108 protein-coding genes and 1 tRNA gene (2 of these 109 only partly in view) are annotated in these 115343 nt (G+C 70.7%); 33 read left to right on the forward strand and 76 right to left on the reverse strand.

Translation table 11 applies throughout. The annotated features are described in order from the left end of the window. On the forward strand, positions 1–514 hold the 3' end of the coding sequence (locus PP1_RS11140) for a wax ester/triacylglycerol synthase family O-acyltransferase (protein WP_029239476.1). The gene continues 878 nt to the left of window position 1, outside the view; the window shows 514 of its 1392 coding nt (coding positions 879–1392); the start codon falls outside the window, past its left edge; the stop codon is at positions 512–514. Between the two features lie 27 nt (positions 515–541). On the opposite strand, the gene PP1_RS11145 is transcribed toward PP1_RS11140, so the two are convergent. Beyond that, positions 542–1414: an alpha/beta fold hydrolase gene (locus tag PP1_RS11145; protein ID WP_139323789.1), complete on the reverse strand. Its 873-nt coding sequence runs from the start codon at positions 1412–1414 to the stop codon at positions 542–544. A 148-nt stretch (positions 1415–1562) separates the two neighbouring features. Between PP1_RS11145 and PP1_RS11150 the strand changes: the two genes are divergently transcribed. Then, a complete protein-coding gene (locus PP1_RS11150) occupies positions 1563–1913 on the forward strand; it encodes a hypothetical protein (RefSeq protein ID WP_202796363.1) in 351 nt (116 codons plus the stop codon). Between the two features lie 67 nt (positions 1914–1980). Here PP1_RS11150 and PP1_RS11155 read toward each other — a convergent pair whose 3' ends face one another. Then, positions 1981–2622: a TetR/AcrR family transcriptional regulator gene (locus PP1_RS11155; RefSeq protein WP_083697031.1), complete on the reverse strand. Its 642-nt coding sequence runs from the start codon at positions 2620–2622 to the stop codon at positions 1981–1983. Between the two features lie 134 nt (positions 2623–2756). Here PP1_RS11155 and PP1_RS11160 point away from each other — a divergent pair, with 134 nt between their 5' ends. After that, entirely contained in the window at positions 2757–3842 is a 1086-nt protein-coding gene (locus PP1_RS11160) for a hypothetical protein (protein WP_139323788.1), read from the forward strand. Positions 3843–3900: 58 nt separating this feature from the next. Continuing rightward, positions 3901–5046: an LLM class flavin-dependent oxidoreductase gene (locus tag PP1_RS11165; protein WP_010229005.1), complete on the forward strand. Its 1146-nt coding sequence runs from the start codon at positions 3901–3903 to the stop codon at positions 5044–5046. Between the two features lie 77 nt (positions 5047–5123). On the opposite strand, the gene PP1_RS11170 is transcribed toward PP1_RS11165, so the two are convergent. Genes PP1_RS11170 through PP1_RS11205 form a run of 8 tightly spaced genes read right to left on the reverse strand, consistent with a single transcriptional unit; the run spans position 5124 to position 10321 of the window. Next, a complete protein-coding gene (locus PP1_RS11170; RefSeq protein ID WP_010229006.1) occupies positions 5124–5987 on the reverse strand; it encodes an SDR family NAD(P)-dependent oxidoreductase in 864 nt (287 codons plus the stop codon). A gap of 25 nt (positions 5988–6012) precedes the next feature. Next, positions 6013–6819 carry an enoyl-CoA hydratase/isomerase family protein gene (locus PP1_RS11175; RefSeq protein ID WP_010229007.1) on the reverse strand — a complete coding sequence of 269 codons (807 nt, stop codon included), beginning with the start codon at positions 6817–6819 and terminating at the stop codon, positions 6013–6015. After that, positions 6816–7601: an enoyl-CoA hydratase/isomerase family protein gene (locus PP1_RS11180; protein WP_249265938.1), complete on the reverse strand. Its 786-nt coding sequence runs from the start codon at positions 7599–7601 to the stop codon at positions 6816–6818. Before PP1_RS11180 ends, PP1_RS11175 begins: the two co-directional genes overlap by 4 nt. Then, positions 7598–7861 carry a hypothetical protein gene (locus PP1_RS11185; protein WP_249265937.1) on the reverse strand — a complete coding sequence of 88 codons (264 nt, stop codon included), beginning with the start codon at positions 7859–7861 and terminating at the stop codon, positions 7598–7600. The genes PP1_RS11180 and PP1_RS11185 overlap by 4 nt, the downstream gene beginning before the upstream one ends. A gap of 11 nt (positions 7862–7872) precedes the next feature. Next, positions 7873–8367 carry an aromatic-ring-hydroxylating dioxygenase subunit beta gene (locus PP1_RS11190; protein ID WP_010229009.1) on the reverse strand — a complete coding sequence of 165 codons (495 nt, stop codon included), beginning with the start codon at positions 8365–8367 and terminating at the stop codon, positions 7873–7875. Then, positions 8367–9653, reverse strand: coding sequence for an aromatic ring-hydroxylating oxygenase subunit alpha (locus PP1_RS11195; RefSeq protein WP_010229010.1), 1287 nt, complete (start codon positions 9651–9653; stop codon positions 8367–8369). The genes PP1_RS11190 and PP1_RS11195 overlap by 1 nt, the downstream gene beginning before the upstream one ends. A gap of 13 nt (positions 9654–9666) precedes the next feature. Continuing rightward, entirely contained in the window at positions 9667–10119 is a 453-nt protein-coding gene (locus PP1_RS11200; protein ID WP_010229011.1) for a MaoC family dehydratase, read from the reverse strand. A gap of 7 nt (positions 10120–10126) precedes the next feature. Continuing rightward, a complete protein-coding gene (locus PP1_RS11205; protein ID WP_010229016.1) occupies positions 10127–10321 on the reverse strand; it encodes a ferredoxin in 195 nt (64 codons plus the stop codon). A 294-nt stretch (positions 10322–10615) separates the two neighbouring features. Here PP1_RS11205 and PP1_RS11210 point away from each other — a divergent pair, with 294 nt between their 5' ends. Both PP1_RS11210 and PP1_RS11215 read left to right on the forward strand, forming a co-directional pair. Further along, a complete protein-coding gene (locus PP1_RS11210) occupies positions 10616–12229 on the forward strand; it encodes a class I adenylate-forming enzyme family protein (RefSeq protein ID WP_010229018.1) in 1614 nt (537 codons plus the stop codon). A gap of 113 nt (positions 12230–12342) precedes the next feature. Continuing rightward, positions 12343–13608 (forward strand): cytochrome P450, encoded by a 1266-nt coding sequence (locus PP1_RS11215; protein WP_010229020.1) that lies wholly within the window; start codon positions 12343–12345, stop codon positions 13606–13608. Between the two features lie 69 nt (positions 13609–13677). Here PP1_RS11215 and PP1_RS11220 read toward each other — a convergent pair whose 3' ends face one another. From PP1_RS11220 to PP1_RS11240, 5 genes are all read right to left on the reverse strand, one after another. Continuing rightward, a complete protein-coding gene (locus tag PP1_RS11220; RefSeq protein ID WP_010229023.1) occupies positions 13678–15369 on the reverse strand; it encodes an AMP-binding protein in 1692 nt (563 codons plus the stop codon). A gap of 11 nt (positions 15370–15380) precedes the next feature. Further along, positions 15381–16541 carry a CaiB/BaiF CoA transferase family protein gene (locus PP1_RS11225; protein WP_010229025.1) on the reverse strand — a complete coding sequence of 387 codons (1161 nt, stop codon included), beginning with the start codon at positions 16539–16541 and terminating at the stop codon, positions 15381–15383. Next, positions 16538–18073: an acyl-CoA synthetase gene (locus tag PP1_RS11230; protein ID WP_029239479.1), complete on the reverse strand. Its 1536-nt coding sequence runs from the start codon at positions 18071–18073 to the stop codon at positions 16538–16540. Before PP1_RS11230 ends, PP1_RS11225 begins: the two co-directional genes overlap by 4 nt. Positions 18074–18212: 139 nt before the next feature. Continuing rightward, positions 18213–19364 (reverse strand): acetyl-CoA C-acetyltransferase, encoded by a 1152-nt coding sequence (locus PP1_RS11235; protein ID WP_010229027.1) that lies wholly within the window; start codon positions 19362–19364, stop codon positions 18213–18215. 25 nt (positions 19365–19389) lie between these two features. Continuing rightward, entirely contained in the window at positions 19390–20631 is a 1242-nt protein-coding gene (locus PP1_RS11240; RefSeq protein ID WP_010229028.1) for an NAD(P)/FAD-dependent oxidoreductase, read from the reverse strand. A gap of 110 nt (positions 20632–20741) precedes the next feature. On the opposite strand from PP1_RS11240, the gene PP1_RS11245 reads away from it, so the two are divergent. Further along, positions 20742–21602: an enoyl-CoA hydratase-related protein gene (locus PP1_RS11245; protein ID WP_010229029.1), complete on the forward strand. Its 861-nt coding sequence runs from the start codon at positions 20742–20744 to the stop codon at positions 21600–21602. A 51-nt stretch (positions 21603–21653) separates the two neighbouring features. Here the strand turns inward: PP1_RS11245 and PP1_RS11250 are convergent, their stop codons facing one another. Genes PP1_RS11250 through PP1_RS11270 form a run of 5 tightly spaced genes read right to left on the reverse strand, consistent with a single transcriptional unit; the run spans position 21654 to position 27971 of the window. Further along, positions 21654–22823 carry a thiolase family protein gene (locus tag PP1_RS11250; protein WP_010229030.1) on the reverse strand — a complete coding sequence of 390 codons (1170 nt, stop codon included), beginning with the start codon at positions 22821–22823 and terminating at the stop codon, positions 21654–21656. A 28-nt stretch (positions 22824–22851) separates the two neighbouring features. After that, positions 22852–24048: a phosphotransferase family protein gene (locus tag PP1_RS11255; protein WP_010229032.1), complete on the reverse strand. Its 1197-nt coding sequence runs from the start codon at positions 24046–24048 to the stop codon at positions 22852–22854. A 28-nt stretch (positions 24049–24076) separates the two neighbouring features. Beyond that, positions 24077–25321 carry a CoA transferase gene (locus tag PP1_RS11260; protein WP_010229034.1) on the reverse strand — a complete coding sequence of 415 codons (1245 nt, stop codon included), beginning with the start codon at positions 25319–25321 and terminating at the stop codon, positions 24077–24079. Further along, positions 25318–26535: an acetyl-CoA C-acetyltransferase gene (locus PP1_RS11265; protein ID WP_010229036.1), complete on the reverse strand. Its 1218-nt coding sequence runs from the start codon at positions 26533–26535 to the stop codon at positions 25318–25320. Before PP1_RS11265 ends, PP1_RS11260 begins: the two co-directional genes overlap by 4 nt. Positions 26536–26546: 11 nt before the next feature. Beyond that, complete coding sequence (locus PP1_RS11270) at positions 26547–27971, reverse strand: aldehyde dehydrogenase family protein (protein WP_010229038.1); 1425 nt, start codon at positions 27969–27971, stop codon at positions 26547–26549. Between the two features lie 124 nt (positions 27972–28095). Here PP1_RS11270 and PP1_RS11275 point away from each other — a divergent pair, with 124 nt between their 5' ends. The 4 genes from PP1_RS11275 (at position 28096) to PP1_RS11290 (ending at position 31581) form a co-directional block, all read left to right on the forward strand. Continuing rightward, positions 28096–28893 (forward strand): SDR family NAD(P)-dependent oxidoreductase, encoded by a 798-nt coding sequence (locus tag PP1_RS11275; RefSeq protein WP_010229042.1) that lies wholly within the window; start codon positions 28096–28098, stop codon positions 28891–28893. Then, complete coding sequence (locus PP1_RS11280; RefSeq protein ID WP_010229043.1) at positions 28890–29546, forward strand: TetR/AcrR family transcriptional regulator; 657 nt, start codon at positions 28890–28892, stop codon at positions 29544–29546. The genes PP1_RS11275 and PP1_RS11280 overlap by 4 nt, the downstream gene beginning before the upstream one ends. A gap of 69 nt (positions 29547–29615) precedes the next feature. Next, positions 29616–30788 (forward strand): acyl-CoA dehydrogenase family protein, encoded by a 1173-nt coding sequence (locus tag PP1_RS11285; RefSeq protein ID WP_010229044.1) that lies wholly within the window; start codon positions 29616–29618, stop codon positions 30786–30788. A 142-nt stretch (positions 30789–30930) separates the two neighbouring features. Continuing rightward, positions 30931–31581 carry a TetR/AcrR family transcriptional regulator gene (locus tag PP1_RS11290; protein ID WP_075314954.1) on the forward strand — a complete coding sequence of 217 codons (651 nt, stop codon included), beginning with the start codon at positions 30931–30933 and terminating at the stop codon, positions 31579–31581. Positions 31582–31655: 74 nt separating this feature from the next. Here PP1_RS11290 and PP1_RS11295 read toward each other — a convergent pair whose 3' ends face one another. Beyond that, positions 31656–32072 (reverse strand): hypothetical protein, encoded by a 417-nt coding sequence (locus tag PP1_RS11295; RefSeq protein ID WP_139323786.1) that lies wholly within the window; start codon positions 32070–32072, stop codon positions 31656–31658. A 155-nt stretch (positions 32073–32227) separates the two neighbouring features. After that, complete coding sequence (locus tag PP1_RS11300) at positions 32228–33046, reverse strand: nuclear transport factor 2 family protein (RefSeq protein WP_139323785.1); 819 nt, start codon at positions 33044–33046, stop codon at positions 32228–32230. A gap of 130 nt (positions 33047–33176) precedes the next feature. Between PP1_RS11300 and PP1_RS11305 the strand changes: the two genes are divergently transcribed. The 4 genes from PP1_RS11305 (at position 33177) to PP1_RS11320 (ending at position 37305) form a co-directional block, all read left to right on the forward strand. Beyond that, entirely contained in the window at positions 33177–34190 is a 1014-nt protein-coding gene (locus PP1_RS11305; RefSeq protein WP_010229049.1) for an ABC transporter ATP-binding protein, read from the forward strand. Positions 34191–34297: 107 nt separating this feature from the next. Continuing rightward, a complete protein-coding gene (locus PP1_RS11310; protein WP_010229050.1) occupies positions 34298–35089 on the forward strand; it encodes a coniferyl-alcohol dehydrogenase in 792 nt (263 codons plus the stop codon). A gap of 31 nt (positions 35090–35120) precedes the next feature. After that, positions 35121–35528 (forward strand): SCP2 sterol-binding domain-containing protein, encoded by a 408-nt coding sequence (locus tag PP1_RS11315; RefSeq protein ID WP_010229056.1) that lies wholly within the window; start codon positions 35121–35123, stop codon positions 35526–35528. Between the two features lie 88 nt (positions 35529–35616). Further along, positions 35617–37305 carry a phytoene desaturase family protein gene (locus PP1_RS11320; RefSeq protein ID WP_010229057.1) on the forward strand — a complete coding sequence of 563 codons (1689 nt, stop codon included), beginning with the start codon at positions 35617–35619 and terminating at the stop codon, positions 37303–37305. A gap of 225 nt (positions 37306–37530) precedes the next feature. Here the strand turns inward: PP1_RS11320 and PP1_RS11325 are convergent, their stop codons facing one another. The 12 genes from PP1_RS11325 to PP1_RS11380 all read right to left on the reverse strand — a co-directional run bounded on the left by PP1_RS11325 (position 37531) and on the right by PP1_RS11380 (position 50389). Further along, complete coding sequence (locus PP1_RS11325) at positions 37531–38061, reverse strand: hypothetical protein (RefSeq protein ID WP_010229058.1); 531 nt, start codon at positions 38059–38061, stop codon at positions 37531–37533. A gap of 14 nt (positions 38062–38075) precedes the next feature. Then, the gene (locus PP1_RS11330) at positions 38076–39053 is read right to left on the reverse strand and encodes a hypothetical protein (protein WP_010229059.1); all 978 of its coding nucleotides are present in this window, start codon (positions 39051–39053) and stop codon (positions 38076–38078) included. Beyond that, complete coding sequence (locus PP1_RS11335; protein ID WP_010229060.1) at positions 39050–40393, reverse strand: MCE family protein; 1344 nt, start codon at positions 40391–40393, stop codon at positions 39050–39052. The genes PP1_RS11330 and PP1_RS11335 overlap by 4 nt, the downstream gene beginning before the upstream one ends. Before the next feature lie 4 nt (positions 40394–40397). Next, positions 40398–41567, reverse strand: coding sequence for an MCE family protein (locus PP1_RS11340; protein WP_010229061.1), 1170 nt, complete (start codon positions 41565–41567; stop codon positions 40398–40400). Next, positions 41567–42826 (reverse strand): MCE family protein, encoded by a 1260-nt coding sequence (locus PP1_RS11345; protein WP_010229063.1) that lies wholly within the window; start codon positions 42824–42826, stop codon positions 41567–41569. Before PP1_RS11345 ends, PP1_RS11340 begins: the two co-directional genes overlap by 1 nt. After that, the gene (locus tag PP1_RS11350) at positions 42823–43905 is read right to left on the reverse strand and encodes an MCE family protein (RefSeq protein WP_010229065.1); all 1083 of its coding nucleotides are present in this window, start codon (positions 43903–43905) and stop codon (positions 42823–42825) included. The genes PP1_RS11345 and PP1_RS11350 overlap by 4 nt, the downstream gene beginning before the upstream one ends. Further along, positions 43902–45044, reverse strand: coding sequence for an MCE family protein (locus PP1_RS11355; protein ID WP_010229067.1), 1143 nt, complete (start codon positions 45042–45044; stop codon positions 43902–43904). The genes PP1_RS11350 and PP1_RS11355 overlap by 4 nt, the downstream gene beginning before the upstream one ends. Next, positions 45041–46450, reverse strand: coding sequence for an MCE family protein (locus PP1_RS11360; protein ID WP_010229071.1), 1410 nt, complete (start codon positions 46448–46450; stop codon positions 45041–45043). The genes PP1_RS11355 and PP1_RS11360 overlap by 4 nt, the downstream gene beginning before the upstream one ends. Before the next feature lie 5 nt (positions 46451–46455). Next, the gene (locus tag PP1_RS11365; protein ID WP_010229073.1) at positions 46456–47280 is read right to left on the reverse strand and encodes an ABC transporter permease; all 825 of its coding nucleotides are present in this window, start codon (positions 47278–47280) and stop codon (positions 46456–46458) included. Continuing rightward, positions 47280–48044, reverse strand: coding sequence for an ABC transporter permease (locus PP1_RS11370; protein WP_050802348.1), 765 nt, complete (start codon positions 48042–48044; stop codon positions 47280–47282). Before PP1_RS11370 ends, PP1_RS11365 begins: the two co-directional genes overlap by 1 nt. 361 nt (positions 48045–48405) lie before the next feature. Further along, positions 48406–49269, reverse strand: a complete 864-nt coding sequence (locus tag PP1_RS11375; protein ID WP_033199413.1) for a hypothetical protein — start codon at positions 49267–49269, stop codon at positions 48406–48408. Positions 49270–49315: 46 nt separating this feature from the next. Continuing rightward, on the reverse strand, positions 49316–50389 hold the full coding sequence (locus tag PP1_RS11380) for a spirocyclase AveC family protein (RefSeq protein WP_010229077.1): 1074 nt from the start codon (positions 50387–50389) through the stop codon (positions 49316–49318). 1021 nt (positions 50390–51410) lie between these two features. On the opposite strand from PP1_RS11380, the gene PP1_RS11385 reads away from it, so the two are divergent. Further along, on the forward strand, positions 51411–52130 hold the full coding sequence (locus PP1_RS11385) for a TetR/AcrR family transcriptional regulator (protein ID WP_010229078.1): 720 nt from the start codon (positions 51411–51413) through the stop codon (positions 52128–52130). A 51-nt stretch (positions 52131–52181) separates the two neighbouring features. Here PP1_RS11385 and PP1_RS11390 read toward each other — a convergent pair whose 3' ends face one another. The 14 genes from PP1_RS11390 to PP1_RS11455 all read right to left on the reverse strand — a co-directional run bounded on the left by PP1_RS11390 (position 52182) and on the right by PP1_RS11455 (position 68628). Next, the gene (locus PP1_RS11390) at positions 52182–52835 is read right to left on the reverse strand and encodes a TetR/AcrR family transcriptional regulator (protein WP_010229081.1); all 654 of its coding nucleotides are present in this window, start codon (positions 52833–52835) and stop codon (positions 52182–52184) included. A gap of 85 nt (positions 52836–52920) precedes the next feature. Next, entirely contained in the window at positions 52921–53484 is a 564-nt protein-coding gene (locus PP1_RS11395; protein WP_010229083.1) for a hypothetical protein, read from the reverse strand. A gap of 210 nt (positions 53485–53694) precedes the next feature. Continuing rightward, positions 53695–54636, reverse strand: coding sequence for a hypothetical protein (locus tag PP1_RS11400; protein WP_050802344.1), 942 nt, complete (start codon positions 54634–54636; stop codon positions 53695–53697). 121 nt (positions 54637–54757) lie between these two features. After that, positions 54758–55819 carry a peptidylprolyl isomerase gene (locus tag PP1_RS11405; protein WP_010229087.1) on the reverse strand — a complete coding sequence of 354 codons (1062 nt, stop codon included), beginning with the start codon at positions 55817–55819 and terminating at the stop codon, positions 54758–54760. Further along, the gene (locus PP1_RS11410; RefSeq protein WP_010229089.1) at positions 55819–58074 is read right to left on the reverse strand and encodes an MMPL family transporter; all 2256 of its coding nucleotides are present in this window, start codon (positions 58072–58074) and stop codon (positions 55819–55821) included. Before PP1_RS11410 ends, PP1_RS11405 begins: the two co-directional genes overlap by 1 nt. Further along, a complete protein-coding gene (locus tag PP1_RS11415) occupies positions 58074–59390 on the reverse strand; it encodes an MlaD family protein (RefSeq protein ID WP_010229091.1) in 1317 nt (438 codons plus the stop codon). Before PP1_RS11415 ends, PP1_RS11410 begins: the two co-directional genes overlap by 1 nt. Beyond that, entirely contained in the window at positions 59387–60733 is a 1347-nt protein-coding gene (locus PP1_RS11420; RefSeq protein WP_139323784.1) for an MlaD family protein, read from the reverse strand. Before PP1_RS11420 ends, PP1_RS11415 begins: the two co-directional genes overlap by 4 nt. Continuing rightward, entirely contained in the window at positions 60730–62085 is a 1356-nt protein-coding gene (locus PP1_RS11425) for a hypothetical protein (RefSeq protein WP_050802345.1), read from the reverse strand. The genes PP1_RS11420 and PP1_RS11425 overlap by 4 nt, the downstream gene beginning before the upstream one ends. Further along, the gene (locus PP1_RS11430) at positions 62082–63374 is read right to left on the reverse strand and encodes an MlaD family protein (RefSeq protein ID WP_010229095.1); all 1293 of its coding nucleotides are present in this window, start codon (positions 63372–63374) and stop codon (positions 62082–62084) included. The genes PP1_RS11425 and PP1_RS11430 overlap by 4 nt, the downstream gene beginning before the upstream one ends. A gap of 1 nt (position 63375) precedes the next feature. Next, positions 63376–64746: an MlaD family protein gene (locus PP1_RS11435; RefSeq protein WP_010229097.1), complete on the reverse strand. Its 1371-nt coding sequence runs from the start codon at positions 64744–64746 to the stop codon at positions 63376–63378. Further along, on the reverse strand, positions 64743–65984 hold the full coding sequence (locus PP1_RS11440) for an MlaD family protein (RefSeq protein WP_010229099.1): 1242 nt from the start codon (positions 65982–65984) through the stop codon (positions 64743–64745). The genes PP1_RS11435 and PP1_RS11440 overlap by 4 nt, the downstream gene beginning before the upstream one ends. After that, on the reverse strand, positions 65984–66814 hold the full coding sequence (locus PP1_RS11445; protein ID WP_010229100.1) for an ABC transporter ATP-binding protein: 831 nt from the start codon (positions 66812–66814) through the stop codon (positions 65984–65986). The genes PP1_RS11440 and PP1_RS11445 overlap by 1 nt, the downstream gene beginning before the upstream one ends. Positions 66815–66844: 30 nt before the next feature. Further along, positions 66845–67702, reverse strand: a complete 858-nt coding sequence (locus PP1_RS11450) for an ABC transporter permease (protein ID WP_010229102.1) — start codon at positions 67700–67702, stop codon at positions 66845–66847. After that, positions 67699–68628, reverse strand: a complete 930-nt coding sequence (locus PP1_RS11455) for an ABC transporter permease (protein ID WP_157178955.1) — start codon at positions 68626–68628, stop codon at positions 67699–67701. Before PP1_RS11455 ends, PP1_RS11450 begins: the two co-directional genes overlap by 4 nt. Before the next feature lie 439 nt (positions 68629–69067). Here PP1_RS11455 and PP1_RS11460 point away from each other — a divergent pair, with 439 nt between their 5' ends. Together PP1_RS11460 and PP1_RS11465 are read left to right on the forward strand one after the other, a co-directional pair. Further along, positions 69068–69613, forward strand: coding sequence for a TetR/AcrR family transcriptional regulator (locus PP1_RS11460; protein ID WP_010229106.1), 546 nt, complete (start codon positions 69068–69070; stop codon positions 69611–69613). Positions 69614–69766: 153 nt separating this feature from the next. After that, entirely contained in the window at positions 69767–70696 is a 930-nt protein-coding gene (locus PP1_RS11465; RefSeq protein WP_083697029.1) for a hypothetical protein, read from the forward strand. A gap of 16 nt (positions 70697–70712) precedes the next feature. Here the strand turns inward: PP1_RS11465 and PP1_RS11470 are convergent, their stop codons facing one another. From PP1_RS11470 to PP1_RS11500, 7 genes are all read right to left on the reverse strand, one after another. After that, a complete protein-coding gene (locus PP1_RS11470; protein ID WP_010229118.1) occupies positions 70713–70943 on the reverse strand; it encodes a cytochrome C oxidase subunit IV family protein in 231 nt (76 codons plus the stop codon). Between the two features lie 44 nt (positions 70944–70987). Next, complete coding sequence (locus tag PP1_RS11475; RefSeq protein ID WP_029239487.1) at positions 70988–71608, reverse strand: cytochrome c oxidase subunit 3; 621 nt, start codon at positions 71606–71608, stop codon at positions 70988–70990. After that, complete coding sequence (locus PP1_RS11480; protein ID WP_010229128.1) at positions 71605–72309, reverse strand: DUF4386 family protein; 705 nt, start codon at positions 72307–72309, stop codon at positions 71605–71607. The genes PP1_RS11475 and PP1_RS11480 overlap by 4 nt, the downstream gene beginning before the upstream one ends. Positions 72310–72406: 97 nt before the next feature. After that, positions 72407–72739, reverse strand: coding sequence for a hypothetical protein (locus PP1_RS11485; RefSeq protein ID WP_010229134.1), 333 nt, complete (start codon positions 72737–72739; stop codon positions 72407–72409). Continuing rightward, complete coding sequence (locus tag PP1_RS11490; protein ID WP_010229137.1) at positions 72736–76116, reverse strand: pyruvate carboxylase; 3381 nt, start codon at positions 76114–76116, stop codon at positions 72736–72738. Before PP1_RS11490 ends, PP1_RS11485 begins: the two co-directional genes overlap by 4 nt. Before the next feature lie 47 nt (positions 76117–76163). After that, positions 76164–77936, reverse strand: a complete 1773-nt coding sequence (locus PP1_RS11495) for an L-lactate permease (protein ID WP_033199416.1) — start codon at positions 77934–77936, stop codon at positions 76164–76166. A gap of 422 nt (positions 77937–78358) precedes the next feature. Then, positions 78359–79273 carry a LysR family transcriptional regulator gene (locus PP1_RS11500; RefSeq protein WP_010229143.1) on the reverse strand — a complete coding sequence of 305 codons (915 nt, stop codon included), beginning with the start codon at positions 79271–79273 and terminating at the stop codon, positions 78359–78361. 93 nt (positions 79274–79366) lie between these two features. On the opposite strand from PP1_RS11500, the gene mmsB reads away from it, so the two are divergent. Genes mmsB through PP1_RS11520 form a run of 4 tightly spaced genes read left to right on the forward strand, consistent with a single transcriptional unit; the run spans position 79367 to position 83831 of the window. Beyond that, positions 79367–80260, forward strand: a complete 894-nt coding sequence (mmsB, locus tag PP1_RS11505) for a 3-hydroxyisobutyrate dehydrogenase (protein ID WP_283161927.1) — start codon at positions 79367–79369, stop codon at positions 80258–80260. A 31-nt stretch (positions 80261–80291) separates the two neighbouring features. Continuing rightward, positions 80292–81752, forward strand: a complete 1461-nt coding sequence (locus tag PP1_RS11510) for an aldehyde dehydrogenase family protein (RefSeq protein ID WP_010229147.1) — start codon at positions 80292–80294, stop codon at positions 81750–81752. 8 nt (positions 81753–81760) lie between these two features. Further along, entirely contained in the window at positions 81761–82621 is an 861-nt protein-coding gene (locus tag PP1_RS11515; RefSeq protein WP_010229148.1) for an enoyl-CoA hydratase/isomerase family protein, read from the forward strand. A gap of 1 nt (position 82622) precedes the next feature. Then, the gene (locus PP1_RS11520; protein WP_010229149.1) at positions 82623–83831 is read left to right on the forward strand and encodes a CaiB/BaiF CoA transferase family protein; all 1209 of its coding nucleotides are present in this window, start codon (positions 82623–82625) and stop codon (positions 83829–83831) included. A 52-nt stretch (positions 83832–83883) separates the two neighbouring features. Here PP1_RS11520 and PP1_RS11525 read toward each other — a convergent pair whose 3' ends face one another. Both PP1_RS11525 and ilvC read right to left on the reverse strand, forming a co-directional pair. Next, positions 83884–84612 (reverse strand): GntR family transcriptional regulator, encoded by a 729-nt coding sequence (locus PP1_RS11525; RefSeq protein WP_010229150.1) that lies wholly within the window; start codon positions 84610–84612, stop codon positions 83884–83886. 172 nt (positions 84613–84784) lie between these two features. Continuing rightward, a complete protein-coding gene (gene ilvC, locus PP1_RS11530; protein ID WP_010229152.1) occupies positions 84785–85798 on the reverse strand; it encodes a ketol-acid reductoisomerase in 1014 nt (337 codons plus the stop codon). Between the two features lie 223 nt (positions 85799–86021). Between ilvC and PP1_RS11535 the strand changes: the two genes are divergently transcribed. The 4 genes from PP1_RS11535 to PP1_RS11550 all read left to right on the forward strand — a co-directional run bounded on the left by PP1_RS11535 (position 86022) and on the right by PP1_RS11550 (position 89907). After that, positions 86022–87143 carry an amidohydrolase family protein gene (locus PP1_RS11535; protein WP_010229154.1) on the forward strand — a complete coding sequence of 374 codons (1122 nt, stop codon included), beginning with the start codon at positions 86022–86024 and terminating at the stop codon, positions 87141–87143. Between the two features lie 14 nt (positions 87144–87157). Next, the gene (locus tag PP1_RS11540; RefSeq protein WP_050802347.1) at positions 87158–88291 is read left to right on the forward strand and encodes an amidohydrolase family protein; all 1134 of its coding nucleotides are present in this window, start codon (positions 87158–87160) and stop codon (positions 88289–88291) included. A 7-nt stretch (positions 88292–88298) separates the two neighbouring features. After that, on the forward strand, positions 88299–88796 hold the full coding sequence (locus PP1_RS11545) for a Rieske (2Fe-2S) protein (protein WP_060573827.1): 498 nt from the start codon (positions 88299–88301) through the stop codon (positions 88794–88796). A gap of 145 nt (positions 88797–88941) precedes the next feature. Further along, positions 88942–89907 carry a PDR/VanB family oxidoreductase gene (locus tag PP1_RS11550; protein ID WP_060576300.1) on the forward strand — a complete coding sequence of 322 codons (966 nt, stop codon included), beginning with the start codon at positions 88942–88944 and terminating at the stop codon, positions 89905–89907. 17 nt (positions 89908–89924) lie between these two features. Here PP1_RS11550 and PP1_RS11555 read toward each other — a convergent pair whose 3' ends face one another. Then, positions 89925–90485 carry a hypothetical protein gene (locus PP1_RS11555; RefSeq protein ID WP_010223814.1) on the reverse strand — a complete coding sequence of 187 codons (561 nt, stop codon included), beginning with the start codon at positions 90483–90485 and terminating at the stop codon, positions 89925–89927. A 134-nt stretch (positions 90486–90619) separates the two neighbouring features. Between PP1_RS11555 and PP1_RS11560 the strand changes: the two genes are divergently transcribed. After that, positions 90620–91219 (forward strand): TetR/AcrR family transcriptional regulator, encoded by a 600-nt coding sequence (locus tag PP1_RS11560; RefSeq protein ID WP_010223815.1) that lies wholly within the window; start codon positions 90620–90622, stop codon positions 91217–91219. A 115-nt stretch (positions 91220–91334) separates the two neighbouring features. On the opposite strand, the gene PP1_RS11565 is transcribed toward PP1_RS11560, so the two are convergent. Genes PP1_RS11565 through PP1_RS11615 form a run of 11 tightly spaced genes read right to left on the reverse strand, consistent with a single transcriptional unit; the run spans position 91335 to position 104212 of the window. After that, complete coding sequence (locus tag PP1_RS11565) at positions 91335–93086, reverse strand: acetyl/propionyl/methylcrotonyl-CoA carboxylase subunit alpha (RefSeq protein WP_010223817.1); 1752 nt, start codon at positions 93084–93086, stop codon at positions 91335–91337. Further along, positions 93080–94021, reverse strand: coding sequence for an LLM class flavin-dependent oxidoreductase (locus PP1_RS11570; protein ID WP_075313990.1), 942 nt, complete (start codon positions 94019–94021; stop codon positions 93080–93082). Before PP1_RS11570 ends, PP1_RS11565 begins: the two co-directional genes overlap by 7 nt. Positions 94022–94023: 2 nt before the next feature. After that, positions 94024–94854 carry an HpcH/HpaI aldolase/citrate lyase family protein gene (locus tag PP1_RS11575; RefSeq protein WP_010231783.1) on the reverse strand — a complete coding sequence of 277 codons (831 nt, stop codon included), beginning with the start codon at positions 94852–94854 and terminating at the stop codon, positions 94024–94026. Then, a complete protein-coding gene (locus PP1_RS11580; protein ID WP_010231785.1) occupies positions 94851–95294 on the reverse strand; it encodes a MaoC/PaaZ C-terminal domain-containing protein in 444 nt (147 codons plus the stop codon). Before PP1_RS11580 ends, PP1_RS11575 begins: the two co-directional genes overlap by 4 nt. Beyond that, positions 95291–96652 (reverse strand): MFS transporter, encoded by a 1362-nt coding sequence (locus PP1_RS11585; protein ID WP_139323779.1) that lies wholly within the window; start codon positions 96650–96652, stop codon positions 95291–95293. The genes PP1_RS11580 and PP1_RS11585 overlap by 4 nt, the downstream gene beginning before the upstream one ends. Before the next feature lie 27 nt (positions 96653–96679). Continuing rightward, positions 96680–97180, reverse strand: coding sequence for a MaoC family dehydratase (locus PP1_RS11590; protein ID WP_010231787.1), 501 nt, complete (start codon positions 97178–97180; stop codon positions 96680–96682). Next, entirely contained in the window at positions 97180–97980 is an 801-nt protein-coding gene (locus PP1_RS11595) for an enoyl-CoA hydratase/isomerase family protein (protein ID WP_249265935.1), read from the reverse strand. The genes PP1_RS11590 and PP1_RS11595 overlap by 1 nt, the downstream gene beginning before the upstream one ends. Beyond that, on the reverse strand, positions 97977–99554 hold the full coding sequence (locus PP1_RS11600) for an AMP-binding protein (protein ID WP_010231791.1): 1578 nt from the start codon (positions 99552–99554) through the stop codon (positions 97977–97979). The genes PP1_RS11595 and PP1_RS11600 overlap by 4 nt, the downstream gene beginning before the upstream one ends. Next, a complete protein-coding gene (locus PP1_RS11605; protein WP_010231793.1) occupies positions 99551–101527 on the reverse strand; it encodes an AMP-binding protein in 1977 nt (658 codons plus the stop codon). The genes PP1_RS11600 and PP1_RS11605 overlap by 4 nt, the downstream gene beginning before the upstream one ends. A gap of 25 nt (positions 101528–101552) precedes the next feature. Then, positions 101553–103097, reverse strand: coding sequence for an acyl-CoA carboxylase subunit beta (locus tag PP1_RS11610; protein ID WP_010231796.1), 1545 nt, complete (start codon positions 103095–103097; stop codon positions 101553–101555). Then, positions 103097–104212, reverse strand: coding sequence for an acyl-CoA dehydrogenase family protein (locus PP1_RS11615; protein ID WP_010231799.1), 1116 nt, complete (start codon positions 104210–104212; stop codon positions 103097–103099). Before PP1_RS11615 ends, PP1_RS11610 begins: the two co-directional genes overlap by 1 nt. Positions 104213–104371: 159 nt before the next feature. Between PP1_RS11615 and PP1_RS11620 the strand changes: the two genes are divergently transcribed. Further along, positions 104372–104986, forward strand: a complete 615-nt coding sequence (locus PP1_RS11620; RefSeq protein ID WP_010231802.1) for a TetR/AcrR family transcriptional regulator — start codon at positions 104372–104374, stop codon at positions 104984–104986. A 26-nt stretch (positions 104987–105012) separates the two neighbouring features. Here the strand turns inward: PP1_RS11620 and PP1_RS11625 are convergent, their stop codons facing one another. Continuing rightward, the gene (locus PP1_RS11625) at positions 105013–106086 is read right to left on the reverse strand and encodes a M20/M25/M40 family metallo-hydrolase (protein WP_139323778.1); all 1074 of its coding nucleotides are present in this window, start codon (positions 106084–106086) and stop codon (positions 105013–105015) included. Positions 106087–106312: 226 nt separating this feature from the next. Between PP1_RS11625 and PP1_RS11630 the strand changes: the two genes are divergently transcribed. After that, on the forward strand, positions 106313–106780 hold the full coding sequence (locus PP1_RS11630) for a GyrI-like domain-containing protein (protein ID WP_010231806.1): 468 nt from the start codon (positions 106313–106315) through the stop codon (positions 106778–106780). A 78-nt stretch (positions 106781–106858) separates the two neighbouring features. Here PP1_RS11630 and PP1_RS11635 read toward each other — a convergent pair whose 3' ends face one another. Beyond that, positions 106859–107719 (reverse strand): helix-turn-helix domain-containing protein, encoded by an 861-nt coding sequence (locus PP1_RS11635; RefSeq protein WP_050802390.1) that lies wholly within the window; start codon positions 107717–107719, stop codon positions 106859–106861. Between the two features lie 136 nt (positions 107720–107855). Between PP1_RS11635 and PP1_RS11640 the strand changes: the two genes are divergently transcribed. Then, positions 107856–108884 carry an NAD-dependent epimerase/dehydratase family protein gene (locus tag PP1_RS11640; RefSeq protein WP_010231810.1) on the forward strand — a complete coding sequence of 343 codons (1029 nt, stop codon included), beginning with the start codon at positions 107856–107858 and terminating at the stop codon, positions 108882–108884. A gap of 22 nt (positions 108885–108906) precedes the next feature. Here PP1_RS11640 and PP1_RS11645 read toward each other — a convergent pair whose 3' ends face one another. Further along, entirely contained in the window at positions 108907–109521 is a 615-nt protein-coding gene (locus PP1_RS11645; RefSeq protein ID WP_029239615.1) for a TetR/AcrR family transcriptional regulator, read from the reverse strand. 57 nt (positions 109522–109578) lie between these two features. Between PP1_RS11645 and PP1_RS11650 the strand changes: the two genes are divergently transcribed. Next, positions 109579–110619, forward strand: a complete 1041-nt coding sequence (locus PP1_RS11650; RefSeq protein WP_010231816.1) for a hypothetical protein — start codon at positions 109579–109581, stop codon at positions 110617–110619. Between the two features lie 49 nt (positions 110620–110668). On the opposite strand, the gene PP1_RS11655 is transcribed toward PP1_RS11650, so the two are convergent. The 4 genes from PP1_RS11655 to PP1_RS11670 form a co-directional block, all read right to left on the reverse strand. Continuing rightward, a complete protein-coding gene (locus PP1_RS11655) occupies positions 110669–111202 on the reverse strand; it encodes a hypothetical protein (RefSeq protein ID WP_010231818.1) in 534 nt (177 codons plus the stop codon). Positions 111203–111417: 215 nt separating this feature from the next. Beyond that, a tRNA-Ala gene (locus PP1_RS11660) sits at positions 111418–111490 on the reverse strand. Between the two features lie 93 nt (positions 111491–111583). After that, on the reverse strand, positions 111584–112441 hold the full coding sequence (locus PP1_RS11665) for a TrmB family transcriptional regulator (protein ID WP_010231822.1): 858 nt from the start codon (positions 112439–112441) through the stop codon (positions 111584–111586). Positions 112442–112604: 163 nt separating this feature from the next. Next, positions 112605–113318, reverse strand: a complete 714-nt coding sequence (locus tag PP1_RS11670; protein WP_010231824.1) for a FadR/GntR family transcriptional regulator — start codon at positions 113316–113318, stop codon at positions 112605–112607. A gap of 163 nt (positions 113319–113481) precedes the next feature. Here PP1_RS11670 and PP1_RS11675 point away from each other — a divergent pair, with 163 nt between their 5' ends. Together PP1_RS11675 and PP1_RS11680 are read left to right on the forward strand one after the other, a co-directional pair. Beyond that, complete coding sequence (locus PP1_RS11675) at positions 113482–114018, forward strand: gluconokinase (protein ID WP_010231825.1); 537 nt, start codon at positions 113482–113484, stop codon at positions 114016–114018. Further along, positions 114015–115343: the 5' portion of a GntT/GntP/DsdX family permease gene (locus PP1_RS11680; protein ID WP_010231827.1), read on the forward strand. It continues 156 nt past the right edge of the window; the window shows 1329 of its 1485 coding nt (coding positions 1–1329); it begins with the start codon at positions 114015–114017; its stop codon lies off the right edge, out of view. Before PP1_RS11675 ends, PP1_RS11680 begins: the two co-directional genes overlap by 4 nt.

The following is a 115343-nucleotide window of genomic DNA, read 5'->3' on the forward strand; positions in this document are numbered from 1 at the left end:
CTCGTTCGACCCGTACGGCGCGGCGACGCGAAGCGGCAACGAGTGGGCCGCGGTGCTCTGCGACCTCGGTACGGACACCGCCGACCCTGCGGAGCGCCTGCAGCGGATCCACGAGTCGACCGCACGCAGCAAGGAGCGGATGGCACAGCTCGACCCGGTGTCGGCCGCGACCGTCAGCATGCTCACCCTGGGAGGGATGGCGTTCGACCTGCTCCCGGGCGTTCCGGGGCCGCCTCGGCCGCCGTTCAACCTTGTCATCTCGAGCATCCCGGCAGTTCCACGTCGGCTCTACCTCGACGGATGCGAGCTCACCGACAACTATCCGGTGTCGGTCGTCGTCGACGGCCAGGCGCTCAACATCACCACGGTGTCCTACGCCGACGAGATCGCGTTCGGCATCAGCGGTTGCCGGCGCTCGGTTCCGCATCTGCAACGCCTGCTCGGCTTTCTCGAGGACGCGCTCGCCGCGCTCGAGGCCCTCGCTCCCCCGGTCGGCACTCCCGGCGCGCCCTGACCGGGCGCCGGCGAACCCCGGACCGGATCACGCGGATCTCCGCCCGGGGGATACGTCGCTTCCGGTACCCGCGATGAAGTCGAGGACGATGCGCGCGACCATGTCCGGATCATCGGCCATCGGCACGTGTCCGACCCCGGGCAGCCGGACGACGACGGCACCGGGAACCGACTCCGCCATGGGTCGGCCGTACCGGGCGAACGGCAGGAGCCGGTCCTCCGTCCCCCAGGCGAGCATCATCGGACACCCGGTCCGGAGCGACCGGATCGCGCCGTTCGCCCTGGCCCCCTGGAGCAGGTCGGGCAGGATCGTGCAGCCTGCCAGGTCGTCCAGCATGTCGTCGACGTCGGCAGCGCTCATCCGCTCCGGGTACCTGGCGATCCCGCGCAGCGCGAGGCGGCGGAAGACTGCACTCCGCAGCAACCCCCGAGTGAGCGGGTGCCTCCCGAACGCTGCGGCCGACCGGAACACCAGGAGCAACCGGGCGAGGTCCCGGGGACACCGCCACGCACCGGCGGGCGACAACGCGACGACACTCCTCGCCCTCCCGCGCCGCGCCAGCTCCAGCGCGATCCAGCCTCCGAGGGAGTTCCCGACGAGATGCGCGTCGGCCATCCCGACCTGGTCCATCGCTCGCTCAGCGTCGTCCACGATGGACGGAACGATCCGAGCCGGCTCCGTCGCGATCGGAGTGCCGCTGAGATGGCCGGCGAGGGTCGGCGCGAACACCCGATGGTGAGCCTCGAGGGCCGGCAGCACGGGGCGCCATGCCCGCCATGACGACGTCGCGCCGTGCAGCAGCACGAGTGGCTCCCCGGTGCCTCCGAGGTGGCTCCGCTCGGCCTCGTACCCGGCGGCACGCCGTGGCCCCCGCCCGTTCGCCTGCGACCATCGATACACATCCTGATTCTAGTCTCTGTTAAATTCAGTTGCCACCCCGCCGCTCCCGGCTCACCGCGCAGCGCCGCACCCCCGCGACGTGGCCCGGCGGCCCCTCGCATCGAGTACTGTTTTGAACATGAATTCAAAGCAACTCCGTCGCTCCCCCGTGGCCACGTACGCAGTGGTGGCGCTGCTGGTCCTGCACGTCTTCCACGCGTTCGTCCAGGGCGGCGGGGGCTGGAACCGGCGGCACGGCGGTCTGACCGGAGCCATCGGACGGTTCTTCCAGCTCTCCTTCCGCGACCCCGTGCTCAGTGCCGGACTCTCGGACTTCGGCGCCGTCGCGGCGGTGCTCGGCTACTGGATGTACACCGACATCCCTCCCGAGCAGCGTCGCCGGCCCAGGACGTTCGTGTGGCTCGCCGTCTACACGGTGTTCCCCGGCCTCGGCGCCCTGTTGTACCCCCTGTGGATCCGGCCGGGTCACCGGCTCGCCTCCACCCCGGTGACCGGCTGACCCCGGCAGCCGTCGGCCGACCGCCGTCACGGCGCACCGGGTGTCCGGCGGCCCGCGGACATCACCGTCACCGGGGCCGGTCGAGGCCCGCGCCGTAGAGGAAGAGCCTCGTCACGTGATCGATGACGGCGTCGCGGTCCGGGTGACTGCTCTCGTCCGGACCGAGGAACGTGTCCCGGAGCGCCGACACCGACACGACCGCCCCGAACATCAGCTTGAGCGAGAGCTCGAGGCTCTCCGGCGGCACCCAGCCACGACGGTCCGACTCCGGCTGCACGGTCGCCACGAGCTGGTCCAGCACACCGCCGACCGACGTCCGCAGCCGGTCGGCGGTGTCGGGATCGAGGCTCTGCCGGGCGGAGAGGAGGCCGTTGATCACGTTCCGGTGGAGGGTGCACGTGTCGTAGATCAGCGTGACGATCCCGCGCATGTACCGGTCGTCGTCCCAGGGCTGGTCGGCCTGTTGCTGCCACAGGGTCAGGTAGCTCTTCTGCAGGTCGACGAACGGCTGCAGCACGGCATCGACGTAGAGCTCGGACTTGCTCGCGAAGTGGCGGTAGACGACCGAACGCGCGACCCCTGATTCACGCGCGACCTCGTCGAGGGCCGTGCCGTCGAAGCCCTTCTCGTCGAAGAGCCTCCCTGCGCCCGCGACGATCAGCGCCCGCACCTCGGCCGAGCTACGCCTGCTACCGGACTTCTGAGGCACGACCGGACCCTACCCACCGCCCGACCGCTCCGGCGCGTCGTCGGATCTTCTCGTTGACAAAGGACAGTTTGTCCCTTGTAAGGTTCATTCTGTCCCTCGGGTGCGCGAGACAGGCCGGAGACTGAGGAGGATCAATGACGATCAAAGTTGCTCTGTGGGCGGTGGGTTCGGTCGGCGCCGAAGCCGTACGGCAGGTCGTCGCCCACCCCGATCTGGAGCTCGTCGGCGGGCTCGTGTACTCGGCCGACAAGGACGGAGTGGATCTCGGCACCCTGGCCGGGATCGAGGAGATCGGGATACCCGCCACCGCGAACCGGACGGGAGTGGCAGGCCTCGACGCCGATGTGGTCCTGCACATGCCGATGATCGGCCCGCGCGGTGGGGACGAATCGTTGATGGCAGGGAACGACGACGATGTCGAGACACTTCTGAGATCCGGCAAGAACGTCATCTCCATCTCGGGCTACATCTGGCCGGCGGTGCACGGCGACGCGGCGGCTCGCCGGTTCCACGACGCCGGGGTAGCGGGCAACGCGACGTTGTTCGGCACCGGCATCAACCCGGGCTTCATGATGGATCGTCTGGGCCAGGTCGCGTCGAGCCTCTGCCGCCGTGTGGACTCCGTGTTCCTCACCGAGTGGTGGGACACGAACACCTACCCGGCAGTCGACGTGCTGCGGGACCTGATCGCGATGGGCCGCCCGGCCGACTGGATCACCAGTGACTCGCCGACCGGCGAGATGATCGGGCAGTTCTTCTACGAGTCGCTCTCCCTCGTCGCCGCGTCACTCGGCGGCGAGGTCGAACGGTTCGAGCGCACGCTCGAGGTCGGCCTCGCGACTCGCGACATCGTGCTCGACGCGACGGGACTCGAGATTCCCGAAGGCTCGATCGGTGCGGTCGCCTGGACGTGGAGTGCGATCGTCGACGGTCGGCCGTTCGTCTCCATCCAGGATCGCTGGGTCGGAGACCACGAGATCCCGGGATGGGGGCCGCACCGGCACGACCACTGGGAGCTGGAGCTGACCGGCGCCCCCGACGTCTCGGTCACGGTGGAGCTCCACCGGCCGGAGGACGACGAGGGTGTCGCCGATCCGCTGGTCTGCAGCACCGTGGCGATCGCCCTGAACTCGATCCCGGCAGTGCGCGATGCCGCACCCGGTCTGTACCGCTACGCGGTCCCGGGGACTCACGTCCGCCCCGGAGGAACGCCCGGCTGACCCGGCGCGGACCGCCGTGTCGACGCACTACCGCCCCCTTCCCGAGAGGCAGACAGTCATGGCCAAGGACATCCGAACCGGAATCGGCATCTGGGCATCCCGGTTCCTCGATCCCACCGGAGCCGCTGACAGCGCGAGAGCGCTGCAGGCGACCGGGCAGGTGGACCAGTTCGTGCTGTGGGACCAGATGACGAGCTGGTGGCCGAACAGCCTGTGGACACCGGAGAACACTCCGCTCGCGGATCAGATCCCGGACATGGACTCGCTCCAGGACCCGTTCGCCACCGCCGCATTCGCGCTCGCCGGAGTGGACCGGCTGGGCTTCGCGGTGTGCACCGACGCCACGCGCCGCGAGCCCCCAGAGCTCGCCCAGACGATGCTGACGCTCGCCATGGCGACCCGGGGACGTGCCTCCCTCTGCCTCGGTGCCGGGGAGGTCCGCCACATATCGCCCTTCGGACGGAAGCGGTCCCAGGGGCTCAAGCGTCTCGACGAGACCTTCCAGATCCTGCGGCTGCTGCTGAAGGAGCATGGACTCGTCGACTACGAGGGCGACCTGTGGAACCTCCGTGACGCATGGGTGGGTAACGCCGGCAAGGACCGTCGTCCCGAGGTCATCGCCATGGGCGGCGGTCCGAAGCTGACCGACATGGCGCTGCGTCACGCCGACGGCTTCGGCACGGGCGCTCCGTTCGTCTACGCCGACGCCGACGCCTACAGCAGCGCGATCGGTGGGCACCGCCGGACACTCGGTGAGATCGGCCGTGACCCCGACGACTTCACCTTCGCGCTCCACCACATCGTGTTCGTCCTCGACGAGGACGACGACTTCGAGCGTTACGTCGACAACCCCATGCTGAAGTGGTACGCGGCCACCGGGGGCCGGCTGAACATGGCGGACTGGCAGGCAGAGGGCATCGATCCCGTCATGCCGCTGGACTGGCACTACGCGTTGCACATGAAGCCGAACTCGATGTCGCTCCCGGAGGTGATGGAGATCGTCGACCAGGTCACGCCCGAGATGGTGCGGAAGACGTTCTTCCACGGCACGCCCGAGCAGATCGCAGCCCAGATCACGCCGTACGTCCAGGCCGGTGCCCAGCTCAATCTCATCGCGGATCTCGCGCCGCTGCTGATCCCGACGGACCCCGCGAAGACCGTGGAGGCGTCCGCGGAGATCTGCCGCCTCGTCAAGCAGGCCTAGGCAGACCCAGGGGCTCGCCGACCGTTCCCTCCCGTCGCCCGCCCGCATTCGCGGCGGGCGACGGGAGGGCAGCCGGGTCAGCCGACGGGATTCGTGCCCGGCACCGCACCGTCGAGATCGACGATCTCCGACCACCGATCGGCGACCTGGTCGATCGTCGGTACGTCGGAGAAGGTCACGCCCTTCGTCTGGAACCAGCGGACACGGTGGACCTGTCCGCCACCGGCGACGATCACGCTGCCGCTCTCCTCGCACTCGTCGGCGAGCAGGTGCCCCACGACGGGTGCCACGTGAGCGGGGTCGAGCTTCTCGAGGATCTCGGGCGGCGCGACGTCCTCCGTCATCCGGGTCGCCGCCATCGGTGCGATCGCGTTCGCGTGCACCCCGTACTTCGCACCCTCGATGGCGAGGGTGTTGATCAGACCGATCAGCCCGCCCTTGGCGGCCCCGTAGTTGGACTGACCGAAGTTGCCGTAGACGCCGGAGGTCGACGCCGCCACGACGACGCGGCCGTGCCGCTGCTCGCGAAGATGCGGCCATGCGGCGCGGACGACGTGGTATGCCCCGTAGAGGTGGACCTGCTGAACCGCGTCCCAGTCCTCCGTGCTCATCTTGTGAAAGGCACTGTCGCGCAGGATCCCGGCGTTCGCGACCACACCGTCGATGCGGCCGAAAGCGTCCAGTGCGGTCTGGACGATCGCCGAACCACCGGTCGCGTCGGCGACGCTGTCATGGTTGGCGACGGCCTCGCCGCCGGCCTCGGCGATCTCGGCCACCACCGCGTCGGCGGCCGCGGTCGCCGCTCCGGCCCCGTCGCGGGTCCCGCCGAGGTCGTTCACCACGACCTTCGCCCCCGACCGGGCGAGCAGCAGGGCGTACTGCCGCCCGAGACCGTTGCCCGCTCCGGTGACGGCGACGACCCGTCCCTCGACTCCTGCCATGGATCCACTCCTCGATTCGTGTCGTTCAGTCGCCGGTGAACCGGGGCGTGCGGCGCTCGAGTACCGCAGCCAGGCCCTCCCGGGAGTCGGCGGTGCCGGACAGCTCGGAGACCGTCCGGGCCTCCTCGGGGAGCTGTGCCTCGACACGGTTTCCCAGACCTGACCAGACCAGTCGTTTCACGGCGGCCAGTGCTCGCGGGGCCCCCGCGGCGAGCTCGCGGGCGATGGCCGTGGCCTCGCCCTCCACGTCGGAGTCGTCGACCACCCGGGTGACGAGCCCGATCCTGAGGGCCTCCTCGGCGTCGGTGGTCGGGTTGAGCAGCAGGAGCTCGAGCGCCTTACGGGCCCCGACCAGCTGCGGCAACGTGACCGACGAACCGCCGTCCGGCGCCATGCCGACCCGTGCAGCTCCGGACATGAACTTCGCCGATCTGCCGGCGACGACGATGTCCGAGGCGCACACGAGACCGAGTCCCCCGCCGCCTGCTGCGAATCCCTGGACCGCCGCGACGACCGGGGCGGGGAGGTTCAGCAGTGCCTGCGCGACGTTCTGCAGCCAGGCCGTGGCCTCGCGCAGGTAGTCCGGCAGCGCCTCGCCCTTGCTCCCGAAGGTCTTCACGTCACCGCCGGCGCAGAAGTTGCGACCTTCGGCCGTCAGGAGGAGCACACGCAGGTCGGCGCGTCCGGTCGCGGTCATGACCGCGTCGTACAGCGCCCGCAGGAACGGCACGTCCATCCCGTTGGAGGCGTCCGGCCGGTTCAGCCGAAGGTGCGCCACGCCCTCGTCGATGGTCAACAGAACCGGTCCGGTCCCGATCAGTTCCACGGTCATTCCTTACTCACGAATGCGTCCATCCCGGGTCGGGAATGCTCTCCCGACAGGTGCCGCAGCGACTCGTCGACCTCTGCGGCCAGGCCGTCGGACAACGAACCACGCAGACCCGTCCGGACGAGCTTCTTGATCCGTGCCAGCGCGTCCCGGTCCTGTCCGGCGAGCCGCCGGACCAGGGCGTCGACGCCCGTCTCGAACTCCTCCGCCGGCAACGAGCGGTACACGAGTCCCCACCCGGCCGCCTGAGTCCCGCTGAGTGGCTCGCCGGTCAGCATGTGCCCGAGCGCGCGTGGCACGCCCACGATCCGCGGCAGGCGCTGCGACCCGCCCCCTCCGGGGATCATCCCGAAGTTGACGTGGTTGTCCGCCAGAACGGCGTCGTCGCGGACCACCGCGACGTCCACCGCCTGGATCAGCTCGAAGCCGCCCGCCATCGCGTATCCCTCGACAGCGGCGACCACCGGGACCGGAAGCTCGGCGATCGACTCGCAGGCGTCGATGAAGGTCTCGAAGAGCGTGCGCAGCGCATCCGGTCCCTCCTCGCGGAGCCGGGACACCTCGTGGAAGTCGCCGCCTGCGCAGAAGTTGCCGCCCGCACCGCGGACGACCACGACGTCCGCGGAGGACGCCGCAGCGCGCAGCCCGGTCCGCAACGCGGCGGCCAGCTCGATCGTGATCGCATTCCGTGCCTGCGGCCGGTTGAGCGTCAGCTCGGCGACCCGGGCGTCCTCGGTGTGCCGGACGGACACCCGCACCACGTCGCTGGTGGTACCTCCGGTCACGAGTCCTCCCGCCACCGGTCCGCCGACGGGTCCAGGAGGCTCCGGAGATGGCCTTCGGGGAGCCAGACGAGCGTCTCGAGCTCCAGCGCATCGAAGAACCGGACCCGCCCCGACTCGAGGTCCTCGACCCGAAGGCGTGGGCTGTTGCCGGCCTGATCGATGCGGACCTCGACGGCGGCGTCGCCCACCGGGCGGCCGTCTCCGTCACGCACCTCGACCTCCGCGAACTCGTTGCCGACGATTCCGGCGGGTATCTGCATCGGTCTGCCCCTCAGATCAGGAAGGCGAGAGTCGCGATCGGCCGGGCATTGTCGACGAGGGCGACCTTCTTCCTGGCCAGCGCGTACCCCGTCTCGGAGAGACGCAGGTGGTAGGTGCACCGCCCGGCCCAGAACTCGGTGCCTCGCTCCCGGGACTCGACGACGAGGAAGTTCGCGCCGACGATCACGTCACCGCCCTCGGTGTGACCCTCGATCTCGACGTTCGAGATCATCCTGCGCAGCCGGGAGTGCGGTACCTGGGCGTGGCGGCGCCCGGTGTGCAGTTGCCGGATCCGGGTCGAGATCCGGCTGCGGTTGTCATGGATGATCGACATCATCGCCATGCGATCGGCGTCGTCGTCGTTCGCCGGCACCCAGTACAGGGCGTCGTCGGTCCAGAGCGACTCCCATTCGTCGTAGCGGTGTTCGTCGGCCAGCCGCGCCTCGCGATAGAGGAACTGTTCGACCGTGCGGAGGTCGACCTGGTCCGGTGCGGCGGTCGTCATCACGACCTCCCCTCGGTCATCAGCGAGCGGTAGTGCTTCCAGAAGCCGCGCATCCCCGTCTCGTCGGTGGCGCCACCGATCGTCAGGCCGCGCTCGTCGACCTCCTCGCGGTGCGCACCACGGCGGACGTCGAGCCACTCAGGCCGGAGCTCCGCGACGCCGGCCTGGTTCCGCTCGTACATCTCGGTGTCGTCGGCCAGCAGCATTCCTGCCGGCCCGACCGAACCGATGCACTGCTGCAGCATCCGCCGGTTCATCTCCGGAGCACCCTTGAACTGCACCGCGGTGACGTGCTGGATGGTGCGGTCGACCGCGAGCGGCTGGATCGCGAAGAGCTGGATCTCGGCGATGAACAGGTTCGGGAAGATCATCACGTGTGGTGCACCGTCGATGAGGATCTCCTCGGCACCCGCGTCGCCGTGCTTCGCACGCATCGCCGCCGAGTAGCCGGGCACCTTCTCCTCGGTGGTGCCGAACCAGCCGAGCGGTGCACCGAGCCTGCGGAACTCGGGCCGGAGGTCGTTCTCACTGTGCCCGTTGCCGAGCGCACGCGTCACGGCGGTGGACTTCTCCCCGTACAGCGCACCGATTCCGCTCTGCGCGACGCTGAAGATCGACGCGTGCACGAACTGCGGGTGGTACCCGTCGGTCTCGTTCTCGGCGAGGAGCTTCCAGTTCGCGCGGGCCTTGTGCTTGAGGAAACCGGCGGTCAGCTCGATCTCGCTCTCCGGCGAGAGCCGGACCAGACGGTCGATCTCGTGCCGTGCCTCTCCGAGGTGCTCCAGCAGCGTGGGGCCGTCGTCAGCCATGCTGCCGAAGACGAAGCCCTGGTAGACACCGACGCGGGGCACCCTGCCGAGCCCCAGGTCGAGCTTGTTGCGACCGCCGTAGCCCTGGTGGAACGGGTAGCCGAGCATCTCGCCGGTGTTGCGGTAGGTCCACCCGTGGTACGGGCACCGGAAGGAGCTGGAGTTCCCGGCGTCCGCCTCGCAGACCAGGTTTCCACGGTGCGCGCAGCGGTTCATGAGCAGATGGACGTCACCCGCTCCGTCACGGGTCATGATGACGTCCTGAGGCCCGATCGACTTGCGCACGTAGTCGTTCGGTTCCGGGATCTCGCTGACGTGGCCGACGTAGACCCAGCTGCGGTACCAGATCTGGCGGAGCTCGTCGGCGAAGATCGCCGGGTCGGTGTAGAGCGACCCGTGGACCTGCTGGGGCCGGATCAGCTCGTCGTACCGGGCGGCCGGCCCGGGATCGGTCGATGTGGTCTCCGTGACGCTCACGCCGTTCCTCCTGTCACCGGTACACCCGCCCGATGCTCTCCGCGACACAGGCGGGTTTCTGCGAGCCCTCCACCTCGAGTACGGAGGTGACGACGGCCTCGACGAAGGTCCCTTCGTCGCGGACGCCGCTCAGGGTCGCGCTCATCCGGACACGCGCCCCGACGGGCACCGGGGCCGGGAACCGGACCTTGTTGAATCCGTAGTTGACGCCCATCGAGGTCTTCTCGACGGTGTAGAGCCTGCCGAGCAGATCGGGCAACAGGGACAGCGTCAGCAGCCCGTGCGCGATGGTCCCGCCGAACGGCCCGCTCGCGGCGCGCTCCGGGTCGACGTGGATCCACTGCCGGTCGCCGGTGGCGTCGCCGAACATGTCGACCTGCGCCTGGTCCACGACCTGCCACTCGGTCGGGCCGAACGACTCGCCCGTCGCACGGGCGAGCTCGTCCGGGGAGTCGAACACCCGCATCGGCTGCTCAGTCCTCCTCGATGCTGAGGGCCTCGGTCGGACAGCTCCGCACCGCTTCCTCGAGTTCGGCGCGCTGGTCCTCACCGGCCTCGGACTGGAGGAGGGTGAGCGATCCGTCGTCCTGGACCTCGAAGAACTCCGGAGCGAGCGACTCGCACAGGCCGAGGCCGGTGCACTTGTCGTAGTCGACGACCACACGCATGTCAGTGGTCCTCCTCTCGTGATCGAGCCGGGAGTCGGCACCCGGACCACGCCGACACTTCCCTGGTGCTCGGTGCGCGGACGGAGCAGCCCCGACCGCTGTTTTTAATGTAGATTAATCGTACTACACCACGCCCGGACCGGTGCGGTCAAGGCGGCCGACATCCGGCGACGGACGGGTCCGGCCGTCCGCGGCCGCCGCCTCTCGCCGGCGCCCCTTGACTGCGCGCGCGAGAACAATTTACTTTCACTTCAAATTCTCGCAGGTCATCGTCGCCCGACCCGAAGGACCGCCATGACCGAGCCCGCCCCGACCTGGTCCTCGCCGGCCGTGTCTCTCTCCGACCGGGCTCCGGAGCGCGGTGACGCCCTCGTGGACCTCACGGTGGGCGGCCTGCTGCGGACGCAGGCTCGACGACACCCCGATCGCGTCGCCCTCGTCGGTACACGACACGACGGATCCGCAGGGCGCTGGACCTACGGCGAGCTGCTCGACGAGTCCGAGCGCGTCGCCGGCCGACTGCTGGAACTCGCCGAGCCCGGCGAGCACGTCGCGCTCTGGGCTCCGAACGTCGCAGAGTGGATCATCGTCCAGTACGGGGCGGCGCTGGCAGGCCTCGTGCTCGTCGCGCTGAACCCGGCTCTGCGCGAGCCCGAGCTGGAGCACGCGCTGCGGCTCTCGCGTTCGACGGCCCTCCTCCATGCCGACACGTCCGGGAGCAACGACCTGGCCGCCACGGCTGCGGCCGTGGCGCCCCGCGTCGGGTCCATCCGGTCGGTGGTCCGCCTCTCGCGCGCCGACGAGCTCCTCGGCGATCCCGTCGGCCACGAAGAGCGGAGTGCCCCCGGGCGTCCCGCGATGATGCAGTTCACCTCGGGGACGACGGGCACCCCGAAGGGGGTACTGCTCCGTCACCGGTCCCTGGTGAACAACGCCCGGCTGACCATGCTCGCCGCCGAGGTCACCGAGGCTCCGGTCGCGATCGCACCGTTGCCGGCGTTCCACACGGCGGGCTGTGTCATCTCCGCCCTGGGACCCGCGACACTCGGGGGGACCGTCGTTCTCATCGACCGGTTCGAGCCAGGACGTGTTCTCGAGGCGATACACGACGAGCACGCGACCGTGCTGATGAGCGTGCCGACGGTACTGGGGGCCGTTCTCCGTGCTGCGGAGGAGCGCGGCGGAGATGCACCCCGGCTGGAGACGGTGTTCGTCGGTGCGGCGACCGCCCCCGGCACGATGATCGACGCCGTGGGTCGGCGTTTCGGCGCCCACGTGCACAACCTCTACGGCCAGACGGAACTCTCCCCGGTGCTGTGCGTGACCCGCCGCAGAGACCACCGGGAGGACCTGCTGACGGCGGTAGGCCGCCCGCTCCCGCACGTCGCCGTTCGCATCGTCGACCCCGTGACGGGGCGGACACTGCCGCTCGGGGAGACCGGTGAGATCTGCGCACGCGGGTACAACCAGATGGTCGAGTACTTCGACGATCCGGCGGCCACCGCGAATACGGTCGACGACGAGGGCTTCCTGCACACCGGCGACCTCGGAACGATGGACGAGCGCGGGATGATCACCCTGACCGGGCGGCTCAAGGACCTGATCATCAGGGGCGGGGAGAACATCGCTCCCGCGGAGGTCGAGATCGCGCTGGCCGCCCACCCCGACGTCGTCGAGGCTGCTGTGATCGGACTCCCCGACCCGGAATGGGGGGAGATCGTCGCTGCGGTCGTCGTCCCGACGGCACCGGTCCGCGACGAGGAGGCCTCCGGGGACGCACTCGCCGAGCACTGTCTGGCACGACTGAGCCCGTACAAGGTCCCGGTCCGCTGGTTCTTCCGCGACGAGCTCCCGCACACTCCCGCCGGCAAGGTGCAGAAGTTCACCCTGCGCGACGAACTCGGCTGACAGGGCGGATGCCGCGGCGGCGGCAGCGCGCCAATCTTGACAGCCTCGTCCGCATCGGGCGAAGCTGGACCCCCTTACCTAATCCATCTTAAAAACATCCCCGGAGGCACGCGATGACGCTGACGACCGAGGCGACCGAACGGCAGTACGACCCCGTGTCGCTCGCACCGATCGCCTTCTGGGCCAAGTCCCCCGAAGAGCGGGAGAAGGACTACGCGGTCCTGCGCGAGCTGCGTCCGATCAGCTGGCACCCCCCGGCTGAGGGCTCGATGATGCCCCCTCAGCAGCCCGGTTTCTGGGCGGTGACACGCCACGCCGACATCGTCACCGTGAGCAAGGACGCCGAGACCTTCTGCTCGGGCGAAGGCATCACGATGGAGGACATCCCGTCCGACATCCTCGAGGCGGTCAGCTCGTTCCTCGCCACCGACGCTCCCCGCCACACGAAGCTCCGCAAGCTGGTGAGCGCGGCGTTCACCCCGAAGCGTGTCAAGAAGATCGAGGACCAGATCCGCAACCAGGCGGTCCGCCTCGTGGACCAGCTGATCGAGACCGGCGACTGCGACTTCGTCGAGCAGATCTCCGCCCGTCTGCCGCAGTGGACGATCTTCGAGATGGTCGGGGTCGAGGACCAGGAATCCCGGGATCTGGCCACCAAGGGCGCCGTGGGCATGGTCAGCTGGGGCGACGAGGAGGTGCTCGCCGGACGGGAACCGGCCGAGCTCCTGACCGAGTCGCTGATGGCGCTGATCAACGTCGCTCTCGACCTCGCCGAGGCACGGCGGGCGGAGCCGCGCGACGACCTCATGACCAACCTCGTACAGGCCGAGGTCGACGGTGAGCAGCTGACCGACGAGGAGATCGCGGCCTTCTTCTGCCTGCTCTCGGTCGCCGGCAACGACACCACCCGCAACACCACCTCGGCCGCGATGCGGGCGCTGACCGTCGACCGGGACCAGCGTGCGCTGCTGCGCGAGGACTTCGACGGACGGATCGGACCCGCGATCGACGAGTTCGTCCGCTGGGCCAGCCCCGTGATGACCTTCCGCCGCACCGCCACCCGCGACGTCGAGCTCGGTGGGCAGCTCATCCGCGAGGGGGAGTGGGTCGTGCTGTTCTACCCGTCCGGCAACCGTGACCCCGAGGTGTTCGACGACCCGATGCGCTTCGACATCACCCGGTCGCCGAACCCGCACGTCGGCTTCGGCGGAGGTGGGCCGCACTTCTGCATGGGCAACCAGCTCGCGAAGTCGCAGCTGCGGGCGATCTTCTCCGAGTTGCTGACCCGGGTGCCCGACATCGAGGTGGACGAGCCGGTCTACCTCGCGGGCAACTTCATGCAGGCCATCAAGTCCATGCCCTGCCGCCTCAACCTCTGACCCGCTTACCCTGGCTCGGGCCCGTCCGGCGCGGACGGGCCCGGGCCGGAGCGAGGCTCCGGTTGCAGATCAGCCGAGCCGCTCCTCCGCCAGCCGGCTGAGCTCGAACTTCTGCACCTTCCCGGTCGGCGTGGTGGGGAGCTCCTCGGCCGCCACGAGCACGACGTGCTTGGGAACCTTGAACCGCGAGAGCCGCTCCCGACAGAGTGCGACCAGCTCGTCGGCATCGAGCCGGGCCCCCGGTTCGGGCACGACCCAGGCGCACCCGATCTCGCCCCACCGCTCGTCGGGAACGCCGACGACATAGGCCTGGCTGACACCGGGATGTCCGGTGAGGAGATCCTCGATCTCCTTGGGCATCACCAGCTCGCCACCGCTCTTGAAGAGCTCCTTGCTCCTGCCGGTCAGCTGCAGATAGCCATCCGGCCGGACCCGGCCCAGATCACCGGAGTACACCCGGCCGGCACGCACGGTGGCCGCCGTCGCCTCCGGAGCGTCCCAGTAGCCGGGCATGTGGGTCGGTCCCCAGGAGTACAGCTCGCCCTCGGCCCCCTCGGCCAGATCCGTTCCGTCCAGTGGATCGGCCGCCGCGTAGCGGCAGAGCGCACCGCCGGCCTCGGGCATCCCGGCCACACCGGCGAGCTTCGGCGCTCCGACCGTGTCCGTGTGTCGCTCGACCGGATCCTCCGGGAGCGTCATGGTCATCGCTCCCCCGCACTCGGTCATCCCGTATCCCGTCGTGAGCTCACCGGCACCGAGCTCGGAACGGATCTTCTCCCAGAGCCAGACCGGGGAGGGCGCGGACCCGGACAGCACCGCGATCAGGCTCGAGAGGTCGTACTCGCGCCGGGACGGGTGTTCGACGAGCGCCACGGTCATCGTCGGCACGCACAGCACTTCGGTGACACGGTGCCGCTCGATCGCCGCGAAGTGGTCCTCAGGGGCGAAGGCGAGCCGTGGCACGACCGCACCCCCGACCGTCATCGCGGCCAGGACACCCTCCACGTAGGCGAACATGTGGTAGCAGGGCAGGGCGAACAGCACCCTGCGGCCGTCCTCGAACGCTCTGGTCAGAGCCGACGCGTAGCCGGTGCGGAGGACGGCGTCATGGGTGACCACGACCCCCTTGGGAGATCCGGTCGTGCCGGAGGTGTAGAGGATGTCGGCCGGTGCATCGGGGTCGCCGTCCGCGGCCCCGGCCCTGGGATGAGCGGCGCCGAGAGCCTCGAGCTCGGCGACGACCCTGACACCTCGCGGTGGGGCACCACCGGTCGGGAGGAGGACGACCTCGGTCAGGTCGGGCAGCGCAGCCGTCGGCCCCTCGGTCCATCCGGGTGCGATCTCGTCGAGGATCGCCGGATAGTCGAGCCCACGGTGGGCGGTCATCGACAGCAGCACCGAGCACCGTGACTGCCGGAGCACGAAGGCGAGCTCCGAGGCGCGGTAGAGGAAGTTGAACGGGATCGCGACCGCACCTGCCCGGGCGATCGCGAACTTGAGCAGGACGAACTCCGGATGGTTCGCCATCAGCAGGCCCACCCGGTCCCCGGGCTGCACGCCGAGCGCGGCCAGTCCGTCGGCCAGATGGGTGACCCTGCGATCCACCTCCGAGTACGTCAGCGACCGGTCGTCGGCGATGACGAAGGGACGATCCGGCCATGCGTCGGCACAGCGACGGAGTGACCCGCCGAGCGTGGTCGGGCGCCAGCTCGGGTGCCGTGACTCGATCGCGGCGCGGCGTTCGGCGGGAGACTGGACCACGGCGGGCCTCGTTACTCGTCGGAGTTCTGGAACGCAGCGCTCGTGTACAACAGCGCGTCCACGTCCACCCCGGCCCTGCGCAGGATCTCGGCGGTGTCACCGCCACGGGCGGGTGGCGGTTTCGGCGGACCGGCCGGGTGGGCCGAGAACCGCGGCGCGGTACCCGGCTGGACGACCCCGTCGGTCTCGATCACGCTGCCACGTGCCGCCACCTGCGGGTGATCGGTGGCCTCGCGCAGGCTCAGCACCGGGGCGACGCACGCGTCGGTCCCGTCGAACACCGCGGTCCACTCGTCCCTGCTCCGGGACCGGAATCGTGCCGCGAAGAGTTCACGATGCTGCGGCCAGGCGGACCGGTCCTGCTGCGCCGCGGCATCGAGCTCGGCCGGTCCGATGTCGAGCAGGCGCAACAACTCCGCGAAGAACTTCGGCTCGATCGCGCCGACCGCCATGTGCCTGCCGTCGGCCGTCTCGTAGACCGAGTAGTACGGAGCCCCACCGTCGAGCAGGTTCGCTCCCCGCTCGTCGACCCAGCGCCCGGATCCCAGCATCGAGTGGATCGCGGCGAGCAGATGCGACGTGCCGTCCACGATGGCGGCGTCGACGATCTGCCCGCGCCCGGTACGGTCGGCGTCCAGCAGACCGGCGAGGATACCGATCACCAGGTAGGTCGCGCCCCCGCCGAAGTCGCCGACGAGGTTCAGCGGGATCCGCGGCGGCCCACCGGCCTCGCCGATCGCGTGCAGTGCGCCGGTCACGGCGATGTAGCCGATGTCGTGGCCTGCGCTGTTCGCGATCGGGCCGTCCTGTCCCCATCCGGTCATCCGCCCGTAGACGAGAGCCGGATTGCGGGCGGCGACCACGTCGGGGCCGAGCCCCAGACGCTCGGCGACCCCCGGCCGATAGCCCTCGACCAACACGTCTGCGCTCTCGCAGAGTGTCAGCACGGCATCGACGGCACTCGGCTGCTTGAGATCCAGCACGATCGACCGCTTGCCACGGTTCAGCACGTCCGCCGCCGACGGCGCACCGGGCCCGTTGTCGGGGCCGGGACGGTCCACCCGGATCACCTCGGCCCCCAGGTCCGCCATGGCCATGCAGGCGAACGGTGCGGGACCGAGACCCGCCAGCTCGACGACGGTGCGTCCGGCCAGTGGCCCACGCCCGGTCATGCGTTCGCGTACTTCCGCTTGAGGTCGCCCTTGACGAGCTTCCCGGTCTCGGTGCGCGGCAGTGTGTCGACGAACCGGACGCTGCGCGGCGCCTTGAACGACGCGATCCGGGCCTTGACGAACTCGATGATCTCCTCGCCGAGCTCCGGGTTCGTGTCGATCCCGTCGCGTGGTTCGACGAACGCGGTGACGGACTCCCCCATCTCCGGGTCCGGAAGGCCGACGACGGCGACGTCGCGGATCGCGGGGTGCAGGACGAGCACGTTCTCGATCTCCTGCGGGTAGATGTTCACCCCGCCGGAGATGATGGTGAACGACTTGCGGTCGGTCAGGAACAGGAACCCGTCGCCGTCGAGGTATCCGATGTCGCCCAAGGTCGTCCAGTTCGGGTGGGCCGGGTGCTGCGACTTCTTCGTCTTCTCCGGGTCGTTGTGGTACTCGAACGGGACGTGGTCCCGCTCGAAGTACACGTTCCCGATCTCACCGGCCGGCAGCTCGTCGCCGTCGTCGTCGCAGACCCGGGGTGTCCCGAGCACCGCTCGCCCGACCGAGCCCTGCTTCTCCGCCCAGGCCGCCGAGTCGATCACCGTCATGCCGTTGCCCTCGGTACCGGCGTAGTACTCGACCAGGATCGGCCCCCACCAGTCGATCATCTTCTGCTTCACCTCGACCGGGCACGGCGCGGCGGCGTGCAGGGCGAGTCGCAGACTCGACGTGTCGTGGGCCGCACGGACCTCGTCCGGCAGCTGCAGCATGCGCACGAACATCGTCGGGACGAACTGGCCGTGCGTGACCCCGAACTCGGAGATCGCGGCCAACGACCGCTCCGCGTGGAACTTGCGCATCATCACCACGTGCCCACCGAGCGCCTGCACCGCGCCGCACCACCGCAGGGGCGCGGCGTGGTAGACGGGCGCCGGGCTGAGGTAGACCGTGTCCGGGCCGACCCCGAAGTGCTGCTTCGCGAGTCCGGTGACGGGATCGCCCAGCTCGCCGAGCGAGACCGGAGGCAGCGGAGGCTTGACTCCCTTCGGCAGGCCGGTCGTGCCCGACGAGTACAGCATCGGGGCGCCGTGCGGCTGCTCGTCCAGGGGCTCGGGCGACGCCGCGGCGAGAGCGTCCTCGTACGGGGCGAACCCCTCGACGTCTCCGCCGAACGCGAGCAGGGACTTGAGGTGGCCGAGCTCGGGCAGCAGCGCGGTCGCGATCTCGGCCTTCTCCGACGAGACCACCAGTGCGGAGGCGTAGGAGTCCGCGACGATGTAGCCGACCTCGTCCGGGGCGAGGTGGTGGTTGACAGCGGTGACGTAGAGACCGGACCGGATCGCGGCCCAGTACACCTCGAACGCCCGCAGGCTGTTCTCACTCAGCAGTGCGACGACGTCGCCCTTGCGCAGGCCGGCGTCGTGCAGCGCCCGGGACAACCGGACGGAGCGCTCCTCGAGCTGTCCATAGGTCAAGGTCTCGCCGGTGTCGGCCAGCGTCGCGGCGAGCTTGTCCGGATCGGACGCAGCGTGCACTCCTGGATACATCTGTCTGACCTTCCACGTCGAGGTGTCGGGAACCGGGCCACCGGTGGCGGGCCGTAGCGGACGAGGGGTTCCGGTACCGCGCACCGTCGGGGGATGCGCGGCGGCGCCGGCGCGCGGTACCGGGGGTTCTGGGGTCGGCTCAGAGCCGTTCGATCACGGTCACGTTGGCCTGGCCGCCGCCCTCGCACATGGTCTGCAGTCCGTACCGGCCGCCGGTGCGCTCGAGCTCGCCCAGCAGCGTGCAGAACAGCCGTGCACCGGAAGCACCGAGAGGGTGTCCGAGCGCGATCGCGCCACCGTTCGGGTTCACCCGGGCCGGGTCGGCGCCCGTCTCCTGCAGCCAGGCCTGCACCACCGACGCGAACGCCTCGTTGATCTCCACGACGTCGATGTCACCGATGGCCAGTCCGGTCCGCTTCAGTGCGTGCTCGGTGGCCGGGATGGGCGCGGTGAGGACCCAGGTCGGGTCCGCTCCCCGGGTGGAGACGTGGTGGATGCGAGCCCGCGGGGTCAGGCCGTGGTCGCGTACCGCCTGCTCCGAGGCGATCAGGACCGCCGCGGCGCCGTCGGAGATCTGGCTCGACACCGCAGCGGTGACGTTGCCCCCCGGAGACAGCGGCTGCAGGCCCGCCATCTTCTCGGCGGACGTGTCACGACGCGGTCCCTCGTCGGTGGTGACGTCGCCGTAGGCCACGACCTCGCGGTCGAAGTGCCCGGCGTCGATGGCGGCGAGTGCGCGGCGGTGACTCTCGAGTGCGAAGGCCTCCATGTCCTCGCGGCTGATCCCCCACTTCTCGGCGATCATCTCGGCCGCCCGGAACTGGGAGATCTCGGCGTCTCCGTAGCGCGCCCGCCAGCCGGGGCTGGTGCTCCACGGGTCGGGATCCCCGTACTCCGCACCGGCCTTCCAGCCGGCCATCAACGGGTAGCGCGTCATGTTCTGCACCCCGCCGGCCACCACCAGATCGGATGTACCGGACAGGACGGCCTGCGCTGCGAACGAGATCGCCTGCTGGCTGGAACCGCACTGCCGGTCCACGGTCACACCCGGGACGTGCTCGGGCAGACCCGCCACGAGTGCACAGGTGCGGGCGATGTCCCCGGCCTGCCCACCGACGTTGTCCAGGCAGCCGTACACGACGTCCTCGATCGCCGCCGGGTCGACTCCGGTCCGTTCCACGAGGTTGCGGATCGGGTGCGCGCCCAGGTCGGCCGGGTGCTCGCCACCCAACCCTCCCTTGCGACGGCCGACCGGGGTGCGGACGGCGTCGACGACGTAGGCCTCGGGCATCGTGGGTCCTCTCGGATCTCGGGGGTCAGGCGCGCGCGGCCGCGGCCGCCTCGCGCTTCTCGGCGAAGGCCAGGGCGTCCTGCCAGGACATGCGCCGCTGGATGTTCACCCGGTACTTCATGACGTCGGCCCGGCGGTTCACGGTCAGCGCGCCGGTCAGCCGGTCGCCGGTGCGGTAGAGGGCGACGAACCGGTGGTCGTCGACCGATCCCGACACCACCGTGATCTCGTCGGCAGCGGGCACCCCGACGAACTGGATGCGGCTGCCGTACCAGTCCGACCAGAAGTACGGGACGGTCTCGTAGGGCTTCGCGTTCTCCGGATCGAGCGCGTTGCGCGCAGCGAGCGCACCCTGCTCGGCGGCCCCGGTCCAGTGCTCGACGCGCATCAGCCCGCCGCCCGGGAGATTGTCGAAGATCCCGTTCCGCCACCGGACCACGTCGCCCGCGGCGTACACGCCGGGCACCGCCGTACGCAGCGTCTCGTCGGCGACGACACCGTTCTCCACCTCGACGCCGCTGCCGTCGAGCCAGTCGACCTCGGGCACGGCACCGATCCCGGCGACGACGAGATCGGCGGACAGGACCTGACCGTCGGCGAGCCGCACACCGGTGACCCGGTCGTCAGCCGTCTCCAGGCCGTCGACCGCCGTGCCGCAACGCATCTCGGTGCCGTTCGCATCGTGCAGCAGCGTCAGCGCCGAGCCCATCTCCTCGCCGATGGCACGGACCAGAGGCGTCGGAAGCGCCTCGACGATCGTCACCGGCAGGTCGCGCTTGCGAGCGCCCGATGCCACCTCGGAACCGATGAAGCCCGCGCCGACCACGACGGTCCGGGCACCGGCCTCCAGCGCGGCCCGGACGGCCACGGCGTCGTCGAGCGTGCGCAGGGTGTGGACGCCGGCGATGCCGTCGGTTCCCGGCAGCGTGCGGGCGCGGGCACCCGTCGCGACGACGAGACCGTCGTAGGGGATCCGACCGCTATCGGTCACCAGCTCACGGGCGTCGGTGTCCAGTCCGGTCGCCCGGGTGCCGAGCTTCAGCTCCACCCCGAGATCCTCGACGAGGTGTTGTTCCTCGCGGAACGCGACGTCCGGGATCTCGGCGTCGTCGAGGTACGCCTTCGACAGCGGCGGCCGGTCGTAGGGCAGATGGGACTCCGCCCCGACGAGCGTGACGGACCCCTCGTGGCCGGCGGATCGGGCCGCCTCCGCGGCCCGCAGTCCGGCCAGCGAGGCTCCGACCACGACCAGGCGGGGAGCGGGCATCGGTGCCACCTCCGTTCAGATTTGAATCCAGAGTAAACAGCGCGATGCGCCGCGGGTCAACCACTGCGACGCAGGTTTCGAAACAAAATTCGAGAAAGTACGCTTCATCGGTGAGCAGCGACAGCACCCCACCCTCCGTCACCCGCGACGACGACGCGGCGAGCCGAACGGTCCGCTATGAGGTGGTCCCGGTCGGCGAGCCGGCCGGCGGCGCCGGCTACGCACACATCGAGCTCGACCGGCCGGACGCCCTCAACGCGTGGACCCCGGAGATGGGCCGTGAGCTGCTGGCCGCGGTACGCCGCGCCACCGAGGACGACGCCGTCCGCGCTGTGCTCGTGACCGGAGCGGGACGCTCCTTCTGCGCCGGGGCGGATGTGAAGAACACCCGGGAGACCGGCGACGACGGGGCACCGGACCTGTCGGGGCGCCTCCGGGAGATCTACAACCCGATCATCGCCGAGATCCGGGCCTGCCCGAAGCCGTTCGTCGGCGCGGTCCAGGGGGCCTGTGCCGGTCTCGGCGTCTCCCTCGCACTGGCCTGCGACCTGCTGCTGGCCGCCGACGACGCCTTCCTCCTGCTCGCCTTCGTCCGGATCGGGGTGATGCCCGACGGCGGCGCGACGGCGTTCCTCGCCGAGCGGGTCGGCCTGGCCCGTGCCGCGGAGCTCTGCATGCTCGGCGACAAGCTGCCCGCCGCGAAGGCGCAGAGCTGGGGCCTGGTCAACGCGGTGCACCCGGCCGCGGAGCTCCGATCGGCCGCCGAGGCGCTCGCCGGGCGCCTCGCGGTCGGCCCGACGGTCGCCATCGGCAACATGAAGCGTGCGCTGGACACGGCATCGCAGCGCACCCTGGCGGAGCAGATGGCGCTGGAGGCCGACCTGCAGCAGTCGCACGCGACCACTCACGACTACGCCGAGGGACGGGCCGCCTTCGTCGAGAAGCGCCCGGCGGTCTACCGGGGTCGCTGAGCCGCTCCGCTCCCCCGGGGCCGGCTGGACCGGCCGACCCCGGGAGCGGTCTCAGAGACGTTCGATGATCGTCGCGTTGGCCATGCCACCGGCCTCACACATCGTCTGCAGACCGTAGCGCCCGCCGCTCGCCTCGAGGTGGTGCAGCAGGGTGACCAGCAGCCTGGTGCCCGACGAGCCGAGCGCGTGCCCCAGCGCGATGGCGCCGCCCCGTGGGTTGAGACGCTCCGGGTCCGCTCCGAGCTCGGCGGCCCATGCCAGCGGAACCGGGGCGAACGCCTCGTTGACCTCGTAGGCGTCGATCTCGTCGAGGGTCAGACCGCTGCGTTCCAGGATCCGACGGGTCGCCGGGATCGGTCCGGTGAGCATGAGCAGCGGGTCGTCGCCGACGACGGCGAAGGAGTGGAACCGGGCGCGCGGCCGAAGTCCCAGCGCCCGGGCCCGCTCCTCGCTCATCACCAGCACCGCGGACGCGCCGTCGGTCAGTGGTGACGAGTTGCCCGGCGTGATGCTCCAGTCGATCTCCGGGAACCGCCGCTCCATCTCGTCGCTGCGGAACGAGGGCCGCAGCCCGCCGAGCCGCTCCGCCGTCGTCCCCGCACGCACGGTCTCGTCGGTCACGAGATCCGGCGCCTCGGGTACCGCGACGACCTCGGCATCGAACCCACCCGCGGCCCAGGTGTCCGCGGCCAGTCGGTGCGACCGCGCGGCGTACGCGTCGAGCTCGTCCCGGCCCAACTTCCATCGCGCAGCAACGAGCTCGGCGGAGATCCCCTGGTTGACCAGACCGTCCGGGTATCGCGCCCGTACCCGCTCGCCGGGACTGGACGGACGTGAGCTGCCGATCGGTACCACACTCATCGACTCCACCCCGGCAGCCACCACGACGTCGTGGGTGCCCGCCATGACCGCCTGCGCGGCGAAGGTGGCGGCCTGCTGGCTGGAACCGCACTGCCTGTTCAGGGTGGTCGCCGGGACGTGCTCGGGGAAACCGGCACCGAGTACCGCGTTGCGGCCGATGTTCCCGGACTGCTCGCCCACCTGCTGCGCGCAGCCCACGATCACGTCCTCGACCAGAGCCGGGTCCACTCCGGTGCGGTCGACGAGTGCCTGGAGAGGAGCGGCGAGCAGGTCCGACGGGTGGACGGCGGAGAGCCCCCCGCCGTCCTTACCCCGGCCGACGGGTGTCCGGACGGCCTCGACGATGACGGCGTTGCGCACAGGTCTCCTTTCGGATGAGGTCTGGAGGTCAGGGGGCCGGCGTGCGATTCAGCGAGTCCAGGGACTCGAGATCCACGACCGCCGCTCCGGTCCGGCGGATCAGGGTGCGGACGTGGGCATCGCGCTGGAGCTCGGCGACCTTGCCGACCAGGAAGGTGTAGGCCCAGAGGATCAAGCCGTGGAACATCTGCTGCCGGTAGGCGAGCCAGGCGTCGTCGAACGACGGCGGCGAGCCTCCGGCAGCTCCGAGCTCGTCCAGGTAGAGGGCGAGCAGCTCGCGCTCCCAGCTCCGGCGGTCCTCGATCGACAGGCCTGCGCTGATCGCGTAGGAGTAGTCGAGCGCCCAGTTCCCGGAGGCGATGCCCTGCCAGTCGTAGAGGTGCAGTTCCCCCGACGGCAGTGCGAACCAGTTCCCGGGATGCACGTCGTGGTGCAGGAGGGTCCTCGGCAGGCCGACGTTGAGCTCGAGTGAACGCATGAACGCTGCGCGCACCTCGCCCACCCGCCTCCGCAGGACGGCAGGAACCTCGTCACCGGCCAGCCTCAGGCCGACGATCGCGCCGGTGTCGAATCGCGTCTTGGCGTTGAAGTTCCGTTGCCATGCCAGCGCGTCGCGCAGGCCCCAGCCACCCTCCAGCCGCGGATCCTCCCAGAGGCGCCCGTGGTAGGCGGCGAGCTCCCGGACCATGCTCTCCGCCCCCACCCGGTCGACCATCGACCCGGTGGCGTCGGCGAAGACGGCGCCGCGTGTGCGCGCGACGTCCTCGGTGAGGACCAGTGAACGACAGGTACGCGGATCCCACGCACCGTGATATCCCCGGGGCGCGCCGATGTCGAGATGGCGACGGATGTCCCTGTAGAACAGCGCCTCGGCGCCCGCCGCCCCGGTCACTCCGACGAGCAGGCGGTGGACCAGACCTGGCGTGGTCTTGGTGAACAGCAGCTCGGGCAGCTGCGCCGCGCGCCCGGCGTCGTTGTAGGCGACCGTGAGCTCCTGCCGGAAGCTGGTCCCACTGGACGACGCACCGAGGGTCACGTCGACGACCCGCGCACCCGGTACCTCTCGGCACAGCGCACCGGTCAGCCACTGAGGGGTCACATCGGTCACGGACACCGGAGGTACGTCGGGATCGAGAGCGCGAGCGGGTGGTCGCACCCGCTCGGTGACACGGCTGCTCACGACACCGGCGACGGCGCCCAGGAAGTCGAACTGTTCGCGGAGCAACGCTGCTCTCCTCTGTCTCGGCGTGCCGTCAGGCGGGGACGACGCCGTCGTCGGCCAGCCGGCCGATCTCGTGTGTGTCGAGCCCCAGCAGATCAGCGAGCACCGCATGGGTGTCCCGCCCCAGGACCGGCGCTCGACCGACCGGACCGTGGCCGTCGCCGGCGTGACCTCCCCCGGACGTGGACCACCGGATCGGCGACCGACCGGTCACCGACGTCACCCCGTCGTCGAGGGGAAGTTCGGCGAGCACCGGGTGCCCGCCCTCGCGGTGAGCGGCGACCACACCGGCCATCCCGCGATAACGCCCCCACAGCACGCGCGCTCCGTCGAGCTCGTCGGCGACGGTCGCGGAGTCCCGCGCGGCGAACCAGGGGGTGAGGATCGCGGCGATCGTGTCGCGCAACCGGTACCGCTCCGCCTCTCGGGAGAGGTCGATCTCCAGCGCCTTCTCGAGCGCCCCGAAGACGTCACCGGTGCCGGTCACACCACGCAGTGCGTCCCACTGGCCCTCGGTCAGGGCGACCACCATCACGCGCTCCCCGTCGGCGCACGCGAAATCGACACCGAAGGAGCCGTAGACGTGGTTCCCGTGGCGCGGCCGGTCGCCGGCGCGGTCCGCGGCCTCCGACAGCCAGCCGAGGTTGGCGACCCCGGCCAGCGCGACATCGGCCAACGCGATCTGGACGTAGGCACCGTCACCGGTCCGGGTCCGGTGGTGCACCCCGGCGAGGACCGCGGTGGCGACCGCCTGACCCGTCACCAGGTCCCAGGCGGGAAGCACGTGGTTCACCGGTGTCCCGCCCTCCACGCTGCCGGTGATCTGCGGGACGCCGACCTCGGCGTTGACCGTGTAGTCGACCGCCGGCCGGCCGTCGGGATGGCCCTGCACACGGACGTGCACGAGATCGGGACGGCGAGCGGCCAGCACGTCGTGGGCCATCCAGCGGCGCCCCACGACGTTGTCGACGAGGATCCCCCGGTCCTGACCGGACGCGGTCACGATCGCGAGCAGCAACTCACGTCCGCGGTCCGAGCGCAGGTCCAGCGCCACCGAGCGTTTGCCCTTGTTCAGCGATGTCCAGTAGTAGGACTCCGCATCGGCCGGGCCCTCGCCGTCCCCGACGACGGGCCACCGCCGATGGTCGGCGCCACCCCCGATCGGATCCACCCGGATGACCGACGCGCCCAGCTGGGCCAGTGTCATGCCTGCGGTGGGACCCGCGACGAAACTCGCGCACTCGACGATCTGCAGCCCGTCGAGGGGCCGGCTCACGAGCGCACCGTCTCGAACACCGCGGCGAGCCCCTGTCCGCCGCCGATGCACATCGTCTCGACGCCGTACCGGACGTCGCGCCGGACCATCTCCCGGCTCAGCGTGGCGAGGATCCGAGCCCCGGTGGCACCGACCGGGTGACCGAGCGAGATGCCGGAGCCGTGCACGTTGAGGCGGTCGAAGTCGCCAGGCGTGAAGTCCCACTCGCGGGTACAGGCGAGCACCTGGGCGGCGAAGGCCTCGTTGAGCTCGATCAGGTCCATGTCCTTGAGCGCGAGCCCGGCCGCATCGAGCGCCTTCTCCACGGCCGGGACCGGGCCGATTCCCATCGTGCGCGGCAGCACGCCGCTCGAGCCCCAGGACACCAGCCGCACGAGCGGCCGCAGGCCGAGTTCGGCGGCGGTCTCCTCCGTCGTCACGATGCAGACGGCGGCACCGTCGTTCTGCCCGGACGCGTTGCCCGCAGTGACGGTCGAGCCCGCCATCGAGCGCTCGAGGATCGGCCGGAGACGGTCGAGCTTCTCCGCCGACGCATCGGGCCGGATGTGCTCGTCCGCGTCGACGACGTCGTCGCCACGTCTCGACGGCACAGTGACCGGGACGATCTCCTCGGCGAACACGCCTGCCGCCGCCGCGGCCGCGGCCCGCCGGTGGGAGCCGACGGCGAACTCGTCCTGCTCCTCGCGCGGGATCGAGTACTCGGCACGCAGGTTCTCGGCCGTCTCGATCATCCCGCCCGGGACGGGGTGGAGTTCCCCTCCGGCCCGGAGCCGGCCGGTGACCAGCGCGTCGTTCAACAGCACGCCGGGGCCGCCCTTCACCCCCCAGCGCATCGCGGTGGAGTAGAAGGGAGCGTTCGACATGGACTCCGCGCCGCCGGCCAGCACCAGCTCGTTCGCCCCGGTCACGACCTGCAGCGCGGCCTGGATCACGGCCTGGAGCCCCGACCCGCACCGACGGTCGACCTGCATCCCGGGCACCGACACGGGCAGTCCCGCATCGAGCGCCGCCACGCGCCCGATCGCCGGAGCATCCATCGTCGGATAACAGTTGCCGAGCACGACGTCGTCGACCCGGTCCTCCGGCAGCCCGGTGCGGTCGACCAGCGCACGGATCACCGTCGCCGCCAGGGTGTGCGGCGGCACTGCGCGGAGCCCGCCCCCGAACCCGCCGACCGGCGTGCGCAACGGCTCGCAGATGACGGCCTGTCGCATCGTCTCTCCGTTCAGAAGAACCGGCGCATGAGCGCCTTCTTGCGTTCGGTGTAGGGGGGGTACATCAGCGACGGGTCCGGCTTGGCCGGCTTGGCCAGCACGGCCCTGCGGTGACTGAGCTCCTGGAATCCCCACTCGCCGTGGTAGGCCCCGATCCCGCTGTCCCCCACCCCGCCGAAGGGCAGCTGCGGCACCAGGCAGTGGAAGGCGAGGTGGTTCACCACCACGCCCCCCGAGCTCGTTCCGGAGATCACCCGCTCGCGCACGGACCGCGACCCGGTGAACAGATAGAGCCCCAGTGGCTTCGGCCGGGCGTCGACGAACGCGATCGCGTCGTCGACCGAGCCGACGGTGAGTACGGGCAGGATCGGGCCGAAGATCTCCTCGCCCATGAGAGCCGACCCGGGGTCCGGGTCGACCACCACGGTCGGTTCGATCGCGACGGCGTCCTCGTCGACGACTCCGCCGAGCGCGGTCCGGCCGCCGTGATCGGCCAGCAGGCCCGCGAGCCGCTTCAGCTGCCGGCGATCGACGATCGGCTGGGCAGCCGGTTCGCCCCGCTGGAACTCGGCGACCGTCGCCGTGATCCGGTCGACGAGGCGGTCCCGCAGACGCTCGACGACGAGCACGTAGTCGGGCGCGATGCAGGTCTGGCCCGAGTTCAGGAGCTTGACCCAGGCGATGCGCCGGGCGGCGACCTCGACGTCGGCGTCGTCGGCGACGATCACCGGGCTCTTCCCTCCGAGCTCGAGGGTGACCGGTGTCAGATGCGCCGCTGCAGCCTCCATCACCCGCTTGCCGATCTCCGTGCCACCGGTGAAGAACGCGTGGTCCACCCCCTGCGCGAGCAGCGCCTGGGTGGTCGCGGCATCCCCCTCCAGCACGGCGACGGCGTCCGGGTCGAGGTAGCGCGGGACCAGCCGGGCCAGGGCGGCCGAGGTCGCAGGAGCGTGCTCCGAGGGCTTCAGCACCGCCACGTTGCCGGCCGCGACGGCGGCGACGAGCGGCCCCAGGGTGAGGTACACGGGGTAGTTCCAGGGGCCGATCACCAGCACGACCCCCAGTGGCTCGTACTGGTAGAAGGCGCGCCCGGGCCGCATCGACAGCGGCAGGCCGGTGCGGCGCCGCCGCATCCAGCGCTTGAGATGACGTCGCGCGAACGCAGCCTCGGCGGCGGTGGAGGCGAAGTCACCGAGCCAGGCGTAGTGCGCTGATCGCCCGAGATCCTGGGCCAGCGCCTCGGCGAGCTCCGACTCGCACTCGGCGATGAGTTTCTCGATCCCGGCGAGCTGAGCCCTGCGCCACGCCAGCGAGCGTGTGCGGCCGGTGGCGAAGGTCCGGCGCAACCGCGCGACCTCGGTGGCCGCGGCGTCGGCCGCTGCGCCGCCGGCCGGGACGCCGGGAGACGCACCGGCCGGAGAGGCGAGTGAAGTCATCTCGGTCCGGTCCTCCTCGATGAGTGACGGGTAGATTTTTCTTAATCTAGATTAGATGATGCGAGTGGACAAGCGCGCCCCCCGGTGCGGGGGGTGCGCGCTGAAGCACCGAGGAGGTCGGATCGTGGATCTCGGACTCGCGGGCACCCGCGTGGCAGTCACAGGCGGAGCCGCCAACATCGGAAGAGGGATCACCGAGGTGTTCGCCGCGGAAGGGGCAAGGGTCCTCGTCGCGGACATCGACGGTGATCAGGCCGCGGCGACCGCGCGCCACCTGCGCGACAGCGGTGCCCTCGATGCGGAGCCGTTCGCCGCCGACCTGACTGCCGAGGGGGCCGGCCTGGAACTCGTCTCCCGGATGACCGAACTGTGGGGCGGCATCGACGTCCTGGTCAACAACGCGGGCTGGAGTGCACCCGGCTGGTTCACCGATCAGACGGACCGTGACCTGTGGCGACGCACCGTCGAGGTCAACCTCTTCGCTGCGATCGAGTGCACGCAGGCGGCGATCGCCCCGATGCGCGAGGCCGGCCGGGGAGCCGTCGTCTTCCTGTCCAGCGACGCGGCGTTCGGAGCGGTCCGGCAGGGCATCTACGGGAGCACCAAGGCTGGCCTGATCTCGTTGGCCCGCACCGTCGCCCGGGAGAACGGACGCTTCGGGATCCGGTCGAACGTCGTGGCACCCGGCCTCGTGCTCCCCCCTGAGGACCAGGAAGTCGGCCCACACAGCGTCTGGGCCGAGGGACGCGAGGGCCTGTTCGACGAGTCCGCGGTGCAGTCGATCCTCCGCACACAGGCCCTGCGCAGGCCGACGACACCCACGGACGTGGGCAACGCCGTCGCCTGGATCGCCTCCGAGGTGACCGCCCGCCAGGTGACCGGGCAGGTGGTGGCGGTCGGCGGCGGGTCGTCGATGCCGTGAACGACCCGGCCAGGCCTCGGTCCGGACGCGGCGGAACCGCCCACGACCGGCAACGCCCGGAGGAGACCCGGCGACGGATCCTCGATGCCACCGCGGCCATCCTGGCCGGCGACGGCTTCGCACGAGCGCGGCTCTCGGACATCGCGGCACGAGCGGGGGTACAGGCACCCGCGATCTACTACTACTTCGACTCCCGGAAACACCTCGTCGAGGAGGTGGTGATCACCGGGATGGTCCGGCACCTCGGACACGTGCGGGACCGCCTCGAGTCACTGCCGCCCGGCACCGCGGCCCTCGACCGGATCGATCTCGCAGTGGAGGCGCACCTGCAGGTGATACTCCAGGAGTCGGACTATGCGGCCGCGGCGATCAGGAACACCTCTCAGCTCCCTGTCGATTCACGGGAGCGGCAGCTCGTCGAGGAACGGCGGTACGCGGCGATCTGGCGCGATCTGCTGGACTGCGCGAGGGCCGAGGGGGCGATGCATCCGGACCTGGATCCGGGAGCGAGCCGGATGCTGGTCCTGGGCGCCCTCAACTGGGCCTGCGAGTGGTGGAGCCCCCACCACGGGGACCTGTCGGGGATCGTCCGGACCGCACAGCTCCTCGTCCGGAACGGCCTGTCCCGGCCGCCGGGGACCAAGGACACATGACGCCGGACGAGCGACGGACCGGATCTTTCGTCTATTCTAACTTAGAAACATCGACCTTGGGGGTGTGCCGTGCAGCGCGACCTGTATTCCGACGACCACGAGTTGTATCGCGAGACCGTCCGCGAGTTCCTGAAGCGGGAGGTGGAGCCGTACTTCCTCGACTGGGAGCGTGACGGCGGCATCGAGCGCTCGGTCTTCAAGGCGGCGGCCACGCAGGGCGTCTACGCCCTCGCGGTACCCGAGGAGTACGGCGGCGCAGGTGAGACCGACTACCGGTTCCGTATGATCGTCAACGAGGAGATCGCGCGGACCGGGGCCACCTCGTTCGGGATGACGATCGGTCTGCAGGACGACCTCGTCCTGGCCTATCTGCTCGACCTCACCACGGCGGAGCAGAAGCAGCGCTGGCTGGCCCCCTTCGCACAGGGCCAGATGCTCGGAGCGCTCGCGATGACCGAGCCCGGAACCGGTAGTGACCTGCAGGGTATCCGCACCTCGGCCAGGCGGGACGGCGACGGTCCGGACGCCGACTGGATCCTCGACGGACAGAAGACCTTCATCTCCAGCGCGATGTCGGCCGACTTCGTGATCGTCGCCGTGCGCACCGATCCGGACGCGGGCTCCCGTGGCTTCAGCCTCCTCGTGGTCGAGGAGGGGATGGAGGGGTTCACCCGCGGCCGCCGCCTGGAGAAGGTGGGGCTGCACGCGCAGGACACCGGCGAGCTCTTCTTCGACGGCGTCCGGGTTCCGGCCGGCAACCTGATCGGCACCGAGGGACGCGGGATGCACCACCTGATGAGCCACCTCCCGCAGGAACGACTCGGTCTGATCTCCGGTGGCTACACCGCCGCACGCGCGGTGTACGAGGAGACGGCGCGCTACTGCTTCGACCGGGCCGCGTTCGGCCGTTCGATCGGCGACTTCCAGAACACCCGTTTCGCCCTGGCCGAGATGGAGACCGAACTCGACGTCGCCGAGGCCTACGTCGACCGCTGCGTCCGTGCGTTCAACGCAGACCAGCTGACACCGGTCGAGGCCGCGAAGGGCAAGTGGTTCATCACCGAGCTGCAGAAGCGGATCACCGACCGGTGCGTCCAGCTGCACGGCGGTTACGGCTACATGATCGAGTATCCGGTCGCCCGTGCCTACGCGGACTGCCGGATCCAGACCATCTACGGCGGAACGACCGAGATCATGAAGGAGATCGTCGGCCGGGAGATCGCCGGGCGAGTCCGTCCCTGAGCGCGCCGCGACGAGGGAGGACGGCATTGTGAATACACTCTTGCACGTGGCTGCAGCGACTTCGCCGGAGCCGGTGAACGGCGAACACGAGGACCGGGTTCACTCCGCGGGCGATGAGGGGGCGACGGCGTCCCCACCGTCGGTGAGCCGCCGGAAACCCCGGAAGACTCCCCGGCGCCCCTCCGGTACCGGTGATCACGAAGATGGAGACACGAAGTCGGCACGAACCCGGCGACGGCTGCTGACCGCAGCTGCCGGCGTGCTGAGCCGCCAGGGCTACGCCGGAACCCGGTTGTCCGACATCGCCGAAGAAGCGCAGATGCAGGCCCCGGCGATCTACTACTACTACTCGTCTCGCGAGGACCTCATCGAGGAGGTCATGTACGCGGGCGCCGCGGCGATGCTCGATCACCTCCGCGAGGCGCTCGACGAGCTGCCGCCGGCGGCGAACCCGGCAGCGAAGATCTCCACCGCGGTCGAAGCGCATCTGCGCAACGAGCTGGAGCTGTCCGAGTACTCGAAGGCGATCATCCGGAACGGCAACCAGCTCCCCGAACAGGTGGGGGCGAGGGCCCGGGCCGAGATCACCGCCTACAACGACATCTGGCGTTCGCTCATCACCGATCTCGCTGACACCGGCATGCTGCGCGAGGACCTGGACGCCGGGGTCGCCCGGATGGTCGTGCTCGGCGCCCTGAACTGGGCTGCGGAATGGTGGGACCCGGAACGTGGTGACCTGGAGACCATCATCTCCACGACGCAGTCCATGGTTCTCCACGCCCTGCGACCCTGATCGACCTGAAAGGCGGAGGTCCGGGGTGACGATCCGGAACCTCCGCCCTCCCGCCGGAGCCTGGAGGCGGCCGGCTAGACGACCCTGAGGTCGTCGACCAGCCAGCGCCCGCCCGACTCGATGGCTCTCACCGTGACGCGGCTTCCGGACACCGCAGGCTCGGGAGCCGCACCGGACGTCTCGGTGCGGTCCAGGAACAACAGCAGCGTCAGCTCGCCGCGGCTCTCGTCGAGAACCGAGCTCTCCGCGACCCGGGTCCGGACGATCGACGCTTGAGCGGTCGCGGCAGGTGCGACCTTGTCCCGGAGCGATCCGGCGTACTGCTCCCGGAACCCGTCACCGAGCAGCTGCAGCCGGTCATCCGTCTCGCCTTCACGGAAGTCGTAGCTGAGCAGGGTCTCGACCGACCGCGATGTCTCGGCGACCGCGTTCTCCCGCTGCGACTCGACCGAGCCGAGCGTCCACCACGTCGCCGCTGACAACCCCGCCACGACGACCAGCACACCGGCCGTGAGGAAGAGCCTTCTCCGTGCCGTCTCCGGTCTGCGCAGAGCGGCACGGACCGGCGCCGTGGAGAGGGTCCGTACGCGACCGATCAGGCCGGAGAGCCGGCGACGCGGTCCACCACTCTCCGACGGCGACCGCCTCATCCGCCGAACTCGACCCTGGACACGAGCCATCGTCCGTCCTCCTTCTGCAGATCCTGGACGAGCCTGTAGCTGCGCTGGGTCCCCTCGCTGTCCTCGATGCTGCGCATCGTCACACGCACCGCGGACAACGTCCGGGCCGTGTCACCGTCGACGGCGGCGACACCGGTGTCGACAGAGTCCACGGTCATGCGGACCTCGCCGTCCCGCACGGCCGCGAAGTACGCGTCCCCGGTCGACTTGTAGAGGTCGGCGAACTCGCCCGTGGATGCGTCGAGCACGGCGCGGGCGTCCTCCACCGAGCGCCCGCTGTCGATGTTCAGGAGGAGTTCGGCGTGCGACCTGGCCGCATCCTGGACATCCGAGCGCTCCGACGCGGACCACCACTGAAGTCCCGCGAGCACCCCGAACACCCCGGCGACCAGCAGGGCGACGAGTGCCAGGGCACCGGCCAACCGCAGCCGGCGCAACGGCGATGCCGAATCACCACTCCGCGCCGCCTCGGCCGGGTCGCCCGCCGGGTCGCCGCCGTCGTCGGCAACACGCTCCTCCGCCGTTGACCGCTCGGCGTTCCCGGGCTCTCGCTCATGCCCGCGACCGGCATCCACCTGTTCGCCGTCATGGCCGAGCCGCGCCATCTCGACGGTCGGCGGATCGTCCTCCGCCAGCCGGTGTGCCGCCCGGCGCTGATCCGTACGAGGTGTCATCGCCACCCCTCCGTCGTCGTCACTCAGTGGCCGCCTCGGCGCGGCCCCCCGGATAAACGAATCTGGATGAGAAAAGATGCGGCCTCCCGGCCGGACCCCGTCGATCGCCACGTCGACGAGCGCCCCACCTCACCCACCCGGGGAGCCGACAGCAACGGATGACGCCCTCGCTCGTTGTTTAATACGGATGAGAATATCGGCCTGACCACAGGTCGTCGTCGCCAGCGAAGGAGCTGCACTCATGACCGGTGTCGAGGTCTCCGTCTCCAACCTCAGCAAGTCGTTCGGCAAGGCCAACATCTGGTCGGACGTGACGCTGAACCTGCCCCCGGGCGAGGTGTCGGTGCTGCTGGGCCCGTCGGGCACCGGCAAGTCGGTCTTCCTGAAGACCCTGATCGGGCTGCTCAAGCCGGAGCAAGGGTCGATCATGATCCACGACACCGACCTCGTCCGGTGCAACGAGTCGAAGCTCTACGAGCTGCGGAAGCTGTTCGGGGTGCTGTTCCAGGACGGCGCACTGTTCGGGTCGATGAACCTGTTCGACAACATCGCCTTCCCGCTGCGCGAGCACACGAAGAAGAACGAGTCGCAGATCAGCGACATCGTCCTCGAGAAGATGGACCTGGTCGGCCTGCGCGGCGACGAGGGCAAACTGCCCGGCGAGATCTCCGGCGGCATGCGCAAGCGGGCCGGGCTGGCCCGGGCACTGGTGCTGGACCCGGAGATCATCCTGTTCGACGAGCCGGACTCGGGCCTGGACCCGGTGCGCACGGCCTACCTGAACCAGCTGATCATCGACCTCAACGCGCAGACCGACTCCACCTTCCTGATCGTCACCCACGACATCAACACCGCGCAGACGATCCCGGACAACATCGGCCTGCTGTACCGCAAGCACCTGGCCATGTTCGGCCCCCGCGAGCAGCTGCTGACCTCCGAGGAGCCGGTCGTCTCCCAGTTCCTCAACGGCCGCCGCGAGGGTCCCATCGGGATGTCGGAGGAGAAGGACGCGGGCCAGGCGGAGCGGGAGATGGCCGAGGCGGGCGAGCTCGCAGGCCTGCCGCCGCTGAAGCCGCAGCTGCAGGCATCCCCCGGCATGCCCGAGCGGAAGGCCGTCGGTCGCCGGCAGGAGCGGGTGCGGGCGATGATGCACGAGCTCACGCCCGCCGCCCAGGAAGCGATCCACCGGTCGTATGCCTCCTCGACCTCGGCCGGGACCGACCACCCGACCGAGCAGATGACCCGCTCCCACTGACCAGGAGTCACGACGGGGTCGAAGTCCGAGCCGACACCTGGTTTAATCGGTTTTCGAATAATTTTTACGTCCGCGTCGTCGCGGACCACAGCAAGGGAGGAGCCGGGATGGACGTCAGGGATCTGCGTTGCCTGGTCACAGGCACCGCGTCCGGCATCGGCGACGCCGTGGCGCGCCGGTTGATCGACGGGGGTGCCTCGGTCGTCAGCCTCGACCGGAACAAGCCGACGGCCGACGTCACCGAGCACGTCGAGGTCGATCTCGCCGACCCGTCGAGCATCGACTCCGCTCTGGAGCAGATCGACGGCACGGTCGACGCCGTGGTGAACGTGGCGGGAGTCCCCGGCACCGCCCCACCCGAGACGGTGTTCGCCGTCAACTTCCTCGGCATGCGTCACCTCACGGAGTCGATGTTCGAGCGCATCAACCCCGGCGGCGCGATCGTCGTCGTGTCGTCGACCGCCGGCTTCCAGTGGCCGGCGCGTCTCGACACGCACAAGGAGGTGATCGCGACCGAGTCCTTCGAGGAAGGTGCGGCCTGGTTCCGCGACCACCCGCAGCAGGGCAACGCCTACAACTTCTCCAAGGAGGCCGCGACGGTCTACACGCTGGCCATGGGCGGCGCCGTCCGCGAGATGGGCGACCTTCGCATCAACGCCGTCCTCCCCGGGCCGGTCGAGACGCCCATCCTGAGCGACTTCGAGGAATCGATGGGCAAGGAGACCCTTGAGGGTGTCCGTGCCTTCCTCGGCCGCCATGCCGAGGCCGAGGACATCGCCCTGCCGATCGTCTTCCTCGCCGGACGTGAGTCGCGCTGGGTCAACGGAGCCACTCTCGTCGCCGACGGCGGCATCACCGGTGCCGTGTCCGCCGGACTCGTTCCCGCCCCCGAGATCTGATCCGCTCCTACATCCAGAAACGGAGTTCACCATGGCCGGCTTCGCCGACGAGGACGAGCTGTACCGCTACATCGGTGGGATCTTCGAGAAGGGCTTCGCCGACCCCGAGCTGGGGCCGAAGATGGAAGCCACCCAGATGGTCTTCGAGAGCCGGTGCACCGACCCGGACTGTTCGCTGATCATCGACATGACCAACCGCAAGGTGCACAAGGGCACCGAGGGGAGCCCCACCCCCGACGCGGTTCTCACGATGACGACAGACACCGCCAACGCCTACTGGCAGGGCAAGGTCAACCTGCCTTTCGCCATGGCCCGCGGGAAGGTGAAGGTGGAGGGCAACGTGGCGAAGCTGCTGTCCCTCTCCCCTCTCGGCAAGAAGCTGTACCCGCAGTACGTCGACCTGCTCAAGGCGGACGGCCGCGACGATCTCGTCGTCTGACCGGGGACCTGCGCGTCCGCACTCCGCGCCCCTCCCCGGTGCTCCCCGCCGGGGAGGGGCCTCCGTCGATCGGGAAGGGACCCGAACAGTGACGTCATCCGAGAACCAGCTGCCACGCAGCGCCGACGTGGTCGTCGTCGGCTCCGGCCACAACGGCCTCGTCGCGGCCGCCTATCTCGCCCGCTCCGGGCTCGATGTGTGTGTCGTCGAGGCCAGCCCGACGGCCGGCGGCATGACCTCGACCAATCCGATGGAGCCGGAGGCTCCCGGGTACACCATCAACGAGGCGTCGATCCAGGCGTCGTTGTTCCGCACCACCAACATCGACCAGGAGCTCGGTCTGGGTTCCCGGTTCGGGCTCAAGCAGACGATCATCGACCCTGCGCACTTCCAGCTCGCGGCGGACGGTTCGTCCCTCGGTCTGTGGCGCGACCCCCGCAAGACGGCCTCGGAGCTCGAGTACTTCTCGAAGAAGGACGCCACGGCGCTCCTCGAGCTGTACGAGGTCATCGATGCAGCCGTGGAGATCGGTCTGCCGTTGATGCAGACCAACGTCACCCGGCCCGCCCTGAAGAACGTCATGAAGTCGGTCGCCGCTGCCGCGAAGAACCGCAAGCAGCTCGCTGCCGTCGGCCGCTGGATGGCGTCCTCGCAGGCGGAGGCGATCGAGGAGAGCTTCGAGCACGACATGATCCGTGCTCCTCTGCTCACCTCCCTGCCGTTCATGCCGTTCGACGCGGACCTGTCCGGTTGGTCGCTGATCTACCTGGGCGTGCTGAGCCGGTACGGCGTCGCGATGTTCCACGGTGGCACCGGCGCTCTGCCGAAGGCGCTGATGGCGAGCATCCGTTCGGACGGAGGCCGCATCGTCACCTCCTCGCCCGTCGAGGAGCTGCTCGTCACCGGCGGCCGGGTGACCGGCGTCCGGGTCAAGGGTGGTGCGGAGGTCCACGCACGCCGCGGTGTGCTGACCGCGTGCAGCCCCGCGACGGTGTTCAGCCGCCTGCTGCCGGAGAACGTGCTCCCGCCGAAGCTGAAGGTCCGCACCGACCACATCCCCACCATCAAGCGCGGGATCACCGACTACAAGCTCAACGTCGCCCTCAGCGGCCGGATCCGGATGACCAAGCACGAGAAGTGGCGTGGCGACGGGATCGACCTGCGTCTGGCCTGCAACTGCTTCCACACCTACGAGGAAGCACTCGCCGCGGCCAGGGCGTGCGTGCGCGGTGACGTGCCGGAACATGTGCCCGGCCTCGCCCAGGTCACCACGGCGTTCGACCAGTCGTTCGCTCCCGAGGGCTGCGACCTGTTCTGGTACTGGAGCGGTCTGACCCCCAGCATCCCGCGTGACGGCTGGGACCAGGCCAAGAAGCTGATCACCGAGCGGGTCATCCGCGATGCCGAGCTCTACTACGAGGGCGTCGAGAGCCTCGAGGTCGCCCGCCGGGACCTCGCGCAGCCCGACCTCCAGGAGCGCTTCTGGGCGATCGACGGGAGCGTCTACCACGTCGATCCGACGATCACCCGGTTCGGCCCGAACAAGCCGGTCGCCGGGTTCGCCGGATACAAGACCCCGGTACCGGGTCTGTTCCTCACAGGGTCCGGGACACACCCGGTCGCCGGCATCAGCGGTATGCCCGGCCAGAACGCGGCCCGCACGATGATGAAGACGTTCAAGAGCGAGGACCGTGGAGGATCCGGCTTCACGCTCCGCAACCAGCGGGCCCGTCAGTCGTACTTCGACTCGCGCGAGTCCGCAGGGACCCGGTCATGACCGCCTGATGTGACCCCGTCGTACGTCCGAAGGGCCCGGCCGCGACAAGCGGCCGGGCCCTTCGGCGTCGCCGTCCGCAGACAGTCCGCCGCCACCGTCCGGACTGCCATCGGGTCCCGGGCGAGCACTCGCAGGTGCGGCCGTGCGACTTCCGTACCGCGTCCCCGGAACGACGAAGGGGCCCGGCCGCGATCCGCGGCCGGGCCCCTTCGTGGGAAGAGCCGGTCAGAGGGGAGTGAAACCGGAGATCTTCCAGGCACCGTCGACGTTCTCCATCGCGACCCGCACCCGGCTTCCCGCCGGTGCGCCGGCCGGCGCGGAGGCCGACTGCGAGGTCTGGTTCAGGAACATGAGGACGTTTACGGTCCCGCTCTCCTCACCGATCACCGACGAGGCGGTGACATCGGTCTTGGTGGCGACCTTGTCCCGCTCCGCCGCCGGCACGACGACCTCCTTCAGCAGACGCGTGTAGTCGTCACCGAACGGGCCTGTCACGAGCCCGGCGTAGCGATCCACGCTCTTGCCGATCGTCTCCGGGTCGTAGGTGAGCAGCTCGGCCACAGCACTGTCCGCAGCGGTGTGCGCCTCCGCCGTCGCCGACTCGTCCGCCTGGTGCCGGAAGTGCAGGACGAACAGCGTCGCCGTCGCCGCGGCCAGGACGACCACGACCGTGACGAGCCCACCGACGACCGCACCCGGACGCCGGGCCGCGAGTCCTGCGAACCAGCGGAACGGTGCACCCAGCTTCTGCTTCATCGCGTTCCTCCTGCTCACGGCACGAACTCCACCTGGGAGACGAGCCAGCGTCCGTCGTCCTGGTGCTCCATCCCGATCAGCATCCGGTAGTACCGCGGCTCCCCCTCGGGAACGGCCTTGTTCTTCACCGTCGAGCTCACCGCGACCAGTGCCTTCGCCGTGTCGCCGTCGACACTCTGCAGGCCGGCTTCCTCCACCTTTCCGGTCGAGCTGACGGCACCCTCACGGACGACACCGACGTAGGCCTGGGTGTTCGACCGGAACAGGTCACCGAACTGTCCCGTCGACACGTCCACGACCTTCTGGATGTCCTGCTCCGCCGTGGCCTGGTCGATCGAGGTCAGGACCGCGCCGGCGGTGCGCGCGGTCTCGAGCGCCGCCGCCTCCCGATGCTCGGACGCCTGGTCCCCGAACCAGAGGACGGCAGCCCACACGGTCGTACCGAGGAGCAGGACTGCGAAGACCGCGAGCGCGGCCACGCCCCGGCGGACCCCCGTGCCCATCCCTGCCGCCGGGGAGTCCCCCGCCTCGGAGCCTGTGGCCGGATCGGTCTCCTGACCGGAACCCGACGCGACGGGGTTCGCCTTCGGGAGGGTGGACGCCGCACCGGGCCCGGCACCGTCCGATTCATCGGAGGTCTCGACGTCGGCCTCCGGCTCCTGCCCCTCGCGGGTCTCGGGCGAGTCGTCGTCTGCCTCGGTCGTGGTGTCCGCCCCGTCCTCGGTTCCGTTCACCGGAGCCGGCGCCGACTTCCGACCGGGCTCTGCACCGGACGTGTCCGGCTCCTCGGAAGTGGCGGGGGTCGCCTCCTCGGCCGGCTCCGGCCGCTCCGCGGCCTCCGGATCCGGAGCGGCTTCCGCTCCGGACGCCGGCGGCGCCCCGGCCTCGTCGGCCCCTGGTGCCGCATCGGCGGGAAGGTCGGACGTGTCGACGACACCGTCGTCGGGCTCCGTGTAGGAGTCCGGGCGGGCCCCGTCTCCCGAGCCGGTCACGGACCGGCCGGTGTGGGCAGCAGCAGGCCATCCCATGTCTGCTCCTCCGTTGTCGGTTGACGATCAGCGGATCCACCGACGCCTGCGAGCGGCTCCGCGAAGATCGGCTGGTTGTTCAGAGGGCTGTCGAGGTCCAGGCGCGAGTTGCCGAGAACCGTCGGCTCGAAGCCGTCACCTGCGCACTCCTCGATCTTCGCAGCACGCCGGCCGGGGGGCGATCCGGGTTCGAAGCACGGCAGGTTGCGCGCGCCGCGCGCGACGTTCGGGTCGTCCTGCGGGATCTTGCAGAACGAGTCGGGCGGCAGATCCATGTCCTCGGTGTGGTAGGCGTCCCGGCCACCACCCGGCTGGCCCGGTGGCACCCAGCCGTAGGTGCATGACGGCGGGTTCACGTTGACCCCCAGGTTGAGCCGGATGTCGTTCTCCTGGCCGGGAGGCGCCACCTGCCGCTCCGTGGCGATGATCATGGGGTAGACGACCAGCACCTGCTCGATCGGCATGTGGTAGTCCTCGGCGAGCTTGGCGACGATCCCGGTGGTGTCCAGGAAGTCCGGCACCGAACGGCTCAGCGAGGAGATCAGGTTCTCGGCCTTGGTCGCCGCCTTCGGGACCGTGGTCAGGATCGAGCGAAGATCGGCATCGCTCGTCCGGAGCTGGTCGGTGAAGACTCCCAGGTCCGAGGTCCACGACCGGATCGCGTCGCTCGTGGCCAGCTGCGGGTCGGCGAAACGCGGGAAATCGTTGAGCAGCCCGACCGTCGGGTCGTAGTTCTCGTCTGCTGTCTGGACGAGTGCCCGGGTGTTGTCCACCAAGCCTCCGAGATCGGGACCGATGTCCCGGAACGCGGCCTCGGCCTGGTCCACGAACAGCTCGAGCTTGTCCTGCGGAACGGATGCCAGCAGCTGGTCGGTCGAGTTCAGTACGTCGGCGATCGGAACCGGGACGCTCGTCCGGTCCGGAGGAATGGTCGTGCCGTCGGCCAGGATCTCACCACCGCTGCCGCCGACGAGATCGACGTACTGTTCGCCGATCGCCGACACGCTCCGGATCTCGGCGCGGGAGTCGGCAGCCGGGGCGCGATCCTCCTCGATCGACATCGTGACGTCGACGCCGTCCGGCACGAGCTCGACATCCGTCACCTTCCCGATGGTGACCCCTCGGGAGGTCACGTTGGCGTTCGGGTAGATGCCGCCGGCGGCCGGGAACTGCCCGGTCACCGTCACATGACCGACACCGAGCAGACTGGGAACCCGTACGTAGACCAGGCTGATCATGAGTGCCGCGACCACGGTCAGGGCGATGAACACGATGAGCTGGATGCGTACGAATCGCGTGACCATCGGCTCAGCCTCCGTTCCGTGCGCCGGGCGGCTGCTGCCCGGGCTCGAGCAGCGGCACACCGTTCAGCCGCGGGATCAGCGGGTCGACCGCCTGGTTCGCCGGGCCGCCGCCCTGGCTCATGAGCGTCTCCACCTCGCTCAGCCGGCCCTGCAACGGGGTACCGGTGAGGAAGCTGCGGTCCAGCGTGCTCAACGTGACGTCCAGGGTCAGATAGAAGTTGATGTAGTCGCCCTGGAACACCTCGTCCAGGTTCTTGAGCGGGAACAGGAGGGTCCCCAGCATCCCGAGCGACCCGGTGAGCGAGTCGCCGGCGTCGGCCAGCCCCTTCAGCGCAGGCTGCAGGTTGGCCACGTTGGTCGCGATGTCGTCCGACGAGCGCTGGACGACATCGTCCGTGGCGTCGCCGAACTCGCCCAGCGCGACCAGGCTCTCGGTGAGCTGCTTGCGCTGGTCGACCAGGACACCGAGTGCGGGAGGAATGGTGTCCAGCGCATTGTCGATCACCGGTCGCTGTTCGGCGAGCCGCCCGGAGAGCCGGTCGAGCCCGTCGATCGCCCGGACGATGTCCTGCTTCTGGTCGTCGAGTCCCGCGGCGAACCGGTTGAGTTCGGTGAGCAGGTCACGGACATCGCCGGTCCGGCCGTCGAGGGCCTTGTTCACCTCGTAGGAGATCGTCCGGAGGTGCTGCAGGCTGCCGCCGTTGAGCAGCGCCGACGTAGCGGCAAGGATCTCCTCCGTCTCGGGATAGGCACCCGTCCGGGTCATGCCGATCTCCGATCCCGGACCGAGCTCACCGGTCCACGGCTCGCCCTCCGCAGGCGGCGACAGCTCGACGTACTTGGCACCGAGCAGGCTGACCTGACCGATCTTGGCCATCGCGTTGGCGGGCAGCTTCACCTCGGGCTCCAGCCCGACCGTCACCACGGCCGTCCAGTCGTCCAGCTCGATCGACCGGATCGATCCGACGTCGGTGTCCCCGACACGGACCGGGTTGTTGGGCACGAGGTCGCCGACATCGCGCATGTGGATCCGCACCTCGTAGGCGTCGGACGAGTTGCCTGACGTCCCGGGCAGCCGGAAGTCGTTCAGGCCGCTGTAGCTGCAGCCGGTCAACACCGCTCCCACACCGGCGAGTGCGATCAGACGGACGAGCCTGTTCGTCGTGCGCCCCATCAGTTGCCTCCTTCGGGGAGCTGCAGGCCGCCGAGTCCCGGCACGTCAGGGGCGATCGGGAGCTGCTGGGGGTTCGGCGACTGGGGCTCCACCGGTCCGGTCGGCGGTGCCGGGGCGCCGCCACCCTCGACCGCGAGCGGGTTGATACCCACCGGGACGGGGTTGACGCGCAGCAGCTGCAGGATCGGGCCGAAGTAGCTCTTGCAGGCCTCGATGCCGGCCTCCGGGTTCTCGGTCGCTGCGCCGGCGATCGCCGTGCAGCCGAGGTCCGCCGGCGAGTTCAGGTTGTCGATCGTGAGACCGCCGCTGATCGCCCCGGTACGGGTGCTGAAGATGTGGAAGAAGTTCATCATCGTGCTCGGGGCCACGTGCAGAACCTGTGCCAGTTCGTCCCGCGACGACGCGAGGTTCCTGGTGACCGACCCCAGCCTGTCCACCGACTCGGTGAGCGGACCGCCTGTCTCGTCGACGAACGCCTCGACGTCGCCCGCCGCCCGGTCGATGCCGGCAAGGGCAGCACCGAGGTCGTCGCTCGAGTCCGCGAGCACCCCCGACACGCTGGACAGCCGGTTGTTGAACTCGGCGATCTGGCCATCGACGGCGCCCAGGCCGGCGACGAACACCTGCAGGTTGCGCACGGTCCCGAACAGGTCCTCACGGCCGTCGGCGAGTGTCTGGACGGCCGCAGAAGCCTGCTTGATCATTTCGTTGAACTTCTCGCCGTTGCCGCCCTCGGCGTTGGCCGCCGCGACGTCCACGAACCGGCTGAGTGCACCTTGTGCGTCCAGCCCGTCCGGGCCGAGAGTTTCACCGACGCGCTTGACCTGTTCCTTGAGGTCGTCGTACTCGACCGGAGACGCGGTCCGTTCGACCGGGATCACTCCTCCGTCCTCGAGCTGAGGACCACCCTTGTAGGCCGGAGCGAGCTGCAGGTACCGAGTCGCCACCAGGGTCGGTGACACGATTCCCGCCATCGCCTCCGCCGGAACCGGGTAGTCACCGTCCCAGGAGAAGTCGATGCGGACCGTGTCGCCCTCCGGCTGGATGTCGTCGATCTGGCCGACGTCGACACCCTGGATCCGGACCCGGTCTCCGGGGTAGATGCTCTTCACCGACGCGAAGTAGGCGGTTCCCTGCCGGGTGTCGCTGCTGACGACAAGGATCACCGCCGCAGCGCCGACCAGGACGACCAGTGCCAGTGCGAGGATCCGGCCGGTGCCGCTCGCGATCCGGTTCAGAGCACCGGAGAATCGGCTCATCGGTTGCCTCCCAGCCCTGGGACGAGCTCGCCGACGGACGGCAGGCCGCCCAGCGTCTCGCCCTGATGCTGCTGCTGGGGCGGCGCAGGCAGCGCCAGCCCGGGGACGAAGTCGTTGACCGGCAGAACCGTCGCGGGGATCGCGCCGAGGTCACCGTGGGCGTTGAACCACGGACCGCTCGCCAGCCCCTCGCCGAGCCCGGTGATGAAGCCGGCGACCCGCTCCACCGCAGAGGTGATGTTGCCCTCGTTGCGCTGGAGGATCTCGAGCACGCCGTTCAGTTCCTGCAGCGCCGGGGCGAGCCGTTCGCGCTGCTCCCCGACGAAGCCGGTGATCTGGTCGGTGGCTGCGCGGGTCCGGACCAGGAGCTCACGGATGATCTCCCGCCGAGCCTCCAGTTCGGTCAGCAGCTTGTTGCCGTCCGCGATGAGGGTCTGCAACTCGCCGGTGTGGTCCTTCAGCACGCCGGTGACCTGCTCGGCCCGCTTGAACAGGTCACGCAGGGCCTGGTCGCGGGACGCGATCGTCTCGGACAGACGAGCGACTCCCTCGAACGCCGGGCCGATCTCCTCCGGCGTCCCGGCGAAGGCGTCGGAGATGGTGTCGAGCGCGTTGCCGACCTGTTGCATGTCGACCTGGCCCGTGCGCTCGGTGAGATCCTCGAGGCCCTCGCTGATACTGTACGGCGCGGTCGTCCGATCCAGCGGGATCTCGTCGCCGGCCGCCATCGTGGCCGCACCACGCGACTCGATGTTGAGGAAACGCTCACCGAGCAAGGTCTGCGTCTTGATGCTGGACGTGGTCAGGTCCCCGAGCCGGACGTCCTTCGCCGTGAAGGACACGACGACGTCGCCGTCTTCCAGGTCCACCGAGGTGACGTCGCCGACGGCCGTTCCGGACATCCGCACGGTGTCACCGGCCTTCAGCCCACCGCCCTCGGTGAACCGGGCCTGGTAGGAGGACCCGGCGAACACGGGCAGCTCGGCGAGCTGGAAGGAACCGAACAGCAACGCTGCCAGGATCGCCAGGCCGGCGATCGCGATCGTCACCGGGTTCCGTTCACGGAATCGGATGTTCATCGACCGCCTCCCTGAGCCTGCTGGTCACCGGGGTTCTCGGCCTCGGCGGCTTCCTTCGCCTCGCGTTCCTCAGGTGTCTCGAGCGGGTTGGCGTCGTAGTTGCACCGCTCGACGTTGTCGGCCGGGCCGATCCACGGAGTGAACCGGGGGTTCCCGTCCGGACCAGTCACCTTCGCCCGCAGGGAGCAGACGAACAGGTTGTACGTGGCGCCCCGCGACCCGACCCGCGCGATCCGCAGGTAGGCACCCGGGAGCATCCGCAGCGACTCGTCGATGGTGTCCGCGCCGGCGTTCGCCTGGGCCGTGGCCCGCTTCAGCTCGTCGACGGTTCCGGTGAGCGGTCCGCGGACCTTCCCGAGCAGCGTCTCGATGCCGCCGACCAGCCGCGTGGTGCCCTCGAGCGACTGACCGATCCGCTCACGGTCACCGGCCAGGCCGCTCGTGAGCTGCTGGAGCCGGCTGATCGTCGTCTCCAGCTCGGGCGAGCGGCGGTCCAAGGAGTCCAGCACCAGGTTCAGGCTGTCCACGGTCCGTCCGATCACGGCGTCGCGGTCGGCGAGCGTGCTGGTGAGCGAGGCGATCCGGGACAGCAGTGATTCGAGGTTGCCGCCCTGTCCCTGGAAGACCGCGACGACGTTCCCGGCCAACCCGTTGATCTCGTCCGGGGAGAGACCCTCGAACAGCGGGTGGAAGCCGGCCAGCAGCACGTCGAGGTCGAGCGCACCCCGGGTCTGCTGGACGGGGATCTCGCCGTCCGCGGGCAGAGGCTCGGCGGCGCCGGCCTCACCGCGGGAGACCTCCAGGAAACGGTCCCCGGTCAGGTTGAGGTACCGGACGGCGAGCAGTGCGTTCTGCGGGACCGGGCGTCCTTCGGACACGTCGAACGCGACCCGGACCCGGTCCTGGTCCTCGACGGTCACGTCCTCGACCGTCCCGACCTTGACCCCGGCGACCCGGACCGAGTCGCCGCTCTGGAGACCCGACGTGTCGGAGAAGACCGCCTCGTAGCGGGTCCCACGGGAGACGGCGAAGCCGGCTCCGAGTTCGATGGCGACGAGCAGGAGGACCAGCAGCGTCGCGATCACGAAGATCACTGACTTGATGGTCGGCGCCAGCACCGCCTGCGACGACTTGCTCATCGGGCACCTCCACCGAACAGGCCACCGAGAAGGCCCTCATCGCCCTGCTCCGGAGCGGGAGCCTCGGTCGACGCGGGCGCCGGACCCGCACCGGGCGCCGGAGCGGCCGGCGCTCCCGGTTCGGCTGGTGCGCCGGGTGCGGGTTGCTGCTCCGCCGGCGGAGCAGGCTGCCCCCCGAGGCCCGGGATGAGGCCTGGAGCCTGGCCCTCGACCGGCTGCCCCGCCTCGGGGTTGAGCGGGCCGAAGAGGTAGCTGTACGCGGGCGGATCGCCGATCCGCGGTGTGTTGTCGAGGTTCTCGTTGGGCTCTCCGCCCTTGTCGACGTCCGCGTTCAGCGACTCCGGCGCGATCGTCCCGTCGAGATCGGGAAGACCGTGGCAGTTCGGGCCGTTGTCGGCACCCACCTCGGGCAGATCCTCAGGATTGTCGTACGGGCGACCCCCCGGCTGGACACTGACCATGCCCGCGACGCCGGGCACACGCCCGCCCTGGTTGGCCTCCATCAGCTTCCGGTTGTCGTCGACCCCCTGCAGGAAGCAGGCGAACATCGGCGAGTAGTCGCGCAGCAGGCCGGTCGTCGGCAGGGCCGTGTGCATCACGTCGGTGAGCGCATCGCCGTTCTGCAGGAAGAAGTCCCGGCCGGTGTTCGAGAACCGGGTCAGCTGGAAGAAGAAGCTGTCCAGGTTGGCCTGCTGCTCGACGACCGTCCGGCTGGTGACGGTCACGTCGTCGACGAGGGACAGCAGGTCGGGGGTCACATCGGCGTAGAGGTTCGCCAGGTCGGCCCCGCTGGACGCGGTCCGCTGCAGCTGCGGGAGGTTCTCGTTGAACTTCCGCAGGTAGGCGGCGAGCTCGCTGGCCGTCTGTCCGATCGTCTCCCCGCGCCCTTGGAGCGCGTGTGACGCGTTGCCCAGCACCGAGGCGACCTTCGCCGGCTCGACCGAGTCGAGCACGCGGTCCAGGTTCTGGAAGAGAGTGTTGACCTCGACGGTGACACGATCGGCCGTCAGCTGGTCACCTGCGGCCAGGGTGCGGCCCGAGGGCAGCTCGGGAGCGGTCAGCCCGACCGTCTTCGCGCCGAAGGCGGTCAGCTGGCTGAGCTGAACCCGGGCGTCCGCCGGAACCATCGAGAGCGTGTCGGGGTTCATCCGGAGTGAGATGTCCACGGCGTTGCCGCCGTCGACGATGTTCACGTCGCCGACCTCACCGACGTCGACACCGCGCATCTGCACCCGGTTCCCCGGGTACATCTGCAGGCCGGTGCGGTCGGCGCGGAGGGAGATCTCTTCGTAAGGAGTGAAGGCCTTGGCATAGGCGGCACCGCACAATGCGAAGAACGCGACGATGATCGAGACCAGGATGAGCGCGTAGATCCGGTACTTGAACCGGGAGGCGAAGGAGTCCATGGCCGCTACCCCGAGATCCGGAATGCGTCGGAGTCACCGTACAGCGCCATCGCGATGACCAGGTTGACCGCCAGGACGGCGATGAGCGACGTGCGGACAGCCTTACCGACCGCGAGGCCCACACCGGCCGGACCGCCCGAAGCCGTGTAGCCGTAGTAGGTGTGGATCAGAATCACCACGATCGCGATGCCCAGCCCCTGGGCGAACGAGTACAACACGTCCTCCCACTGCAGGAACGTCGTCATGTAATGGTCGTAGGTCCCCGCCGAGAGGCCGAAGAAGTTGACCTGGGTGAGCTTCCAGCCGATCCAGCCCCCCACCATGGCCATCGCGAAGATCGGGATGATCGTGATCATCCCTGCGACCAGGCGGGTGGTGACCAGGTAGGGAAGCGAGCGAACTCCCATGACCTCGAGAGCGTCGATCTCCTCCGACACCCGCATGGCACCCAGCTGCGCGGTGAAGCCCGAGCCGACGGTGGCGGCGAGCGCGGCACCACCGATGATCGGGGTCAGCAGCCGCGGCGCGATGATCGCCGAGGTGAAACCACCGAGCGCCTCGAGTTGCAGGTCGCTCAGGGCGTCGAAGGTCTGCACGCCGCCGGTGACTCCGGCGAACATCGTGATGAAGAAGGTGATGATCGACGAGCCGCCGATCACTGCCAACGCACCGTTGCTCATGCCGACTTCGGCGATGAGGCGGACCTGTTCGGTCTTGTAGCTCTTGATGGCCTTCGGGGTCCACGCGATCGACTTGCCGTAGAACTCGGCCTGCTTGCCGAGGTCGTCGAGAAGTGCGAGGGGAGCCCGGAGGACCGAACGCAGAGACATCAGTGTCCTCCGACGATGCCGAGCGAGTACGGGATCTGGGTGAGCAGGATGTTGATCGGGAAGAGCGCCAGGAACGTGTAGACGACCGTCTCGTTCACGGCGTTTCCGACGCCACGCGGGCCGGCCGCGCACGTCATCCCCCGGTAGCAGCCGATGAGCGCACCGACCATGCCGAAGACGACCGCACGGATCTCGCCGTGCACGAGGTCCGGGAATCCGACCAGGAGCTTCAACGAGTCGACGTACTGACCGGGGCTCGCGCCCTGCAGGTACACGCCGAAGACGTAGCCGCCGGTGAGCCCGATGAGGATCATGACGCCGTTCAGCAGGAACGCGTTCACAGCAGTCGCCAGCACCCGGGGGACGACGAGCCGGTGCACGACGTCGATCCCGAGGACCTCCATCGCGTCGAGCTCCTCGCGGATCTTGCGGGCTCCGATGTCGGCACAGATCGCGGTCGAGCTGGCACCCGCGATGATGAACGTCGTGGCCACCGGGCCGATCTGCGTGACCGTGGCGAAGCCCGAACCGGATCCGGAGAGGTCGATCGCGCCGATCTCCACCAGGATCAGGTTGAACTGGAATGTCACGAGCGCGACGAACGGGATACCCAGCAGGATGGCCGGTCCGAGCGAGACGCTCGCGACGAACCACGTCTGCTGGACGAACTCGCGCCAGTGGAAAGGCCGCTTGAACATCGCGACGAAGGTGTCGGCGACGAAGGCGAAGAAGCTGCCCATGGGACGGACGGCTCTACCGAGCATCGGCGCTGTCATCCGAGCCCCCACCTGGGGAGCGTGGATCGGACGTCCTGGAGCAACGTCAGCCTCCTCTTCGAGACCGGATTAAATCCGAGGACCCCTCGGGGGTGGGGCCGTCGTACACCGGGGGGCCGCGTTGGCCCTGTGCGCAGATCAACGAGCCCTGACAGGACAAGTGACGGGGTCTGTAAACCTTGTCCGAGGATTCACTCGAATGGCGGTTAAAAAGTCTCGGGAAGGTAACGTCAGGAGGTCGGCGAGACCTTGACACTGGCCCCGGACACAACACAGCGCGGTGCGGGACCGATCTCCGGTCCCGCACCGCGCTCCCTGACGTCCTGGCCGTACCAGGGCCGACGTGCCCCTAGCGGAGAGCCTCCCGACCAGAAATCTCCTCGATGGACTCCCGGCCGGCCCCGGCCGACGGGGGGCCTGGGATTCCCGCGACGATGCCGGCAGGCGGAGCCTGCCCGACCACGAGAGCCCGGCCGAGCAGCCGCACGGTCGCGGCGATACCGGCCACCACCGTCAGCGCGGCGACGTGCACCAGCAGCATCGGCGGGTCCTCCAGACCGTGCCGCACCGACAGGTAGAGGATCCCGGACCCGAACAGACCCATCGCGAAGCACACCGGGATCAGCGGCACCAGGGTGAGCCGCGCGACCGGTGTGGTCAGGAGCGGGACGAGCCGGTAGGTGATCATCCCGCCGACGAGCGCCGACATCGCGTTGGTGAACCCGAGGAAGATCGGGTAACCGAGCACGACGAACGGCTGGCTGTCCTGGTAGTTGTACACGCCGAGAACGCTGACGAACGTCATCTCGGCAGCGATCGCCATCGCGACCACCGCTCCGTACATGGTCCAGACGGTGCGCATCGTCGGCTTGCGGGCGAGCGAGCGGGCGACGAACACGGCCGCCCCGCCATAGAACGCGACGTAGCAGATCGGAACCCAGAACGGCTGGGCGCTACCGAACGTCTCGTAGAGGTTCCACTGCCCCTCCCGGTTGAAGTGGAGCCCGTACATCAGGTCGAAGAACGGCTCGTTCAGTGACGCGAACATGCCGCTGACCAGCAGGTAGAACGGCCAGGTGATCCGTTCGCGACGGTACAGGGTGATCACCCAGGTCAGCGCGGCGATCGCGATGGCGATCGAGAGGATCACCGCGATCCACTGTCCGACGACGGGGACCGGTGCGTCGATCCCGTGCGACCCCACTGGCGCCATCAGAACTCCTCCATCGGTCGTCGGTACGGCTCGGTTGCCGTGTGCCTCACACGCCACCCACCGGCAGGAGGTACGAGGGCAGCACGGCGAAGTTGTCCGCGTGCAGGTTCAGCCAGCCGTAGGGCACGTGGTAGACGCAGAGCAGGATGGTGCAGCAGAAACCGATCACCGCGAGCGTCGAGACGGTCTCGCGCCACCGCGCCGGGACCCGGTCCAGGCCGTACTCGACCGGGCTGCGCCCGTCGGGAGACTCGCTCGCGCGCATGTGGAGCCAGGTGAAGGCCAGCCCGACCAGTGCGACCAGGAACGCCTCGGTCAGCGGGTACTGGAACTGGTCACCGGGGAACAGCGTCACCGCGCCGATGGTGGCCGGGTAGGCGTACGCCTCGGTCGTCCGGATGATGATGTTCTCGACGATGAGGTCGAACAGGAACGCCTCGACGAACAGGCAGACGTAGATCTGGGTCCGGGACAGGTTGGGGAAGCGCCGGCGCAGGTAGTTCGCCGTCTTCAGGGCGAAGAAGGCGACGAACGCGCAGAAGTAGATGTACATCGGCAGGCCCCACACGAAGGACTCCGCGTACTGCCCGGGCGCGTCGTCCTGGTGCAGCGGGAGCCACGGCGTCCAGACGCCGGTGTTGAGGTTGTTCTGGTTCCAGGCGAACAGGTACTCGTTCGCGTTCAGGTACGCGTCGAGGACGAAGCCGACCATGCCACCGAGGATCATCTTGCCCATGAGGCTGAGGCGGCCGTGCCGTCGCACCGGGGTGACGATGCCGAACCACACGAAGGCGACGAGCACGAGTGCGCTGGCGACCTCCAGGACACGGATGCCGACCAGACGCCACGGCTCCATCACGTCCGGCCCCTGGATCGGGACCGGGGCGAACGAGTCCGAGGCGATCCAGTTCCCGTAGGCCCAGACCGACAGCAGGATCCCCAGCACGCCGAAGGTGGCCCAGACACCGATACCGGCCCTGCGCCCGTACTCCGTCTCCGGGGAACGGATCTCGGGAGACGGCTCACGCCGGGTGTCCTGGACCGCCGGCTCCTGCGCCCCGCCCACCGGCCGGTCGGACGCCTGCGCGCCCAGGCCGGTGGGCTCCTGCGTCTGTGTCATTCTCCGCTCCTCCACATCGAGGTACTCGAGCGACGCCCCGTCGGTCGGAGTGACCGGCGGGCACCGTGGAGGGCCGTGCGCCGGCGAACCGCGACACACGCGCCACTCCGATCAGCACGTCGGTCTATTCTAGAATAGAAAAAATCCATCGAGCAAGACCTGGGACCGCATCTCCGTCGTTCGGGCATCCCGCTGCAGCACGATTGACCCGCTCGGCAAGAATTGTCGGAGCCGCCAGTTGGCCGCGACCTGCTCATCACGGGAACCCGATGGGCTACGAAATTGTCACCGTCGAGAATTCTGTGCAGCAACCCCACATCCACACCCGCCACGTCCGCTCGTCGCGCTCACACCGGAGGAGCCCGACGCCTCGTCCGGACGAGGGCTCGCGCGAGCTCACCGCGACGAGCGGTGCGGCCTCGCCATCAGCACCACATCCCGGACGGAAGCGCGCAGCGAACGTCTGGCACGGCGACCACGAACGGGACCGACCGGACCACGTCCCGGTCGAGCTGCCGGGAGGAGGAGCGGGACACCGAGGACCGGATGCGACGGTCGGGCCGGAATCCGCAACGCCCCGCAGCCGGGAGCCTTTCCGCCGCACGAGCATTCTCCCTTTCGCCGGCACATCGACAGAGATTCGTCGAGAGAGATTCGTCGACTAACGTTCGATCCAGCCTCACCCTCTCCTGCGGAATCGATCGGAATGTGGTGGACCCCGCGGAAGCTGCACGCGATGCGACTCCGACAGAAGCGGGCGGCCGAACCTCGCCCGGCGGCCCGTGGACATCAGAATCCTCCTGGACCGTCGGCCCGTCCCGACGAGCTGCGAGGCCACGCCCGCGGAGGCCCGATGGACCGTCGAGAGCCGGCGACGCCCCCGACCGACCGCACGACACCCCACTGATTCCGCGTGCCGCCGGTGCCTCCGTCGCTTGTGGAATGCTCATTCGAATCGATGCTCGCCCTGATAGTCTCCGGCCTGATGACGGCACCCGCCGGCTGACAGGACGGAGCGGGGATGACAGGGAGTGCTCGTCCCCCCGACCTGGCGGGCGACGACGATTCCGGGGCGCTCGGCTGCGAGCCCGACCGTCCCCGACGCCGCGGCCGGCCACCGGCCGCTGACGGCGCCCAGACCCGCGACCGCATCCTGTGGGCCGCTCGCGAGACGTTCAGCGAACTCGGCTACGACAAGACGTCGATCACTGTCATCGCGGATCGCTCCGGCCTGACGAGGACGGCCGTGAGTCACTACTTCAGCAACAAGGAGGCGCTCTACGGCGCCCTGTTCGATGCTGTCCGAGACGGAGTCGTCCGGGCCAGCTTGACGACAGGGGCGGCAGAATACCGGGGGGTCGCACGGCAGATCACGGCGTTCGTCCAGGCCGCAGCGCGCATGGACTCCCAGGACCCGAGCTACGCACGGTTCATCGCCGCCTCGCTGCTCGACTCGTTCCGCCACCCGGAGTTGCGTGAGCGTGCCCGCGATCAGCTGGACGACGTCCGTGCGTTCCTCGCACAGTCTCTGACCCATGCCGCCCAACGCGGGGAGATCGACGCACGGACCGACGTCGACGCGGTGACGGAGATGCTGGTCGCCGCCTTGTGGGGGATGGGGCTCTACGCCGGCTACGTCGGGACCCAGCACCAGCTCGAGCAGGTCGTCGACCAGTTCGGCCGGATGCTCGAGGGCACGCTCTGGGGGCCGGCCGAGGGCCACGACCCGCAGCACATCTGATCGACATCGGGGAGATCGCGCGAGCCACCGGAAGGCCTGGCGACGCCGGACCTACTCGTTGCGGACCCCGCCCATCTCACCGCTGCTGGCCATGCTCAACGACGTGAGTACGAAGCGCTCGATCATCGCTCGCTCCGACTCCGGATCGAGGGAGCTGCGGAGGATGATCGAGGCATACACCGTCTGGAGCCAGTCGGCCATGTCATCGTCCGCGATGTCCAGCCTGAGCAGGCCGGCCGTGCGGGCCGCCTGCAACCACGGCAACCAGAAGGCCACTCCGCGGCGACGGACGGCATCGGTCCACAGCACCTCGTGCAGCGAGACCGGACTGCCGTCACCGAGGAGGACCTGGAGCTCGGGATCCGACCGTATCCCGCGGATCACCGCCACCGACACCGACAGGAACTCCTCGGCCTGCGGGCCGGAGCTCCAGTCGATCGGCGTGAGATCATCCGCCAGCTCGCCGATACGTTCGACGACCGCGGCCTCGACGAGCTCTCGGCGACCGAGGAACGCCTTGTAGACGAACTGCCTGCTGACACCGCCTTCGCGGGCGACATCGGACATCGTCGTCTTCCGGACGCCGGCCGCGAGGAATCGGCGCCTGGCTGCGGTCAGGACCCGGGAGTGAGAATTCGGACGCAGACGCGGAGAGGCGGCCGATGGCGTCGGCATGTCATCGCCACCCATCACCAGGCCCTCCACACCCCCTCGTGCCAGGCGGCGGTTCGCAGCACCGCGAGATCGATCAATGATCATACCCGCCGAGGCTCGTCCGTTCCCTCCTGCCTCAGACATGGCACCGGGTGCAGGCGCTGAAGTGCTCGTCGTTCGCATCGGCCAGAGTGATCGTCTCGGCTTCCACGGATTCCAGCAGTGTGCACCCGTCACGGTGGTAGCGACGGCGACCGGGTACGACGTGGACGACCGCGTGTGCGGCGTCGTCGGGCGAGAGCTCATCAGGAGCATCCCCGGCATCTATTCGCACGAACGCCACAGCCTGCTCGACCACGGCTTCGGGGGCCGATGTCCCGGTGATGCTCACCCGCTTCCCGTCGGACGACGGACCCCCGGGGGCCTCACCTCCGTCGGCCAGGGCAGGCCCCGGCTCTGTTCGGTCGGACGGCGCCGGACAGCCGTCCTCGACCACCCGGTCCTCGTCCCGGATCCCCGGCAGGCCGGCGAGAGCGGCAGGCACCGTGGACCCCGATCGGCTCCGAAGCACGGGGGCAAGCACCAGGACGCCGGCGGCGACCGCGACGGCCAGGGCAATCACCGAGGCAACGACCTCCCCCGCCCAGAGTCGGACGATCACGAGAACTACTCCGACGGCCAGTAGCAGGAAGACGACCATGGTTCACCTCGGGACGAGCCGGCCGCCGCACAGGAGCACCTGCGTGGCGGACCGGAGCGGATCTGATGGGTCTGGTGCCGGCGCCGTCCGAACCGGGATGACGGCCGGCCCGGGCTGCCGACAGGAGCAGGCCCGTCGACCCGGACGCAGGTTGCGTGTCGCGTCCCGCCCGAGGTGCACGGACGGGACGCGACACGTACCTGCGCGGGCTCAGTGTGAGTCGACGGACGCAACCCTCTCGCCGGACGTGCCCGACGGAGTCGGATGACCGACCTGAGCCTGCTCGGCGTCGCGCACCGCTCGCTGCTCGGCGAGCCGCTCGACCAGACGCTGCCGAGCCCCCGGCAGCATGAACCGCGACTTCAGATAGGTCCCGACGGTCCAGTCGACCTGGGGCTCCGGGACCGCGACGAAGTGTGCGACGACTCGAACCACACCGACGCACATCACCATGGTGATGGTCGCGAAGATGAAGCGCGCCCACTCCGGCAGCGTGGAGTTGTGCGCCAGCAGGTGCGGCCACCCCGCGGAGAAGTAGGCGATCATCATGCCGGTCGGGGCGACCAGCAACATGGCCAGCCGGTTCCATCCCTTCAGGAGCGGCTCCAGGTACCAGATGAGCAGTGCGACGGTCACGAACGACGCGGCGTTGATGAAGCCCCACCAGTACGGGAACAGCAGGAACGAGTACGGCTGGTAGCCGTAGTACTCGTAGACCCCCAGGTTCAGTCCGATGGTCTCCATCACCGCGTCGGTCATGATCGCGATCGGGAAGACCATCAGCATGATCTGCCGGACGGTCACGCCGTGCTTGAAGACGACGTAGATGAAGTAGGACTCCAGCCCCAGGAACGCCGCGTAGCAGAACGGGATCAGCCAGGGGATGTCGATGCCGAAGTTGGTGAACGCGACCGGAAGGTCGTTGGCCCACCGCAGGTGCCCCAGCAGGTCCAGCATCGGCTCCAGCAGCGAACAGAGGAACCCGCTGCCGACGATGAGGATCGGTAGCGTGTCGCGGTGCTTCACCAGCCGGGTCACCGCCCACGGCAGAGCGATGAAGACCGCGAGGGCACCCGCGATGAAGAAGAAGCTCCACGAGGCCACCGGTCCGGCGGCGAAGTCCGGTGGGCTGGGAAGGATGTTGGGGGGCATCGCTGACCTCCTGAGTCGAACGGTCCGGCCACGGCCGCACCATTTCTGACGGTAACGTAAATTCTAAGTCGGGTTCGACTCGTGTCAACCGCCACAGCTCGATCGTGGGCATCATCGGAGGTCAGCGGACCACGTCGGGGACGGAGTCCGGGTCCGCGGGCCGGTAGTCGTCGCCGTAGTCGATGCGGGCATCGCGGATCCGCTCCCCGAGCCATTCCCGCCACGCATCACCTGCGCGCTCATCGGTCAGCGTCGCGCGGAGATTCTCGGCAACCTGCTCGAAGGTCAACGGGACGGCCGGTGTGATTCCGGCGACCTGCCCCAGGTTCCATCCGAAGCGGGTCTGCACCGGTCCGAAGAGCCCGCCCGAGGGCGTCGTGAACGCCGCATCGGCGAAGGGCTGGTCGAGTGCCGTCGCGGGGAGCTTCCCGAGCGCTCCACCGGCCTGCTTGGTGCTCTCGTCCATCGAGTCGGCCCGGGCGAGAGTGGCGAAGTCCGCCCCATCGTCGAGCCGGCGGCGCAGGTCATCTGCCTTGTCCCGGGAGTCGACGACGATGTTCCGGAGTTCCCGCTGCTCGGGGACCTGCATCTGGTCGCGCCGCTCGTCGAAGGCGGTTCGGACGTCCTGGTCGGTCACCGGGGGGACCCCCGCCGTGACCTGCTCGAACAATCGACTGGTCACCAGTTGCCTGTGCAGCTCGGCCGTGAGGTCCGGTTCGGAGACACCGAGGTTCCCGAGTGCCCGTACGAAGTCCGCGCGCCCCCCGGGGAACTCCCGCTCGACGATGCGCGCCAGCGCGTCCTGGACCTCTGTCTCCGGGCCGACGACGTTCTGCTCGGCTGCCGCCTGCTCCACCACCAGGCTCGCGGCGGTGGCCTGCGCGGCGTCGCGCCGGAACCGGTCGCGATCGGCGTCCTCCGAGGGTTGCTCGACGCCGTAGAGGGCCTTGATCTCGTCGACCTGGCCCTGGAAGTCGGCCTCGGAGAGCACCACGTCGTTCACCCGCAGCACAGCACCCTCGGGCAGGCCGGTCAACCGGTCCACCACCAGATGCCCGCCGGACGTCGCGGCGACCGCGATACCCACCATCAGGGCCGCCGTCCGGCCACGGCCGCTCGGTACGAGTGCCGTACCGGCCGGTACCAGCCGGCGCGCGGTCTCCTTGATCGATGTCCAGTCCATCAGCGAATCGCCTCCGCTCGCTCGGAACGTCTCGGGGCAGGGTCACGGGTGGCCGCGAGTGCTCCGGGTGGCCAGACGACCCGAACGACGACCGCCGCGGCGACGGCCGACAGGAACACGCTCGCAGCCAGGAGGAGCCCGAACTGCCGGAGAACCGCCAGGTCCGACACCACCAGGGTCAGATAGCCGAGCGCAGCGGCCGCCGCGGCCAGCCCGACGCTCCGCAACAGCCACGGTTCACGGCGCCGGTGGGCGTCGCACAGCATGACTGCGAACTCGCACCCGGTCGCCGTCGTGAGCGAGCCGATCGCCACCGTCAACGGGCTCAACGACCCAGCGGTCCACCAGGCGACGCCGAGGACCCAGCCCGACGCCAACAGCACGGTGAGCAGAGCACGTCCGGCATCAGCTCTCGCCCGGAGCCCGAGGAGCAGCACCAGCCCCGCTGCTGCGATCCCGACCAGATTGAGCAGGATCCGGCTCGACGACAGGGCGTCGTAGCCGCTCACCGCCGCGACCGGCAGTCCGGCCAGCTCCGCGCTGTATCCGGGCGGAGGCGGCGGCAGCGCAGCCCGCACGCCGTCCAGCACGCGCGCCTGCTCCCCCGGGTCCTGCAGGTCGACCCCGAACACGAGGAGAGCCTCCCGTTGGTCCGGACGCAGCACCGCGGACCGCAGATAGTCGGGCAGCAGCCGGGCCCCGGCGAGCACCTGCTGGGGGGTGGGTCGGTCGCCGAGGAACTGCAGGAGCGTGGAGAACGTGGTGACCGGACGGAGGTCGCCACCGAACCGCTCGACGACGACGGTCTCGGCCCGCCGAGACCACTCGACGGCCTCCGGGGTGAGCACGTCGTCGCCCCGGAGCACGATGCTCAACTCGCCGGAGGATCCCAGCACCTCCTCCGTGTATCGGGCGTCCTCGAGGGCCGGTAGCCCACGGGCGAGCTGCTCGGGCCGGGCCTCGACGTCCAGCCCCGGCAGCGCGGCCCAGCCCAGCGTCGAGAGCACGACGGCGAGACCGGCAACCACCCACCGCCACCGATGTGGCACGGGTACCGGCTCCAGTACCACCGCCACAGCCGGCTCGGTCTCGGCGAGCCAGTGCCGCCCCAGCAACGCGACCCCGACCGTCGCGAGTACTCCGACCGCGAGCGCCACACCCAGCTCCCGCACGAACGGCAGCGGCGAGAGCGCCAGCGACCCGAACCCCGCCGCACCCGCGAGGGCGGCGACGAGCACCCGGCGCCGGTGGGCGGGCTGGGAGAGGTAGAGCGGGAAGTCACTGCCGATCCCGATCAGGATCGGGAGGAACGCGACGACGCCCAGCGAGACCGGGTTGCCGGTCCAGCCGAATGCCGCCAGGGTCAGCGCGGTGCCGATGAGCGCTGCACCCAGTGGTCGCAGCCGGGACCTGCGGGCCCGTGTCCACGGTACGGCGAGGAACAGACCGGCGACCGCGAGCACCGACGCCGCACCGAGCAGCGGCGCTTCCCTGGTCGCCTGCTCGGTCAGAGCGGCAGTGACCGCCGGGACGCCGCTCACCGTGACCCGCGAGGTCTGCAACCCCGACTCCGCGATGGCGTCGCGCGTCGCTCGCACGACGGCCGCGGTGCCGGTCTGGTCCAGCTCCGCGCGTGGCCGGACCAGGATCGCCACGCGCTCGGGGCCGGGGACGATCACCTGCCACTGTGGGCGCGGAGCGCCGTCGTCGAACAGCACCGCGTCGACGAACCGGGGGTTGTTCAAGGTCGGCAGGCCCGCGGGCAGGCCGCCCACGAGGAGACTCCCGTAACGGCGGTCGAACTCGGCCGTCGCCGCACGACCGGCCGAGGCCACTGCCTCCTGACCCAGCCCCTGCTCTCGCGCATCCTGCTCACCGGCGTTCCGGAGTGTGTCCCGCGAACCTGCCAGCTGAGCCAGCAGGTTCTGTGCACCACCCGCGATCTGGTTGAGCACCGTCCCCGGTCCGTACACCGCGGCCACGTCCGGCGAGCTCGCCAGGCGCCCCTCCAGCCCGAGCAGCCGCTTGAGCTGGTCGGGATCCTCGAGCAACCGGCGTGGTTCCTCCGTCTCCAGAAGCACCACGATCGGATCGCCGCCGAACCCGGCCGCCTTGTCCTCGATCGCGGCCAGAGCAGGGTCGCCGGCCGGGAGGAACGACCCGATCCCGGTGTCCACCCGCAGCTGGAGGAGTCCGCCGAGCGTGACAGCGACCACGAGGGTCGCGACCAGCGCGGCGAGCAGCCGCCGCCGCATCAGTCGGGCGCCCGCTCGACACGCGGGTACTGACCGCCGAACGGCGTGGGACGGTCCGCCTCACCCGGGAGCGGGTAGGGGTTGGTCCAGATCGTCGGGTCGAGCCCCTCGGTATTGAGCGGCTGTCCGCGCACCGCCGACGAGTTGAGGATCGGGGCGAGCCGCGCGACGTGCAGCCCGTTCTCCGATCGGTACTGGAAGCTCGCCGCGAAGTTCGCGATCATCGATCCGGTGTCGCGGCCGTACGGCGCCAGGTAGCTGACCATGGGATTGAGGTCCTGCAAGAGAGGCCGCGCTTCGGGGACGAGGGTGCTGACGTTCTCCCCCAGCGCCGGGATCCGGTCCAGTGTGGCCGGTGCCCGGTCGAGCACCCCGTCGAGCGGACCGAGCAGCCCACGGAGATCCGCTGTCGTGGCGGGGAGCTGGACCAGAGCCGCGTTCAGGTCGGGAGCAGCGGTACGGAGATCGGCCGCGACCGGCGCCAGCGAGCCGGAGAGCCGGCTGAGGTCGTCGGTGGCGTCCCGGACGGTGCCGAGGGCTCCCGGCAGTCGACGCACCGTCCCCTCCAGGTTCTCCCGCTGGCCGGCCGTGGCACCGACGATCCGCTGCGCATCCCGGGCCAGCGTGGCGATCTGCCCCTGGCCGGTGTCGAGCGTGTCGACCAGTGCACCGGCCTCACGCGTCAGCGCGGTGATGTCGGCGGACTGGGCGGCCAGGGCGTCGAGCGCGGTGTGGCCGTTGCGGCCCAGGTCACCGAGCCCGGTCATGATCCCGTCGACGTCCTGCTGTCTGCCTGCCGTGCCCGCACCGAGCGACTGGACCGTCGAGCTGAGCGAGTCCCGTGTCGCGGGATCCAGGCCGGCGATGACGTCGTCGACCTCGACAGAGGGCCGGACGCCGTCCGGCGGCAGCTCGGCGCCGGACTCGAGCTCCGTGCCCGTGCCGTCGACGACATCGACGTAGCTGGCGCCCAGCAGGGACTTCAGACCGATCCGGGTCGTCATGCCCTCGTGCAGCGGAGCGAACTCGTCGGCGATCGTCATCTCGACACGGACCGTGTCCCCAGCGATCTTCCGCGAGCTGACCTCCCCGACGTCGACGCCGGCGATACGCACGTCCCCCGCCTCGACGAGGTTGTCCACGTCGGAGGTGGTGAAGGAGATCCTGTAGTCCGGCGCCGGGTTCACCAGCGGGATACGGCCACCCATGTTGATGTAGAACACCACCGCCGTGCCGAGGCAGAGCACCAGGAACCCGACGAGCGCGGCCAGTACCCCAGGCGTCAGGCGCCCTTCACCGCTGTTGTCGTTGCTCATCGCGGAGCCTCCTCGTTCTGGGCCGGGCTCTCGGTGACCGCGTCCGGGAGGATGTCGGCGGGGAGCGGCTCCGGTGGGGCCGGATCGCCCTGCTCGGGGTAGCCGTCGCGGGTACCACCCGCCTCCTCGCCGAGACCTGCCGTCGGGTTGCTCGGGTCAATGGTCAGCTGGGCGCGGCCGAACCCGCCGTTGGCGTCATGGAGGCTGAACGCCGACGACGTCTGGTAGACGAAGGCGGCCAGGTTCGGCATCCACGGGGCGAGGCGCTCGGTCGCGTCCGGCAGGTGTCCCGTCACCGGCTTGAGGTCGTCCAGCGCGACCCGTGCATCTCCGACCAGTGGCCGCAGGTCTGCGACCACGGGGCGGGCCTTCGCCACCACTGGGCGGGCGGTGTCGACGACGGGGCCTGCCTTTCGCACGGTGTCCGTCACCCGGCGCACGGTGTCCGGAAGCTCTCCGGAAGCCTGATCGAGCGACTCGAGGACCGGATCGAGCTCGGTCGTCAGGTCGCTCGTCGAGGCCAGCGCCTCCCGCAGCGTGCCGGTCGTCCCGGGCAGCTTGCCGAGCGAGTCGGTCAGCTCCCGGTCCCGGGCGCCGAGCACGGACAGCGTCTCCTGCAGCGAGGCGACGAGCCGGGTGAGCCGCTGGTCGTCCCTGCCTGCTGCGGTCGAGATCCGGGACAGCGACGTCACGAGCTTCTGGATGAGCTCGCGGCGCTGCTGCAGCGACTCCATCACCGGCTGCAACGTCGCCACCGTCGCATCTGTGGCACGCAGTCCCCCTGGCAGCTGGGCGGGTGCGTCCGCCAGCGCGGTGTCGGACTCGTTCAGCAACGAGGTCAGCGACTCCTGGGTGTGCTCGTCCAGCTCGTTGAGGATCTCGTAGGGCTGGATGTTGCGGGTCGTCTGCGACACCGGCACGGTCGCGTTCTCGGCGAGCAGCGCGGCCGGCGGACCACCGGGCACGAGTGCGAGATAGGGCACGTTCAGCGGGGTCTTCGTGCGGTATTCGAGCCGGGCGTTCTCGAACACCTGATGACCGGGATCGATGCTGATCCTCAAGGTGGCGTCGTCGCCCTGGTCGGCCTCGGCTCCCACGACCTCGCCCACCGGGACACCGGCGATACGGACCTCCTGCGAGCTGTCGACGTTGAGCCCGGGTGCCTTGTCGAACGTCGCCGAGAACACGAAGCGCTTCTGCCACGGTGCGTCGAACGCGTAGTTCGACAGGATGGCGGCCCCGGAACCGACACCGATCGCCACGATCGCGACGGCGGCGACGAGGTTGCGGCCCAGACCGGGGACCGTGCGCACCCGATCCCACAGTTCGGCTGTCCTGCTCATCGGGGACCTCCTGCTGCACGGCCGAGCTGACCGACCAGGTCGGGCAGGCTGAGACGTTCGAATCCGCCGACGCTCTCCGCGCCGGCTCCTGCTTGGAAGCTCAGCAACGAGCCCTGCGAGTCCTGCGTCATCGATCCTCGGTCGAGGTTGGTGACCAGGTAACCCAGTTCCTCGTAGAACCTGTGGTCCGCCTGGAATCCGTCGCCGGATCCCTCGAACGGGCCGGAGCCCTGGTACGTGTTGAGCACGGCGTCCAGGACCGGGCCGTTGATCCGGTCCAGTACCGGCCCCCGCACGTCGTCGACGGCACCGGTCGCGACATCGCTGGTCGGGACCAGTTCCTCCACCGCAGGGCGGGCGTCCGCCAGGACCGGCCGCAGGTCGGCGACGAGCGGGCGAGCCTGCTCGAGAACCGGGTTCAGTTCGGAGAGCAGGGGCTCGACCTCCTCCGCCGCCGGCGTGAAGTTCCGCGCCGTCACCGTCAGCCGGTCCAGGGTCCCGCCCAGGTCGCGGAGGCCGTCCCTCGTCTCCTGCAACGTCGCCGGGAGCGTGCCGACGGTGTCGCCCAGGGCTCCGCTCTGCGCACCGAGTGCACGCGAGGTCTTCCCGAGGTCGTCGACGATGCCGCCCAGCTGCCCGTCCTGGCGTGTCAGCACGTCCGCCGTCGACTCGAGGTCTCCGACCAGTCGTGGCAGGTCTTCACCGGGCCGGGTCCCCTGAAGCGCATCGAGGACCCCGCCGGTGGGCGCCAGTGCCGGAGGCGCGTTACGGACGAGGTCCCGGATCGCGTTCGACCCGTCGGCCGCGAGAGTCTCGTCGGTACGACCGACGACATTCTGCAGGCTCTCTCGGGTCGGCTGGGGCAGGCTCTCCAGGATCCGGTCCAGCTCGACCGGCAGCGCCGTCCGCTCGACCGGGATCGTCGCCTCCTCGTCGAACCGGCCAGCGCCACCACCGGGCGTGAGCTCGATGGAGTACACGCTGCCGAGCACCGTGCGGGGTGACAGGAGCGCGGTGGGCTCCGGCCCGATCTTGTCGAGCACATCGTCGTCGACCTTCATCGAGACGACGGCGGTCCCGCTGTCCGTCTCCTCGACGCCGCTGACCTTGCCGATCGTGAGGCCGGCGAGCTTCACCGTGTTCTCGTTCGCGAAGATCTTCCCGCGGTAGTTGTCGGCGAACTCGGCGCGGATCGTCGTCCCCGGGGTCAGCATCGTCTGCAGAGCCGGCTTCAGATACATCACGACCGCGAGCACGGCGAGACCGGCGAGCAGGATTCCGGCGAGTGCGAGCTTCGAACGCGGCTTCCTGCGCATGGCCCGCTTCGGCCGCGTCGTCGTCGGAGTCGTCACCGGCCACCTCCGATCGGGGTGTCGTCGTTCTCGTCCTCGGAGGCCCCGCCGTCCGGACTGGGGTACGGGTCGGTCCGGTAGGCGTCGTCCGGGAGGCTGACCAGTCCCGGTCCGGGCGGTGCCGCGACCATGATCTGGAAGTAGTGCTTGCCCGGCGCGTAACTACCCGACAGGAGCCCGTCGGGATCGGTGAGCTGCTCGAAGAACCGTCCGATGTCGTTGGAGAACGGCGAGAGGCCTGACACGAGGACGTTCGCGTCGCCCAGGGTGGTCTGCAGCTGCGGGACGAGCGGACGGGCGTCGGCGAGGGTCCCGGTCAGGTCCTCGACCGCGGGTCCGGCGCGGTCCGCGACATCGGGCACCTTGCCCAACGGTCGCGGCGCCTCGGTCAGGACACCACGCAGGTCGGGCGTGGCCCGGCCCAGCGCGTCCGCCCCTTCCGGAAGGGCCTCGACGGCGGCACGTGTGTCCGCCAGGGGCGTCTCCAGGTCCTCCAGCGCCTGCTTGGCGTCACGCAGGGTCCCCGGCAGCACCTTCATGGTGTCACCGAGGGGTCGTCCCCCGTCGACCGAGACCGCCTGCATCGTGACGTCGGCCTGCCGGACGAGGTTCTCCAGCTCCTGCTGCCGTCCGGCGAACCGGCCTGCGAGAGTGTTCGCGCCGTCGAGCAGCCCCGGTAGGTCGGCGTCGGGCGCTGTCAGCGCGCCGCCGACCGCTCGCAGGTCGCCGAGCAACGCCGGCGCGGCCTGGACTGCGTCCTGCAGGTCAGGGCCGTGGCCGAAGGCGCCACCACCGAGTTCGACCATGCTGGAGCGCAGGCCGTCCCTGGTGGGCTGGTCGAAGACGTTCAGCACGTCGTCGAGTGCGAGCGAGTCCTCGGTGGCATCGGCCGCGATCACCTGGTCCCCGAGCGGTCCGGCCGACGGTGAGCCGAGGTCCAGGTCGATGAACTTGCGCCCGAGCGCCGACTCGCTCAGCACCCGCGCCGTGGCGTCGCTGTGGACGTCCCACTCCCCCTTGAGCCGCAGCGTCACGACGGCCGTGCCGTTGTCGTACCGGCTGTCGACGACCTCTCCGATCGGCACGCTGCGGTAGCGGACGTCTTGTTTGGTCGGGTCCAGATTGCCGACGTTGTCGAACGCCGCCCGGACGAAGGTGTAGGTCTGGAACGGGATCGAACCTCCGGTGTTCGCCCTGCCACCGATGACGGCGACCGTCACGAGCACGGCGAGCGCGACCACGCCGACCAGGAAGTTCCGGATGTCCGTCCGGTGCACGCGCTTGGCCACGTCACTGCCCTCCCAGGAGCTGGCCGACCATCGACTGCTCCTGCTGCTCGTCGAGACCCGTCGCGCTGTCCGGCTGGGCCGGTGTCTGTGCCGGCTCTCCCGGCGCACCTCCCGGCAGCAGGTTCTGGACTCCGGGAGGAGCGCCCGGGACCTCAGGTGCCGGGACGGGCGGAGTTCCCTCCGGCAACCGCTGCTCGTCAGGGATCACGACGCCTTCGGCGAGATCGCCGATGGTCGCGGGAGTCACCGCGGCGGCTCCCCGGAAGTAGTGGCTCAGCCCGTCCTCACCGTTGGTGCTCATCGCCCACAACGTCACGAAGTCCATGACGCCGGTCAGCTTCTCGTCGAGCAGGGTGTCGCCGAGCGGCCGGAGACCGGCTGCGGTGTCCCGCAGGTCGGGTCCGGCCGCGCGCAGCCCCGAGACGACCGGAGCCGCCTCGTCCAGCAGCGCGTCGGCCCGCTCGAGCACCGGCGGGAGCGAACCCAGGGCCGGGTCGGCCGCGTCGGCGAACTGCCGGAGCTCACCGGTGATCGCGGTCAGGTCCTGCGTGACCGGGCGGATGGACCGGAGAACCGGCGCCGTCTCCCTCGCGACGCCACCGAACTCGGCGAGAGTCCGCTGGGCCGCGTCCAGGGTGGAGGGCAGTTCGGCCAGTGTCTGGTCGAGGGCCTGCCGGTCGGCAGCCACGGTCGACAACGTCGTGGTGGTGGACCCGACCAGCCGATCGAGCGCGGCGCCGTCGTCGGCGGCGAGCCCGTCACTGATCGGCTGGATCTGCTCCACCAGCCCCGTGAGAGCACCGTTCTGCTCGTTCAGCAGGTCGGCGACCTGCCGGGTCTGGTCCATCGTCGGTGCGAGCGCTGCGATCGCGTCCCGCAGCTGCGGTCCACCGTCCTTCACACCCTGACCGAGGGTGTCGACCAACGCGGCGAGGGAGGTGGCGGTCGGGTTGCCGAGGCTGTCGATCACCTGCTGGAAGTCGACCGAGGCGCTCACTCGCTCCTGCGGGACGACCGCAGGCTCGGGCATCGGGGCGGACTGAGGGGAGCCCTGGAACAGCTCGACGTACTGCTCGCCGAGCAGGTTGATCGGGCGGACCGTCATCGTCGCGTCCTCGCGCAGCGGCAACACGTGCTGGTCGAGGGCCATCCCGACCACCGCCTTGTCACCGTCGAGCTCGATGCTCTCGACCTTGCCGACGGTGGCACCCGCCGCACGGACCTGGCTACCCACGACCAGCGGGCTCGCGTCGGCGAAGATGCCGGAGACATGTCCCCGACCGTCGCCGCGGGTCATCACGACGACCACCGCTGCCACCGCGACGACCGCGGTGAGTGTCATCGCGACGGCCCGGAATCTGGCGCTCTTCATCGGATGCCGTCTCCGTTCGCATCGTTCCACGGCTGGTCAGCGGGGGCGCCCGGGGCGGGCCGCTCGTCGCGCTGGATGCCTGGCGGGAGGATCCCGGGAGTGCTGGTCACCGATGTACTGCCTTCGGTGAGCAGGGCCCGGGCGAAATTGCCCGTGGAGTCCTGACCGGCCCAGATCGAGCCCCAGTTCGCCAGCCAGCCCGCCGTCTCCGGTGCATAGGGCCGGAGGAACGCCACGGCGGGCCGAGCGCGGGAGACGATGTCGGTCGCCGCCGGCAGCGCCTCGTTCGCCCCGTCGATCAGTCGGGGAGTCCGGTCCAACAGGGACTGGGCCGCGACGAGCGTCGGACGCAGGTCGGCGACAGCAGGCCGCAGTTCCTGCAGGACCGGGCTGAGGTTGCGCGCGACCTCCGGCAGCCTCCGGGTCGCCGGCTGGAGGGTGTCGAGCAGCGGAACGGCCTCGTCGACCGCACCCGGGATCTTCCCGAAGGTCGAGTCCGCCGCGTCGAGTGTGCTCGGCAGCTCGGCCACCGACTGCGACAGCTCACCCTCGCGCGTCGCGACCGACGAGGTGACGGCACCGAGGTCACCGATGGTTCCGCGCAGCGACTCATCCCGTTCGTTGAGCGTCGTGGTGATCCCACGCAGCTCGGTGACGAGGCTGCGGATCGCCGGGCCGTCCGAGCCGACGGCCCGCACGACCTCGCCGAGAGCCTGCACGGCGGGGCCGCCCGTCGCCAGGGTGGCGTTCAGGTCGCCCTCCCGGCCCTCGAGCGTCGAGTCCAGCTGCCGGACCGTCGAACCGATCCGGTCCATCGTCTCGGGGTCGAGGGTCGCGAGAACCTTGTCGACCTCGACCCGTTCGATGTCGGATTCGATCCGACCACCGGACGGGATATCCGGATTGCCCGCCGGTCCCGGTAGCAGTTCGACGTACCGGTCGGAGATCACCGCCTCCCAGGTGATGCGCGCGCCGGTGCCCTCGTGCAGGGGCGCGACATCGTCGTCGATCTCGACGCTCACGAGTGCACGCGGCCCCTCGAGCCCTACCTTCGTGACCCTGCCGACCGGGCGGCCGCCGATCGCCACCTCGTCACCGGCGAAGGTGCCCTCGGCCGATGGCATCACGATGTCGAGCCGGTAGCCGCTGCTCCGGGAGACGATGGCGGCCGTGGCAGCGAGAACGAGCACCGCGACGACCACCAGGAGCAATGCGTTCCGCATCGTGGAGCCGCGCATCAGTCCATCCCCAGAGGTCCGTCGGTCCGCCGGTTGAGGAACTGCCGGACGAACGGGTCATCGCTCGTGAACGCCTCGCCGGCAGGGCCGAAATGGACTACCTTCCCGTGCCACAACAGTCCGATGTCGTCGGAGAGTGCGCGGGCCGTCTCCATGTCGTGGGTGATGACGACGTAGGTGCCGCCGTACTCGTCGTGCAGCTTCTTGATCAGCTCGCAGAGCAGCTGGGTGCGAACCGGGTCGAGTCCGGAGTCGGGCTCGTCGAACATCACGATCTTCGGTTTCATGACGAGGGCCCTGGCGAAACCTGCTCGCTTGCGCATACCCCCGGACACCTCGCCGGGCGACCGGTCGACCGCCTGCTCGAGCCCGAGCTCGCTCAGGTGGTGCATGACGAGATCCCGGATCTCCGTCTCGCGCATTCGGGTGTGCCGGCGCAGCGGGAAGGCGACGTTGTCGTAGATGTTCATGGAGCCGAACAGGGCACCGTCCTGGAAGAGCAGTCCGAAGTTCTTGCGCAGGTCGGCTCGTTCCTTCTCGTTCATCGCCCAGATGTCCTGGCCGAAGACCCTGATCTCACCGGCATCCGGTTCGAGCAACCCCACAATGTGCTTGAGCAGCACGCTCTTGCCCGTACCTGACGGTCCCAGCATCGTCGTGATCGAGTTGTCGGCGAACGACGCAGTGACACCCCGGAGGACAGCGAAGTCTCCGAACGACTTGTGCACGTCGCGCAGTTCAATGGTGGGCTCCCGCCCCGCGCGGGTGCCGACACCGGCCGGGTCGGCCGTGATCCTGGGGAGCGGCCTCGTCAGATCGTCCGCGTTCATCGGATTCCTTTCCACGATTCCCGGCGAACGTCAGTTGCCGATGGGGGCATTCGGGGTCCCGCCGTAGAACAGCTGGGCGAAGACGACGGCGAGGGCGCTGATGAGCACGAGGTTCACGGTCATCGAGCGAGCGGTGCTCTCACCGACTCCGACCGGCCCGCCTTTGGCGTTGTAGCCGTAAAAGGTCGCGACGATCACGCACATGACGCCGGTGACCGAGCCCCAGATCAGGGCGGTGATGAAGTCCCGGAGGTTCTGGAACAGGTAGAGGTACTCGTAGAACGCACCCTCCGAGACGGTGTTCATACCGTGCACGCTCATGAGGTAGCCGGCCTGGAACTGGACCAGCAGGGCCGTGACGAACAGGAAGGGCAGGACGAGCATCGCGGCGGCGACCCGGGTGCCCGCGAGATACGCACGTGAACGCAACCCCATCACGTCGAGCGCATCGACCTCCTCGTTGATGCGCATCGAGCCCATCTCGGCGACGATCCCGCAACCGATCTTGGCCGCGACGATCCAACCGAAGATGACCTCGACGAGGCCGCGCATGAGGGCGACCGAATAGATCGCCCCGGCGTAGCTGTTGATCCCCGGGTTGGCGAAGATGAAATGCCCGCCGACACCACTCTGCAGCGCGAGCACCGCGATCAGGAACAGGATGATCAGCGCGCTTCCTCGAACCAGATTCCCGGCCTGCGCCAGCACCTCGGACGGATACAACCGCAGCGCCAGCGGCACGTCGCGAACCACCCGGACCGAGAAGCGGGCCAGGTCCGCCATCGTCTCCAGACCGGTGCGGAGCCCGGTCGTGGCCGGGATCGGTGCCGCCTTGCGGGGCCGCGGCTCTGCGGCGCCTCCGGCAGCAGGTGCTGTGGCGCCGGTCATCGCAGCTTCCCCACTTCCGGGAACAGGCCCAGGAACACAGCGTTGTAGGCGAGCTGGAAGACGAACAGTCCCACGTAGCAGATGACGACCGCCTGGTTCACCGCTCGACCGACCCCGATGGATCCGCCGGAGGCATTCAGACCCTTGTAGCAGCAGACGATCGCGATCATGATCCCGAGCAGGAAGCAGTTCAGGACGACCGATCCGAGCTCGAGCGGGACGAGGGCCGCGAACAGGTTGTCGTAGTAGTCGACGGCCGCCAGGTGCCCGTAGTAGGACGCGCCGATCTGCAGCGCGACCGCGCTCACGCCCAGGCCCGGCAGAACGATCAGCGTCGTGAGTACGACCATGGAAACGACGCGAGGAACGACCAGCTCACGGACCGGATCCAGACCCATGACGCGCATCGCGTCCAACTCGTCGCGAATCTTCCGTGCCCCCAGGTCCGCCGTCAGTGCCGCACCGGCGACCCCGGACACGACGACTGCCACCACGAACACCGTGAACGCGCGGAACCCGTAGAGGAACAACAGGGCCGAGCCCAGCGAGACCGCTCCCACCTGGTTGAAGAAGATGACCACGACCAGCGAGAAGAACAGCAGGAAACCGAAGATCGCGGCGGCCATCGGGAGCGCCGCGCGCCGGACCGTCGTGTAGAAGTCCAGCATGGCGGCCCGCCAGTAGCCGACCGGATTCCGGATCGCGCTGCCGAACACGGTCACCAGCAGCGCCGCCATGCCGCCCGTCTCGATCACGACCGACCGGAGCGGCCCGGGGATCGCCCCCACGGCGCCGGAGCCCGGTGCGTCGTAGGGGCCTCGCCGGCCACGGGCGTCACCACCCGGCTCCGCACGAGATCGCTCCACCGTCATCGGCGCACCACCCCCAGGGCCGGGCTCCAGTGCCCGGCCGTCGGTCGAAAACATGTTCAAAAAAGGACCCACACTCGTGCGCCGCATGCTTCGACGCCCGTGATCCGCTGACGCCTTCCGGCGGACGACCGGACCGACCGGCCCGCCCCCCACCCGGCGACTTGCACGGTGAACGAGACGGGAACTCTCGAGTTATGGCCCAAGTCATACTCCGATCGAGTGACTGTCAATTATGCGGCCGCGCGAGCGCGCCTCCCTGACGGGACAGAACCGGGGCGGCAGAGGTGCAACGACGACACCGGTCGAGCGGCCGCTGCTACGGTCGCCGAACGAGGGGACGCCCCCATGAAGCTGAACGTACGGAGCAGGAATGACTCCCGGTGCCCGACCGGACGGCGAGCACGCCGCCGGCCCGCCGTTCGGAGACCCACCACGTCGTCGCGGTCGGCCACCGGCCTCGGACGGCGCGCGTACACGCGAACGCATCCTCCAGGTGGCCCGGGACGTCTTCAGCGACCTGGGCTACGAGAAGGCGTCCTTCATGGAGATCGCCCACCGTGCAGGAGTGACCCGCCCGGCCGTCAACCACTACTTCGGGAGCAAGGAGGCGCTCTACGGAGCGCTGTTCGATGCGACCCGGGACAGCGTCGTCGACGCGGGCGTCGCGAACGCGATGAACGAACACAAGCTCACCCGGCAGATCGGCGCGTTTCTCGAGGCAGCAGCACAGGTCGACTCCCGCGACCGCACGCATGCGCGGTTCATCGCCGCCTCGGTGCTGGACTCCGTCCGACACCCGGAGCTGAACGACCGTGCGCTCGGCCAACTCGCCGAGGTGAGGGTCTTCCTGGAACAGGCGCTGCGCACAGCGATCGAACGAGGCGAGATCCGGCACGACCTCGACATCACGGCCGTGACCGAGATGCTCATCGCGATCCTGTGGGGCATGGGTCTGTACGCAGGTTACGTCGGCACCCACCAGCAGCTCGACTCCGTCGTCCAGCAGTTCACACGCCTCCTCGAGGGCGACCTCTGGTGACGTGTGCGGCCGTACGCAGGAGCCCGCTCACGACCCGTCGGCGTCACACCACCTGACGCTCCGCACGTTCCCGCCCTCCCTCGCACCGGACCAGATGTTAATCTCTATTCGATTAATCTCGGTGCCGAGCCGAGCTCGTCGGAGGGGCGGTCGATGCAGGCGACATCCCGGCGTGCTCCGTACCGCGTCCCGGGATTCGCCGTGCTCGCCGAGGTCCGGGCCGCACACCGCATGGCGTGCCGGACGGCAGACCGCCGGACGACCGGACGCCTGCTGACGCTGGCCTTCCGGCTCGACTCGCATCGCGGCTCGGCCCGCGTCGGACCGGCCGGCGACCTGCACGCACGAGCGCGGCACCTCCACCAGCTCGGCGTTCGATCGGAGGTCATCGACGTCCGGAGCTCGGTCCCGATCACCGAGATCCTCGGGGCTCTGCGACGGGCCGATGCTGATCCCACCGTCACCGGGATCAGCATCACGGGACCGGTCCCGTCCCGACTCACCGGCATCCACGACGAGATCGCCCCTCAGAAGGACATCGACCGTCTCACGCACGGTTCCTCGTACACCGCACGAGCCGCCATGCGCATCGTCGAGCCGTTCCTCGGGCGCGATGTCGTCACGGCCGTCGTCGGCTGTGACACCCCGATCGGCCGCGAGATGGTCGCGCTCCTGCGGCACGCCGACACGCAGCCGATCACGTTGGACGGAGACCGGGACCTGCGGATCGTCGAGCACGTCGACGTCGTGATCGCGACCGACGAGACGCTCGTCCGACGCTTCTCTCCCTCTATCAGGAGCACGACCTCGCTGGTCGTCGACACCTGTGATGCCGCGTGGGAGTGGACCAGCGGACATGCTCCGGGAGCGGTCTCGACCGATCGGAACGGTCTCGCCGCCATCGAGATGGCGGTGTTCTCGGAAGGAGTCGCGCGCACGCTCGCCGCACCGGCTCTGCCGCCGTGGCGCTATCTCGTCGCCGGACCGTCGGGGGAGCTCACGTCGGCGATGACCGACGTCCTCACCGACGTCCGGTCCCGCCGCACCGACCCCACCGACCCCGTCGTACGGCGGGCCGGCTGAGTCTGCCACCGGGTCGCTACGCCCCGAGGTAGATGCCCATCAGAGTTCCGGCCAGGACGACGACATAGCCCTCGAACGCCAGGCGCAGCAGGACCGGCGCCCTGTCCAGCTCCATGAAGTGCATGCCCACCAACCGCACCTTCACCATGGCGATCAGCAGGACCAGCGCTCCGACGAGCGTGGATCCGTCTGCCGCCTGCTCGAGGCCGAGTAGGGCGGTCGCCAGGGTCGCGATCACGAGGATCACCCAGACAATGGTCTGCCGGGCAGGACGAAGTCGTCGCATCCGGGTCATCGCACCAGGTAGAGAACGGGGAACAGGACGAGCCAGAGGAGATCGACCATGTGCCAGTAACAGGCGGCACATTCGGTGAACACCATGGGAGCCCGCGAATCCGGCTGGAGCCCGGACACCCGGACAGCCAGGACCACCAGAAGGATCACTCCGATCAGGAGATGAACCAGGTGCAGTCCGGTGCCCACGAAGTAGTAGAGGATGTACTCCTTCACGGGCGCCGGCGCGTCCAGTGTGGCGAGCTCGACGTACTCCACGACCTTCACCGCGGCGAACCCGGCTCCGCACGCCACCGCCCCGACGAGCAGCCGGGCCGCGCGACTGCCGTCACCGCGGCGAACGGCGTGCGTAGCCAGCACGACCACCAGTGACCCGGTCAGCAGCAACAGCGTGTTGAGCACGCCGAGCGACTGATCCAGGTGCACCTGCGCAGCACGGACCGCGTCGCCGTGCTCACCACGGAACGTCAGGATCGCGCCGAAGATCAGCGCGAACACGACCATGTCCCCCAGCAGGAAGACCCACAGCCCGTTCTCCCCCGGAGATCGTCGGGCCGGCGCCGGACGCGCCGCTTCCGGGCCGCCGGGCGGCGACGCGCGCCTCGTCGCCCGGGTCATGGGACGGCCACGGGATCGGCGACGGGGGTACTGCGCAGCGGTCGCGATGCCGCACGGATCAGCATGGCACCGCAGACGAGGAACCACCCACCGAACAGCGCCGCGGCCAACCAGAACGACAACAGGCCGTTCCACGCGAACGGACCGGTCGTGAAGAAGACGAGGACGAAGGCGGGCAGGAAGCAGAACGCCGCCCAGAGACCGAAGTATCCGAGCCATCGAGGGAACGGAGCGTCCACCCGCCGGTCCAGCAGCACGGCCGTGCCGAACGACAGTGTCTGCAACATGAGTGCGCCGCCGTTCATGATGAACGAGATCCAGCCCAGATCGCTGAGGAGCAGCAGCAGCTGGGGGTCGCGGCCGGGGCGGTACGCAGCCACCACGAAGACGAGGGCGGGAAGAGCGATCACCAGCAGACCGCTCGCCGTGCAGGCGATCTGCACGTAGGTCAACGGCGAGAACCTGCCTTCGATCTGTTTCATGTGCGCCGCGAGCAGTCCACCGAACGGGACTGTGCACGTGGCCCCGAACAGGATCAGGATCATTCCCACCCGGATCCCGTTCGCGTTCTCGACGAAGCGCGATGCGACCGTCTCGGCCGATTCGGACGGTGCCACGGGCGGTACCCAACCTGCGGCGACCAGCCCTCCGAACAGCAGGAGCAGCATGGCGAGACCGCAGCTTGCGCAGAAGATCTGCACCGCTCGGGACACTGCTCCTCCTCCTCCGATATCTGGAGAATAATCTAATTTTGAAAAAGCTAAGGGTCAAGCCGGACGGCTCCGTGGCGTGTGGGCCCTACCGGCGATCCTCAGGACGCCCTGGTGGGTCGTCCCTGGGCACGCGCACCAGCCGGCCGGCTCCGCGGAGCCGGAACCCCGCGGCGAGCAGGACGACCGCCAGGACCGGCAGGCCCTGCCGGAACACCGAGTCGTCGAGCCCGAGGACGGACCGCACGAGGAACGTCGACACCGCCGCGAGGAACACCCCCGCGGCGGCGGTGACCAGCTGGTCCTCGGTGCGCCCCCGGAGCAGCAGCACCGCGACGACCGCGGCGACGCTGACGGTGCAGGCGTCGAGCAGGACGAGTACGTCGGAGAGCGCGGCCGCCTCCCGGTCGGGCGGGGTCATCGCAGTGCGACGAGCAGGTCGCCGCCCTCGACCTGCGCCACGGCGCCGATCGCGAGCCGGGACACGGTTCCGGCGCGGTGGGTGGTGATCGAGGCCTCCATCTTCATCGCCTCGATCGTGGCCACCGTCTGGCCGGCGTCGACGGTGTCGCCCTCGGCGACCTGCAGGGTGACGACGCCGGCGAACGGGGCGGCGACGTGGCCGTCGTTCGACGTGTCGGCCTTCTCCGCGGCCTTGACCTCGGTCGCGACCGACGCGTCGCGGACCGACACCGGCCGCAGCTGCCCGTTCAGCGTCGTGAGCAGCGTCCGGAAGCCGCGCTCGTCCGGTTCGGACACCGCCCCGAGCTCGATCAGCAGGGTGACGCCGGGCTCCAGCTCGACGGTGTGCTCCAGACCTGGTTCGAGCCCGTAGAGGTAGTCCTTCGTGGACAGCACGGAGGTGTCGCCGTACTGCTCGCGGTGGGTGCCGAACTCGCGGGTCGGACCGGGGAACAGCAGCCGGTTCAGGGTGCGCCGGGGGTCGATGGCGAGGTCCTTGCGGTCGCCCTCGGTGAGGTCGACGCGGCCGTGACCGGGGCGCCGCCCGTCGAGGGCGCGGGTGCGCAGCGGCTCGGGCCATCCGGCGGGCGGGGTGCCGAGCTCGCCGCGGAGCAGGCCGACGACGGAGTCGGGGACGTCGAAGCGGGCGGGGTCGGCCTCGAAGTCGGCGGGGTCGACGCCGGCGCCGACGAGGTGCAGGGCGAGGTCGCCCACGACCTTCGACGACGGCGTCACCTTCACCGGCCGCCCCAGCATCCGGTCCGCCGCCGCGTAACAGTCCTCGATCAGCTCGAACCGGTCCCCCAGGCCGAGCGCGATGGCCTGCTGGCGCAGGTTCGACAACTGCCCGCCGGGGATCTCGTGGTGGTAGACGCGGCCCGTGGGTGACGCGAGCCCGGACTCGAACGGCGCGTAGACCTTGCGGACCGCCTCCCAGTAGGGCTCCATGTCACCGACTGCGGCCAGCGACAGCCCGGTAGCTCGCCCGGTGTGGTCGGTGGCGGCGACCAGCGCCGACAGCGACGGCTGGCTCGTCGTGCCGGCCATCGAGGCGACCGCCCCGTCGACGGCGTCCACGCCGGCGTCGATCGCCGCGACCAGCGTCGCGAGCTGGCCGCCCGCGGTGTCGTGGGTGTGCAGGTGCACCGGCAGATCGAAGCGGTCCCGCAGCGCGCCGACCAGGGTCCGCGCTGCGGGCGGGCGCAGCAGCCCGGCCATGTCCTTGATCGCCAGCACGTGCGCACCGGCGTCGACGATCTGCTCGGCGAGGCGCAGGTAGTAGTCGAGGGTGTAGAGCTTCTCGGTCGGGTCGGAGAGATCCGCGGTGTAGCAGAGCGCGACCTCGGCCAGCGCGGTGCCGGTGGTGCGGACGGCGTCGATGGCCGGACGCATCCGGGAGACGTCGTTGAGCGCATCGAAGATCCGGAAGATGTCCATCCCGGTCGCCGCGGCCTCGGCGACGAAGGCGTCGGTCACCTCCACCGGATACGGCGTGTACCCGACGGTGTTCCGCCCCCGCAGCAGCATCTGTGTGCAGATGTTCGGCGCCGCCGCCTTGATCGCGGCGAGCCGCTCCCACGGATCCTCGGCCAGGAACCGCAGTGCCACGTCGTACGTCGCTCCACCCCAGCACTCGAGGGAGAGCAGCTCGGGCATCGTGCGGGCGACGTAGGGCGCGACCGCGGTCAGGTCGCGGGTCCGCACCCGGGTCGCGAGCAACGACTGGTGTGCGTCCCGGAACGTCGTGTCCGTGACCGCCACCGCCGACCGGGCCCGCAACCGCGCCGCGAACCCCTCCGGACCCAGCTCCCGTAACAGCTGCGCCGAGCCGTCCGGCACCGGCGCGTCGAGGTCGACCCCGTGCGGCAGCTTGTCGACCGGCTCCACCACCTGCGGCCGGGGCCCGTGCGGCCGGTTCACCGCCGTCTCGGCCAGGTAGGACAGCACCCGCGATCCCCGGTCCGCCGACGGTCGTGCGCCTAGCAGCTGCGGCCGTTCGGTGATGAACGAGGTCGTCACCGCGCCGGCGGCGAAGTCCGGGTCGTCGAGCACGGCGGCGAGGAAGCCGAGGTTGGTGGACACCCCGCGGATCCGGAACTCGGCGATCGCGCGCCGGGCGCGCCGCACGGCGCTGTCGAAGTCCTGACCGTGGCAGCTGAGCTTGACCAGCATGGAGTCGAAGTGCGCCGACACCTCGGCTCCGGTGTGGACGGTGCCGCCGTCGAGCCGGACCCCGGGACCGCCGGGCGTGCGGTAGGCGCTGATCGTGCCGACGTCGGGCCGGAACCCGTTCGCCGGGTCCTCGGTGGTGATCCGGCACTGCAGGGCGGCACCGGTCAGCGTCACCCGGTCCTGGGTCAGGTTCAGCTCCGGCAGCGTCGCGCCGGCGGCGATGCGCAGCTGGGCGATCACCAGGTCCCGGTCGGTGACCTGCTCGGTCACCGTGTGCTCGACCTGGATCCGCGGGTTCATCTCGATGAAGTGGTGCTTGCCGCGCTCGTCGAGCAGGAACTCCACCGTGCCCGCGTTCACGTAGCCGATCTCCCGGGCGAAGCGCACCGCGTCCGCGCAGATCGCGTCCCGGACCCGCGGGTCGAGGTTCGGCGCCGGGGCGATCTCGACGACCTTCTGGTGACGCCGCTGCACCGAGCAGTCCCGCTCGAACAGGTGCACCACGTTGCCCTCGGCGTCGGCGAGGATCTGCACCTCGATGTGGCGCGGGTCCACCACCGCCTGCTCCAGGAACACCGTGCCGTCACCGAACGCCGACTCGGCCTCGCGGCTCGCCGCCTCGATCGCCTCGCGCAGCGCGCCGGGCTCGGTGACCTGGCGCATCCCGCGCCCGCCGCCACCGGCGACTGCCTTGACGAACACCGGGAACTCCATCACCTCCGCGGCGGCGACGAGGGCGTCCACATCGGTCGTCGGCTCCGAGGAGGCCAGCACCGGCACCCCGGCGGCCTTCGCCGCCGCCACCGCCCGGGACTTGTTGCCGGTCAGGTGCAGCACCTCGGTCGGCGGCCCGACGAAGGTGATCCCCTCCTCGCGGCAGGCGCGGGCCAGGTCCGGGTTCTCGGACATGAAGCCGTAGCCGGGGTACACGGCGTCCGCGCCGGCCTTCGTCGCGGCGCGCACGACCTCGTCCACCGACAGGTACGCGCGCACCGGATGACCGGGCTCGCCGATCCGGTAGGACTCGTCCGCCTTGGCCCGGTGCAGCGAGTTGCGGTCCTCGTGGGGGAACACCGCCACCGTCGACACGCCCAGCTCGAACGCGGCCCGGAACGCCCGGATGGCGATCTCGCCCCGGTTGGCCACCAGTACCTTGCGGAACATCTGTCTCCTCGTGGGTCCACCCGCGCGCGACGGGCCGGGGATACGGCTCAGGTCAGGAAGGGTTCGGGCGCCCGGCGCCGGGCGCGGATCACCAGCCCGGCCAGCGCCGCGACCACCGCGGCCAGGACGATCGTGCCGAGGTTCAGCCCGACCCCGTAGACGATCACGAAGGCGAGGCCGCCGCCGACCAGGCAGTAGTAGGTCATCGGGATGATCGTCATCCGGATGACGTCGCCCTCGCGGCCGAGCAGCCCCACGGTCGCCGACGCGGCGACGACGTTGTGGACGGTGATCATGTTGCCGGCCGCGCCGCCGACGGCCTGGGCCGCGACGATCGTCTCCGGCGTGACCCCGATGTTGGTCGCGGTGGCGAACTGGAACAGCGAGAACGTCATGTTCGAGATCGTGTTCGAGCCGGCGACGAAGGCGCCCAGCGCTCCGATCCACGGCGCGAGGACGGGCCACGAGCCGCCCGCGACGGCGGCCGCGCCCTCGGCGAGGGTCATCGGCATGCTGGCCAGGCCGGTCGAGTTCAGGTCCGGACCGGAGTTGATCAGGATCCGGACCATGGGCACCGCGAACAGCAGCGCCGCGGCGGTGCCCGCGAGCTGGCGTCCGGCGACGGCCCACGCCTGCCCGATCTGCCTGCGGTTCATCCGGTGCAGCCCGTAGGTGATCAGGCAGGCGACCAGGAACACGGCACCCGGCGAGTAGAGGATCTCGACGGACTCCGAGATCCCGGTCCCGAAGATGTCGGACAGCCCGATCTCGACGGACTGGATCGCCTCCTTGAGCGGCGTCACCGTCCGGCTCAGCACCAGAAGCACGGCGACGATCGCGTACGGCGACCAGGCCGTCCAGATGCCGATCCGGCCGGCGGCGACGGAGGTGTCGGGCTCGATGTCGCCCATCCAGCGGTCGAGCCAGCCGGCCCGCGGGGGGAAGTCCCAGGTCTGCTTCGGCATGAGGAAGCCGCGGCTCGAGGTGAACATGACGATCGCGAGACCGATCAGCCCGCCCAGCAGGGACGGGAACTCGGGTCCGAGCAGGACCGCCAGCAACAGGTAGGGGACGATCATGGCGACGGCCGCGTACAACGCGAACGGCGCGATCGCGAGGCCCTCGGCCATGCTGCGGTTCGCCCCGAAGAACCGGGTGAGCAGGCAGACCATGAACAGCGGGATGAGGGTGCCCGCGACGGCGTGGATCAGTGCGATCTGGATCCCGATGTCGGACAGGTAGCCGAGGTGGTCGACGCCGAACTCGGCGGCGCGGCCCGCGACCGCCGGATCACCGGCGAGGCCCTGGTTGACCCCGGTGAGGATCGGCAGCCCGACCGCGCCGAAGCTGACCGGCGTCGACTGGATGGTCATGCCGACGAGGACCGCGCCGAGCGCCGGGAACCCGAGGGCGAGCAGGAGCGGCGCCACGATCGCGGCCGGTGTGCCGAAGCCCGACGCACCCTCGATGAAGGATCCGAACAACCAGCCGATGATGATCGCCTGGACCCGGCGGTCCGGGCTGATGCTGGTGAACCCGGCCCGGATCGTGGCCAGGGCGCCGCTCTGGGAGAGCGTCTGCAGCAGGAGCAGCGCGCCGAACACGATGAACAGCGCGCCGAGGGCGATGACGATCCCCTCGACCGCCGACGCCGCGACCACCGGCAGACCCATTCCCCATACGAGGGAGCCGATCAGCGCGGCGGCCACGAAGCCGAGCGGCATCGCGTACTTCGCCGGCCAACGCAGGCCGACCAGGAAAATGGCGACGATGACGACAGGGGCCAGTGCGAGAACACTCAGCAGTCCCAGGTCTTCCACGATGAAGCCTCTCAGTGCCTACGGTTGACGACGATGACGACGGCGGTGCGTCCGCCCTCCGGCCGGGGGCAGGTCGAGCGGGCATGCCTCCGGAGCCCTGCAGACCGGATCGGCAGGGCCGGCGCGCCACGGTTCGCTGCACTCGGCGGTCGGCGGGAGGTCCGCCGGTGGTCCGTCGGCGCGGTCACCCGGTGCGGGCGGTCGAGACTCCGCGCGGCACCGGGGCTCCGCGCCCCACTAGTCACAACTCCTTCACCACGCGGTACGCGGCGGGGCGGGAGCGCCGCCCGCCACGCGGTCGCGTCGACTCGGTGATGATCCAGAAGCCTGGATCCAGGATGTGAGGACGGTAACCACGGCCCCGGGGGCTGTCAACACAGCGTGGCCCCGGCGGCTACCGGCGGACAGACCCCCGGGCGGGCTCAGCCCGCTGCGTCCCCCGAGGTCGCGGGCGGGATCAGCCGGTCCCCCGCGAGCCGCGCGGTCTCCGCGATGTGCTCGGCGACGATCGCGATCCGTTCGGTGTTCAGGAGCCGGTTGGGCGTGATCACCCAGAACGTCCGCCGCGCCGACACCTGGTCGTGCAGGACGGGCCGCAACCGATCGTCACCGTGGGCGAGGAAGCAGGGCACGAGCCCCAGCCCGACGCCTCCCGCCGCGGCCTCGACCTGCGCGAACAGGTTGGTCGTACGGAAGACCACGTTCGCCTGGGCGGCGATGTCCTCCGCGCTCTGGAGCTCGGGGAGGTCGAGGAGGGACGCGACGAACCAGACGAGGTCGTGGTCGGCGAGGTCCCGCGGTTGCCGGATCCGCGATCGCGCGGCGAGGTAGGCCGGACTGCCGTACAGGCGCAGGTCGTAGTCGCAGAGATGCTCGATCCGGAAGCCCGGCCGCTCCGGCCGGTGGATCGTGACGGCGAGATCGAACTCGCCGACCCCGTAGTCGAGCAGGTGACTCTTCGTGACCAGCTCGACCTGGATCCCGGGATGGGCACGACGGAGCCGGCTGAGCCCCGGCGCGATCACCGCACCGCCGAAGCCGTCGGTCGCGACGATCCGCACGGTGCCGCGGGGACTGTGCCCGTCGTCGGTCACCGCTCCCCGGGCGGCGTCGGCCTCGGCCTCGATCCGCTGCGCGTACGGCAGGAGCCGGCGGCCCGCGGCGGTGGGCGTCCACCCGCGCGGGGTCTTGTCGAACAGGCGCTGGCCGAGCCCCCGCTCCAGTGCGGAGATGCGGCGCCGGATCGTCGTGTGCTCGACCCCCATCCGCTCCGCCGCGACGGTGAGCCGGCCGTACCGGGTCAGCTCCAGGAAGTAGCGGAGGTCGTCGAGGTTCACGTGTGCATTCTTGCACAGCAAGCGTGCTCAGTTTCGTCTTGAGTGTGCATCCGTGCCTGGTCATAGTGAGCCCGAACTCGACACGAACGGAGCGTGACAATGAGCGTCATCGGATTCGTCGGCCTGGGCAACATGGGTGGCCCCATGGCGGCGAACCTGGTCAAGGCCGGGTACGACGTGCAGGGATTCGACCTCGGCGAGGAGGCGAAGGCCGGGGCCGCCCGCGCCGGCGTGACCGTCGTCTCCTCGGCCGACGAGGCCGCCGAGGGCGCCGACACGCTGGTGACGATGCTGCCGAAGGGCGACCACGTCCGCAGCGTCCTGCTGGGCGACGGCGGCCCGCTGACCCGGCTCAAGCCCGGCGGACTCGTGATCGACGCGTCCTCGATCGACGTCGCGACCAGCCGCGACGTGCACGCCGCGGCCACCGGGCTCGGCCTGCAGGTCCTCGACGCCCCGGTCTCCGGCGGCGTCGCGGGCGCGACCGGCGGCACGCTCACCTTCATGATCGGCGGCAGCGCCGAGGCGCTCGCCGCGGCCGGTCCGGTCCTCGACGCGATGGGCTCGAAGTTCTTCCACGTCGGCGACGCCGGCGCCGGGCAGGCGGTCAAGGCCTGCAACCAGATGGTCGTCGGCGCCAGCCTCGTCGCCGTCGCCGAGGCGTTCGTGCTCGCCGAGCAGCTCGGCGTCTCCGACCAGAACCTGTTCGACGTCCTCAGCACCTCCTCGGGCAACTGCTGGGCGCTGCACAACTTCACCCCGCGCCCCGGCCTGGTCGAGGGCTCGGCCGCCGACAACGGCTACGCCCCGAAGTTCGCCGCCGGGCTGCTGGCCAAGGACCTCGGCCTCGCCGCCGCGGCCGCCGCGGACACCGGCGTCGAGCTCGTCGTCGGGCGCGGGGCGCTCGACCAGGTCGGGAAGTTCGCCGAGACCGACGGCGGCCTGGACTCCTCCGCGGTGATCCGGGCCGTCGAGGTCCGGTCCTGAGCAGCCGCACGCACACGGAAAGGCACACCCCATGAGCACCACCCCCGAGTTCCGCAACTTCATCGACGGCGGCTGGGTCGCCGCCCGCAACGACGAGTGGATCGACGTCGTCAGCCCGCGCAACCGCCAGGTGATCGCCCGCGTGCCGCGCGGCGGCGAGAAGGACGTCGCCGACGCCGTCGAGGCCGCGGGCCGGGCGTTCCCGGGCTGGCGCGACACCGCGCCGCGGGCGCGCGGCCGGCTGCTGCAGCAGATCGCCGACGCGATCGAGCCGCACATCGAGCGGATCGGCCGCCAGATCGCCGACGAAAACGGCAACGCGCTGCGCACCCAGGCCCGCGGCGAGGTCCAGTACGCCGTCGACGTCTTCCGCTACTTCGGCTCGGTCGCGAGCGAGACCAAGGGCGAGACGATCCCGCTCAACGCGCACGTCCTCGACTACTCCCGCCGTGAGCCGATCGGCGTCGTCGGCGCGATCGTCCCGTGGAACGCGCCGGTCCAGCTGGCCTCGATGAAGATCGCCGCGGCGCTCGCCGCCGGCAACTCGCTGGTCCTCAAGGCCGCCGAGGACGCCCCGCTCGCCGTCCTGGAGATCGTGAAGATCTGCGCCGACTTCCTCCCGGCAGGCGTGCTGAACTGCGTCGTCGGCTACGGCACCGAGGCCGGCGAGGCCCTGATCACCCACCCGGCCGTGCGGAAGCTGTCCTTCACCGGGTCCACCGCCGTCGGCAAGCGGGTCATGGCGGCCGCCGCCGAGCGGATCGTTCCCGTCTCGCTCGAGCTCGGCGGCAAGAACCCGCAGATCGTCTTCCCGGACGCCGACGAGGACTGGGTCGCCCAGGGCGTCGTCACCGGCATGCGCTTCGTGCGCCAGGGGCAGTCCTGCACCGCCGGGTCGCGGCTGTTCGTGCACCGCTCGATCGTCGACTCGTTCGTCGAGAAGGTCACCGCGCACCTGTCGAAGCTGAAGGTCGGCGACCCGCTCGACGAGGCGACCGACATGGGCGCCGTGGTGAACCAGAAGCAGTACGACCGGGTCTGCAGCTTCATCGACGAGGGCCTGCAGCGCGGGGAGGCCCGGGTCGCCATCGGCGGGCGTCCGCCGTCGGAGGGCCCGCTGTCGGAGGGCTACTACATCGAGCCCACCGTGTTCGTCGGGATCGAGAACGACTGGCGGATCGCCCAGGAGGAGATCTTCGGGCCGGTGCTGTGCGTGATCCCGTGGGACGACGAGGAGGAGGTCGTCCGCATGGCGAACGACACCCACTACGGGCTGTCCGCGTTCGTCTGGACCCACGACCTCGGCAAGGCGCTGCGCACCGCGCACGCGATCGACGCCGGCTGGGTGCAGGTCAACCAGGGCGGCGGCCAGGTGCTCGGGCAGTCCTACGGTGGCTACAAGCAGAGCGGCATCGGCCGCGAGTTCTCGCTCGAGGGCATGCTGGAGAGCTTCACCGAGCGCAAGCACGTCTCCGTCGACACCTCCCACTGAGGCGCGCCATGACCGACGAGACCTTCACCGGCGAGCTCGGCCGGGTCCTGCGTGAGGACCCGCCCGCCGAGCTCGTCGTCGACCGGGTCGCCGTGCAGGACGTCGACGACGTCGCCGTGGTGACGCTGTCGAAGCCCGAGGCCCGCAACGCACTGTCGCTCGCCGCCTGGCAGCGGCTGCGCACCGTGTTCACCGAGCTCGGCGGGCGGGACGGCCTGCGGGCCGTGGTCGTCCGCGGGGCCGGCCCGGACGCACTCGCGGCCGGGGCCGACATCAAGGAGTTCCCGCAGACCCGCCTCGGTGCGGCCGCGGCGACCGGCTACAACGAGTCGATCGCCCGGGCGCTGCGGGCGGTGTCCGCGGTGCCGGTGCCGGTCATCGCGGCCATCCACGGGCTCGCGGTCGGCGGCGGCTGCGAGCTCGCCGCCGCGTGCGACGTCCGGATCGCCTCGACGGCGGCCCGGTTCGGCATCCCCATCGGCAAGCTGGGGGTCACCCTCGGCTACACCGAGACCTCCGCGGTGGCCCGGGTGATCGGCCCGGCCGAGCTGAAGTACCTGCTGTTCAGCGGGGACATCGTCGGTGCGGCCGACGCCCACCGGATCGGGCTCGTGCAGCGGCTCGCCGAGCCGGGCGAGCTGGTCGACACCGTCACCGGCCTGGTCGGACGGATCCGGACCCAGGCCCCGGTCACGATCAGCGCCGCCAAGCTCGTGACGGACATGGCGGGGCGTCCGCTCACCGACGCCGACGCCGACCTGCTGTCGCGGCTGCACGTCGAGGCCTACGACGGGCCGGACCTCCGCGAGGGGGTCGCGGCCTTCGGCGAGCGCCGGGCACCGGTGTTCGGCCGGAAGGGAGAGGACTGACATGGGAGCACTGGACGGGGTCCGCGTCGTCGACCTCACCCGGTACCTGTCGGGACCGACGCTGACGATGCTCCTCGCCGACCTCGGCGCGGACGTCGTGAAGGTCGAGACGCTGCCGAACGGGGACGCCGCCCGCCAGTCGGGACCGTTCACCGGCGGCGAGAGCGTCTACTACATGGCCTCGAACCGCAACAAGCGCAGCGTCGCCCTCGACCTGCGCAGCGAGGCGGGCGCCGAGGCGCTGCGCAGGCTCATCGCCGAGGCCGACGTGTTCGTGGAGAACTTCAAGCCGGGCACCGTGGAGAAGATGGGCGTCGGGGCGGCGGCGATGCGGGAACTGAACCCGCGTCTGGTCTACGTCTCGCTCAGCGGGTTCGGGCAGCGCCCGCCCGGGTCCGAGCTGGCCGGTTTCGACCAGACCGCGCAGGCCATGTCGGGGCTCATGAGCGTGACCGGCACCCCGGAGACCGGCCCGCTGCGGGTCGGAATCGCGGTGGCCGACTCCGCGACCGGCGTGTTCGGCGCGGTCGGCGTGCTGTCCGCGCTCTACGAGCGCGAACGCACCGGGCAGGGCACCGTGGTCGAGGGATCGCTCATGCAGTCGATGCTGACGCTGCTGTCCTACCAGGCCCAGAAGTACCTGAGCCTCGGCGTCACCCCCGGCCAGGACGGCAACGACCACCCGATCATGTTCCCGCAGGGCACTTTCAGGACCGGTGACTCGGCGATGACGCTGGCCTGCGGGAACGAGAAGATGTGGCAGCGGCTCTGCTCCGCACTCGGGAAGCAGGAGTGGGAGCAGGATCCCCGCTTCGCCAGCAACGCCGACCGGATGGCGAACCGGGCCGAGCTGCGCACGCTGATCGAGGAGGTCCTCTCGGCGAAGACCACCGAGGAGTGGCTCGACTCGGTCGGGGCGGCCGGGGTCCCGTGCGGCCCGGTCCTCACCATCCCCGAGGCGCTCGAGCACCCGATCACCGCGGGCCTCGACATGGTGGCCGACGTCGACCACTCGGCGCTGGGCGCGATGCGGGTCCTCGGGCAGTCGGTGAACGTGGGCGCCGCCGATCCGGACTGGCTGCGCAGGCCGGCCCCGATGCTCGGCGAGCACACCGAGGAGGTCCTCACCGCGGCCGGCTACTCGGCCGACGAGATCGACCTCATGGTCGTCGGCGGACACGCGGCGCAGTGGCGGCGCAGCGGGAGCTGACCACGACGACGGCGGGCCCGGGACACCGTCCCGGGCCCGCCGTCGTCGGAGCTCACGCCTCGATGGTGCCGGCGAGCGAGGTCACCAGCTTCTCGGCCGCGTTCCCGAGGTGCTGCCGGACCGCGGCCTCCGCGGCGTCGGCGTCGCGGGCCTGCAGGGCACGGGCGATCTCGGCGTGCTCCTGCCACGCGCTGTCGAACACGGTCGTGGTGTGCAGGACACTCACCATCGCCCGCTCCACGATCGACCACACCGGCACGATCGCCCGCTGGTAGTGCTCGTTCCGGGACGCGGACAGGATCGCCATGTGGAACTCGCGGTCGGCGGCGAGCAGCTTCTCCGCGTCGTAGGAGGCGAACGCCTCGCCGTGGGTGTCCACGATCGTCCGGATCCGGCGCAGGTCCCGGTCCGAGCCGTGCTCGGCGGCATTGCGGACCGCGCGCGACTCCAGCGCGAGGCGTACCTCGTACACCTGCCGCACGTCGGTCTCGGTCAGCGGGCGGACCGCCACTCCCCCGCCGGGCAGCGACTCGAGCAGGCCCTCGGCGACGAGGTCGGGGATCGCCGCGCGGATGGGCATCCGGCTCACGCCGAGCTGGCGGGCGACCTGGACCTGGTTCAGCTTCCCCTCGGGGATCTCGGCGAGCGCGATCGCCAGCCGGAGCCGGTCCCGCACCGTCCGCACGAGCGTCGTCGTGTCGCGTGGTGGCAGCTGCTCCAGCGCCGACCCCCGCGACGGCGGGTTCCCGGCCGGGTCGGCATCGTCGGTTGTGCTCGCCATGGACGCACGCACCTTTCGTCGTCTTCGCGGCCAATCTAGCAGCAGCGAGGTTCCTGGATCCCCGAGCCACATCGGCCCGGACACGCGGCCGCCCCCGTCCCGGCTCGTGGCCGGACGGGGGCGGGAGGCCACGTCGCCGGCCGATCGGACCGGCGGCGACGGCGGGTGCGGATCAGGCGGTCTCGGTGATCTTCCGGTCGACCCACGGCATCATGTCGCGCAGCCGGGCACCGACCTGCTCGATGCCGTGCTCCTTGCCCTCGGCGCGCAGCCGCAGGAAGTTCGGGCGGCCGTTGTCGTCCTCCGCGATCCACTCCTTCGCGAAGGTGCCGTCCTGGATCTCGGTGAGGATCCGGCGCATCTCGCGACGGGTGTCGTCGTTCACGATCCGCGGGCCGCGGGTCAGGTCGCCGTACTCGGCGGTGTCGCTGCAGGAGTAGCGCTGACGCGCGATGCCGCCCTCGTAGACGAGGTCGACGATCAGCTTCATCTCGTGCAGGACCTCGAAGTAGGCGATCTCGGGCTGGTAGCCGGCCTCGACGAGGGTGTCGAACCCGGCCTGGATCAGCGCCGAGGCGCCGCCGCACAGCACGGCCTGCTCACCGAACAGGTCGGTCTCGGTCTCCTCGGCGACGGTCGTCTCGATGACCCCGGCCCGGGTGGCGCCGAGCGCCTTCGCGTAGGCGAGCGCGAGCTGCTTCGCGGAGCCGCTGCCGTCCTGCTCGACCGCGACCAGCGCGGGGACCCCGTGCCCGTCGGCGAACTGGCGCCGGACCAGGTGGCCGGGCCCCTTCGGCGCGACCAGCGCGACGTCGACGCCCTCGGGGGCGGCGATGTAGCCGTACCGGACGTTGAACCCGTGGCTGAAGATCAGCATGTTGCCGGGCGCGAGGTTCGGGGCGATCTCGTCCGCGTACAGCGTGCGCTGGACGGTGTCCGGCGCCTGGATCGAGACCACGTCGGCCTCGGCGGCGGCCGCGGCCGGGGTGACGACCCGCAGGCCCTCCTCCTCGGCCTTGGCCCGCGACCTCGACCCCTCGGGCAGGCCGACGCGGACGTCGACGCCGGAGTCCCGCAGGCAGAGCGCGTGGGCGTGGCCCTGGCTGCCGTACCCGATGACGGCGACCTTCCGGCCCTGGAGCAGCCCCAGGTCGGCGTCGGCGTCGTAGTGGACGGTGGCGGTCATCGATTCACTCCTTGTCGGACGGTCGTGCGGCCCCGGTGCTGCGGGGCCGGGGACGAACGTACTCCGTATCGGCTCCTGGATCCAGGAGACAGGATCAGAAGTTCGCGCTCGTGTCTTGAGTCACCTGAGGATCCATGGTTATCCTTGATCCTGGATCCACGCTACTGAGCCTCTCGTGGCCCAGCCACGGTCCGCACGAGAACCGAAAGGTCCGTTCCCGAACATGGTTGACACCGTCGTTACCCCGAGGCAGAAGCTCGCGGAACCCGCGGCCGGCACGCGCGCCGCCGTGGTCGACTGCGACACCCACCCGATCCTGCCGTCGGCCCGCGATCTCCTCCCCTACCTCGACGAGTACTGGGGTGACCAGCTGATCGGCGCACTCGCGCCGTACTACGACCCCAGCTACCACCCGCGGGGGTCGAACATCGCGCAGCTGCCGGATGCGCGCACCGACGACAACGGCCGGGCGTCCACCCGGGTCGAGGACTTCGTCGCCGACGTCTTCGCCGACGGGCGCACCGACTACGCGATCCTCAACTGCCTCTACGCCGTCCAGCAGATGCACCAGCCGCGCCGCGAGGCCGCGCACGCCAGGGCGCTGAACGACTGGGTCGCGCACGAGTGGCTGGCGCAGGACTCGCGCCTGCGGGCCTCGATCGTCGTGCCGCAGGGCACCCCGGAGCTGGCCGCCGAGGAGATCGACCACAGGGCAGGCGACGACCGGTTCGTGCAGGTACTGCTGCTCGGCCAGTCCGAGCTGCTCTACGGCCGTCAGATCAACTGGCCGATCTGGGAGGCCGCGCACCGCAACGGGCTGCCGGTCACCATCCACATCGGAGGCGTGTTCCGCCAGGCCCCGACGTCGGTCGGCTGGCCCACCTCGTACCTCGAGTGGTACGTCGGCCAGCAGTCCAACCTGGAGGCCCAGATCAACTCGATCGTCTCCGAGGGCGTGCTGCAGAAGTACCCGGACACCAAGGTCGTCGTCAGCGAGGTCGGGTTCACGTGGCTCCCGCCCTTCGTCTGGAAGTTCGACAAGCTCTGGAAGAGCTACCGGCCCGACATGCCGTGGCTGGACCGCGCGCCGTCCGAGTTGATCCGCGACCACTTCCGGTTCACCACCGCCCCGTCCGACGGCGCCGAGCAGGCCGGCGGCCTGGACACCGCGGTCGAGCGCATGGGCAGCGACCGGATGCTCGTGTTCTCCAGCGACTACCCGCACCACCACACGACCGGCCCGCACGCGATCGCGAACGGCACGACCGACCCCGAGCTCATCGAGCGCATCTACCGGCACAACGCCTGGGACCTCTACAACCTCAGCGTCCCGGCCGACGAGTGAAAGGCGACATCACCATGACGGTCATCGACCACGCTCCCGCCACCGCGCCGGTGGGCACGCCCGTCCTCGGTACGGGCATCTTCGACGTCGACATCCACCCGGTCCCCAAGGAAGGCCTCATCGCCGGCTACCTGCCGGAGCGGTGGCGGCGCCACATCGCCGAGTACGGCGTGCGCACCACGAACGGCCTGTCCACGGTCACGGAGTACCCGCAGATGTACGGCGGGGCCATGCGCAACGACTCGTGGCCCGACGACGGGACCTACCCCGGTTCGTCGCTGGACCTGATCCGGTCCCAGCTGCTCGACCCGTACGACATCACCATCGGTGTGCTCCAGTGCCTGGCCCCCGGCGGCCAGACCCTGAACCCGGCGAGCCAGGCGCTCGACCCGCGGCTCGCGCACGTGCTGACCCAGGCCATCAACGACTGGCAGCTCGAGCACATCGTGTACCCCGAGCCGCGGCTGCGGGCCTCCGCGCCGGTCGCCTTCGAGGCCGCCGACCTGGCCGTCGAGGAGATCGAGCGGGTCGGGTCGAACCCGGGCGTCGTGTCACTGCTGGGCCTGAGCAAGACCCTGGAGCCGCTGGGCAGCCGCCGGTACTGGCCGATCTACGAGGCCGCCGTCGCGCACGGCCTGCCGATCCAGTTCCACCTCTCGCAGGGCGGCGGGCACGCCAACACCGGGACCGGCTGGACCTCGTACCACACCGAGTACCACGTCGGGCACACCCAGAGCCTGCAGTCCCAGATGCTCAGCCTGATCCTCACCGGGACGTTCGACCGCTTCCCGGACCTGAAGGTCATGTTCGTCGAAGGCAACGTGCTGCACTTCGCGCCGCTGGCCGAGCGGCTCGACTACCACTGGAGCAACCTGCGCAGCGAGGTCGCCGACCTGCAGCGCAAGCCCTCGGAGTACATCCGCGACCACATCTGGGCCTCCACCCAGCCGATCGACGAGCCGGAGAACCCGCGCCACCTCGCCGAGATGATCGAGGAGTTCTGCCCGGACAACGTGGTGTTCGCCTCCGACTACCCCCACTTCGACTTCGACTCCCCGGAGACGGTCTTCCCGGCCTCCTTCCCCGAGGAGATGAAGCAGAAGATCATGCGCGACAACGGGCTGAAGTTCTTCGGCCTGGACGGGTGAGCACACCATGACCAAGTACGCAGTCGCCAACGTCGCCGACATCGCGCCGGGCGAGCGCAAGATCGTCGAGATCGAGAGCCGCAAGGTCGGCGTGTTCAACGTCGACGGCGAGTACTACGCCCTGCTCGACCAGTGCCCGCACGCGGGCGCCGCGCTGTGCAGCTTCGGCACCGTCTTCGGGGTCTCCGAGTCCGAGGCCCCCGACACGCCGATCACCTACGAGCGCAACCGGTCCATCCGGTGCCCGTGGCACGCGTGGGAGTACGACATCCGCACCGGTGAGTCGTTCTTCGACCCGCGCAACGCGCGTGTCCGCAAGTACACCGTCGAGGTCGTCGCCGGGTCCCCGGAGGACACCGTCGACCCCGAGGGCGGCGTGCAGAAGGGCCCCTACGTGATGGAGGGGTACGAGGTGTCGATCGACGGCGACATGGTCGTCGTCGACACCAGCCGGCGCCGGCCCGCACGCGGGCCCCGCGCGCAGGCCACGACCGGCCGGGCCTGACCGGCCCGGTCCCAGCCCGCCGGGCCGGCGCGACCCGCCGGCCCGGCGGCGGCCCGTCCCGCACTCCCCTGGTCCGCCCGCTCCGTACAGCGCCGTCCGGCACCCGCCCGCGCTGTCGGCTCGTCCCGCGAAACGGATGATCCTGATGCCGAACACCCCCCGCAGCGCTCCCGCCGAGGTGCGCGTGCTCGTCGCCGAGATCCAGCTCGAGGCCACCGGCGTCGTCTCCGTCCGCCTGGAGCCCGCCGTCGGCGACAAGCTGCCCGCCTGGGACCCGGGCGCCCACATCGACCTCGTGCTCGGGCCGGACCTGGAGCGGCAGTACTCGCTGTGCGGGGACCCGACCGACCTGCGCAGCTGGCGGATCGGTGTGCTGCGCGAGCCGGAGAGCCGCGGCGGCTCCGCGCACGTCCACGAGAAGCTGGTCGTCGGCGACGAGGTGCTGTGCAGGGGCCCGCGCAACAACTTCACCCTCGACGACGCCGACGACTACCTGTTCATCGCCGGCGGCATCGGGATCACCCCCATCCTGCCGATGATCTCCGCCTGCGAGGCCGCCGGGAAGCCGTGGCGACTCGTCTACGGTGGCCGGGCCGAGGAGTCGATGGCCTTCCGGTCCGAGCTCGCGGCCCACGGCGACCGGGTCACGATCTGGCCGCAGGACGCGAAGGGCCTCATCGATCTGGACGGCCTGCTCGGCACCCCCGCTCCCGGGACGCACGTCTACTGCTGCGGCCCCGGCGTCCTTCTCGACGCCGTCGAACAGCAGTGTGCGACCTGGCAGGCCGGCACCCTCCACCTCGAGCGCTTCCGCCCCAAAGAGGGCGCGCTGGACGGCGAGAACTCCGCGTTCGAGGTCGTCCTCGACTTCTCCGACATCAGCATCACCGTGACGCCGGACCAGACCGTCGCCGAGGCGATCGAGGCCGCCGGGGTCGACGTCCCCACCTCGTGCCGGGAGGGCACGTGCGGGACCTGCGAGACCGTCGTGCTGGAGGGGGAACCGGACCACCGCGACTCGTTCCTCACCCCGGAGGAGAGGGCGTCGAACGAGGTCATGATGGTCTGCTGCTCGCGGGCGTGCTCCGCGCGGCTCGTGCTCGATCTCTGACGGTCCCCGCCTCCCCCTCAGCGGTCCCCCGCGCCGCGGCCGAGCCGCAGCGCCGACACGAGGAAGAAGACGCCGCCGAGCGTGGCGTAGCCGGCCACGTTCACGAGCGTCGGGTCCGCCGCCCCCGCCATGAGCAGGAACCCGGTGCCGGCGAACACCGAGATGCCGCCGCTGAGGACCATCGGCCACTGCCCGCCGAGCGCACGCCTGCCGATCCCGACGACCAGCTGGACCAGTCCGGCGACGACGGCCCACACACCCCAGACCCGCAGGACGTCGGGAACGCCCGACGCCGCGGCGACGCCCAGCCCGATCGCGGCGAGCAGGCTGACCGCGACGTTCAGGTACAGCCCCCGGGGTGCCGGCGCCGGGCGCGAGGCCCGGGCGTCGACGACGGCGCAGGCCACGTCGAACAGCGGGTACAGCACGACCAGGACGGCCACGACCAGCCCGAGGTCCGGCCCGGTCACGACCAGCAGGACCGCCCAGACGATCGCGAACGCGAACCGGACGAGGTAGAGGCGCCGTAGTGCCGGAGCGGATCCGGTGACGGCGGGTGTGGTGACGGCGGTGCTCACGGCGGCTCCTCGGAGGACTGGGTGCGGAGGCCTCGCCTCCGCAAGAGAGAACGTTCTGTCTCTCTACGACGGAAGCGTGTCAGGCTCCCGCCGCGAAAGCAAGACCGAACGTTCTTTCTGCTAGCCTCCATCGTATGGCACGTGGCAGCAGCGACCGACCGTCCGAGCCCCGCTCGCGGCTGCTCGGCACCGCGAGCCGGATCTTCTACGCCGAAGGCGTGCACTCGGTCGGGGTCGACCGGATCCTCACCGAGGCGGGCACCACCCGGGCGACGTTCTACCGACACTTCCCCGGCAAGGAGGACCTGGTCGTCGCCTACCTCGAGGCCGCCGACCAGCAGCTGCGGGCGCGTTTCGAGCAGAGCCGGGCGGACCGCGGGACGGCGGAGGACGTCCTGCGCGCCGTCGCCGCCGACATCGCCGGGGACATCGGGAGCCCCGGCTTCCGCGGCTGCGCCTTCCTCAACGCCGCGGCGGAGTACCCGGACCCGTCGCACCCGGTGCACCGGCGGATCGTCGCCCACCGCGAGTGGTTCCTCGGCGCCATCTCCGAGCTGTTCTCGCAGATCGGGGACGGTCTGGCCGAGCCGGCCGGGCGGCACTTCGTCATGCTGCGCGACGGTGCGATGGCGGCCGGCTGCCTGTCCGATCCGGCGACCGTGGGACGGACCTTCCTCGACGGTGTCGAGGGTCTCCTGTGGTCCCGCTCCGTCCCCGGTGCCCCGCGGGGCTGAGGCCCGGCAGTCGACCGGACGACCCGGCTGCGGGACGCCGATTCCCGGTCGGTCCGCCGTCGGACCGTGATGCCGTCGCCCACCGGCGGCCGGCCTCACCCACCGCGTCCCCCGGTCAGCCGTCGACGATCTCGCAGAGCACCATGCGCGCGGCCACCGACGACCCGACCGCCATCGCGCCGCCACGCACCACACCCGCGCGGTGGGCGAGCACCGGGTTCTCCATCTTCATCGCCTCGACGACGACGATCAGCTCACCCTTCTCGACGACCTGACCGTCCTCGACGGCGACCTTCACCACCGTGCCCTGCATGGGCGCGGTGACCGCGTCCCCGGCGACGTCGGCCGCCTCGGTCCGCCTCAGCTCGGCGGACTCGCGGCGGATCGTCGCGGCGCGCTCCGCCGCCAGCGTCGTCAGCCCGGGGGCGTCGACCGTCATGAGCCGGCGTCCGACACGGACCGTCAGTCGCTCGCCGGTCGGCTCGGGCTCGCGGACGAGCTCGCCGGCGTGCTGCTCGATCCACCGGTTGTGCACGGCGAACGCCGGGTCCCCGACGAAGTCGGGGTGCTCGATGATCGCGGCGTAGACCCCGAGCGGGGTGGGAGCGCCCTCGATCCGGGTCTCACCGAGCGCCCGGCGGGCCCGGCGCAGCGCCTCGCCGCGGTCGCGACCGGTCACGACGAGCTTGGCGAACATCGAGTCGAAACGGCCGTCGACGGTGTCGCCCTCGACGACGCCGGAGTCCACCCGGATGCCGGGTCCGGCGGGCATCCGGTAGCGGGTCAGCGTGCCCGGGGTGGGCACGAAGTTCCTCGCCGGGTCCTCCGCCGTCAGCCGGAACTCGACGCTGTGTCCGCGCGCCACGGGCGGCTCGCCGGTGAGCGGGGCGCCCGCGGCGATCCGGAACTGCTCGGCGACGAGGTCGACGCCGGTGCTCTCCTCGGTGACCGGGTGCTCGACCTGCAGCCGGGTGTTGACCTCCAGGAAGGACAGCGTGCCGTCGTCGCCGAGCAGGTACTCGACCGTCCCGGCGCCGACGTAGCCCGCGGCCCGGCAGACCCGCTCGGCCGAGGTGCGCAGCTCCTTGTCCTGTGCCTCGGTGAGGAACGGTGCCGGGGCCTCCTCGATCAGCTTCTGGTTGCGGCGCTGGATCGAGCAGTCCCGCAGTCCCACGACGAGGACGGTGCCGTGGGAGTCCGCGAGGACCTGGGCCTCGACGTGCCGGGCCCGGTCGAGGAAGCGCTCCACGAAGCACTCGCCGCGGCCGAACGCCGCGGCGGACTCGCGGGTCGCTGCCGCGAAGGCCTCCGCGACCTCCGCCTCCTCGTGCACGACCTTCAGCCCCCGGCCACCACCGCCGAAGGCCGCCTTGATCACCAGTGGGAAGCCGTGCTCGCGGCCGAACGCGACGATCTCGTCGGCGTCCCCGGCCGGGTCGGTGGTGCCGGGGGCGAGCGGCGCCCCCACGTCGACGGCGATGCGGCGCGCGGAGACCTTGTCGCCGAGCTCGCGGATGGTGCGGGGCGGTGGGCCGATCCAGACGAGGCCGGCGTCGGTCACGGCCTCGGCGAAGTCGGCGTTCTCGGACAGGAAGCCGTAGCCGGGGTGCACGGCCTCGGCTCCGGACTCCAGTGCGGCCGCCACCAGGGCGTCGACGTCCAGATACGTCGAGGCGGCGTCGTCACCGTCGAGGGCGACCGCCTCGTCCGCCTCGCGGACGTGCAGCGCACCGGCGTCGGGGCGGCCGTGCACGGCGACGCTCCGCAGTCCGGCGTCACGGGCGGCGCGGATGACGCGGACGGCGATCTCGCCGCGGTTGGCCACGAGGACCGAACGCAGCGGGACCCGGGGTTCATCGGTCAGCACGGGGAACCGTTCTCCTTTCCGGTGGGAGCGCCCGTGAGCGCGGGGACGACCTCACGGGCGAACTCCACGATGTTGCGGTCGAGGTCGTCGGCGGAGCAGGCGGGCGCGAACAGCACGGTCTCGGCGCCCGCCTCCCCGTACTCGGCCAGCCGGCCCGCCACCTCGGCGGGGGTGCCCGCGGGCACGTAGCGGGACAGCCGGCCGAAGTCCTGGTCGTAGATGCCGCGCAGGGTGTCGTACGCGCCGCGGCGGGCGGCCTCGCCGTCGGCGCCGACGGCCGCCCAGCAGAAGGCGGCGCCCCGGACCGGGGCCCGGCCGGGCGGGGCCGCGGGGTGCTCCCGGATCGTCGCGAGCCCGTCGGCGACGTGCTCGGGGGTGACCATGTACGGCATCCAGACGTCGGCGGAGCGGGCCGCGCGCCGGAACGAGGCGGGCTTGCGGCCGCCTACCCACAGCGGGATCCGTCCGCGTGCGGGGGCGGGGTCGAGCGCCACGTCGTCGAACCGGGCGAAGCGCCCGTCGTGGGTCACCCGCTCGCCGGCGAACAGCCGGGTCATGACCTCGAGGGCCTCGTCCGTGCGGGCCCCGCGCTCGGCCGGGTCGACGCCGCAGGCGCGCAGCTCGGCGGGGTTCTCCCCGCCGACGCCCACGCCGAGCGAGAAGCGGCCGCCGCTGATCCCGTCGAGCGTGGCGGCCATTTTCGCGGCGAGCGCTGCCGGATACGTCGGGAGCAGGGTGACGGCGCTGAGGAGCCGGATCCGGCTCGTGGCGCCGGCCGCGGCCGACAGCGCGACGAACGCGTTCGGCACCGGGCCGTGGAAGAACACGTGCTCGCCACAGGCCAGCAGGTCGTACCCCAGCTCCTCGGCCCGCACGGCGAGCGGGACGACCTGGTCGAGCGTGACCTGGGGCGGGATCATCAGGCCGAACCGCATGCTCACGCCTCTCCCGCCCGCGCCAGCACGCCCCGGGCCATCGCGACGTGCACGGCGTCGACCATCTGCCCGTCGATGACCGCGACGCCGGTGCCCGAGGCCGCCAGCACCTCGCGGGCGTGGCCCACCTCCTCGGCGGAGGGCGTGAACACGGCGTGGGCGGCCTCGACCTGGGTGGGGTGCAGGCAGATCTTGCCGCGGTAGCCCAGGTCGCGGGCCTGCTCGGCGTCGGTGCGGAACCGCTCCACCTCCCGCACGGCGACGACCGCCTGGTCGACGGCGGGCACCGCAGCCAGGTGCGCGGACAGGCAGACCCGGCTGCGGGCGTAGAGGACCTCGGTGCCGTCTGCGGTGCGGCGGCCGCCGAGGTCGGCGATCAGGTCCTCGGCACCGAAGTACGCGGCGTCCGGTCCCGCCTCCAGCAGCGGGCGCGCGTCGGCCACCCCGCGGGCGCTCTCGATCCCGACCACCACACGGGTGTCCGGCGGCAGCGCCGACCGCACCCGGTCGAGCTGCTCGACCCGCTCGTACTTGGGCAGCACCGCACCGTCCACCGTCTCGGCGAGATCCGCGACGGCGGCCACGTCGGCCTCGTGCCACGGGGTGCCGGGCGGGTTGACCCGCACGAGCACCGTCCCGGCTCCGGGGCGGGCCTCGCGCAGGGCCGCGGAGGCCGCCGCGCGCGCCTGCTCCTTGTCCGCGGGGGCGACGGCGTCCTCGAGGTCGACGACGACGGCGTCCGGCCGGGAGCGGGCGACCTTCGCCAGCATCTCCGGCCGACCGCCCGGGACGAACAGCAGGCTCCGCACGGTCAGCGGGTCGCGCGTGCTCATGCCACGCCCTCCCGGACCACGAGGGCCTTGAGGGTCGCGTCGATCACGACGGCGTCGTCCTGGTTCCTGACGACGAACGAGCAGGTCACCACGCCGCGATCGGTGCCCTTCGGCTCGACGGCCACCACCTCGGTCTCGACCCGCACGGTGTCGCCGATGACCGTCGGCGACACGAACCGGAGCCGGTCGATGCCGTAGAAGGCCTTCATGGCGTCCGGCCGGAACTCCACGAGGCCGAGCGCGACCGACAGGACCAGCGCGCCGTGCGCGATGCGCTGGCCGAAACGGGGGTCGGCCGCGGCGAACTCGACGTCGGTGTGCAGCGGGTGCCAGTCCCCGCTGAACATGGAGAAGGTGACGATGTCCGTCTCGGTGATGGTCCGCGACCGGCTGCCGTGCCGGTCGCCGACGCCGATCCTGTCGAGGAAGTCGGAGATCACGGGGTGCTCGCTCCTGTCGTTCCGGTCATGTCGCTGCTGGCCCGGTCGACGTCCTGCTGCCGGACCGCCAGCACGCAGAGCAGCGACAGCACCGACAGCGCGGCGACGTAGGCCGAGACGCTCGACGAGGTGCCGGTGGCCGCGACCAGTGAGGTCGCCACCAGCGGCGCGATCGCCCCGCCCAGCATCACGCCGATCTGGTAGCTGGCCGACGAGGCGCTGTAGCGGACGCTGGCGTCGAACAGCTCGGTGATGAAGGTGGCCTGCGGTGCGTAGGACACCGCGAACAGCAGGAAGCTGACGACGTAGGCGAGGACGACCAGGACCGCGCTGCCGCTGTCGATCGCCCAGAACGTCGGGAAGATCCAGATCGCCTGCAGCGCGAGCCCGACGACGAGGAGCTTCTTCCGGCCGTGCTGCTGGGCGAGCACCCCGAGCACCGGCAACGCCATGATCGCCACGGCGGAGCCGGCGAGGACGGCGAGCAGCATGGTGCCGTTGGTCTGGACCTGCGTCGCCTTGGCGTAGGAGAGGCTGAAGGCGTTGACGATGTAGAAGTACGCGCCCGTGCTGATCATGAGCCCGGTGCCCAGGACGAGCTGCTTCGGGTAGCGGCGCACCGCGTCCGCGAGCGGGGCCCGCACCGTGCGCTTCTCGGTCCTGACGGTGCGGAAGACCGGGGTGTCCTCGAGCTTGGCGCGCACGAACAGCCCGACGACGACGAGCACGATGCTGATCAGGAACGGGATGCGCCAGCCCCAGCTGAGGAAGTCCTCCTCGGGCAGCTGCGACACCCCGAGGAAGGCCAGCGTGGCCAGGAACAGCCCGGCGGGCACGCCCATCTGCGGCAGGCTGCCGAACAGGCCGCGTCTCTTGGGGTCGGCGTACTCGACCGCGGTCAGCACGGCACCGCCCCACTCGCCGCCGACACCGATCCCCTGCACCACGCGTAGCAGCACCATCAGGATCGGCGCCGCCACCCCGATCGAGGCGTAGGTGGGCAGCAGACCCATGAGGAACGTCGCGACGCCCATCATGGACAGCGACAGGACCAGCATCTTCTTGCGGCCCAGCCGGTCGCCGAAGTGACCCATCACCAGCCCGCCCAGCGGCCGGGCGGCGAAGCCGACCGCGAAGGTGCCGAAGGCGGCCAGGGTGGCCGCCACCGGGTCGGCCCCGGGGAAGAACAGCTGGCCGAGGACCAGGCCCGCGGCGAGGCCGTAGATCTGGAAGTCGTACCACTCGATCGTGGTGCCGAGCAGGACCGCGGCTGCCACTCGCCGGCGCTGGACACGGCCGGTCGGGTCGGCCGGCCGGCTCGTCTCCGGGCTCGTCGCCGGGACGGGTTCACTGGTCACGGAGCACTCCTTCGTGCTGGACGTCGATCAGTCGTCCGCAGAGCCGGTCGGCCTGCGGTGCATGAGGCCGGTCCGCCGGGCGCGGCAGACCAGCTCGTCGCGCTGGTTGAACGCGCGGTGCTCGAACACGACGAGCCCCGCGGCGGGCCTCGACCTCGAGGCCCGGGACTCGACGACCTCGGTCTCGACCCGGACGGTGTCGCCGTGGAAGACCGGCTTGGGGAACGTCACCCGGTCGACGCCGAGCTGGGCGACGATGGTGCCCAGCGTCAGCTCCGGCACCGACAGGCCCACGACGAGCGCGACGGTGAACATGCTGTTCACCAGGGGCTTGCCGAACTCGGTGCCCTCGGCGTAGTCGAAGTCCAGGTGCAGCGGCGCCGGGTTCATCGTCATCGTGGTGAAGAGGATGTTGTCGGTCTCGGTGACCGTGCGCCGGGTCGCGTGCTGCACGACGGTCCCCACCTCGAGCTCCTCGAACCACCTGCCGGTGGCGGGACGGTGGTCGGACGTGCCGGTCGCGGACATCAGGTCTCCTGCGGGTGGAAGCGGTCGTCGGTGAAGTCGGGGGCCCTGCGTTCGACGAACGCCCCGAGCCCCTCGGCGATGGTCGGGCTCTCCAGGTGCTCGACGAGCGCGGCGCGTTCCGCGGCCAGCGCGGGGACCGCGGGCGCCTCCAGGGCCGCCCGGTGGAGCGCCGTGGTCCGGAACAGGGCGTCCGGGCTGTGCCGGGCGAGCCGGGCGACGAGGGCGTCGAGCGTCTCGTCGAGCCGGTCGGCGGGCGCATGGTGGCTGACCAGGCCCCACCCGGCGGCGGTCCGTCCGTCGATCATCTCGCCGGTGTAGGACAGCCGCCGTGCCAGTGGCGCCGGGAGCACCCGCGGCAGGCGCACCGAGCTCCCCGCGCCGGGGATCAGGCCGTACTCGAGGTGGCGGTCGCCGATCCGCGCGTCGTCGGCGGCGACGGCGAGGTCGCAGGCCAGCATGATCTCGAAGCCGCCCGCCAGCGCGTAGCGGCCGATCACGGCGACCGACACGAACGGCGCCGCCTCGATCCGGTCCAGCACGGCACCGATGGAGCCGATGTAGGCGTCGGTGCGCGCGGGGTCGCCGAGCAGGGTCCGCAGGTGCGGGAGGTCCGCTCCCGCCGACAGCGTGCCGCCGGCGCCGCGCACGACGAACACCGTCGCGCGCTGCTCCAGCGCGGTGTCCACGGCCGAGTCCAGACCGGCGATCACCGCCGGGCTCAACGCGTTCTGTGCTTCGGGACGGTCGATCAGGACGCGGGCCACGCGACCCTCGACGGCGACCCGGACCGGCCCGCTCACGAGCGCACCACGGCCACGCCGGCCCTCTCCCGGTCCCACAGCTCGGCGAGCCGCTCGCGGGCGCCGACCATCAGCTTGTACTTCTCGATCTTCTCGGAGGGGGTCTTGGGCAACACGTCGATCACGTCCAGGTAGCGGGGAACCATGTAGTAGGCCATGTGCTCGGCGCAGAAGCCGATCAGCTCGGCGAAGTCGATCTCCGCGCCCTCGGCCGGCACGAGGTAGGCCATGACCTCGTCCTCGCCCAGCTCGGAGGGGACGGGTACGGCAGCGGCCTCGACGACGGCGGGGTGGCGGCAGAGCACCGTCTCCACCTCGAAGGCGGAGATGTTCTCCCCGCGCCGGCGGATGGCCTCCTTCTTGCGGTCGGCGAAGACGAGGTAGCCCTGCGCGTCGAGCCGGCCGCGGTCCCCGGTGTGGAACCACAGGTCGGTCGTCGCCGCGACGGTGGCCTCGGGCATCTTGTAGTAGCCGAGCATGACGCTGCCGCGCTCCCGGGGACGGATGCAGATCTCCCCGATCTCGCCGAGCGGCAGCGGGCGCCGCTCGTCGTCGACGATCTCGACCTCCATGTCCTCGCGGACCCGCCCGGCGCTCCCGGCCCGGTCCCGCGGGTCGTCCGGGCCGAGGATCGTGACCGCGCAGTTCTCGGTCATCGCGAACACCGAGGTCGTCGCCCCGATGCCGAAGCGGTCGGCGAACGTCGCGGCCAGCTCGGGTGAGGTCGGCACGGTCATCGCCATCCGCACCCGGTGGTCGCGGTCCCGTGGGGACTCCGGCTGCTGGAAGAGGATGTTCGCCATGGCGCCCAGCGCGTTGAACACCGTGGCCCCGGTGTCACGGACCTCGTCCCAGAACCGCCGCGCCGAGAACCGGGTCCCGAGCGCCACCGACGCGTCCGCCCACAGCGCCGCGTAGACCGTGTAGTAGAGCGCGTTGGCGTGGAACAGCGGCAGGCACGTGTAGAGCACGTCGTCGGGCCGGTAGCCCGACACCGCCGCCAGCCTGCTGCCGACGGCGTGGCCCTGCGAGTGCGGGGCCACCACGCCCTTGGACGGCCCCGTGGTCCCCGACGTGTACATGATCAGGTGCGGGTCGCCGTGGCGGACACCGGACATCCCCGCCGGATCGTCGGCGGGCAGCCCGGTGAACGCGGCGAGGTCGCCCGGTCCGAGGACGTCCCGGACCAGTGGCGCCTCCGCCCGCACCTGGTCCACCCGGTCCCGGTAGCCGTCCTCGGCGCAGACCAGGACCGAGTCCGACTGCGCGAGCAGGTAGGCCAGCGCGTCGCCTCTCGCCGCGGTGTTCAGCGGCACCGCGACGGCACCCAGCTTCCCGAGTCCCCAGATCGCCCAGAGCAGCTCGGGGCGGTTGTCGAGGAGCAGCGCGACGTGGTCGCCGCGGCCGATCCCCCGGCGCCGGAAGCCCTCCGCGAAGCGGTTGGTGACCTCGTGCGCGTCGGCGTAGGTCCAGCGGGTGCCGGCGAACAGGAGGAAGGGGCGGTCCCCGACCGTGGCGGCCTTGCGGGCCAGGATCGCGCCGATGGTCCGGTCCTGCAGGGGGAGTCCGGTCACGATCGCGCCTTCGCGATGGCCTCCGTGACGACGGCGAGCGCGCCCGCGTCCTCCATCGCGCTGGTGTCCCCGCTCGGCCTGCCGTGCACGACGAGGTCGCGCAGCAACCGCCGCATGGTCTTGCCGGTGCGGGTCTTCGGCAGGGCCGACGTGAGGTAGACCGTGTCGAGCCGGGCGTAGCCACCGAGCTCGCCGACGACCCGCCGCTTGATGTCCTCCTCGACCGTGTCGGTCGGACCGTCCGTCGCGACGGTGGCCGGCGCCAGCGTCACGAAGGCGATCGGCACGGTCCCCTTGGTGTCGTGCGGGACACCGACCACCGCGGCCTCGACGACCGCGGAGTGCGCGGTCACGACGGCCTCGATCTCCATCGTCGAGATCCGGTGCGCCGCCACGTTGATCACGTCGTCGGCGCGGCCGAGGACCCAGAGGTGCCCGTCGTGGTCGACCACGGCCTCGTCGTTGGTCTGGTAGTGGCCGGGGAAGCGGCTGAAGTAGGTGTCGAGGTAGCGCTGGTGGTCGTCCCAGACGGTGCGGGCCAGCGTCGGGAACGGCTGGGTCAGGACGAGGTTGCCCTTGACCCCCGGCGGGACGGGCTCGCCGTCGTCGTCGAGTACCGCGTACTCGTGGCCCGGCACGGCGGTGCCGACCGAACCCGCCTTGAGCGGTTCGGCACCGTGGACCGGATACGTCCAGGTCGAGCCGGTCTCGGTCTGCCCGTAGGCGTTGACCACCGGGACGTCGAAGGTCGCGCTCGTCCAGCCGAAGGTGTCCGCGTCGAGCGGCTCACCCTGCATGGTGATGAGCGCGAGGTCCAGCGGATGCGCGGCGGCGAGCTCGTCCCCGAACTTGCGCAGCATCCGCGCGAGGGTGGGCGCCGCCAGCACCTTGGTGACCCGGTGGCGTTCACAGATCTCGTAGAAGCGCGCCGTGGTGGGGGTGTCGAGCGCGCCCTCGAAGCACGCGATGGTCATCCCGTTGGCCAGCCCCCCGATGACGGCCTGGATGGGGAAGGTCAGCCAGCCGACGTCGGCGGCCACCCAGTACACGTCGCCGGCCTCGTAGCCGACCTGCCAGTGGGCGTTTGCCCAGGTGCCGAGCAGGAACCCGGCGACGCTGTGCACGACGCCCTTGGGCGTGGACTCCGTCCCGCTGGTGAAGATCAGGAACGAGGGCTCGTTCGGGTCGAGCGGGACGGCCGGGGTGCCGGCCGCACCCGCCTCCAGCACCGCGGCGTACGCGTGCTCGCCCTGCTCCAGTGCGACGCCGTCACCGGTGCGGTCGACGACGACGGTGGACTCCAGGGTCGGCACCCGCTTGCGGGCGGCGCGCAGCGTCTCCAGCAACGGCACCCGCCGGCCTCGCCGGTAGCTCGCGTCCGCCACCAGCACCGCCTTGGCGCGGGAGGACTCCAGCCGGGAGGAGACGGCCTCCTCGCCGAACCCGGAGAACAGGACGGTGTAGATCGCGCCGATCCGGTTGCAGGCGTGGATCGCGGTGAACGCCTCGATGAGGTTGGGCATGTAGATGCCCACGACGTCGCCCTTGCCGACGCCGAGCTCCACCAGGCCGGCGGCCAGGCGGGAGACCTCGTCGGCCAGCTCGGCGTAGGTGAGGGTGCGGACCTCGCCGGGCTCGCCCTCCCAGATCAGCGCGCGGCGGCCTGCGGTCCCGGGGTCCTCCGCCCAGCGGTCGACGCAGTTGTCCGCGACGTTGATCCGTCCGCCCGCGAAGTAGCGGAAGTCGGTGATCCCGCCGGAGCGGACGGACTCCCAGGGCTGCGACCAGCGCTGGCGCCTCGCCACCCACTCCCAGTACTCGTCGGCGGAACCGAGGGCGCGGACCTCGGCGAGCTCGTCGACCCGCTCCTGGACGGTCCACCGTGCGGGCAGCGGCTGCAGCGGGGTGGCGATGAGCTGCGCGAGCGGGTCACCGTCGGGACCGGGGACGCTCGTCGAGGTGTGTGAAGACATCGTTGTCCTTCCTCGGGACGGGTGGTCAGACCGGGCTGACCGGGTGATGACGGCGGTCGGCCGGCCGGGACCAGCGGTCGGCGTCGACCATGCGGGCGGCCAGCTCGGCACGCAGCCGTCCGGGCTCGACGACGGCGTCGACGACCAGGTCGCTGCCCATCCGCAGCAGGTTGAGGTCGGCGTTCTGCTCGACCGTGCGGGCCTCGACGAACGCGGCACGCTCGGTCTCGTCGGAGATGGCCGCGATCTTGTTGGCGTAGACGGCGTTGACCGAGGCCTCGGCCGCCATCGGCCCGATGACGGCGGTGGGCAACGCGAGCGTGGCGCGGGGCTCGAAGCCGGGTGCGCACATCGCGTAGTAGCCGGCGGCGTAGGCCTTGCGCAGGACGACGGTGTACTTCGGCACGTCGGCCGAGGCCATCGCCACGATCATCTTCGCGCCGTGCCGGATGATGCCCTGGCGCTCGACCTCGACGCCCACCATGAACCCGGGGACGTCCTGCAGGAACACCAGGGGGACGCCGAACGCGTCGCACAGGGAGACGAACCGCGCCGCCTTGTCCGCGGAGTCGACGAAGATCGCGCCGCTGCGCACGCTGGGCTGGTTGGCGACCAGGCCGATCACGCGTCCGTCGAGCCTCGCGAACCCGACGACGATCTCCTCGGCCCAGCGGGCCTTGATCTCGAAGAACGAGTCCGCGTCGACCAGCCCGTCGATGACGTCCCGGACGTCGTAGGCGGTGTTCGGGTCCATCGGCACCACGTCGCCCAGCGGCCGCTCCGGTGCCTCGCCGGCGATCCGCGCCGGCGCCGAGCGGAAGTCGTCGGGCAGGTACGACAGCAGCAGCCGCGCCGCGGCGACCGCCTCCCAGTCCGAGTCGAAGACCTCGTCACCGCACCCCGAGACCGACGCGTGCATCATCGCGCCGCCCATCTCCTCCAGCGTGGTGACCTCACCGGTGACCTTCTCGGCCACCCGCGGGCTGGCCAGGTACATCGAGGCGTTGCCGTTCACCATCCCGACCCAGTCGCAGAAGGCGGGCATGTAGGCCCCGCCCGCCGCCGACGGACCGTGCAGGCAGCAGATCTGCGGGACCCGGCCGGACAGCCTCACCTGCAGGTTGAAGATCGCCGACGCTCCGCGCCGGCCCGGGTAGAAGCCCATCTGGTCGGTGAGCCGGCCACCCGCCGAGTCCACCAGGTAGACCACCGGGAGCAGGTCCCTGTCGGCCCGCTCGAGGATGCGGATCTGCTTCTCGCAGGTCAGCTCCCCCCACGAGCCCGCCTTGACGGTGAAGTCGTGGGCGATGACCGCGACCGGCCTGCCCTCGACGCGACCCACACCCGTGACGACGCCGTCGGCGGGCAGGGCCTCCGCCGCGGCGGTGGCCAGCAGGCCGTCCTCGACGAACGACCCCGGGTCGAACAGGACCGCCAGCCGCTCACGGACCGGCAGCTTGCCGGGCCACCGGGCCGGGTCTCCCCCGCCCAGCGCCCGCCCGGCGGCGTCCACCACGTCCTGCGCCGTCGGAGCACCCGGGGCGACGGCGCCCTCGTCCACCGCCGTCATCAGGCGCCCTTCATGGACTTGGACAGGATCTCCAGCTGCACCTCGTCGGTCCCGCCGCCGATGCGCAGGATCCGCGCGTCGCGGTAGTGGCGGGCGACGGGCGTCTCCTCGACGAACCCGGCACCACCGAAGAGCTGCACCGCGTCGTCGATGATGCGGTTCGCCGCCACGGCGGCCAGGTACTTGGCGCGCGCCACCGAGACCGGCGCCTCGGGGTGGCCGGCGTCCATCCGTGCCGCGGCCTGGTAGGTGACCAGCCGGGCGGCGTCGAGATCGATCTCCATCGTCGCGACCCGGTGCCGGACCGTCTGCAGACCGGTCAGCGGCGCGCCGAACGCCTCCCGCTCGCGCACGTGGGCCCGGACCAGGTCGAGGCACTCGGCGGCCTGTCCGATCCCCATGCCCGCCAGGGCGATCCGCTCGAGCTGGAACCCCTCCATGATCTGGTGGAACCCGCGGTTCTCGGCACCGACGACCGCGTCGTGCGGCACGACGACGCCGTCGAGGACGACCTCGCGGGTGTCCGAGGATCGCCAGCCCATCTTCGTCAGCGGCGAGCCGAACGACAGCCCGGGCGCGTCCTTCGGCACCTCGAACAGCGTGATCCCCGAATGGCGGGGCCCTCCCGAGCGGGCGCCGACGATCAGCACGTCGGCCAGGCCCGCGTTGGTGATGAACATCTTGCGGCCGTCGATGACCCAGCCGTCGTCGGTGCGCCGGGCCTTCGACGTCAGGCCCGCGACGTCCGAGCCCGCGCCGGGCTCGGTGACCGCGATGGCGGCGACGGCCTCGCCCCCGGAGATCCGGGACAACCAGCGGTCCCGCTGCTCCGGCGACCCGTTCCGGACCAGGTGCGGTGCGGCCATGTACGAGCTCACCAGCGGCGTGATCGCGATACCCGCGCTGGCCCGGGACAGCTCCTCGGCGACGATCGCGACGGCGAGCGCGTCCCCCTCGGACCCACCGTGCGACTCCGGGATCGACAGCCCCAGCAGGCCCGCCTTGGCCAGCGACGCCCAGAGCTGGACGGGGAACGTGCCGGTCTCCTCGGCGGTGTCGACGAGCGGGCGGACCTCGCGGTCGGTGAAGTCCCTGCAGGACTCGCGGAAGAGCACGTGATCCTCATCCAGTTCCCACATGCAGATGTGCACCGCCTCACATATCTTACTTACCGGTCGGTCAGATTTTTCGCAGACGCGGCCCGGACTTGTCAAGGCCGTCGGTCCGGGACCGGCCGACTACGGTGGAGCGGGCACATCGGGAACGGAGGACCCATGACGCAGGCCGCGCGGCGCCGGCCGGGGCCGAGCAAGGCGGACGCCCAGCGGCAGCGCCTGGTCTCCGAGGCCGCCGCGATCTTCAGCCGGCAGGGCTTCCGGGCGACGTCGATGAACGAGATCGCCGCCGCGGTGGGCATGTCGAAACCCGCCCTGTACTACTACTTCCGCAACAAGGAGGAGCTGCTCGTCCGGATCTACTCGGACGTCCTCGACGAGAGTCTCGCGATGGCACGGGAGACGGTCGCCGACGCCACGTCATCCTTCGACGCGGTCCGGGACCTGATCGCCTCACGGGTGGTCTACACCTGCCGGAACCAGGCGCTGCTCAAGGTGTGCTTCGAGGAGGAGCACGAGCTCCCCGCCGACCTGGCGAGCGAGATCCTGCAGCGGCGCCGCACGTTCGAGGCGCTGTTCGCCGACGAGCTCCGGGGCCACCTCGAGCGGCACCCCGATCTCGATCTCGGCATGTCGCCGTCGATCTACGTGAACATGTGCCTGGGCGCGGTGAACTGGTGCTACAAGTGGTTCGACCCCGCGGGGCCGTCCTCCCCCGAGGAGATCGGCCGGCAGATGGCGGCGGCACTCACGGTGTCCCTCGCGGCGAGGTGAACCGGGGCCGGACGGGGTGCCGGCCGTCAGCCGACCGCCCCGGCCGGGGTCTCGGCGAAGCGGGCGAGGGTCGCGGCGACGGCGGTCGTGTAGCGGTCGAACCGGTCGGTGTCGACACTGGTGAGGGTGTCGCACGCGGAGTGGTAGCAGGGGTCGAAGACCTCGCCCTCGGTCCCGCCCCACACCGCGGCCTGCTGGGCGGACTTGGTGTCGCCGTCCCCGGTCACGGCGCCACCGGTGGGGATGCCGGCCTCGACGAACGGGCCGTCGTCGTCGCCGTAGAGGGGGATCGGCTCGGCCCTGGCCCCGGTGGCGGCGAGTTCCTCGCCGAGCACGGCGGCGACCGTCCCCGATCCGGGCGGACCCGTCTCGGACTCGTCGTCCCCGGCCCCGCCCTGGACGAAGTACCCGCCGTTGGACGAGCCGAGCATGTCGACGTTGAGGTAGAGCAGGTGGGCGTCGCGCTGCTGCGGGGTGAGCCCCTCGACGTAGCCGCGGGAACCGTGCAGGCCCTCCTCCTCCGAACCCCAGAACCCGAACGCGACGGTCGTGGCGACGCCCGGGGCCGGGCCGAGCCGTAGCGCAGCCTCGAGGAGCGCGGCGACACCGGTGCCGTCGTCGTTGATGCCCGGCCCCTCGGGCACCGAGTCCAGGTGCGCACCGGCGAGCACGAGTGCGCCGGGGTCGCCGTCGCGGGTGCGGGCGACGACGTTGCGCAGCTCGCGGCCGAGATCGGCGTCGTAGTAGGTCGGGGTGTCGACGTCGAACCCGGCGTCGCGCAGGACGCCTGCGACGTAGTCGACCGAGCGCTCGTAGCCGGGACTGCCGGACGCCCGGTTGCCGCCGGCGTCGTCGGCGATCCTCTGGAGCGCCTCCAGGTGGGTCGTGGCCGGAGTGGCGCTCGGGGTGGACCGGACCCGCTGCGCCAGGGCGCCGTCGGGCGGGGTGGGCCCGGGCCCTGCCGGGGTGGACGTGGTGCAGGCGGTGAGGACCATGACGGCGCAGGCGAGCAGCGCAGCCACGCAGCGGGCGGGCCGCCGGGACCGGCGCACGGCCCTCGCCCTGCCCTCGGAGGTGTGGTGCGGTACGTGCGAACGCATGTCCGGCTCCCGCGTCGCCTGGGTGTGGTCCGATGTTCGGCGCGGACCCGGCAGCCGGTTCGTCACGAGTCGTCCCGGTCGGCGCCGATGCCGGAGTCTGCCACGGCGGGACCGGGTTTGCGACAGGATCACGAGCCGGGCCGGTCGCCGGCATCCCGCCCGGCGCGATGAGTTCCACGCCCGGGTGGAGTCACCCGTACGTCGACCGTCGAGGAGGAACTCACCGATGACCACCAGCGCGCCCCCGCAGCTGATCACCACCACCGCGACGACCACGGCGGTGGTCCGTGGCGTGGTGGCGATGGCCGAGTTGCCCGCCTTCTACGACCGGGTGTTCGGCACGCTCCCCGGTGTCCTGGCCGCCCAGGGCGTGGAGGTCACCGGCCCGGCGTTCGGCCTGTACCGCGGCATCCCCGCCGAGACCGTCGACCTGGAGGTGGGCTTCCCGACCGACCGGCCGGTGGCCGACGACGGCGAGGTCACCGCGGGCGGGCTTCCCGCGGGCCGGGTGGCGCGGGCGGTGCACAGCGGTTCGTTCGACGGGCTGGGGCCGGCCTGGCAGGACCTGGCCGGCTGGATCGCAGGCCAGGGCCTGCGGCCGGGCGACACGTTCTGGGAGGTCTACCTCACCGAGCCGTCGCCGGAGATGGACCCGCGGGACCTGCGGACGGAGCTCAACTGGGTGGTGTCCTGATCGGGGCCGCCGGCCGACGTCGAACTCCCTCACGGTGCCGTCGAGCCGGCAGAAGCCACTGATGCCCCGACGGCCCTGTCAGATCGTCCTACGGTTCGGGTTCGTCGGCCGCTGATCGCCCGTGGCCTCCGCGGCGACGGATCCGAGGAGCGCAAGTCGTTCGGCCGAGTCGGTACCGGGCTGGGCGTGGTAGATCACGAGCATGATGCCGTCGGTGCCGCTGACCGCGAGCTTCTCGCGGTCGAGGCGCAGGGCACCGACGGACGGGTGGTCGAGGACGAGGGCGGCGCCGGTGCGTTCGGCGATGTCGTGGCGCGCCCACAGCCGCCGGAACTGCGGGCTGGCCAGCGAGAGGTCACCGACGAGCTCCACCACGCGCGGGTCGTCGACACTGGTGCCGACGGTCCTGCGGAATCCGGCGAGCAGCGCGGCGGCGGCGCGTTCCCAGTCCTCGAAGAGGTCCTGTTCGGCCTCGTCGAGGAACACGTCGCGAAGCCGGTTGCCGCCCGGCACCAGCCGTGGGGAGACGGCTCCGGCGAGCGGGTTCGCAGCGAGCACGTCGAGATACCGGCCCTCTGCGAACGCGGGGAAGGGCAACGCGTCGATGAGGCGTGCGGTGCTGGGCGGGAGTGCCTCGCGGCGGGCTCTCGAGCGCTTCCGGCGTGGGGTGTCGGTGGCGATGCCCAGGAGATGGCTGCTGTCGTCGAGCCGGAGGACCCGGGCGATCGCCTCGAGTACCTGCACCGACGGGCGGCGGTCACGGCCCTGTTCGAGGCGCAGGTAGTACTCCGCGCTGATGCCGGCGAGCATGGCGACCTCCTCGCGGCGCAGCCCGGGGACGCGTCGGGTGCCGAGGACGGGGATACCGACCTGCTCAGGGGTGACCAACGCACGTCTGGCCCGGAGGTACTCGCCCAGCGTGTTCGGCTCGTCGGTCACGCCGATCACGCTAACCGCCGTGTCCCGACGCAGGGTGTGCCCTGCCACTACCAGGGTCGGCAGGGATCTGGGTCGCCGTGACCGGGCCGGACACGATGGTCACGCCACCCGAGATCCACCGGAAGGGAAGAGCCTCATGGCATCCGTCCTCGTCACCGGCGGTTCCGGCTTCATCGCCGGGCACGTCGTCATCCAGCTCCTGGACCAGGGACACACGGTGCGCGCCACCCTCCGCTCCCTCCGCAAGGAGAACGCCGTACGCGCCGTACTCGGAGACGCCGGCGTCACCCGCGACGACGCCCTGACCTTCGTCGAGGCGGACCTCATGCAGGACCCCGGATGGGCCGAGGCCGCCGCCGGGACGGACTACGTCGTCCACCTCGCATCGCCCGTCCACATCGGCAAGGTCGAGGACGAGGACGAGGTCATCGCCCCGGCCCGCGAGGGGGCGGTCCGGGTCCTCCGTGCCGCCGAGGACGCCGGGGTCCGACGCGTCGTACTCACCTCCGCGTTCCACGCCGTCGGATTCGGCCACGGCCACATCGACCACGTGTTCACCGAGCAGGACTGGTCACCGCTGCACGGCCCGGGAGTCGACGCCTACGGGCGGAGCAAGATCCTCGCCGAGAAGGCCGCGTGGGAGTTCGCCGCCGAGCCCGGACGCACGGTCGAGCTGACCACGATCCTGCCCGTCGCGGTCATGGGCCCGGTCATGGGTGCGGCCATCTCCGGCGCCAACCACATCGTGCAGAACAGCCTCGACGGCCGGATGCCCGGCTACCCGAACATGTACGTGCCGATCGTCGACGTGCGCGACGTCGCCGCTGCCCACGTCGCCGCGATGACCGCTCCCGACGCCGCCGGTGAACGGTTCCTGGTCGGCACCGGCGAGCCGGCGATCGCCATGAAGGACATCGGCGCGATCCTCAGGACCGGCCTCGGAACGAAGGCGTCGAAGGTCCCGACCCGCACGATCCCGGACGTCGTCGTGAAGGCGACCGCGCTGTTCAAGGACGAGTTCAAGCCCGTCGCCGCCGACCTCGGCTACGTCAAGCGGGTCTCCGACACCAAGATCCGCACGGTCCTCGGCATCACCCCACGGCCCGCCCGCGAGGCCATCATCGCGGCAGGCCGGAGCATGGTCGCGCGCGGGCTAGCCGGCTGACCGCAGGTGCTCCCTGGAGCGCTCAACCGGCGGGGAGCGGTCTCGGGCCGGCCGAGCCCCGTCCACGGATGAGCGGCAGGAAGATCTCGTCGACGATTTCCACCAGGACCTCGTCCGGCACGGCGGGAACACCACGCAGGGCGTACTCACCGCGCAACAACGTCATCGGCAGCGCCGCCACTCGTGGCTGCACGGCCTCCGGAGGGGCCTCGCCGCGCGCCACCGCGTGGCCCAGCAGCGCGAACCAGGCGGCGTCCATCGCGCCGCCTCCAGCCTGCTCGCGCAGCAGCTCCAGCAGGGCCGGCTCATCGGCGGCGGCCGCCAGGAGATCACGCAGGATCGCCCCACGGGGCGAGGACCAGGTCGAGTTGGCCTGCCGGAGCAGTTCCAACGCATCGCTCCGGAGGTTGCCCGTGTCCGCCGTGGGGGTGCGCGCCTCCGCCACGTACGTATAGGCCGCGACGCCGAGTGCGGCGCGCTGCGACCAGCGCCGGTAGATCGCGTTCTTGTTCGTGCCGGCACGCCGAGCGACCTTGTCCATCGTCATGCCTGCGTAGCCGGAAGCAACGAGTTCGTCGGCGGCCGCACTCAGGATCGCCCGCTCCAGTTCCGCGCCTCGTCGCCGCTGCCCCGTCACGGTACGCAGCGTACCTTCTGGCTGTTACGGTACGAGCCGTACCCTGAGGAGGTAGCGATGCGCGCATGGGGCGTCACCTACGACACCGGCTTCACCCACTGCGGAAGCACGACCCACGAGCCGTTCGACCCCGTGGTCGTCGCCGAGGACATGCGGATCATCCGTGACGAGCTCCACGCCGACGCCGTCCGGATCACCGGCGGAGTCCCGGACCGCCTGGAGACCGCGGCGCGGCACGCAGCAGCCGTCGGCCTGGAAGTCTGGTACTGCCCCTTCACCCATGACCTGACCACCGATGAGCTGTTGGAATTCCTCCTGGACGCAGCCGAGCGCGCCGAACGCATCCGACGAGAAGGGGCGGACATCCGGCTCCTCACCGGTTCGGAGATCAGCATCATGACGATCGGGCTGATGCCCGGCCGGACTCTGGCCGAACGGTCCGCGGTACTCACCGACCCGGCACGCGTCCGCGACGTCCTCCCAGGAGTACAGCGGAGGACCAACGCACTACTGGCTCGAGCCGTCGATGGCGCGCGCGAGCGGTTCGGTGGCCTCATAGGGTACGCATCGCTCCCTATGGAAGGCGTGGACTGGACACCGTTCGACTTCATCGCGACCGACGCGGGCTATCGCGATGCCGGCAACGCGGCCGCCCTCCCCGCGAACCTCGCCACCATGACCTCACTCGGCACACCGTTCGCCGTCACCGAGTTCGGCTGCGCACCCTTCACCGGAGCCGCGGATCGGGGGAGCCGCGGGGACATCGTCGCGTACGACGACCAGAGCGGGCAGGCAACGCACCTCACCGAGACCGTGGAGCGCAACGAGCCCGAACAAGCCGCCTACCTTCTCGATCTCCTCGACGTCTACGACTCAGGGGGCGTGGACACCGCGTTCGTGTACACCTTCGCCTCCCGCCACCTGCCGACGTCAGAGCATCCTGAGCAGGACTTCGACCTGGGGAGCTTCGGAATCGTCACGATCCTTCCCGACGGGCGTACCGGCAACGCCTACCCCGGGATGCCCTGGGAGCCGAAAGCGGCCTTCACCGCGCTGGCCGAGTACGGCCGGCTCCGGGCGGGCGAACCCGTGGCCTGAACCGGCGCCGTCCATCGACGGCAGCTCCGTCCGGTGCTGGAACACGATGCTACTGCGATGGCCGTGATCTTCCCTCCTGAGGATCATGCGGACGACCTCTGACCCCCCGGTACACCAGCACGGCGAGGCAGACGCTCATCAGAAGCGCGATCATGACGCTCAGGCTGACTCGCCCGGCATCGAGCGGTGCATCGCCCCACAGAAGCGCCGGACCGAGCTGGGCGAGGAGGAACAGCGACAATGTGAGCGTCTGGCCCCACAGCAGCACGGTCGGAAACTGCTGCCGTACCTTCCGCTCCACTCGGCGCACTGTCCGCTCGTCCTCGGCCCCGGCGAGGACGACCGACACGAGCGGGGCCACCCGGCTACCGTGATTGACGCCGATCCTCAGCGGCCCCTCGCGCCGGTCCGCCTCGATGCGCAGCACGCGATGAACGCCCCAGGACATCGGTCTACGAATGCTCCGTGGCTCGACAGACACCGACCGGACATCGCTTGCCGGGACGGACAGGGCGTCTGCGCGGAGCCGTTTCTCGGCCGGGTTCGGCTCGAAGGTCAATCCGTCCGCGGTCACCGTCAGCACGCCACTGCGCGGCCACCGACCGGCATGGCTCACCGCCGGAACTCGCACCGATCGACCCCCTCTCCACGGATCGGTACCCGATCCGGCAGGACCCATGATCTCCGCAGACGGAGCCCGGCCGGCCGCCGACCGCTCCCGAACCGATGGTCACTCAGCACAGCTAGGACCGGGCATGAAAAAGGCCAGGACCGAAGTCCTGGCCTGGTGAAGCAGGGTGGAGCTGAGGGGATTCGAACCCCTGACCCCTTGACTGCCAGTCAAGTGCGCTACCAGCTGCGCCACAGCCCCTTGCGACATGAAGAACAGTACACGTCCCGGTTTCCGCCCCGAGAAGGGGGGTCCCCGGTCCCGTCCTGCCCGCGTGGCCGGACGGGACCGCTCTCATCCGGTCCACTCGCCGCGGTCGTCGCCGCCCTCGTCGACCGGGGGCGGCACCTCCCGGAGCCGCCGGATCGCGGGGTCGCCGGCCCAGAACTCCTCGAACCCGTCGCCGGCGAAGCGCTCGGCGACGAGGTGCATCGCGATGTCGAAACGCACGTACCCGGCCGCGAGCAGCACGGTCGCCGGGTCGTCGGTGTACATGCCCCAGGTCTGGTCACCCGCGATACCGCCGATGACGGCCTGCTCGCGGTCGGCCACGACGACGAGCATGCGCCGGCCGAGGACGGCCTCGACGGTGTCCGGTGGCGAGTAACGGTGCTCGGTCGTCCAGCCGACCGGGTCGTGGTCGCGTCCGAACACGACGGTCGCGACCGCCGCGCCTCGTTCCTCGGACCTGCGGACGGAGGGCTTGAGCCGCTCGAGGTCCTCCGGCCAGCCCGAGACCCACAGCTCCGTGCGGGCCGCGACGACGACGTCCTCGGCGCGGTCGAGCAGGGTCTCGCGCTCGGACAGCGAGTGCGCCAGCCGCACCCGGGGCGGCGACGTCAGCCTCGGCATCTCGTCCTCGAGGACCCCGAGCGTGCGGTCGAAGTCCCGGCGCATCCGCTCGAGCAGCGAGTCGGGCGGCAGCGGGACGTAGCCGACACCGTCCTCGTCGGACCGGACCTCGTAGGCCGCACCCCGGCCGACGAGCTTGCCCAGCGTCTCGTAGACGGTGCTGCGCGGGACGCCCGACCGCTTCGCCACCTCGTACCCGTTGACCGGCTCCCCCGCGACGACGAGCGCCACGTAGGCCTTGGCCTCGTACCCGGACATGCCGAGGCGTTGCAGTTCCTCGGTCACCCGCTGCACGGACATTGCGAGATCATCTCACCCGTTCGACACGCGTTCGTGCGCCCCCGGTGCCCGACGCACACCCCTGACCGCGGCCCGGCACGGCCGGCCCCGGGGAGTGAATCGATCGTGGCGGACCGGACGCTACGGGCGGAACCGCCCCATCATCACAATGACCGATCACCACTCAGCCGGTGACCTCGCGCATCGCCGACGCCGCCTCGGTGAGGATCTCGCGCATCGCGGCCTCGGCGGCGACGGCGTCGCCGGAGCGGACGGCGTCGGCGACGTCACCGTGCAGCCGGATCGCGACCGGCTCGGGACGCGCCGGCATGAGGTGGTGCCGGGTCCGGCCGGCGAGCACCTCGGCGACGACGCCGTCGAGCGCGGCGAGCATCTCGTTCCCGGACGCCGCGAGCAGCGCGCGGTGGAACCGGACGTCGGCCCCGAGGTAGGCCTCCAGGTCGCCGGACCGTCCGTGCACGGCCATGTCCATCACCGCGCCGACCAGCTCGCCGCACTGCTCCGGGGTGGCCCGGACGGCGGCCAGTGCCGCGGCCACCGGCTCGACGCCCTGGCGCAGCTCGGACAGCGACCGGAGCTGGCCGTCGCGGTCCGGGCCGTCCAGCCGCCAGCGGATCACCCGCGGGTCGTGCACGTTCCAGCGCTCGCGGGGCGCGACGGTCGTCCCGACGCGGCGGCGGCTCTGCACCAGTCCCATCGACTCGAGCACCCGCACGGCCTCGCGGACCACGGTCCGCGACACGCCGTAGCGCTCGACGAGCTCGTCGGCGCGCAGCACCGTCCCCGGGGCCAGCTCACCGCCCGCGACGAGCGAGCCGATCCGGTCGAGCACGCCCGCGTGCAACCCGGCGCCTGCCGTCCCGTCCACGCTGTCCACACCTCGGATCCTCGCACCTGTGCGGGCCCGGCACCTGTTTCCACATATCTGTATCGGTCCGGTCTTGAATAAGTAATACTTATCGCGCACTCTGGTCCACCAGCGACCGGGTGCCCCCGGTCCGCGTGCCGGAGCCGTCACAGCACGAGGAGCCGATGCAGCGATGCAGCAGCCGACCCCACGCCCGCCCCTGGTCGTCGTGATGGGGGTGTCCGGCTCCGGGAAGTCCACCGTCGGCGCCGCCCTCGCCGAGCGTCTCGGGGTCGGCTTCACCGACGCCGACGCCCTGCACCCGGCGGCGAACGTCGCCAAGATGCACGCCGGCGTCGCGCTGACCGACGCCGACCGCGAGCCCTGGCTCGACATCGTCGGCGGGCGGCTCGCCGGCCACGCCGCGAGCGGCCTCGTCGTCGCCTGCTCGGCGCTGCGCCGCGACTACCGCGACCGGCTGCGCCGGCACGCCCCGGCCACCGTCTTCCTCCACCTCGCCGGGGACCACGACACCCTGGCCGCGCGGATGACGGGCCGCGAGGGGCACTTCATGCCCCCGGCCCTGCTGGGCTCCCAGCTCGCCACGCTCGAGCCGCTCGGCGCCGACGAGACCGGCGCCACACTGGACATCGCCCGGACCGTCGACGAGCTGGTCGAGGCCGGCGCCGACGCCGTCACCGGGCACGGCACGGAGGTCTCCTCCCGATGACGACCCTGCTCACGCACCCCGCGCTCGTCCTCGCCGCCGAGCAGGCCGAACCGGTCGCCTCGGCCGGACGCCTGCTGACCGCGGCGCTGGTCGGCATCCTCGCCCTCGTCCTGCTGATCACGCAGTTCTCGCTGCACCCGTTCCTGGCGCTGACGATCGGCTCGCTGCTGGTCGCCGCCGTCGCCGGGATGTCCATGGGGGACGCGGTCGACGCGTTCTCCGAGGGCTTCGGCGACACCGCCGCGAGCGTCGGGACGCTGATCGCGCTCGGCGCGATGTTCGGCAAGCTGCTCGCCGACTCCGGCGGCGCCGACCGGCTGGTCGACACGATCATCGCCCGTTCCGGGCCGCGGTCGCTGCCGTGGGCGATGGCGCTCGTCGGGGCCCTGATCGGGCTGCCGATGTTCTTCGAGATCGGTCTGGTCATCCTGATGCCGGTGATCTTCCTGGTGGCCCGGCGGGCCCAGGTGTCGCTGATCGCCGTCGGCATCCCGGCGCTCGCCGGGCTGTCCGCGATGCACGGGCTGGTGCCGCCGCACCCCGGGCCGCTGGCCGCGATCGGAGTCCTGAACGCCGACCTCGGGATCACCCTCGTGCTGGGCGTCCTCGTCTCGATCCCGGTGATCGTGCTGGCCGGTCCGCTGTTCGCGAAGCTCGCCGCCCGCTGGGTGGACGTGTCGCCGCCCGCGCTGTTCGAGTCGAAGGTCCCGGCGGGGACGTCCACAGGCGGCTCCGCGGCGCCCGCCGACGCCGGCACCGGCACCGGCACCGACACCAGCACGGACACCCCGGCCGCCGAGGACGGGCCCACCCGCCGCCCCGGCTTCGGGATCACGCTGTTCACCGTGCTGCTGCCCGTCGTGCTGATGATGGGCAAGGCGGTCGGCGACATCGCGGCCGACGAGGGCAACCCCGTCCGGTCCGCACTGGACTTCGTCGGCACCCCGCTCGTGGCGCTGCTGCTGTCGGTGCTCGTCGCGATGTTCACCCTGGGCGGCGGGTCCGGGATGAGCCGCCGAGCCGTCACCGGCTCGCTGGAGCGGTCGCTGCCCGCGATCGCCGGCATCGTGCTGATCGTCGCCGCAGGCGGCGGGTTCAAGCAGACCCTGGTCGACACCGGGATCGGCGCGATGATCGCCGGATGGGCCACCGGCGCCGGCATCTCGGCGCTGCTGCTGGGCTGGCTGGTCGCCGTCGCGATCCGGCTGGCGACGGGCTCGGCGACGGTCGCCACGGTGACCGCGGCCGGGATCCTGGTGCCGCTGCTGCCGGGCCTGGACCCGACCCAGACGTCGCTGCTGGTGCTCGCGATCGGCGCCGGCTCG

Source organism: Pseudonocardia sp. P1 (assembly GCF_000178675.2).
In the GTDB taxonomy this organism is placed as follows: Bacteria; Actinomycetota; Actinomycetes; order Mycobacteriales; family Pseudonocardiaceae; genus Pseudonocardia.

What these genes read in the sequence shown, in the direction of transcription:
- PP1_RS11575 (WP_010231783.1), bottom strand. Translation starts at nt 94,854, where the DNA reads ATGAGCACGCGCGACCCGCTGACCGTGCGGAGCCTGCTGTTCGTCCCG.
- PP1_RS11395 (WP_010229083.1), bottom strand. Translation starts at nt 53,484, where the DNA reads ATGGTCGTCTTCCTGCTACTGGCCGTCGGAGTAGTTCTCGTGATCGTC.
- PP1_RS11270 (WP_010229038.1), bottom strand. Translation starts at nt 27,971, where the DNA reads ATGACTTCACTCGCCTCTCCGGCCGGTGCGTCTCCCGGCGTCCCGGCC.
- PP1_RS11625 (WP_139323778.1), bottom strand. Translation starts at nt 106,086, where the DNA reads ATGCGTTCGCACGTACCGCACCACACCTCCGAGGGCAGGGCGAGGGCC.
- PP1_RS11525 (WP_010229150.1), bottom strand. Translation starts at nt 84,612, where the DNA reads ATGGCGAGCACAACCGACGATGCCGACCCGGCCGGGAACCCGCCGTCG.
- PP1_RS11630 (WP_010231806.1), top strand. Translation starts at nt 106,313, where the DNA reads ATGACCACCAGCGCGCCCCCGCAGCTGATCACCACCACCGCGACGACC.
- PP1_RS11310 (WP_010229050.1), top strand. Translation starts at nt 34,298, where the DNA reads ATGGACGTCAGGGATCTGCGTTGCCTGGTCACAGGCACCGCGTCCGGC.
- PP1_RS11175 (WP_010229007.1), bottom strand. Translation starts at nt 6,819, where the DNA reads ATGACCGTGGAACTGATCGGGACCGGACCGGTTCTGTTGACCATCGAC.
- PP1_RS11370 (WP_050802348.1), bottom strand. Translation starts at nt 48,044, where the DNA reads ATGCTCGGTAGAGCCGTCCGTCCCATGGGCAGCTTCTTCGCCTTCGTC.
- PP1_RS11535 (WP_010229154.1), top strand. Translation starts at nt 86,022, where the DNA reads ATGGTTGACACCGTCGTTACCCCGAGGCAGAAGCTCGCGGAACCCGCG.
- PP1_RS11435 (WP_010229097.1), bottom strand. Translation starts at nt 64,746, where the DNA reads ATGAAGAGCGCCAGATTCCGGGCCGTCGCGATGACACTCACCGCGGTC.
- PP1_RS11665 (WP_010231822.1), bottom strand. Translation starts at nt 112,441, where the DNA reads ATGTCCGTGCAGCGGGTGACCGAGGAACTGCAACGCCTCGGCATGTCC.
- PP1_RS11450 (WP_010229102.1), bottom strand. Translation starts at nt 67,702, where the DNA reads ATGACCGGCGCCACAGCACCTGCTGCCGGAGGCGCCGCAGAGCCGCGG.
- PP1_RS11190 (WP_010229009.1), bottom strand. Translation starts at nt 8,367, where the DNA reads ATGACGACCGCCGCACCGGACCAGGTCGACCTCCGCACGGTCGAACAG.
- PP1_RS11170 (WP_010229006.1), bottom strand. Translation starts at nt 5,987, where the DNA reads ATGGCAGGAGTCGAGGGACGGGTCGTCGCCGTCACCGGAGCGGGCAAC.
- PP1_RS11215 (WP_010229020.1), top strand. Translation starts at nt 12,343, where the DNA reads ATGACGCTGACGACCGAGGCGACCGAACGGCAGTACGACCCCGTGTCG.
- PP1_RS11540 (WP_050802347.1), top strand. Translation starts at nt 87,158, where the DNA reads ATGACGGTCATCGACCACGCTCCCGCCACCGCGCCGGTGGGCACGCCC.
- PP1_RS11335 (WP_010229060.1), bottom strand. Translation starts at nt 40,393, where the DNA reads ATGGTCACGCGATTCGTACGCATCCAGCTCATCGTGTTCATCGCCCTG.
- PP1_RS11605 (WP_010231793.1), bottom strand. Translation starts at nt 101,527, where the DNA reads ATGTCTTCACACACCTCGACGAGCGTCCCCGGTCCCGACGGTGACCCG.
- PP1_RS11325 (WP_010229058.1), bottom strand. Translation starts at nt 38,061, where the DNA reads ATGAAGCAGAAGCTGGGTGCACCGTTCCGCTGGTTCGCAGGACTCGCG.
- PP1_RS11485 (WP_010229134.1), bottom strand. Translation starts at nt 72,739, where the DNA reads ATGACCCCGCCCGACCGGGAGGCGGCCGCGCTCTCCGACGTACTCGTC.
- PP1_RS11560 (WP_010223815.1), top strand. Translation starts at nt 90,620, where the DNA reads ATGGCACGTGGCAGCAGCGACCGACCGTCCGAGCCCCGCTCGCGGCTG.
- PP1_RS11360 (WP_010229071.1), bottom strand. Translation starts at nt 46,450, where the DNA reads ATGGACTCCTTCGCCTCCCGGTTCAAGTACCGGATCTACGCGCTCATC.
- PP1_RS11620 (WP_010231802.1), top strand. Translation starts at nt 104,372, where the DNA reads ATGACGCAGGCCGCGCGGCGCCGGCCGGGGCCGAGCAAGGCGGACGCC.
- PP1_RS11455 (WP_157178955.1), bottom strand. Translation starts at nt 68,628, where the DNA reads ATGTTTTCGACCGACGGCCGGGCACTGGAGCCCGGCCCTGGGGGTGGT.
- PP1_RS11365 (WP_010229073.1), bottom strand. Translation starts at nt 47,280, where the DNA reads ATGTCTCTGCGTTCGGTCCTCCGGGCTCCCCTCGCACTTCTCGACGAC.
- PP1_RS11240 (WP_010229028.1), bottom strand. Translation starts at nt 20,631, where the DNA reads ATGCCCGCTCCCCGCCTGGTCGTGGTCGGAGCCTCGCTGGCCGGACTG.
- PP1_RS11235 (WP_010229027.1), bottom strand. Translation starts at nt 19,364, where the DNA reads ATGCCCGAGGCCTACGTCGTCGACGCCGTCCGCACCCCGGTCGGCCGT.
- PP1_RS11210 (WP_010229018.1), top strand. Translation starts at nt 10,616, where the DNA reads ATGACCGAGCCCGCCCCGACCTGGTCCTCGCCGGCCGTGTCTCTCTCC.
- PP1_RS11465 (WP_083697029.1), top strand. Translation starts at nt 69,767, where the DNA reads ATGCAGGCGACATCCCGGCGTGCTCCGTACCGCGTCCCGGGATTCGCC.
- PP1_RS11225 (WP_010229025.1), bottom strand. Translation starts at nt 16,541, where the DNA reads ATGACCGGGCGTGGGCCACTGGCCGGACGCACCGTCGTCGAGCTGGCG.
- PP1_RS11675 (WP_010231825.1), top strand. Translation starts at nt 113,482, where the DNA reads ATGCAGCAGCCGACCCCACGCCCGCCCCTGGTCGTCGTGATGGGGGTG.
- PP1_RS11230 (WP_029239479.1), bottom strand. Translation starts at nt 18,073, where the DNA reads ATGTATCCAGGAGTGCACGCTGCGTCCGATCCGGACAAGCTCGCCGCG.
- PP1_RS11265 (WP_010229036.1), bottom strand. Translation starts at nt 26,535, where the DNA reads ATGCGACAGGCCGTCATCTGCGAGCCGTTGCGCACGCCGGTCGGCGGG.
- PP1_RS11340 (WP_010229061.1), bottom strand. Translation starts at nt 41,567, where the DNA reads ATGGGGCGCACGACGAACAGGCTCGTCCGTCTGATCGCACTCGCCGGT.
- PP1_RS11550 (WP_060576300.1), top strand. Translation starts at nt 88,942, where the DNA reads ATGCCGAACACCCCCCGCAGCGCTCCCGCCGAGGTGCGCGTGCTCGTC.
- PP1_RS11610 (WP_010231796.1), bottom strand. Translation starts at nt 103,097, where the DNA reads ATGACGGCGGTGGACGAGGGCGCCGTCGCCCCGGGTGCTCCGACGGCG.
- PP1_RS11355 (WP_010229067.1), bottom strand. Translation starts at nt 45,044, where the DNA reads ATGAGCAAGTCGTCGCAGGCGGTGCTGGCGCCGACCATCAAGTCAGTG.
- PP1_RS11345 (WP_010229063.1), bottom strand. Translation starts at nt 42,826, where the DNA reads ATGAGCCGATTCTCCGGTGCTCTGAACCGGATCGCGAGCGGCACCGGC.
- PP1_RS11420 (WP_139323784.1), bottom strand. Translation starts at nt 60,733, where the DNA reads ATGAGCAGGACAGCCGAACTGTGGGATCGGGTGCGCACGGTCCCCGGT.
- PP1_RS11650 (WP_010231816.1), top strand. Translation starts at nt 109,579, where the DNA reads ATGCGCGCATGGGGCGTCACCTACGACACCGGCTTCACCCACTGCGGA.
- PP1_RS11545 (WP_060573827.1), top strand. Translation starts at nt 88,299, where the DNA reads ATGACCAAGTACGCAGTCGCCAACGTCGCCGACATCGCGCCGGGCGAG.
- PP1_RS11510 (WP_010229147.1), top strand. Translation starts at nt 80,292, where the DNA reads ATGAGCACCACCCCCGAGTTCCGCAACTTCATCGACGGCGGCTGGGTC.
- PP1_RS11165 (WP_010229005.1), top strand. Translation starts at nt 3,901, where the DNA reads ATGGCCAAGGACATCCGAACCGGAATCGGCATCTGGGCATCCCGGTTC.
- PP1_RS11415 (WP_010229091.1), bottom strand. Translation starts at nt 59,390, where the DNA reads ATGAGCAACGACAACAGCGGTGAAGGGCGCCTGACGCCTGGGGTACTG.
- PP1_RS11440 (WP_010229099.1), bottom strand. Translation starts at nt 65,984, where the DNA reads ATGCGCGGCTCCACGATGCGGAACGCATTGCTCCTGGTGGTCGTCGCG.
- PP1_RS11385 (WP_010229078.1), top strand. Translation starts at nt 51,411, where the DNA reads ATGACAGGGAGTGCTCGTCCCCCCGACCTGGCGGGCGACGACGATTCC.
- ilvC (WP_010229152.1), bottom strand. Translation starts at nt 85,798, where the DNA reads ATGACCGCCACCGTCCACTACGACGCCGACGCCGACCTGGGGCTGCTC.
- PP1_RS11375 (WP_033199413.1), bottom strand. Translation starts at nt 49,269, where the DNA reads ATGGCGCCAGTGGGGTCGCACGGGATCGACGCACCGGTCCCCGTCGTC.
- PP1_RS11410 (WP_010229089.1), bottom strand. Translation starts at nt 58,074, where the DNA reads ATGCGGCGGCGGCTGCTCGCCGCGCTGGTCGCGACCCTCGTGGTCGCT.
- PP1_RS11490 (WP_010229137.1), bottom strand. Translation starts at nt 76,116, where the DNA reads ATGTTCCGCAAGGTACTGGTGGCCAACCGGGGCGAGATCGCCATCCGG.
- PP1_RS11315 (WP_010229056.1), top strand. Translation starts at nt 35,121, where the DNA reads ATGGCCGGCTTCGCCGACGAGGACGAGCTGTACCGCTACATCGGTGGG.
- PP1_RS11520 (WP_010229149.1), top strand. Translation starts at nt 82,623, where the DNA reads ATGGGAGCACTGGACGGGGTCCGCGTCGTCGACCTCACCCGGTACCTG.
- PP1_RS11445 (WP_010229100.1), bottom strand. Translation starts at nt 66,814, where the DNA reads ATGAACGCGGACGATCTGACGAGGCCGCTCCCCAGGATCACGGCCGAC.
- PP1_RS11640 (WP_010231810.1), top strand. Translation starts at nt 107,856, where the DNA reads ATGGCATCCGTCCTCGTCACCGGCGGTTCCGGCTTCATCGCCGGGCAC.
- PP1_RS11570 (WP_075313990.1), bottom strand. Translation starts at nt 94,021, where the DNA reads ATGCGGTTCGGCCTGATGATCCCGCCCCAGGTCACGCTCGACCAGGTC.
- PP1_RS11160 (WP_139323788.1), top strand. Translation starts at nt 2,757, where the DNA reads ATGACGATCAAAGTTGCTCTGTGGGCGGTGGGTTCGGTCGGCGCCGAA.
- PP1_RS11350 (WP_010229065.1), bottom strand. Translation starts at nt 43,905, where the DNA reads ATGAACATCCGATTCCGTGAACGGAACCCGGTGACGATCGCGATCGCC.
- PP1_RS11590 (WP_010231787.1), bottom strand. Translation starts at nt 97,180, where the DNA reads ATGTCCGCGACCGGCACGTCCGACCACCGTCCCGCCACCGGCAGGTGG.
- PP1_RS11200 (WP_010229011.1), bottom strand. Translation starts at nt 10,119, where the DNA reads ATGCGGGTGTTCGACTCCCCGGACGAGCTCGCCCGTGCGACGGGCGAG.
- PP1_RS11185 (WP_249265937.1), bottom strand. Translation starts at nt 7,861, where the DNA reads ATGCAGATACCCGCCGGAATCGTCGGCAACGAGTTCGCGGAGGTCGAG.
- PP1_RS11305 (WP_010229049.1), top strand. Translation starts at nt 33,177, where the DNA reads ATGACCGGTGTCGAGGTCTCCGTCTCCAACCTCAGCAAGTCGTTCGGC.
- PP1_RS11515 (WP_010229148.1), top strand. Translation starts at nt 81,761, where the DNA reads ATGACCGACGAGACCTTCACCGGCGAGCTCGGCCGGGTCCTGCGTGAG.
- PP1_RS11205 (WP_010229016.1), bottom strand. Translation starts at nt 10,321, where the DNA reads ATGCGTGTGGTCGTCGACTACGACAAGTGCACCGGCCTCGGCCTGTGC.
- PP1_RS11380 (WP_010229077.1), bottom strand. Translation starts at nt 50,389, where the DNA reads ATGACACAGACGCAGGAGCCCACCGGCCTGGGCGCGCAGGCGTCCGAC.
- PP1_RS11475 (WP_029239487.1), bottom strand. Translation starts at nt 71,608, where the DNA reads ATGACCCGGGCGACGAGGCGCGCGTCGCCGCCCGGCGGCCCGGAAGCG.
- PP1_RS11400 (WP_050802344.1), bottom strand. Translation starts at nt 54,636, where the DNA reads ATGCCCCCCAACATCCTTCCCAGCCCACCGGACTTCGCCGCCGGACCG.
- PP1_RS11405 (WP_010229087.1), bottom strand. Translation starts at nt 55,819, where the DNA reads ATGGACTGGACATCGATCAAGGAGACCGCGCGCCGGCTGGTACCGGCC.